The organism is Staphylococcus cohnii subsp. cohnii, from assembly GCF_002902365.1.
In the GTDB taxonomy this organism is placed as follows: domain Bacteria; phylum Bacillota; class Bacilli; order Staphylococcales; family Staphylococcaceae; genus Staphylococcus; species Staphylococcus cohnii.
Window position 1 is genome coordinate 1 of sequence record NZ_PPQC01000004.1, and the last position, 107,943, is coordinate 107,943.

Below are 107,943 nucleotides of genomic sequence, written 5' to 3' on the forward strand. Positions count from 1 at the left end.
TTGAAATCGGAATTAACGTTGACATATTGCAATTCAGTTTTCAATGTTCATTGATGTGTTACAAGAATTAATTGTAACATTAAGTTTTTGTTAAGTCAATAATAAATTTTCTTTATTATTATTAAGTTTGTTTCGTTTGTTAACTCAACATTTATTATTGTATAACCATTCAATAATTTTAACAAGTGTCAAATTTACACTTTATAATATTTTTGTTTGGTTTTTTTAAGTCATCTCGTTTTGACGACTTTTATATAATATCAAGATAAATCTCACACGTCAATTCAATTCCAATAACTTTTTAGTTAAATTTTACCTTTGTAATAACTAATTATTTTTTATATGTATTAATATTATGAAATCCTATAATTATGTTTGTATTTTATGTCTATTCCTTCAATAACACTGTCTATAATTATCTTCTTATGCATTTTTACTTTTATTAATCTATATTTATCTCTTAGTAATTCAAAGTGCCGCATTTATAATCATTTTATAAAATGCGGCACTTTGAATCTTAATAACTTTTATAATTATTCAATTGTATTACTGCTGTAATTTCTCTTTATCTTTACATTCTTTACATAGACCATAAATTTCCATACGATGATGCGTTACATCAAAATTTGTTACGTGTTGAGCTAATTGTTCAACTTCATCTAGTTGTGGATAATGAAAATCTACAATCTTTCCACAATTTTCACATATAACATGGTAATGATTATGTGTATTAAAATCGAAGCGACTTGAAGCATCTCCATAAGGCAATTCTTTAACGATGCCAATTCCTTTAAATACACGTAAATTATTATATATCGTTGCAACACTTATATTTGGAAAATCGGGTGAAAGTGCTTGATAAATCTCATCAGCAGTGGGATGTGTTTCAGAGACAATTAAAAACTTCAATATCGCCTGTCTTTGTGGTGTTATTCTTATACCGTTATCTCTTAAAGACGCAATAGAATCTTCTAATTGATGTTCAACTGTTTCCATCTCTGCACTCATGTCCCTCACCATCTTTCTATTTAATAATTATTATTACTTAATATTAATATAACTGTTGCATCATTGAATTGTCAATAAACAAAGACCATTTCAATCAATATCCTGTTTTGGGATCTACTTCATTCTCAATTAAAGTATCCTTATTGAGAAAATGGTTAAGATTGCGTTTAAATATCTCAGTTACTTCTTGTTTATTTTCTACACCATTACCTGTGATATGTGCTGTAATTGTAATGTTACTTATGTCATATAATTGATTGCTTGGTTTAAGTGGCTCATTTTCAAACACATCTAAATATGACTGTCGTATGACGTTTTCTCTCATAACATTTGCTATTACATTTTCCTCAACAATTGTTCCTCTTCCTACATTAATAAATATAGCAGAGTCTTTCATCTTTTCAAAATGATCTTTTTGAAGTAAATGTATCGTTTGTTGCGTTTCAGGTAACGTATTTACAACAATATCTGCTTCTTCCAATGCTTTTGATAAATGATTAATAGTATACGTTTTTGAGAAGCCTTCTACTGGGTGACCAGTTGTATTAACACCATGTACAATCATGTCCATCGCGTTCGCAATAGTTGCCGTTTTTTGAGCTATGCTCCCTGTTCCTAAAAATAAAAGCTTTTCACCGCTCACTCTTTTACCAGTTAACTTTGAGTCATAATTTTTATTTGTTTGATTAATAAATGAAACCTTCATTTTCTTATAGTCATCTAATATAAAAGCCATAATAAATTCAGACATTTGTTTTGCATGAACGCCACGACCATTCGTCAACAATATATTGTGGTTATTAATATATTCCAAAGGAAGATTATTGACACCAGTAGCATACCAAGCCAGCCATTTTAAATTCGGACATTCCTTCAAAAAGTCTTCATCTAATTGACCATCATACCCAAACAGTATATCTAAATCTTTTTTATCATGATCATTAATTTCAGAAACACCATGTGTAAATATAAAATTGACGTTTGGAAAAGCTTCAACTAAATCATTTTCCAACTTTCCCATTTTTTTCAAACTAACTGCTTTCATATTTAATCACTCCAGTATTGCTTTTAATTCGTCCATTTGTGATTTTACTTTCACTTTTTCTATGACATCGATTATAATGCCATCTTCATCTATAATGAACGTAGTTCTTACGATTCCCATAGTTTCTTTTCCAAAATTTTTCTTTAATTGGTATACGCCCACTTCTGTGGATAATTGATAATCTTCATCGGTCAATAAGTCAAAATTTAAATTATGCTTATTACTAAAGTTTTGATGTTTTTTCTTTGTATCTCCACTAATTCCATAAACTTTTGTTTTAAGTTCATTAAAATATGATAAATTGTCTCTAAAATCACAGGCTTCTGTTGTGCATGTTGGCGTGTTATCTCTTGGATAAAAATAAAGCACTGCTTTATATCCTTTTAATGTGTCATTAGAAATAATATCGCCATTTTGGTTTTCAAGTTTAAATTCTGGAAATTGATCTCCTTTTTTCAACAAATAACTCACCCTATTTCTTTTTACTAATAATTATATGATACGATAATAAACGAAAATATTAAATAAAAGAGGTTGATATTAATGAAATTTACAGAAAGTGAAAGACTTCAAGATTACTCAAATGAATATATATTGGGAGGCGTCAACTCACCCTCTCGTTCGTATAAAGCTGTAGGTGGTGGCGCTCCAGTAATGATGAAATCAGGTCAAGGTCCTTATTTATTTGATGTAGATGGAAATAAATATATCGATTATTTACAAGCTTATGGTCCAATAATTACTGGTCATGCTCATCCTCATATAACTAAAGCGATTCAAGAACAAGCTGCACTTGGCGTATTATATGGAACGCCAACAGAACTTGAAATAAATTTCGCTAAGAAATTACGTAGCGCTATCCCTTCTTTAGAAAAAATTCGCTTCGTTAATTCTGGAACAGAAGCTGTAATGACAACCATACGAGTGGCACGTGCGTATACTAAAAGAAATAAGATAATTAAATTTTCTGGCCAATATCACGGTCACTCAGATTTAGTATTAGTTGCAGCTGGGAGTGGTCCATCTCAATTAGGATCACCTGACTCAGCCGGAGTTCCTCAAAGTGTAGCTCAAGAAGTCATCACGGTACCTTACAATGATATAGAGTCTTATAAAGAAGCAATTGATTATTGGGGAGATGATATTGCAGCAGTATTAGTCGAACCTATCGTTGGTAATTTTGGTATGGTCAAACCTAAACCTGGGTTTTTAGAACAAGTAAATGAAATTACACATAATAATGGAAGTTTAGTAATTTATGATGAGGTTATTACTGCATTTCGTTTCCATTTTGGCGGTGCTCAAGATTTATATCAAGTTTATCCAGATTTAACAGCTTTCGGTAAAATAGTAGGTGGCGGTCTACCTATTGGTGGTTATGGTGGCAAACAAGACATTATGGAACAAGTTGCTCCTCTAGGCCCTGCATATCAAGCTGGAACGATGGCTGGTAATCCATTATCTATGAAAGCAGGCATCGCATTATTAGAAGTATTAGAACAAGATGGTATCTACGAACATTTAGATAGCCTAGGTCAACAATTAGAAGATGGTTTGAATAAATTAATTCAAAAACATAATATAACTGCTACAGTCAATAGAGTTTATGGTGCATTAACACTTTATTTTACAAATGAAATTGTCACACATTATGATCAAGTTGAAAATTCAGATGGTGATGCTTTCGCACAATTCTTTAAACTCATGTTACATCAAGGCATTAATCTTGCTCCTTCAAAATTTGAAGCTTGGTTTTTAACAACTGAACATACTAAAGATGATATTGATAAAACATTAGATGCTGTAGATTACGCTTTTAGTCAAATGAAATAAACTTGAATTTTATAGGGAATCGTTGTATAACAAGTATAAACATAATTTTATTAAATATACGAAGGAGCGGTACATTTGAAATTAGGAGCACGCATTCTGAAGACAGGTATAGCTATTATACTTGCTTTGTTTATCGCTTCTCTGTTCCCTGATGAAGCAGGATTAAAAGCAATCGCTGCTGTCAGTGCGGTAATCGCGATGCAACCAAGTGTTTTTCGTTCCATTAAAACAATTTCTGAAAGAGCAATTGGTAACCTGATCGGTGCAATACTCGCAGTAGTTATGGTTACTGTTTTTGGTAATAATCCAGTAATCATGGGGGTTACTGTTATATTATTAATTGCTATTTTATTCCGTTTTAAATTGGAACATGTAGCTACACTTGCAAGTATAACTGCATTAATTATTATGGGAACACATACTGGTAACTTTTATATTTCTGCATTTTACAGATTTGTCCTTGTTATGGTAGGTGTAATTAGTTCTTCTGCAGTTAATCTTTTATTCTTACCCCCTAAATTCGAGTCTAAAATTTATTATAATTCATTAAACATTTGTTCAGATATCTTTGTATGGTTCAAACTTGTGTTAAATGATACATCTGAATATCATCATATAAAAGAAGATAGAGGGCTAATCAGCAAACGAATTTCGAAATTAGAGCAAATATTTGAATACTATGAGGAAGAACGACCTTGGACGAAAAAACAAATTTATGCACAAAATAGAAAAAAAATTCTATTTAAACAAGTCGTGCGTAGTACACGGCAAGCATACGATGTTTTAAAACGAATGAATCGTTATCAAAACGATCTTCATAATTTAAATAATGAGTTGTTACTTCAAATAAAATTAGAAATAGATTTGCTCATTGCTTATCACGAACAAATTTTCATCAGCATTTCAAAAAAAGCACGATATGATATAAGTCATTTTGATAGTCAGATTGAAAATCCACAAAAAAAGGATTTAATGGATGCTTTCCAACGAGAAATCATTAAAGATCCATACCAAACAACATATTCATTTACAAATATAATGCAGATTATTTCAGCTATTGAAGAATATCGTTATACTATAGAACATTTGGATCGCTTAGTTATCAGTTTCTTCTCATATCACTCTAATGATAATGAAATTGAAATTGAAGAAGAAGATTTTGATTTATAAATCCTCAAAATTTGAACTAAAAAGACCAGAGACAATATAAAATGTCTCTGGTCTTTTATCTCTTTTATTCAATTTAAAATTATGCTTACACTTTCACTGCGCTTAAACAATCAAAATTTAGCAAATCACTTTTATAGATTTTGAATACTATATAGATGTTCATAAGCACCTTTTTTCGCTAGTAATTCTTGATGTGTTCCACTTTCTACTACCTCACCATTTTCTATAACAACAATTTTATCTGCATGAGTAATTGTAGATAGTCTATGTGCCACAATTAATGTTGTACGATCTTTACTTAAAATATTTAATGCATCTTGAATTATAGATTCACTTTCTAAATCTAATGCACTTGTTGCTTCATCTAGTATAATTATCGGTGGATTATTTAAGAAGATTCGCGCAATAGATATGCGTTGCTTCTGACCTCCAGAAAGTTTGACGCCTCTTTCACCCACTTCTGTATCATATCCATCTGTTAATTCCATAATGAAATCATGTGCGTTCGCCATTTTTGCAGCTGCAATGACTTCTTCGTCTGTTGCATCAGGTCTACCTAATAAAATATTTTCTTTAATTGTATCTGAGAATAGTACGTTATCTTGTTGGACTAATCCGATTTGATGTCTGAGACTGCCTGTTAAGTAGGATTTTATATTGGTACCATCAATTTTGATTTCGCCATCTGTAACATCATAAAATCTCGGTATAAGATTGATAAGTGTCGATTTTCCTCCACCACTCATACCGACAAATGCTACCGTTTCTCCTTGTTCGATATCCAAATTAATATGGTTTAATATCGTAGATTCATCTGCATTATATTTAAAACTCACATTATTTATTTCAATACGTCCTTCTTTAATTTCTAATGGTAAGGCACCTTTTTTATTTTTAATATCATAACCTTCATCCATTAGCTGGAAGACACGGTCCATTGATGCAAAACTTTGCGTTAACGTAGTAAATGAAGAAACCAATCTACGTAATGGACCAAATAATTGTTCAAGATAACCCACAAATGCAGCGAGTGTACCTACTGTAATGGAACCGTTGATAGCTAATACTGCACCAGAACCAATTACAATTAAAGGTCCTAAATCAGTCACTGTATTAATTGCAGAAAATGAATAAGCATTCCATCTTGTATGTGTAAATGCACGTTGTAAGAAATTACTATTATGTTTATCAAAGTTAACTGCTTCGTTATCTTCTATTGCAAAACTTTTGATGACTGACATGCCCTGTACACGTTCATGTAAAAAACCTTGGACTTCAGCCAAAGCTTGTGATCTTTTTCGTGTTAAATTTCTTAAACGTCCAAAGAAGAAATAGACAGTCAGAATATACACTGGAAATACAATAATTGCAGCCAGTGTTAATTTTACATCTAATACAAACATAATTGATAAGGCAATAATGATTGTTATGCAATCAAGCCAAATATTCATAAGTCCTGTTAAAATGAAATCTTTTGTCTGTTCAACATCATTAATTACTCTTGAAATAACTTGCCCAGCTTGGTTATTAGCATAAAATCTTGCACTTAGTGCTTGTAAATGATTATATAGACGCTTACGAATATCATATAATATTTTATTACTTGTCCACTGAGCTAAATATTGTCTTAAAAATTCTATAGGTGGTCTTACGATTACAAAAATAAATAAGGCTATTCCTAGCGCAATTCCTAATCTAGTAAATTTTTCTTCTACCGAAATTGCACCATTATTGATAATGTCATCAATAACGTATTTAATTAATAACGGAATAAGCATTGGAATACCAAATTTTAAGATACCTACAAGAATTGTGGCAATGATTCGCCATTTATATGGTTTTACGAATTGTATATATCTGCGAATCATACAAACTATACCTCCTTGCTTATTTCAGCAAATGAAACAGCCTTCGCTGAAATTCAACGAGGCTGTTAAACAATTATCTACAATCAGATGATTTAGTTAAGCATTTGCTATGATTTTTTTATTCTATACAATTAACTTGTATCATATATACCTACATAACTATATCGAATATAACTATCAAATACATTAAATATGCTTAATAATCTCTAATCTTTTTGAATCTTTCACGCCAAACTTTAATAAAGTCTGGTGCAAATGGCCCTTTTTTCTGCTCAATCCATTGTTGAAGAATATCTACATTTCTTCGTAAAATCACATCAATATCAGATGAATAATTCATTTGGCGCATATGTTGCTCATATTCGTCCTCATCTAATAAATGATATTTACCATTGGGATAAACTTTAATATCTAAATCGTAATCTATATATTTTAGAGCTTCCTCATCACATACAAATGGTGAAGATAAATTACAATAATAATAAACACCATCTTCTCTAAACATACAAATAACATTAAACCAATATTCGGAATGGAAGTATACAATTGCAGGTTCTCTTGTAATCCATGTGCGATTATCACTTTCTGTTACCAATGTATGGTCATTACCACCAATGACAACATGATCCGTACCTTTTAAAATAGTTGTTTCAGACCAAACACGGTGTATGTTTCCATCGTGTTTATAACTTTGAATTTTTATCGTCTGACCCTCTTTAGGTATGGACTCTTTAACCATGCTCCACACCACCTTTTCTGATTTCACATATTGAATTATAACATAATTAGCGATGACAGAACGACCTTAAATATTTGTTAGCAAAAAATTATATATTTTTGACATACTTACTGGGAAATTATATTCATCTTTATCATTAACGCGCATCCACACCATGTTGTCAGTTAATGTAATTTCTTGTTGTCTAACGTAACTTTGAGATAAATATACATCAATATCCCAAGTTAAATGTGTGAATTGATGTTTTAATGAATAAACAGGTTTACTTTGAAATTCAATTTCTGTAGATAACTCCGTATTAATATTTTCATTACTTTCCGCTTCATACATAGGAAATTCCCACATATTATTCAAAAGTTTTTGGGTTCTTTTTTCAATTAATAAATCGCCTTTTTCGTTACACACGATATATACATTTTGTTTGATATGTTTTTTCTTCACTTTCGTAGTTTTTACAGGTAACTCATCTACTGTTCCTTGTTTAAAAGCTTCACAATGTTCTTGGACAGGACAAAACATACATAACGCGTTTTTAGGTGTACAAATTAATGCACCTAGTTCCATCATAGCTTGATTGAAAGTACCTGAATCCTCTTGGACATAAACTTCCAATTCCTTTTCAAATGCTTTTCTTGTGGTTTGTAATTTGGTATCACGATGATCATTGTTTAATCTTGACCAAACTCTAAAAACGTTACCATCTACTGTTGCTAATGGAAGATTGAAAGCAATACTCATGACTGCTGCTTGTGTATATGGACCCACACCTTTAAGTTCTTTAAAGCGCTCAGGGTCATCGGGAACTTCACCATTATAATTAATTGCTACATCTTTTATCGCAGTATGGAAGTTACGTGCACGGCTATAATAACCAAGCCCTTCCCAATATTTAAGCACTTCATCTTCATGTGCATTACTTAAATCAGTAATTGTTGGAAACCTATTTACAAATTTATGATAATAATCAATAACCGTCTTCACTTGGGTTTGTTGTAACATTACTTCACTCAACCAAATATAGTATGGATTTTTAGTTTCTCTCCAAGGCATTTGTCTTTGATTTTTCTCAAACCATTTTACGAGATTATTTTTAAATTGCGATTCATTATACATGTTATACATCTCTTTCTCTATGTGATTCTAAAACTTTTTTTCTTCATTTTAGTATGTTAATTTTATTATTTAGTATATTAGATTATAATAGAAATAATATTGAAATGAAATGAGAGGATACTTATGGATACAGGTACGCATATTGTCATGGGTATTGGATTAACCGCTTTGGCAACACAAGATCCTGCAATGACTGGCTCATTTGCAGCAACAGCAACGACTCTAATCATTGGTTCACTGATACCAGATGGTGATACAGTTTTAAAACTTAAAGATAATGCTACTTATATATCAAATCATAGAGGTATAACACATTCAATACCTTTTACGATTTTGTGGCCATTACTTATAACTTTATTTATTTTTACATTTTTCAAAAATATTGATGCTAGCCATATATGGTTATGGGCTCAGCTTGCAGTTTTTCTTCATGTCTTTGTAGATATATTTAATTCTTATGGAACTCAGGCGCTCAGACCCATCACAAATAAATGGATTCAACTAAGTGTAATCAATACTTTTGATCCAATCATATTCACTCTGTGGTGTGTTGGCATTATACTTTGGGTATTAGGCTTACATCCTTACATTTCATTCTTCCCTATTTTTGCTATTCTTGTTGTTTATTATATTATTCGTTTTAGAATGCAAGCCATCATTAAACAACAAGCACTTAAACAGATAAAGCAAGAACATAATCCTGTTAAAGTTTTTGTTGCACCTACCATGCGATTTATGGAATGGCGCGTAGCTATTCAAACAGAAAAGTACGATTATGTTGGACGAAGTTATGGTAGAAACATCGTTTTTAGTGATAAATCAGAACGTCATTCTTTCCCTAGTAATGATTTAATGCAGTTTGTTGAAGATGATAAAAATATCAAAACTTTCCTTAACTTCTCATCTATTTATCGTTGGGAAGCTAGAAAATTAGATGATGATACGACAGAAATTAGATTGATTGATTTACGCTATCTCAAAAACGGACACTATTCATTTGTAGCAATCGCACATTTAGATGAGTTTATGAATATTGATCATTCTTATATTGGTTGGGTGTTTAGCGAAGATAAACTACAAAGAAAATTATTTGCTAAGTGATATTTTATTGATATTAACAAAGGCTGAGACACAATCATGTGTCTCAGCCTTTAATATGATATTGAAGATACATAATTAAAATATAAAATCATTATTTATGATTTGTGTTTGTATCTTGAGCAGTTACGTTTTCATTATGGTTTATCTTGTTTTTTAATTTAGTATCAGTCGATTTTTCTACTGTGTCATTTCCAAATCTAAATTTTTGATACGCAGTCATTCTATACATCGCAAATATAACTGCACATAATGTAGCCATTACAAATATAAAATAAAAATGGTACGGTATATTATTTAAACTTAATGCACCTAAAACAACGGACTGTGAAATTCCCTCTATAAGATAAAACAACGGATTTAACATTAAAATATGTGAAAATACAGTTGAATTACTGGACGGGATAAATACAATCGGTACGATAAAGAACATGATTACTGATAATATATAAAATATGATATTTACATTATTTTTGGTAATAGTCAGTAAACCAAATACCGTAGAAATTGTTACAACAAATATAATTGACATAACGACAAAATATATTGTTGATGGAATAGAACTTTCTATGTTAACTGGTGTCATTATGATAATCATCATTAATGCAATAAACATCAATAAATTAGTAATAATAGCTATCATAATAGTTTGAAAAATGGGATTTAAATTAAAAACTTTTGCAGTAAAATACTCTTTTTTAAACAATTGGTAACTTTGATAAATAGCTATCCAAATAAATGAAAAACTTATTAATGCTGCTAACCTAAAATAGCCTCGTGCTTGTTTTATTTCTTCTGTACCATTCACATTAAATATAAACATTAACAAACATAATAATAGGATGCTACTAATAAATGGTATAACAAACCATTTCCATTGTCCCTTTAACCGATGATACAAATGTTTACTTAAAAATGGTGCATTCTTATAAAAAATAATTAGATTATCTATCATTTATATCACCTACAATTCAATATATATCCATTTATCATTTTTAAAATCTGCCATGAAATAACCATTACCTGATTTAGTAATCCAAAAGTTATTATCAATATTAAATTTATCTTTTAACTTCGTTTTATCTTTCATCGGAATTGTAAATCCAGAGAGTTTATTTTGATCATTAAATATCATAGCAATCGGTTGTTGAACGATAGGAACAATAAAACGATCATTTTTTCCTTCTTCTGGAACTAGCGAATCAGTCACAGTACCATGTTTTTTATGTAAGTGACTATTAAAAAATTCGTAATAATTACTATAATTTTTACTCATAAATGGCGCGAGTGCATCACCACTATGTTCTTCGAATAAACCAGCTGGATCAAAATAACGTATATCTTTTTTACCAACTTTATAAGACTGATTATCGACACTAACGCGATAACTCTTAGTATTTTCACCTGTTATTGTAAGCAAAGCATATTTGCTTGGACTTAAAACTTTATCATTCTTAAAATTATCTAATTTGACTGAATCATCTAATACAATTCCGTATGATAGCTTATCTTCATAGGGATTTTTTGGTTGATTCTGAATAGAAGCCTGGTCCTCGTTTTGTCCAATTTCAATTTTTCCAATATCATTAAACATTAGTAACGCTGTTAAAAGCACCCCTAAGATACAAATAGTAATAAATGTCCAGAACCTGACTAATACAATCGGTGGTTTGACGTGATTATACCTTTCGATACGTTTGAAATTATATGTTAATTCTGGCGTACGTGCTCTGCTCTTTTTCCAATCCAAATCAAAGTTTTGCTTTTCTTCTTTACTTTTTAAAGATGCTCTATCTTTCTCATGTTCATTAAAGACAGGAATGACTTGGTTAATAGAACCTTCCATTCTAAGTTGACCATGCGAAATCCATGCTATATAATTACTTGCTTTACTAACTCTTTCGACATTGTCATCTATCATAACAACGGTTAAATTATTATTTATGTATTCATCTGATAGTTCAATTGCTTTTTCAAAATATTCGTCTGTTAAATTTTGCAGTATTTTATTAAAAATGATAATACTGGCTTTAGATGTTCTGGCAAGAGAAAAAAGTATACGCGCATAAGCTTCATCTGATAATTCACATATGGATGTATCACTTTGTTCTTCGACGTGTGCATACTTTAAAACTTGTTCAACCTTATGTGTATTTACTTTGTATGGGAAAAGCGTAACTGCATTTGATATGTAATCTTTAACTGATATATTTTGTGAATATTTATCGTCTATATCTGCATAAAACAAATCTGCTTTACGCACAATTCTACCCTTGTCAGGTTTGATTTCACCACTTAATATCCGACCTACAAGAGATTTTGAAGACTCAGGTTCACCGATAATTCCAAGTGATTCACCTTGATAGATATGTAGGTTTATATTATTTAACTCTATGTTATCTGCATCATAACCAAAAGGTTGATACCACTTTTTTGATTTTTTATTTCTATAGTAATGTGTTACATTAAGTAACTTTAAAATAATTGAACTACCCATGCTATCTTCATCCTTCTACAGTTTTAATAGTGCTAAGGGTAAACCTTCTTCTGGCTCTGAACTATTGATTCTGAATCCCCACGCAAATATTCCTTTAAGTCGCTCTACTTTAAAATAACTTCCAGTACCATCATTTAATTTATATATTTTTCCAAGTTCTACTTTGTTTCTATCTACTAAATAACTTTCCGCTATGATTGCTTTACTTGCATATACGTCATACTCATTATAAATACCATTCATTTCTGCTTTGCGCATTTGTTCTTTATATCCTTGAATTTCATGACGTAATTCTATTTCGCTCATTTCACTCAATTTCTTCCGTTCCATCTTCAATACCACTCTCTTCTAGTTTAGCTTTTATTTTATCATATTGATAACCTTTTCTCATAAGTGTTTCAATTGTTTTATTGACCAATTTTTTACCTGTAAATTTTTTTGAAGTTTTAGTATACGCTTTTTCTAAATCATCTTGTAATAACATATCTAATGTTTCTTCTGATTGTGAAAAATCTAATTCTTCCATAACAATATTAATCGTTTCAAATGTATAACCTTTTTGTATTAAAGATTGTTTTAGCTTTTCTTTACGCTTTATTTGTGGTCCTTTTTTTTGTTTCAATATTTTATTTGCTAATTTTATGATCTTATCTAAAGATTGCTCATCATCATATAAAAGCGCATATTCATCAATGATATTTTGTTCTATACCAGCTTCACGTAATTTTTGTTTGAAAATTTCAGGACCTTTATCTGTAGTTAAAATCATCGTATTTTTTAAACTATTAGCATAATCTTTATGATCTATTAAGTTTTGTTTGTGGCAATAATCTAATACATTTGCAATTACACTTTCTGAAATATCTTTTTTTGCTAGATGTTGTGATACTTCGTGTTCAGTTCTTTTTCTGTATGATAAATATTGAATCGCTATATTAATTGCTTGTCTATATTGCTCATAATTTTGAATTTTTTCCATATCTGATGCTTCAACAATTTGTCCCTTTTTAAGGTTAAAATATACAAAAGTATCAATATCAATACCCATCTCAAATTCATCATCTAAATATAAATTAAAACGGTCTTTATTATTTTTTTGAACTTCTATTTTTGTGATTTTCGGCATTATCTTCACTCCACTTATAAGAATAACTTATATTGATTATGAATGGAATTATAGTGATTTTTATTTGCAAACTACAACTTCACTATGATTATGTACAAATTATAACATGGTTTGCAGTATAATCCTTTCATGAAATAGCATACATAATCTGCATATATCGGTATATTTTATAGTGTTTTACATACTTAAAAATTTTCTTAACTTCAATTGCAGTTAACATATATTGTATCTTTTAAAATTTTAAATGATATTAAAAACTCCCTCCAAGTAATCATTTTCACATGACTTCTTGGAAAGGAGTTTGTCATTGGCGACTTATTTTATACAGCTATTAATCATTAATGATATTACTATAATCATACACCTAATTCTAATAACGCATTTTTGTATTGTTCATCTGTAATAAATTCTTGTTGTTTCATTTTTTCTAAATCAATTTTCACTCGATTAATAAAATTATCGGACATATCATCTATATTATAAACACTAGGTGCATTAATTTTACTTGCTAAAATCGCACTTTGTAAAACTGAAATTTGTGGTAACTCCTGATTATTTTTATCTGTCGTCACCCCGAAGTAATAATTTGCAGCTGATTCTACTGAGTAATTATCACTACCGTAATAAATGTTATTCATATAAAAACTGAGTATTTCATCTTTACTATATGATTTCTCAACACGATGAGCTACAAATAATTCCTTAACTTTACGCGTGATTGATTGTTCGTTATCATAAAAATAATTTTTTACTACCTGCTGTGTGATTGTACTTCCACCTTGTACACTTTTATCACTTAATGTTGAAAATAATGCTCGTGATGTTCCCTTTATATCAAATCCATGATGCTTATAATAACGCTCATCTTCCATAGCTATAAATGCACCTTTAGTATAATCTGGCATATTTGACACAGATACAAACGAATCTTTATTTTCTATTTTTTTTAATTCATCAACATCTGCACGAGTACTGAAAGCATACATTATAGCAATAAATATACCTAAAACAAGTATAATTGGAACAAGTAGTTTAAAGAAAAGCCCTTTTCCTTTTTTATGTTTTTGTGATTTTGTTACTGGCTGAAAATAAGTATTATATTGAGGTTCGATTACAGTATCGGTTTGAGATTTTTTAGTTGTTTGCTTATAACGATCGCTTCTTTTCATGCGGTAGCTCCTTTATATTGCTCTCATATCATTATAAGTGAGTTTATCAATTGTTGGAATTTTTATCTATAGTAAATCATAAAAATCAGTCCAAGGGTGTATATGTATCTCCTATCAAGGCATTATAATAAGCGATTTAACCCAATCTATTTAAACATATATATGATAATATCATCGATTTCCAAATCTCACTTTCAATTTAAAAATTTCTATAATAAACAAAAAGAAGTTGCCTATATTTTATAATGAACCACTTTTGTATCATAAAAGTAAATTCATAAAAATAAAGACAACCTCTTAAAAAAATATCAATGATTCAATTAGCGTTTAATTCCTTAAGCGTTTAATTGATCTACAATTGCTTTATTAAAGTCATCTAAATCATCAGGTGTACGACTAGTTACAATATTATTATCAACGACTACTGATTCATCAACTACTTGTGCACCTGCATTCGCTAAATCTTTACGAACATTTAATACTGCAGTTAATGTTCTACCTGATAAGTCATCTGTATCTATTAAAATTTGTGGTCCATGGCAAATTGCAAACGTTGGAACATCATTTTTGGTAAAGTATTTAGCAAATGTACCGTATCTGCCTTCAGAATCACCACGTAGATGATCAGGTGAGAAACCACCTGGAATTAATAATCCATCATAATCTTCTGGTTTTGCATCAGCAATACTTACATCCACAGAAACTTTTTCACCATGTTTTCCAACAACTTCACTATTGGCTTCATCTCCAATAACAACAGTTTCGTGTCCTGCTTCTTCAATTGCTTCTTTAGGACTTGTTAATTCTACATCTTCAAATTCATTCGTTACAATAATTGCTACTTTTTTAGCCATGAATTATCACCTTTCCATATTTATGTTATATACTCTGTATAGACGAAACCGAAGTTTTTTAAACATAAAAACTTTTAATACTCCGAAATTTAATCTGATGATTTCGAAACTGATTTAACTTTTTCTTCTAATTGATCTAATAAGCCAATCCATTCGTCTATGTCTTCTACTTTAACTTCATTAGGGTTTACATGATCAATATCATTCATAAATTTTTCTAATCTCTTTTTTATTTGATCTATTGTTTGATTGTCATCCATTGTATTAGTAACTCCTTTTTTTCAGATATTATTATACTAACATGGATTTGACAAATTTTGCCAAAGTCTTAATAATTATAAACTGAAATAATTTAACTAAATTAGAATAATTTCTATATGTTTAACCATTTCATATATTTAAACCTAAACCAAGCTTTAATAAAAGGATGTTTTAAATGACCTATCAAAAATCTTTATTATCTAGTATTAAAAAACCTATATCTATATTTAATGATCCATGGGAAACCTATAATGATATTCAAGAGCATAATGCATTAACTTTAAGTAATATTGAATTCACCACGACGAATCTCTGTAATATGCGTTGCAGTCATTGCGCTGTAGGATACACACTTCAAACTGCGGACCCTTCCCCTTTGCCAATGGACTTAATTTATCGCCGTTTGGATGAAATTCCAAATTTAAAAACGATGTCAATCACTGGTGGAGAACCTATGTTTTCAAAAAAATCCATTAAAAATGTTGTGAAACCACTATTGAAGTACGCATATGATCGCGAAATTTATGTTCAAATGAATTCAAATTTAACGTTACCTATCGACAGATATTTAGATATCGCTGAATATATTGATGTAATGCATATTTCACATAATTGGGGAACAATAGATGAATTTACAGAAGTTGGATTTGGAGCAATGGAAAAACAACCACCACTGAAAGCGAAATTACGACTTTATGATCAAATGTTATCAAACGCTCGAACACTTTCTGAACAAGGTATGTTCATTTCTGCTGAAACAATGTTAAACAAAAGTACAAGGCCCTATTTGAATAAAATACATAATGAAATTGTTAATGATATGAAATGTCAAAGACATGAAATTCATCCGATGTATCCTTCTGACTTTGCTAGTCAATTAGAGGTACTATCATTAACTGAAATAAAAGAAGCAATTCATCATTTACTAGATATTCGACACCCAGATATATGGATGCTTTTTGGCACATTGCCTATTTATCCATGTATAACCAACGAAGATGATCAAGCATTGTTGCACAGATTAAGAAATTCCAAAAATATTACGATGCGAAATGACCCAGATGGTAGAAATAGGTTGAATGTGAATGTGTTTTCTGGAAACATTATAGTGACTGATTTTGGTGATGAGAATGGCACTTTATCAAATATTAAAAATGATAAACTCACGGATGTTTTTGATGCATGGTTAAAGACCCCTTTAGCACAATCACTTAACTGCCATTGTCCTAAATTCAATTGCTTAGGCCCAAATGTTCTAGTAAAAAATATGTATTATCCTGATACAAATTTCAAACAAAATGAAATAGATATGCATCGACTTTATCCTATGCAATAATCATATCTATTGAGCTTAAATATTCAATTAACAGGGAATGTCTATTTTTCAAATATGATGAATATCCATAATCAAAACAAGGATTTCAATCACCATATTCGAAATAGACATTCCTTAACTTTATTCTATATGTTGCACACTGGCTAAAAACTCAATTGTTTCTTTACTTTCTTGTCTTCTTTCTTTACGGCGTTTAACTCTCGCTAATGCTGTTTCGTGAAACCAATTTTCAGTTTTTGTTTCTGGATAGACTTGTGGTACATGTGTTGGCTTGCCTTCATTATCCAGGGCAACAAATGTCAAAAAGCTTAGTGCAGCTAGGTGCCTTTCATCTTTCAAGACATCCTCAATTATAATTTGTACGCATACTTCCATTGATGATGTACCTGCATATGACACCATTGCTTCATATGACACTATATCGCCGGTTTTGATTGGCTTTAAAAAATCAACAGAATCTGTAGATGCTGTAACAACTTGTGTGTTACTGTGCTTCATTGCTGTAATAGCTGCTATTTCATCAATGTTAGCCATCAACATTCCGCCAAACATCGTATGATGATGATTAGTATCTTGTGGAAATACTTGTCTTGCTTTAACACCTCTAGATTCAGACATCGATTTCATTTTTGTAGTTCCCATAATATCTTCCTTCCCTTTTTTAAACTTAACCTAATATAAATTAGGAGTGGGACAGACATCTAATTTTGTTAAAAAGATTTCGTCGTCCCACCCCCGATAATGATGACTATAGATGAAATAAGTATCTCATAATCAAATTTTTCTTCATTTTCAAATAGTTAGTTTGCCCAATTACCATTTTCAAAAATCAGTTCTTGTTCACCACTTGTAGTGATACCATAAATCGTTAAATCGGAACTACCAATCATAAAGTCTACATGAATCAATGAATCATTTAATCCATGTGCTAATTTTTCTTCAGTAGTCATTGTTGTACCACCCTCAATATTAAAACCATAAGCTGAACCTAATGCAATATGACATGAGGCATTTTCATCAAATAATGTGTTATAAAATATTGTGTTACGATTTGAAATTGGTGAATCATCTGGTACTAAAGCAACCTCACCTAAATGTTTGGCACCTTCGTCTGTATTTAATAAATCACGTAGCACTTCTTCACCTTGTTCAGCTTTAAAATCTACTACCTCACCATCTTTAAACGTAAGTGTAAAACCATCAATAATATTACCATTATGGCTTAATGGTAATTTATTGGTCACATAACCGTTCACTTTCAAACGATGCGGTGCTGTGAATACTTCTTCTGTTGGGATATTAGCAACAAATGCTTGACCATCCTCTGTATAACTTGTTGCATCTTCCCAAATATGACCTTCTGGAAGACCAATTTCCAAATCAGTTCCTTCAGAGATATAATGTAATGACGCATAGTTTTTACGTTGCAGTTTATCTGCATGTTTACTTAAATTAGCAATATGCTTTTCCCAATTTGCGACTGGATCGTTTCCATCTACACGTACTATATCTAGCACTTCATCAATAAATTTTTCATATGCTTCTTCTACAGTTAATTCTGGATATACACGTGCTGCCCAAGCTTTAGACGGAAATGCTGCTACACACCAAGGAAATTGATTTTTTTGACTTGCTTCCATATAACCTTTATATGCTGTAGCGTATTGCCTTTGGAAAGTGGCTAATTTATCACTATCTATACCATTTAATAGATCTGGATCCTGAGTAATTAGTGCGAGATTAGCTGCACCACGGTTAACATAATCCATACGTTTAGCAACTTCATAAGCTTTAATTTCATTATTTTCAAAGTGGTCAACTGTTTCATTTTCAAATTTAAGTCGTGCCAAACGATCATCACTATACTCTACTTTCACATCTGAAGCGCCTCTTTTATATGCTGCTTCAACTATGTAATGCGTTAATTCTAAAGCATCTACGCTTGAACGGATAAACACTGGTTGTCCTTCTTGTACGTTCATGCCAATGCCAGCTAATAATTCAGCGTACTGTTTCATTTTATGTTGTAATTGCCCCATATTTAAACTCTCCCTTATTTACGAATTTGTCCAAGTGCGTCTGCAATTGCCGAAGCTTCACTTGGCGTAAATGAGGCTTTGGACGTTACATAATCATATACCTCTTTTACTTCTTGTGCATCAGCAGATTTATATTTTTCGGGATTGATTAAACTTTGATTTACTAGATTTAAACGACCTCGAATTTCTTCAATCATTTCTTCGTTACTTTTAGTCACTACTCTCACCTCTTTTTAGTTTATTTTATCAAATTTGCTAACCTTGTAAAACTTTTATCATAATTCCTCTTTAGAAATGATTAATAAACCATTAAAATGGGAAATAGAATTATATAATTTGGAGGTCAATATATGATTACAGTTGCTTTTGTTTGTCTTGGAAATATTTGTCGCTCGCCTATGGCAGAAGCTATAATGCGACAAAGGTTAAAAGATAGAAGTATCGATGGTATAGAAGTCACTTCAAGAGGTACAGGTAAATGGAATCTTGGACAATCACCTCATGAAGGGACACAAAAAATATTATCTGAACACAATATTCCATTTAATGGTATGATTAGTGAACTATTTGAATCTAACGACGACTTTGATTATATTATTGCTATGGATCAAAGTAACGTTGATGATATTCAAAGTATTAATCCAAATATTAAAGGAAAATTATTTAAATTGTTAGAATTCAGTGATATGACTGAAACTGATGTACCAGATCCTTATTATACAAATAATTTCGAAGGCGTGTATAAAATGGTACAATCATCTTGTGATAATTTAATTGATTTCATTATTAAAGATGCTAATTTAAGAGAGGGGTAACAACATCATGCAAAACAAATTAATTCCAGGTATATTATTAGGTGCTGTAATAGGAGGCACAGCAACACTTGCTGACAAATCTACACGCCAATCATTAAAACAATCAATTAAAGATATTAAAGAAGGTAATCGTTCACAAAAACCTTCAGCAATTTCTAATATAAAAGATGAAGTCTCTTATTGGAAAGATGCAATAGAAGAAATCAGACGTAATAATCCAGAGTTAGAGCGTTCCTTAAAAGATGCAAAAGACACATTTGTTGAACGCAAAAATAATCGTTTAAAAAATTAAATAAATAATATCGTGACTAGTGAACATAATAAAATGTTTGGTCGCTTCATAATGATTGTTTGAAGTGAAGGGTCATAGATGACTTACGCATAATATAACATAGTCATCCAATCGGGGGTGGGAATTGGAAATCTACTTTATAAGTTTTGATTTCTTTCCTAACCCCCTTTATTTTTGATTTGTTATTTTGGTATTTTATTTTTCAAAAGTTACTTTATTTTAAAAGAATATAGCAACACATATTTACCTTTAATGCATTTTACAGTATATTAAACTGTATACGTAAAATATCAATACATAAGGAGATTTGATATGTCTAAAAATGAAAAAACATCTTCTAATTTTCTAAATGAAACTAAAGAAATGGAAGATCAAAAGAACAAAAAAGATAAGAACGAACAAATTGAACGTGATCGTATATACATAACACCAAATGAATTTAAATCGAAATCACCAAAAAAAGACAATCAAGAATTTTTTGTATCACGTATCAATAAGCCTGCAAAATATACTAAAGATTCAAATTTTTTCTCTTATTTAGTATATAGAATAGGAAAAGACGATGCATCAGGATTATCAGCACAACTATCCTATTATTTTATGTTATCTCTATTTCCTATGTTACTTTTCTTGTTATCAATTGTGCCGTACCTCGGTATTAAACAAAGTTCGATTAGAAGCATGATTAAGGAACATGTGCCACAAGATTACGCACCACAAGTATCATCTATTATTGGCGATATTATGGGTAATGCAAGTGGCGGTATTTTATCTGTAGGGTTAATCTTAGCGTTATGGTCTGCTTCTAATGGTATGACCGCTTTGATGAATTCTTTTAATGTGGCTTATGACGTAGAAGATAGCAGAAATTTTATTGTTTCTAAACTATTAAGTGTAGTATTTACACTGGCATTAATTATCGTCTTACCACTAGCAATTGTATTGCCTACATTTGGTGAACAAATCGGGTCATTGCTATTTGGACCTTTAGGCTTAGGCGATCAAGTTAAATGGATTTTCAACTTAGTTAGATTTGCGCTACCTGTTATTGTAGTACTCATAGCATTTATAGTACTTTATACGTTAGCACCAAATGTTAAAATTAAAATGCTTTCTGTTATACCAGGAGCTATTTTTGCAACTATCGTATTTTTAGGCGGCTCTTATTTATTTGGTATTTACATTTCAAACTTTGCTAACTATTCTAAAACATATGGTAGTATCGCCGGTATTATTATATTAATGTTATGGCTTTATATTACTGGTTTTATCATCATTATTGGTGCTGAAATCAATGCAATTATGCATCAAAGAAAAGTAGTTGCAGGTAAAACACCAGAAGAAATTACAATTGATCAAATTGAAGAAGAAAAGAATAACAGCGTAGATTAAACGACAGAATCTTTCTCCGATTATAAATTTAAAAAAGCTAAAACCTAGGCACACAGTATTGTATCTCTGCTTAGGTTTTAGCTTTTTTTATTGTATTAAATTATGTTGAAATGCATAGATTACAGCTTGAGTTCTATCTTGTACTTCTAATTTACTCAATACGTTACTCACATGTGTTTTAACTGTTTTGATTGTAATATGTGAAGCACTGGCAATTTCTTGGTTTGAGTACCCTTTTGCAATCAATAATAATATTTCCATTTCACGTTCAGTTAACATCTCATATAATTCAGCGCGTTGTTTCATACGATTTCTCATTTTAACCAACACTTCTGCTTCAAATACAGATTCATCACGATATGTTTTGCGTATTGCTTCAGCGATATCACTGGCACTTGTTGTTTTTAAAATATAGCTATCTACACCAGAATCTAGCGCGCGGTACACTTCATTATCTTCAATATAACTTGTTAGCATAACAACTTTAATGTGTGGCAAATCTTTCTTAATTTGTTCTGTAGCTTCTACGCCATCCATATCATCCATCAGTAAGTCCATTAAAATTAAATCAGGTTTTAGTTCATGTGCTTTTTCAATTGCATCTTTACCCGATTGCCCTTCTCCGACTACTTCTATATCTGGTTGAGTAGATAAATAACTAGAAATACCAATTCTGACCATCTCATGATCATCAACAAATAATACTTTAATCGGCATATGAATCCTCCTTATTTAATGGGGCTTTGACTTCAATTCGTGTTCCTGAATCTGGCAGTGATACTATATGAAACGTTGCGCCTATTTCAAGTGCTCGTTCGCGCATATTTTTTAACCCATAGCTTTGTTCTACCTTATCATCTACATTAAAGCCTTTACCATCATCTTGTATACGTAATAATAAATATTCTTCTCTATTAAACAATTCAATTGTAACTTTTGTCCCTTTTGAATGTCTTAATGTATTTGAAATTGCTTCTTGTGTAATTCTAAATAAATGATCTTCTATACCTTTGGGTACGTCGAATTCTTCAATATCATGTACAACTTTCATAGGCACCTTTTTCTGCAAATCAACCACTAAATCTTTGATACCTTGGCCAAGTGATTTATCTTTCAAGCCAATTGGTCTTAAATGCAATAGCAAGGCACGCATTTCTAACTGTGAATCTTGGATCATTTTTTCCAATACTGGAATTTGTTGATCTAAAGGTGCTTTCAAATCAGTTTCTTTAATAGCAGAGAGCATCATACTTGCTGCAAACAATTGCTGGCTTACGGAATCATGTAACTCTCGAGCCAGTCTTTGTCTTTCGTCTTCAATTATTTTTTTAACTTTCACATCGTTCATATTATATGATTCATTCGTTAAATTTTGTGTTTTTAAACGCAATCTATGAACTTCTTGATTGAGCGGTACAAGCGTTTGATATAATTCAATTGTTTCATTATATAATTCTATATTTTGATCATTGATACCTACTGTTTGTCCTTCTATAGAACGCTCAATTTGGTCTTGTAACCAATGATTTTGTTGATTGATTTTATACGCTAATACTGAGCCAACAATGATGCAAAGTAATATAACTAATAAGTTGATAAATAGTAAAACTGGTATTCCAAAGATTTGCGTATAAATCATGCCTTGAAAATATATAATATTCACAAAAACTTTATCTATAAAAAACATAGCGAAAAATGTACTATAAACTAATATCAACATTGATCCTATTGCTCTTATGTAGTGATTCATTTATAAATCACCTCAACATCTCCAATAAATGTTGACAAATAGACATTAACAGCATAATTATCTTCTTTTGTTTCTTCAACAACTTTAATATTGTTGTTTTCAACTTTATATGATGTTTCATTAACATATGCATTACCATAAAGTGCTGAAAAATGTAATTTTATATTGTAATTTAAAGGCACAATAATTTGCACTTTACCTAAAAAATGTCTGATTACTACAGTATTATGTTCTCTAATATTAGCAGCTTTAGACATATCTATATGAATGTCACCAATACCATGCTGTATTTGTAAATCTTCCCATTTATAAACATAAATAGGTGTACGTTGTTCACCAAACCACTTTTGCTTAATAAATTCTGGAGATTCTACTGCCTCTTCTGTCGCAATAATTTTCAAAGGTTTGAACCTATAAAATATATATCTCACAATTAACACAATTAAAAATATAAATAATATGATAATTGTGTATTTATTGGATAGTAAAGTAAAAGCAATAAGTAATACCCCTATCCAAAACGCTAATAACCCTCGTATTTTATGAAAATATAAATATCCTACATAAACCAATATGCAGCCTAGTAATAATACAAAAATAAAACCTATTTTTTCAAAGAAAATATAGTAGAAATTAGCTATTATCATTAATGCTGTAAACACAATCAACATTTCAGTTGATATATATTTATGAGTCATGTTTCGCCACCTTTCTTCAAGCGACTAAACTAATTTGTTCGATTAAATCACATTCTGTTTCAACATTCACTTTTTCCTTTGCCTGTTGTGATAAATCGGCTACAATACGTGCGTAGTCTGCTTCCATTTCATTCAAATCATTTTTAATTTTTTCTATATCATAGTGCTCAATCTCTTGTGCACATTCAATATCAGATTCATCTAAAATGTCGATATACTTATTTTCTAAAGATAATGTTAAATGATCTATTAATCTAGCTACATAAGTTTTTCTTTCAAATAGATAATTTATGTACATTTCTATACTTCTTAATTTTTTATCAAGATATTGTCTGTATTCAATTAAACTTGAATAAAAGGTTTGTTTAGTCATTTTTTCTAGATAAGTCGTAATATAATTCATAGAATCACCTCATGATTGATTAGATTCTATTATAAAAAATTTCCGGAACCATTAGTATAGGCTCCGGAACCATCTTATATTAGGACTTTAGACCGAAACTTATTCTAATCTATTTTAGTAGTTAAAACTGGTCCTTCTTTTGTTACTATCACCGTATGTTCAATTTGAGCAACAAAGCTTTTATCTTGAGTTTCAAATGCCCATTCATTCTTACCTTCTGTGACAAATGTAGCTTTTGAAGAAATAAATGGCTCAACCGCAATCACAGTACCTTCTTTAAGCAAAGTTTTATCTTTTGGATCATAATAATTCATCACATGGCTTGGAGATTCATGTAATGATTGACCAACACCATGACCTGTTAAATTTTTAATTACAGTTAAATCATTTTTACGTGCAGTTGCGTGAACTGCTTTACCAATTTGGCTCAGCTTTGCACCAGGTTTGATTTTTGTCATAGCTGCTTCAAATGCTTCTAAAGCAACATCACAAACTTTTTGTTTCAATGGATTATCCGCTTCACCAACTACAAATGAAATACCAGTGTCAGCATAATACCCATTTTTCAATGCAGAAACATCAATATTTACTAAGTCGCCCTCACGAATTTTTCGTTTTCCAGGGATACCATGTGCCACTTCTTCATTAACGCTGATACAAGTTTGACCTGGAAAGTTTTCATCATGAATTGGTGCTGAGATAGCACCGTGCTCTTTAAATAAATCTTTTGCGATATCATCAAGTTCTTTAGTAGTGATGCCAGGTGTAGTAGCTTCTTGCATTTTGTCTCTAACTAGTGCGCAGATATATCCAATATCTTTTAGTGCTGTTAATTCTTCTTCTGTTTTTACAATCATTTTATCCCGTTCCTTTTTGTAAATTATATTCTTTCTTATTATAGCAGACTTTTTTTGATATAATAAATTAGAAAATTTTTATCATATATAGTTTAACATTTTAACCAAATAATGACATAACCACTTTTACAATTCTGGTTAAATCATTAAACGTTTATTTTTATAGGAGTTTTAATATGAATGATTCTTGGTATAAAAATATTATTGGTGCACGAACTTTGAAAACAGGTTTAGCTACATTTTTAACTGCTCTTTTTTGTTTAGCTTTAAACTTAAATCCAATTTTTGCTATATTAACAGCTATTGTCACAATTGAACCAACCGCTAAGGCATCGTTAATAAAAGGTTATAGAAGACTACCTGCAACAATTATCGGTGCGTTGTTTGCCGTTATATTTACTTTTATTTTTGGCGATCAATCTGCTTTTGCCTATGCATTTAGTGCAACATTCACAATTATTCTTTGTACAAAATTAAATTTACAAGTAGGTACAACTGTAGCAACTTTAACTGCAATGGCTATGATTCCGGGCATACATGATGCTTACTACTTTAATTTCTTCTCCAGGTTATTAACGGCAATTATTGGATTAGTTACAGCGGGCCTAGTAAACTTTATTGTCTTACCTCCCAAATATTATGATCAATTGGAGGATGCTATTACTCAAACTGAAGAAAAAATGTACGCATTATTTCATAAGCGTATGCGCCAACTTGTTATTGGTAAATTTTTTAATGGAACGACCAATCAACAATTAACCACATTATTAAATTTAAACCAAAAAGTCGAGACGTTACTTTCTTATCAAAAAGATGAGCTCAGTTATCACAAACACCACAATTCAGAATGGATTCGTTTAAAATCTTTAACTACACGAACACATACAAATCGCTTGTTTATAACGCACTTATCTAACTTAGTTTTTTTACCAAAAGATACACAAGTTACTTTTACTAAAGATGAGCAACTTGCCATCCTAAATATTGCTGAGAGTATAAATAACATACATAGAACTGGACATTTTGAACGTCATCCAAAATCAGCGTCGTTACTTAAATCCACTGTCAAAGGTTTAGATGAGTTTGATAAAAATCAATTAAAAAGTCATATTGTCTATGAAATACTATTAATTTATAGAATTTTAAATAATCGATTTGCCTAATATAATCAATTAAATATTGTTACATCAACAAAACAGCCTAGAACATTTTGTCCTAGGCTGTGATTTATTTTATTCATACGAGTTAAATCTTTACTATTTTTGTTGAGAAACGCGCTCAACAATTACCTTCTTAGCTGCTTCTTCCTCTGAATTGTCTAATTCTTTCGGTTCAAATACAATGCCTTTACGTTCGCATGCTTTTTCTAATAGATAATCTGTAATTTCATGATTTTTAGGTAATATCGGTCCATGTAAATAAGTACCTAGTAGATTCTTGTAATGAATGCCTTCTTTAGCATCGTCATCATTATTACCAAAGCCATGAGTAACTTCACCTAAAGTTCCGTAATTATGATAAGTACGGCCCCCATGATTTTCAAATCCTACAATTGTACCAAAAGTATTACTTTCAATAACGATATCCCCTGTCAAACGATTTTTTTTAGATTCTGTATAAAAATCTAAAATATTTAAACCGTCTAATTCAGTACCATCTGGTGTAATGTATTTACGTCCTAAAAACTGGTAACCACCACATATAGTTAAACCAGGCAAACCATCTTCAATAGCAGCTTTTAACTTATTTTTTATTTTACTCAATTCTAATGTCGCTAATGCTTGTTCTCTGTCACTACCTCCACCTATAAAGAAGATATCACATTCATCAAAAGTAACATTATCTGTCTGATTAATATCTACAACTTTCAAAGTGATATTACGGCGTTTTGCACGTTGTTTAAGTGCAATGATATTCCCTATATCACTGTACAAATTTAATTTATCAGGCATAAAGTGATAGACCGTCAACTCATTCATTTTACGTTATCCTCCTCAAAAGAGTGATTCAATTGTTTTAACATTGGAGCAAGCGAAGTATAGTTAGGTATTGCTACAGTAAAACTATTAGTATATTCCATTGTTTTCGCAGTCGCTTTATAGATATCATTTTCTAAAATAACTGGTACATCTATCTCTGCAAGCTTTAATCTCAATTGTAGCTCTTCTGCTCGTGTACCTGTAACTATTATAGCTTCTATCTGTTGATTCGCTAATTTTTCAAAGTCAGCATCATAAATCCATGATGTGTCACGTCCATCTGCAGCATAATCATTTAAACTGATGACATAAACTTTGTTCCCTTCTATCCGATCACCAACTGAGAGACTTGCATTCATACCTGCAGGGTTCTTAGCTAGATTGATCATTGCTTCTTTCGTACCTTTTTTAAAATACTGCATTCTGCCATTATCAGAAGTATAAGTTTCAAAACCTTTTCGAATTGACGCGTCATTTAATCCAAGTTCTCTGAGCACGGTATAAGCAGCAATTGCATTATATGCATTAAAATCGCCTGCAATTTTCATATTAAATGTAGTAGTCCCAACATTTAAATTAATAAAAGGTGTTAAATCAAATTGAGTTACTTCATATTTTGAGTTTTCTCGTCTAAAGCCACATTCACAATAATAATGGCCTAATTGATTATAATGAATATAATCATAATGTAATAAGCGACCACAATTAGGACAATATCTACTTTCATTCATAGAACTTTGTTCAAAATCATGCGCGTGCTTTTGCATTCCATAATAATTAACAGTGTCACTCGCTATTTTTAATCTACTCACAAATGGATCATCAGCATTTAACAATAATTTTATCCCTTTATTATCAATTGCTTTGGCAATATTATTTACCATAATATCGATTTCCCCAAATCGATCCATTTGATCACGGAAGAAATTAGTAACCACCATCATCGTAGGCGTAACTTCATTAAGTACTCTTGGTATTGAACCTTCATCAATTTCAATAACTGCAATTTTTGTGTTTTTTTTAATTTGCAAAATAAAGGCTGATGTAATGCCAGCAGCCATATTGGCACCTTCATTATTATGTATGATTTCTATTTGATTCTCTTTCAAAGTATGACCTATTAAATTTGATGTAGTCGTTTTCCCGTTTGTACCACTTATAAATACAATCTCATCTACATGAGATGCTAATTCTCTTAAAATATTTTTATCCACTTTTCTAGCGACTTGTCCTGGTAAGTCTGTTCCCTTTTTCCCAACAGTACGACTTACTTGTCTTGCCAGTCTCGCTAGACGTGTTGCAGTCCATTGTCTCATCTACTTCCTCCTCTACTATTCACTCAAATATTATAACACGATTAAGTTGTATTCCAAACAATTCTCAATGCAAATATCTTTCGCTTTCTTCAGATTAGAATAATTATTATTTACGAATGAGAATAAATTTGCTATACTAATGAAAACTGATACATGGAGGCTATTACTTATGTTGAATAAAGAATTATTAGATGCATTAAATGAACAAATGAACCACGAATATTTTGCTGCACATGCTTATATGGCAATGGCTGCATATTGTGATAGCAAGTCCTACGAAGGCTTTGCTAATTTCTATATTCAGCAGGCAAAAGAAGAAAGATTTCATGGTAAGAAAATTTATGATTATATCAATGATCGTGGTGAACAAGCAATATTTAATTCAATACCAGCACCTAAATCTGAATTCACAAGTATCTTAGAAACTTTTGAAGATGGCTTAGCTCAAGAACAAGATGTAACACGTAGATTTTACAACTTATCTGACCTAGCTAATAAAGATAAAGATTATGCCACAATTTCATTTTTAAATTGGTTCCTAGATGAACAAGTCGAAGAAGAATCAATGTTTGATACACATATTGATTATTTAAACCGTATCGGTGATGATAGTAACACTTTATATTTATATGAGAAAGAATTAGCTGCACGTTCATTTAATGAAGATGAGGCATAGCGTTAATACGCTAACAATTTTTAAATTAATGATGAATATACAGAAGCATGCCAACATGATTGGCATGCTTTTTTAAGTCATTTTCTGTTAGTAGCAAGGGACTGTTGGTCATCTATTAAGTTTAAGTGATTTTACTCACTTGACTTCGAAAAGAGAATTATATAAAGTCATAACATATTCTATAAGAGAAAGGGTTCTTGCTTGATGACAGCCAATGCTTATATTGCTTTAGATTTTGAAACTGCAAACGGAAAAAGAACGAGTATATGTTCAGTGGGAATGGTCAAAGTTATCAATCATCAAATCACAGAATCTTTTTATACACTGGTTAATCCAAATGACTATTTTTCAAAACAAAACATTGCCGTACATGGTATTAATCCAAATGATGTAAAAGATGCGCCGACATTTGACTCAGTATATCCATATATGATGCAATTTATTGATGGGTTACCAGTAGTTGCTCATAATGCTGCATTTGATATGAATGTTTTATATGACAGCATTAAGCAAATTGGCCAAGACACACCAACAATCACTTATTTTTGTTCACTACAACTATCAAGAAAGACAGTAAATAATCATCGTTATGGGTTGAACCATATGATGCATTATTACAATCTAGATTTTCACGGTCATCACGATGCTTTAAATGATGCCAAAGCATGCGCAATGATTACATTTCGATTATTAAAACACTATGATGATTTGAATAGTATATTATCAATATTTGGTAAGCAGTTAAAAGATAAAGATTAGTTTATTCAAAATCAGAATTTATTTCCATGGTATTTCATTTATATATAGTCATAAATTGTCATGTTTTCATATGTTGCTTTTTCTAAGTTACCTACTGTAACACCCACAAGTCTAATTGGTGTTTCTGAATCTTTGAGTTCAGTATATAAACTATAAGCAATGTTATAAATATCCGTCTCATTTCTTATGGGATCTCTCAAACTTCTTTGTTTTGACAAAGTTTCAAATTTAAAAGTTTTAATTTTAACAGTGACAGTTTTGCCAGATTTTTGAATTCTGGCTAAACGTTCAGCTGTTTTATGACTTAATTCCCAAATTTTTTGAAGAATTTGATCATCATCATTAACGTCTGTTGCAAAGGTGCGTTCTGTGCCAACTGACTTTCTAATTCTTGTGGCTTTCACTTCATTATTATCTATACCTCTCGCCTTATTGTACAATCCATAACCGCGTTTTCCAAAAAGACGAATTAATTCACGCTCACTTTGGTTATATAAATCTTGGCCATTATAAATTTTATGCTCATGCATTTTTTCTTTAGAAGCTTTGCCCACTCCTGGAAAATCACCTATATCTAAGCCCATTAATATTTCATGTACATTTTTATAATCAATAATGGTTAAACCGTTAGGCTTATTCATACCGCTCGCTAATTTTGCCAAAAATTTATTATAAGAAACACCTGCAGAGGACGTTAATTGGGTAGCTTCGTATATATCTCTACGTATATATTGTGCAATCATAGACGCTGGTAAATCAGGACGGACTAAATGCGTAATGTCTAAATATGCTTCATCCAATGACAATGGTTCAACGATTTCAGTGTAACTTTTAAAAATATTCATAATTGTGTTTGAAGCTTCTTTATAAGCTTCAAATCTAGGAGGTACATAAAAACCATTCGGACATAATTTATGTGCTTGTGCAGTGGGCATTGCAGAATGAACACCATATTTTCTTGCTTCATACGAAGCTGTTGACACCACGCCTCTACCGCTCGCTTTTCCACCAACGATGACTGGTTTCCCTTTTAACTTTGGATTATCCCTTATTTCTACTTGAGCAAAGAAATAATCCATATCTATATGAATAATTCTTCTTTCTGTCAATGCACACACCTCCCTTTTTAAACTTATATAATTATATTATTGTTATTTATATTACAATCTAAATGATTTTGTTACATAATATATGCTCATTATAGTAAAACAAACAAAAAAGAGTTAGCTATCCGCTTCTTAAATACGATATCATCTATAATGATAATTATGTATTTAGCAGTAATACTAACTCAGATTAATTAATGCTTATGATTTTGGTTCAGTTTGCAATTCAATTGAAGGGTTTTTTGTATAATATTTAATACCATCCTCAGTATCTTCTATGACTTCCACTTTTTCATTTAACACACCTGAAAGTAAATACAAATCTACAACACAATATCCAATATGAAAACTTGTAATAAATATGATAGATGAATAAAGCGTAATAAAAAATATGATAAATAAAATGGATGATATAATAATTAAAGGGGCTAACATAATTAAGCTATATTACCATTTTTTGAAATAAACTTGTGGCATATGTGACTTTATCAAACCATATTTAACACGATAAATAGGTTTTCGACCTTTTGATAAAATTCGAAACATTAAGTTATGAATCAATTCATGTAAGAAATAAACAATTGTAAAGCCTAAAATACCATACAATAAATTAAATAAGATATTTTGCTCTATAACTGAAGCAAATAAATAAGCAAATTTATATGATAACAATATACTGATCATTACTATTGTTAATTGGAATAGTAAGAATCCTTCTAATAACTTTTTATTAGAAAACAACTCAATTTTAAACATTAGCAACCCTCCAAATGCTTTGTTGTTACCTAAAGTATACAATGATTTTAACCACTTAGAAAGAGCTATTGAACAAAGTTAATGACTTGTAATTGAATTTTAACAAATCTTCTTACAATGAAATAAACTGCAACACTGAGTAAACAACAGATTAATTAACTTTACACAATATTTATTAAATCATGCTTATCTATTAACCTATGTTTTATATACGATTGAATTGAGCAACCGTTTCAACATGTGTTGTATGAGGAAACATATCTACGGGTGTAATCTTCGTTAGTTTGTAATGTTGTGCTAAATATTGCGCATCACGTTGTTGTGTTGAAGGATTACATGAAATATAGACAATTTTTCTTGGGTTTAATTCTAATAATGTTTTTAAAAATGTTTCGTCACAGCCTTTTCTAGGCGGATCAACCATCACTACATCAGGTTTAATTCCTTGTGATTTCCATTTTAATATAACCTCTTCTGCCTTACCACAGACAAAAGTAGTATTTTCAAATTGGTTTATAGTCGCATTTTGTTTAGCATCTTCAATGGCTTCTGATACAACTTCTACACCATAAACATGTTTCGCTTTTGGTGCCATATATAAACCTATCGTTCCGATACCACAGTAAGTATCCAAGACAACATCATCCTGCTTTAAGTTTGCGTATTCAATCGCAAGTTGATACAATTTTTCAGTTTGTATCGAATTAATTTGATAAAAAGACTGATCACTTATTTTGAAGGTAACGTCTGATAATTTATCATTGATTGTTGTCTTACCATATAGCGTATTAGATTCCGCTCCTAATATTACATTTGAATGAGTATTATTGACATTATGCTTTATACTCGTAATTTCAGGAAATGCTTTAACTAATTTTTGCACAAGTAAATCACTCTGTTTAAACTTCTTGCCATTGGTCACAAAGATCACCATTAATTCTCTTGTATGGTGTCCAGTACGAATGACAACATGTCTCATAAGCCCTTGTTTTTTATGCTCATTATAAATGCTAATATTTAATTCGTTAAACCAAACTTTAAGTTGGTTCATAACTTCTTGATGCAATTGGTCTTGAATTAAACAACTTTCCATATCTATAATATCGTGACTTCTTTGTCTATAAAAACCTGAGATAATCTCTCCGTCTTTATGCTTTCCAATAGGTATTTGTGATTTATTTCGATAATACCAAGGATTTTCCATACCAACTGTCTCATTAATAATCGTATCTTTAAAATCTGCTTTTCGATGAAACAAATTAATTACCTGTTCTTTTTTCATATTCAATTGAGCTTGGTATGTCATATGTTGTAATTGACAGCCTCCGCATTTGTAATAATATACACATGGCGGCTCAACACGTTCTTTACTTTGTTCTTTAATTTCTATTAATTTACCTATTGCAAAATTCTTTTTAACTTTAATCACTTTAAATTTAATCGTTTCATCTATTAAAGTATTAGGAATGAACACAGGATACCGATCTAACTTTACAACACCGTGTCCTTCATGTGTTAAATCAATTACGTGTCCTTCTAAGATTTCATTTTTTTGTAATATGCTCATATTATCACCCCATATAAAAGAGGTTAGGCTATTTGTCTCTTTACCTAACCTCTTTGTCTATTAACGTTTTTGAAGATTCATTTTAACTTATTTAAACTAGTTCACGATTACGATTTATTTTAATATTTTATTTGTTATTGCTCAACTAGCTCCTCATTTTTAATATCACTTGGTGTATAAACTTCAATATGCTGTTTTAAATTCAAGAAGTTTCCGGGTAATTTACCACCATATTCACCGTCCACATTTAATTGCATATCTATAAATGAAGAGATATTGATTGATTTTGCTTTTTTATAATGTACTTTAGGATGTTTAATATGCTCACCTCTTGAAGCAAGGGTCATAATATGCCCTAACTCTGCTAAATTCGCTTTTTCCACTATAATCAAGGTGAAATAACCATCATCTAATTTGGCATCAGGCACTAATTTTTCAAATCCTGCCATAGAGTTGGTCAAACCTAATAAAAATAAGAGCGCCTCTCCCTGAAATACCTCATCATCATATTCGATACGTAAATCAACAGCTTTCATCTGAGGCAACATTTCAAATCCTTTAATATAATACGCAAAAGGACCAACAATTGATTTCAATCTACTTGGTGTTTCATAAGATACCTGTGTTAATTGTCCCCCTGCAGCTAAATTAATAAAATATCTACTATTCATTTTTCCAATATCAACGCGCGTTGAATGGCCTTCTATAATCACATCAATCGCACTCATAATATCGTTGGGTAAATGCAATGCACGCCCAAAATCATTTACAGTTCCCATTGGGATGATTCCAATCTTAGGTCTATTTGGATGTTCTGCTATACCATTGATGACTTCATTGAGCGTCCCATCGCCACCTGCAGCTATTAAAACATCATAATCTTGTGTTAAACAACGTTTAGCTTCAGTTGTTGCATCACCAATTTTTTCAGTTGCGTAGGCACTCGTTTCAAAACCGGCCTTTTCTAATTTTATTAACACATCTGGCAATGTTCGTTTAAACAATTCTTTACCAGATGTTGGGTTATAAATGATTCTAGCTCGTTTTCTCATATTTTATCCCTCAACTTTTTATACTCAGTATATATATTAAATGATTTAGTTAAATGATAAAAGCATTTAGGCTATTTTCAAAAAGAAATTATAATATACTACTTAATATTAAAGAAATTGAAACTTTCATTCCTATTCTCAAAACATGGCACTATCCATAATTTAAATTAGTGTTCTTATATATTAAATTTAAGATTTTGACTGCGTATCATACCTTGTCTGATATATCGATCGTTCTTATAGTATTTCACACATACTATCCCTTGAATTTAGCAATTTATAAAATCGTATTAAAAAGTAGTAGTTCAATGCGCGCTTAAAATTTTATAAAAAAACGTCAATTCCTATTTTGTTATAGAAATTGACGTTTAATACTTTATCCAAGATGTTTATATCTCGGGCTCTTCATTAATTAGATTATAACCGTTTAAAATACAAATGATATTGTTATCTTTTATCTAACTCTTGTTTTAATAATTGATTCACTAATTGTGGGTTAGCTTGACCTTTTGAAGCTTTCATAATTTGACCTACTAAGAAGCCCATTGCTTTACCCTTACCATTTTGATAGTCTTCAACTGATTGTGGGTTATTGTCTAATGCTTCATTTACAAATTTAAGAAGTGTCGCTTCGTCAGAGATTTGGACTAAACCTTTATCTTCCATAATTTGTTTTGCATCTCCACCATTTTCAGCTAGTTCTGGGAAGACTTTTTTAGCGATTTTACTGCTCATTGTGCCATCTTCAATTAATTTAATCATACCAGCAAGATTTTGTGGTGTAAGTTTTGTATCTAATAATTCTATTTGATGTTTATTCAAGTATTCGTTTACGCCACCCATTAACCAGTTGGAAGTTAATTTTACATCAGCACCTTCTGCTACGGCACCTTCAAAGAAATCAGACATTTCTTTTGTTAATGTAATCACGTGTGCATCATATGCTGGTAAACCAAATTGATTCACGTATTTTTCTTTTCGTTCATCTGGTAATTCAGGAATTGTTTGACGTACGCGTTCTTTCCATTCATCGTCAACATATAAAGGTACGATATCTGGTTCTGGGAAGTAACGATAATCGTCTGACCCTTCTTTCACACGCATAAGAATTGTTTTACCTGTAGATTCATCAAAACGTCTCGTTTCTTGTAAGATTTCTCCACCATTCAACAATTCTTCTTCTTGACGTTTTTCTTCATATTCTAACCCTTTACGTACATAAGTAAAGGAGTTTAGATTTTTCAGCTCTGCTTTTGTTCCAAATTCTTCTTGACCGTATGGGCGTAAAGAAATATTGGCATCACAACGTAGTGAACCTTCTTCCATTTTACAATCTGACACACCAGTATATTGAATAATCGAACGTAATTTTTCTAAATAGGCATATGCTTCTTGTGGTGAACGAATATCTGGCTCAGACACAATTTCAATCAATGGTGTACCTTGTCTATTCAAGTCAACCAATGAATAACCATCTTTATGTGTTGATTTACCAGCATCTTCTTCCATGTGTAAGCGTGTGATACCTATACGTCTTGTTTCACCGTCTACTTCAATATCAATATAACCATTTTCACCTATTGGTTGGTCAAATTGTGAAATTTGATATGCTTTAGGATTATCAGGATAGAAATAGTTTTTTCGATCAAATTTTGATTCTGTTGCAATATCCATATTTAATGCCATTGACGCTCTCATCGCCCAATCAACGGCACGTCTGTTGACAACTGGTAATACTCCAGGGTAAGCCAAATCAATTACGTTTGTGTTTGAGTTAGGTTTCGCTCCAAAATGTGCTGGCGATGGAGAAAACATTTTAGATTCTGTTTTTAACTCAACATGGACCTCTAGTCCAATAACTGTTTCAAAATGCATGATTTCCACTCCTTATAAATTTTCGTATTCATTATGCAAATTAAATTTTGATTCATATTGGAAAGCGACACGATATAATGTTTTCTCATCAAAAGGTTTACCAATAAATTGCAAACCAATAGGACGTCCATTCGCTTTACCACAAGGAATAGATATACCTGGCAAACCAGCTAAGTTAACTGGTGTTGTTAGTAAGTCATTCGCATACATTGTAAGTGGATCATCGATTTCTTCACCTATATTAAATGCAGTTGTTGGTGTTGTTGGCCCAACTACAACATCATAGTTATCAAAAATACGATCAAAATCGTTTTTTATTAATGTTCTAACTTTTTGTGATTTCTTATAGAACGCATCATAGTATCCTGAACTTAGTGCAAATGTGCCAAGGAAAATACGACGTTTAACCTCTTCACCAAATCCTTCACTTCTTGACATTTTATATAATTCTTCAAGTGAATTTGCTTCTGGAGAATGATAACCGTATCTGATACCATCAAAGCGTGATAAGTTTGAGGATGCTTCAGATGATGCGATTACATAATAAGAAGGAATGCCATATTTCGTATTCGGTAATGAAACTTCTTCTACTGTAGCACCTAATTCTTTCAATGTTTCAACAGCTTTTTTCACAGATGCTTTCACTTCATCAGATATACCTTCACCAAGATACTCTTTTGGTAATGCCACTTTAAGGCCTTGAATATCTTTACCAATATCAGATGTAAAGTCTGCATCTTCTACAGGTGCACTCGTACTATCATTTTCATCTAAACCAGTAATTGCTTCTAATACTAAAGCATTATCTTTAACATTACGCGTTAACGGTCCAATTTGGTCTAATGAAGACGCAAATGCTACTAAACCAAAACGTGATACACGACCATAAGTTGGTTTTAAACCTACTATACCGCAATAAGCTGCAGGTTGACGAATTGAGCCACCAGTATCTGAACCTAAACTAAAAGGTACTAATCCCGCTGCAACAGCTGCTGCTGAACCACCAGATGAACCACCAGGAACAGCTGTGTGATCAGATGGATTTAACGTCTTCTTGAAATAAGAAGTTTCTGTAGAACCTCCCATTGCAAATTCATCCATGTTTAATTTTCCGATTAAAACAGCTTGTTCATTGCGTAATTTATTCATTACTGTGGATTCATAAATAGGTACAAATCCTTCTAACATTTTACTAGCGCAAGTTGTTTCTACACCTTCAGTAATAATATTGTCTTTAATTCCCATTGGAATACCAAAGAGTTTGCCTTCCATTTGGTCTTTGGCTTGTAATTCATCTAATTCCTGTGCTTTTTTAAAAGCATTATCTTTATCTAATGCAAGAAATGAATTAATTGTTGGATCAATTTCTTCAATTGCATCATAGATATCGTTCACTATTTGTGAAGGTTTAATTTCTTTATTTTTTATTAATGTAATTAAATTTTCCACAGATTCATAACGGATGGTCATCTTAAGCGTCCTCCTCATTCATGATAGATGGTACCTTGAACTGTCCATCTTCCGTCTCTTTAGCATTTTTTAATGCAAGCTCTTGAGGAATGCCCTCGATTGCTTTATCTTCTCTTAACACGTTTTGTAAATCTAATACGTGATAAGTTGGCTCAATTGAGCTAGTGTCTGCTGTATCTATATGATTAGCAAAATTTAAAATACTTTCTAATGTATCTTGCATTTCAATTGTTTCTTCTTCAGATATTTGAAGTCTAGCTAAATTAGCAATATGCTCTACCTCTTCACGTGTAACTTTAGCCATTAAATAAAAGCCTCCTTTTTACTCATTCATTATAAAATTGTATCAAAATTCCAAGCAAAAATCTAAACTTTTCAACAATAACAATAAATAACCATATTTTAATTAAGTTCCGTTTGCTAAACATTTGTAATTATGTAACTTAAATATGTTTCAAAAACAATATATACACTTTTCATAGTATTAATGACAATTATTGCATAATAAATCATAACTTTTATAAACTGTGTAATATCATTTTATATTTTGTAAGCATTTTCATTTTGGTCATTGAGCTAAATATTTTAAAAAACTAAAAATAAATCCACTCTATTTATAAATTACATTGCATAATAATTCATGTAACACAATTTAATATTCTGGGGATAAGGGAGTTGAAGTATTATGTTTATTCTAGGCACATCTTTAGCTAATCAAGTTCACGCTACTTGGCAAACGTATATTATGATTATCATTTATTTTATCATTTTATTAATTATTGGCTATTACGGTTACAAGCAATCGACAGGTAATTTAAGTGAATTTATGCTGGGAGGTAGAAGCATTGGCCCTTACGTAACTGCCTTATCAGCAGGTGCATCAGATATGAGTGGATGGATGATTATGGGTCTCCCTGGATCTGTATATAGTACTGGTTTATCAGCAATGTGGATTACAATCGGTTTATCACTCGGTGCTTATATTAACTATTTTGTAGTCGCACCTCGCCTCCGCATTTATACTGAAATTGCAGGAGATGCTATCACCCTGCCAGACTTTTTCAAAAATCGACTCAATGACCGTAAAAATTACATAAAAATAATTTCAGGTCTAATTATTGTTGTGTTTTTCACTTTATATACACATTCTGGGTTTGTATCTGGTGGAAAATTATTTGAAAGTGCTTTTGGATTAAACTATCATTGGGGACTTATCATAGTTGCGGCTATAGTTATTTTTTATACGTTCTTTGGTGGATATTTAGCTGTATCCATTACAGATTTCTTCCAAGGTGTAATTATGCTGATCGCAATGATAATGGTTCCTATTGTAGCACTTATAAAACTCAACGGTTTGGATACTTTTAGCGAAGTAGCAGCTATGAAACCTACCAATATGGATTTGTTTAAAGGTACAACGTTTTTAGGTATTATTTCATTATTTGCCTGGGGTTTGGGGTATTTTGGTCAACCACATACCATTGTTCGATTCATGTCCATTAAATCACATAAACTTTTACCAAAAGCAAGGCGTTTAGGTATTAGCTGGATGGTTATTGGTCTCTTAGGCGCAGTTGCTGTAGGTCTCACAGGTATCGCATTTATACCTCAATACCATATTAAAATGGAAGATCCAGAGACACTCTTTATCATTATGAGCCAAATTTTATTCCATCCTCTTGTAGGCGGTTTCTTGTTGGCAGCTATCTTGGCAGCTATCATGAGCACAATTTCATCTCAGTTATTAGTGACTTCTATTTCATTGACTGAAGATTTTTATAAACTTATTCGTGGTGAAGCGAAAGCAAAAACTCACGAAAAAGAGTTTGTAATGATTGGACGACTATCTGTTTTACTAGTTGCAATTATTGCTATTTGGATTGCATGGTCACCAAATGATACAATTTTAAATCTTGTCGGTAATGCTTGGGCAGGATTTGGCGCAGCATTCAGTCCGTTAGTGATTTTCTCACTATACTGGAAAGGGTTGTCTCACGCTGGCGCGCTGAGTGGTATGATTACAGGAGCTTTAGTCGTTATTGTATGGATTGCTTGGGTTAAACCGTTAGCATCAGTAAATGAAATATTTGGTATGTATGAAATTATACCTGGTTTTCTAGCAAGTGTGATAGTTACTTATCTAGTAAGTAAAATTACTAAAAAACCTGGTGAATTTGTAGAGCACGATTTAAATAAAGTAAAAGAAATTGTTAAAGAATAATCGAATCGCAACGCTTTCACTATAAATTGATACTAAAAAGCCACTCTTGTAACACTTGTCGTGATTACATAGAGTGGCTTTTATCGAGGAAACGTATATTAATTATTGTTTTTATAAATATGAACTTGTGGATCTTTGTCATCTTCAGTTTTACTGATTAAAGCTTTTGCTTTGTTACCATCTTTTATGCGAATTTCATATTCGTCAATATCATCAAAGTATTTCTCTGCTTGTTCAGTGATGTATTGTGTGATGCCAATTGTTTCTGCTTCACCATAATAATCAATCGGTACATCAACTGTTAATTGTTTCGCTTTTTTATTATCGAATTTAACTGTACCCACTGCTTGAGTAAAGTTGTTAAAATACGTCTGTAAATTATCATTAAATTGCTTAAAATTATTATTTAAATTTTCATCAATTTCGCCTGCTTCATCAGAAGGTAACAATGCTGTAGTTTGATTTATATCTTTCCATTCATTAATACGCGTCTTGCCGTCTTCAACTGTCGTACCAGCAATAAATTCACCTGGAACAATTGAATTTTCACCTGTTTGTTTATAAATTGCAAAGTGTATTGGTATGTTTTTCAAATCTTTATTTTCTCTGACTCTCGACAAAATTTCTCCTGCCATTTGCTTACCTTGTTTTTTAATTTCTTTGTCATCTAATTTTTTACTATAGGTTTCGCCATCTTTTTCTTTTTGATAGTAATATGTACTATTCATAGCTAGACCGATAGTCATACCTTTAATTTCCTTACCTTTAGTATCACCACTCGCATAAAAATCTTGTTCTAAAATATTAGAAAGATACGCAGGTGATTCTTCAGCAATTTTTTCTGGATCTGTTTCTCCATTATGAGATGGATTTAGACCTAAATTCTCATTCGCTTTCTTTTCTTTTCGTTCATCTTCATCCATCGCATCTACTTCAGATTTAGTATATTTTGGATCTAAATAAGCATTAATCGTATCTTTATCTAAGTACTGACCATCTTGATATAAATAATCGTCAGTTGGAAAAACTTGTTTACTCAATTCTAAGAGGCCGTTTTCGAAATCTTCCCCATTATAACTATTTGCCATGTTATCTTGTAATAAACCACGTGCTTGGCTTTCTTTAAATGGTAAAATCGTTCTATAATTATTGCCTTGAACATGTTTATCAGTAGCGATTTCTTTTACTGAACCGGATTTTTCTTGCTGTTTATTGTCATCAGGTTGTTCTTTACTTTTTTCACTATCATCATTTCCACATGCTGATAATAGAAAAATTGCTGAGATGAATAGTATAATCGTTCTTTTCATGCATTATCTCCTCTATCCCTCTATTTCTTTTTGTTTCTGGACAAAATCATCCTCCGTCCAAACTTCTGTGCCAAATTTTTCGGCTTTTGTAAGTTTTGAACCAGCGTCTTCTCCAGCAATTACTAAATTTGTCTTTTTAGTAACACTATTTGTAACTTTAGCACCTTGCAATTCTAACCATTTTGAAGCTTCATTTCTTGTCATTTGGTATAACTTGCCAGTTAATACAATGGTCTTATTAATAAATTCTGGATGACCTTCTAACTCGGTTGTTTTGACGCCTTTGTAAGTCATATTAACATGTTTTTCCTTTAATTTATTAATAAGTGCACGGATATCTTCATTTTCTAAATAAGTGACTAATGATTGTGCTAATTTTTGGCCAACATCATAAATTTCAATTAATGATTCTTCAGTAACATCAAATAAATGATCCATCGTTCCATATTTTTCAGCAATGACTTGGCTCGCTTTGACCCCTAGGTGTCTGATTCCCAAACCAAATAGTAAATGTTCCAATGAGTTTGTTTTAGAATGTTCAATCGCATTTAATAGATTGTTGACTTTCTTCTCACCCATTCTCTCTAATGGTAGCAAATCATCTTTAGTTAAGTAAAATATATCAGCAACATCTTTTATTTTTTTATTTTCATAAAGTTGTTGAATGATTTTAGTACCTAAACCATCTATATTCATTGCTTGTCGTGATACAAAATGAATCATACCTTCAACGAGTTGTGCTTGACATTTTGGATTGATACATCTTAATGCTACTTCCCCTTCTATTCTTACTAGTTCATGATCACAACTAGGACAATGTGTTGGCATATGATAAACTTCTGCATTTTTCGGTCGACGATCTAAAACGCTTTTTATAACTTCTGGTATGATATCTCCAGCCTTTTTAATTACTACACTGTCGCCAATTCGGATATCCTTTTCATGAATTAAATCTTCATTATGTAAAGAAGCTCTAGAAACTGTAGTTCCCGCTACTTTTACTGGTTCAAGTATCGCCGTAGGTGTCACGACGCCTGTTCTACCAATACTAAGTTCAATATCTAATAAATCTGTTATGACTTCTTCAGCAGGGAACTTGTATGCAATTGCCCAACGCGGAGATTTTTGTGTATAGCCAAGCTCATCTTGTTGATCTAAATCATTCACTTTAATAACAATGCCATCAATATCATATGACAACTGTTCCCGCGCTTCCGTCCATTTTTCAATATAGTCAAATACTTCTTCTATAGTTTGAGCACGTTCTCGTTCTTTATTTGTTTTAAAACCTAATTTATCTAATTCATCTAAAGCTTCACTTTGTGTGTGAGCATTAAATTGTGTAAAGTCATTCACACTATATAGGAAAACGCTTAGTTTTCTCTTTGCGGCAAGTTTGGAATCTAATTGCCGCAGTGAACCAGCAGCCGCATTTCTTGGATTAGCAAATGGTTGCTCGTCATTTTGTGCCTTGGCTTCGTTTAAATCAAAAAATGATTTTCTAGGCATATATGCTTCACCGCGAACTTCAAATGTTCTAGCTTCATTAATCTTTAATGGTATTGCATGTATCGTTCTTAAGTTTTCGGTAATATCTTCGCCTGTAGTACCGTCACCACGTGTTAAACCTTGTACGAACCTACCATTTTCGTACTTAAGAGACACAGCCAAACCATCTATTTTCAACTCGCACATATATTCAACATGATCAATTTGCTCACGTATACGCTGATCAAATTTTCTTAAATCTTCTTCATTAAACGCATTTCCTAAACTCAGCATCGGTGTATCATGATTTACCTTTTCAAACGTTGATTGAGCTGAACCACCTACCCTTACTGTAGGTGAATCAACTGTTTGATACTCTGGATAGTTTGTCTCAATATCTATCAATTCGTGCAAAAGTTTATCATATTCACTATCTGGTACTGAAGGATTATCTTGTACATAATATTCATAGCTATATTGATTTAGCAATTGATGTAATACATCGACACGCGATTGTAAGTCAGCCACACTTTATTCCCCTTTCTTTTCAATAGGTGCAAATTGAGCAAGCAAACGCTTAGGGCCTTCAGATTTAAAGATAATATCTAGTTCAACTGAACCATTTTTTTCATTTACATTGCTCACCATGCCCTCACCCCATGATTTATGAATAACTTTGTCACCAACATGCCAATCCGTTGATTGTTGTGCTTTTTTAGAAGAAGTAACACGTTTACTATAACCTCTTTTTTCAGGTTGTTTGGTTGCAGATTTAAATCGATTCCCTTGTGCTGCAGATCGTGTTTTATTTTCGTTCTCTAATAAATCTTCAGGTATTTCTTTCAAGAATCTTGAAGCCATATTGGACTGAGGTCTGCCAAAAAGCATTCTTGAAGTTGCATGCGTTAAATATAACGTTTCTTCAGCACGTGTAATCGCAACATAACAAATCCTTCTTTCTTCTTGCATTTCATGATCATCATCACTTTTGATTGCTCTTATATGTGGGAATAATGATTCTTCCATCCCCATTATAAATACAATAGGAAACTCTAATCCTTTTGCTGAGTGCATTGTCATCAATGTTATACCATCATCTATTTGCGCTTCATCTATATCTGCAACTAAAGATAAGTCTGTTAAAAAGTTAATTAATGACTGTTCTTCTAATGGGGTATTCTCTTCATAATCATTAGGCACTGACATAAATTCATCTATATTTTCTAATCTACTTCTTGATTCTAATGTTTGTTCTCGTTCCAACATCTCACGATAACCTGATTTAACTAGTACCTCTTCTACGATTTCAGTAATCTCTAAAAATTCTTGTTGTTTAATTAAGTTCTGTATCATGTCATAGAAAGTAATACATGCTTGCGTAACTTTTTTAGATAAACCTATAAAATCCACTTCTGCTAGCGCGTCAAACATACTTATATCGTTTTGAGCAGCATAGGCTTGAATTTTATCTACTGTCGAAGGTCCAACACCGCGTTTCGGCACATTTATTACACGGCGTAAACTTATATCATCATTACTATTGGATATAATTCTCAAATAACTAAGTAGATCTTTAATTTCTTTTCGGTCATAGAATTTTTGACCACCGACCATTGTATAAGGCATATTAGATTTCATAAAAGTCTCTTCTAACACACGAGATTGTGCATTAGTACGATACAAGATAGCCATGTCTTTGAATTTTTTTCCGTTGCGTTGTTGTTTCATAATTTCTTTGACTACATATTCAGCTTCATCTCGCTCAGTAGTAGCTTCGTAGTAGTGAATTTTATCTCCAGATGTATTACCTGTCCATAGTCCTTTAGGTTTACGCTCTGAATTATTTTTGATTACTTCGTTAGCTGCATTTAATATATTTTTAGTTGAACGATAATTTTGTTCTAAAAATATCGTTTTAGCTTCAGGATAATCTTCTTCAAAGGAAAGTATGTTCTGAATATCAGCGCCACGCCAGCCATAAATAGATTGATCAGAATCTCCAACTACGCATAAGTTTTTAAATTTAGATGCTAAAAGATTAACTAATGTATATTGTGCTTTGTTCGTGTCTTGGTACTCATCGACGTGTATGTATTGGAATTTATTTTGGTAAAATTCTAATACATCTGGCACACGTTCAAATAATCGAATTGTAACCATGATTAAATCATCAAAATCCAATGCTTCGTTTCTTGATAACTGTCTTTGATATCCTTTATATACTGTAGCAATCATTTGCTCATGATAAGTATCAGCTTCTTTTTGAGCATCTTCTGGTGTTTTTAATTCGTTTTTTAGATTACTTATAGCACCGATAAACATTCTTGGTTCGAACTTTTTACTATCAATATTTTCATTTTTCAATACATCTTTGATAACTGATTTTTGATCGGTTGGATCAATAATAGTAAAATTACGTTCAATGCCAATTCTATCTGCGTCTCTTCTCAATATTCTTACACACATTGAGTGGAACGTTGACATCCATATAACTTGAGCTGGTTCACCAACTAAAGCTTCCACACGTGCTTTCATTTCTTTTGCTGCCTTGTTTGTAAAAGTAATCGCTAGAATGTTGTATGGAGATACGTCTTTTTCATCAAGCAAGTAAGCTATACGATGAGTTAAAACACGTGTTTTGCCCGAACCTGCACCCGCCATAATAAGTAATGGCCCTTCTGTAGTGCGTACTGCTAAGCTTTGTTCATCATTCATCTTATTTACTAATGCATTCATTTATGTTACTCCTTTATCTTAACTGTTTTTAATGCGCTTTTAATATTTTTATAAACGATATCACCAACGATAATCGTATCAACAATCGAAGCCATTTTTTCAGCCTCTTCTTGATTACTAATGCCACCACCATAAAATAGTTGTGTATCACTTAACATATTTGCAGCTGTTTTAACCTTTTCAACATCTCCATATGTACCACTATATTCAAGGTACATGACTGGTAATTTATACATCTCATTAATCATTTGAGCATATGCTTCAATATCTTCATCTGTTAAATTTGTTTCAGCTTGTGTAACTTGTGCTACTTTACTTTCAGGATTCATGACAACATATCCTTCAAAAACAACCTCTTCAAAATCAATAACGTGTCCAAAAGATTTCAATGCATCTAAAAGTATGCCATTGTGATATTTTACATTTGTACTATTCAATACAGTCGGTACAAAATAAAAGTCAAATCCAGGCATAACACTTTCTATATTGGAAATTTCAAAAACTAGAGGTAAAGGATACCTCCTCACCCTACTCATCAATTGAATAACATTATCTTCAGTAACATCATCTGTTCCACCGATCATAATTGCATCGGTTTGAGACATACATATTGCGTCTAAATCTTCATCAGAAATAGACTTGGCAGGATCTAATTTGAAAATATGTTTCCACTTTTTAATGTCATACATGATATGTTACTCCTTTTTTTAGCATACTTTTGATTATATCATTTTTAACCACCGAGTTCTAAAACGATATAGGATTTCACAATGTATTTTAACATGACAAATAAATCATAAGTTAATCATGTTTCTAGCTAAATATATTCAAAACATTTAAAGCCTCGACTCTATTTTATCAATACACTTTAAATTAACAACAAAAAAACTGTCAGCAAAGAATGTTTCTTTGCTAACAGCTTTTCAAATGAAATCATTAAAATTACACTTCGCTATAATATATAGAATTGTTAATTAATCGGTCGTTTCAATATTCATGCGGTCTAGAATCATTGTGTAAGCATCATTTCCCCATTGTAAAGATCTTTTAACACGAGAAATCGTTGCAGTTGAAGCACCAGACTCTTGTTCAATCGTCGCATAAGTATATCCTTGCTTAATCATTTTTGCGACTTGCAATCGTTGAGATAACGATTGGATTTCATTTACTGTACATAAATCGTCAAAGAATTGGTAACATTCTTCTCTGTTTTCTAATGTAAGAATTGCATCAAATAATTCATCTAATGCTTTTCCTCTTAATTTTTCTATTTGCATTAAAAACAACCCCTGTACTTTCATTTTAATCTTAATTCAACGTGCTAATACATTAAAGTGTAACGATTTCATCAGTAAATTTCAATTATTCTAATCCTGCACGTTTAAAAATCGTATCAACTTGATTTAAATGGTGTTTTGGATTGAAACATTCATCTAATTCTTCAGTGCTTAATAAATCAGTAATAGATGAATCTTGTTCAATTAATGTTCTAAATGGTGTTTTTGTTTCCCAAGACTCCATCGCTTTTGGCTGTACTTTATCATATGCTGCTTCACGTGCTAAACCTTTATTTATCAACGCTAATAATACACGTTGCGAATAAATAAGACCAAATGTTTTATCGATATTTGCTAACATATTATCTTCAAATACAGTAAGTCTTTCTACAATATTTGTAAATCTGTTTAATCCGTAATCTAAAGCTATCGTTACATCTGGTAGCATGATTCTTTCTGCAGATGAATGCGAAATATCTCTCTCATGCCATAAAGCTACATTTTCATATGCAGTTGTAATGTATCCTCTGATAACACGTGCAATACCAGTGATATTTTCTGAACCAATTGGATTACGTTTGTGTGGCATTGCTGACGAGCCTTTTTGACCTTTAGCAAAAGCTTCTTCTACTTCTCTTGTTTCAGTTTTTTGTAAATTACGTATTTCCACTGCAAATTTTTCCATAGAAGTGCTAATCAACGCTAAAGTAGCGATATAATATGCATGACGATCACGTTGCAATGTCTGAGTAGAAACAGCTGCTGTATCCAAACCTAAATTTTCACAGACATGCGCTTCAATTTCGGGCGGGATATTCGCAAAAGTACCTACTGCACCACTCATTTTACCGACTTCTATTTCTTTTCTCACACGTTTAAAACGCTCTAAATTACGTTTCATTTCTGTATACCATAATGCCATCTTAACACCAAATGTTGTTGGTTCCGCGTGTACACCGTGTGTGCGTCCCATCATCAAAGTATACTTATAATTTTTAGCTTTTTGAGCTAAAACATCAATAAATCTTTCTAAATCTTTTTCAATAATATCGTTTGCTTGTTTAATAACATAACTTAGTGCAGTGTCAACTACATCAGTTGATGTTAAACCGTAGTGAACCCATTTACGCTCTTCACCCAATGTCTCTGATACTTGTCTTGTAAATGCAACGACATCGTGTCGTGTTTCTTCTTCAATTTCTTTTGCGCGGTTAACATCAACCTTTGCGTTCTGACGAATTTTCGATACATCTTCAGCTGGTATATCACCTAATTTACTCCAAGCTTCACATGCGAGTATTTCTACTTCTAACCAAGCCTCATAGCGATTTTGATCCGTCCAAATATTAGACATTTCTTCTCTAGAATAACGTTCTATCATTGAAATAAGCTCCTATCTTGCGTAAGTTTTAGTTTACAAACTTCAAAAACATGTACATTCAATTAAAAAATACGATTAAAGTTCGTGTTTAATCTTGTCATTATTAGTTTAACAGAATTGACCATAAATGTATAAGTCTTTTCTATCTTCTTACAGAAATTTTAACACGTTTTATCAAAAGGCGTGCAGAAAAACCTTATTCTACTCAAAAAAATTATTAATCTATATCAAAAATGGAACTACATGATTAAAAAAATCGTTGACCTGAGTTTTTTATCTCTGTCAACGATTACACTTATATATATATAACACTTATTCATATCTAATTTCTTAGCTATTTTGGAACAATTATTCTATTAATTTGCCAACAAATTGAATTTCTTGTCTATATACTTCGTATTCACCATCTTTATTTTCCTTATAAATTGGTTTTTCAAAGCGTTTAATAGGCATATATCCAGCATCTCGCATACGTTGCAAACAATCTTGTATCGTTTCGTTTTCTTCTACTTTAAACTTTTGCTGCTTTTTCATATACTTTCCACTTTATCCGGATCATATTGTTTAAGTTTCTTACTGCGCACACCTTTAACCCAAAAACCGCCGTGAATTGTTCTTGGTTCGTATGCAATAATAAACGCTTTTTCATCAATTTGCTTAATTGTTTCTATTAATTTTAATTCGAAACGTCTTGGTGTTAATATTTGTAAAATTAACCTCGTACCATCTCTACCATAAGCAGTATTATGCGTAACCCCATAACCTAAATCTCTTAATTGCTTTGGTAAATCTAATTCATATTCAGATGAAGTAACATTCACAACTGTATAGCCAAGCGCTAATTTCTCTTCAATTTTCATGCCTACAATAATACCGATTGAAAATCCAAAAGCATATGCAAAGACATTTTGAATTTGATCTAAACTAGACATAACCATTCCCAAACCAATTACATAGACTAAAACCTCTAAGAAACTTACAACTGCTGCAACATAACGATAACCTTTGAGTGTTAATATCGTTCTCATTGTCAAACAAGTTACGTAAGCAACATTAATAATAAAAATAGCTAAAACCATTAACCATGGATTAGATGTGATTACTGACATGTTCATTTCCCTTTCTTTCTCATTAAATCCAAATTATTTTATCAGTAACTTATTATTTTGTCACTAAAATCATTCGAAATCTGTTTGATTTTTTGGCCATGTATACCTTGTGTAAGCTAATTCTCTTTTATGTGCATTTTTAATATAATGATTTTCTATGATAGCTTTTGCTTCTTTTGGCACTTGTTTACCTTCTAAATAATCATCTATTTGAGCATAACTAACACCAAGTGCTTCTTCGTCTGGTAGCTGTGGTTTATCTTCTTCTAAGTCAGCCGTTGGTATTTTTTCATATAAATGTGCTGGTGCATCTAAATACGCTAAGATTTGTCGTCCTTGACGTTTATCCAGACCAAATAACGGGGCAATATCCGCTGCACCATCACCATATTTTGTAAAAAATCCTGTTAGGTTTTCCGCTGAGTGATCGGTTCCCACTACGATACCTTGTTTATTTGATGCAATCGAAAACTGCACTTTCATACGCTCACGTGCTTTTTCATTCCCTTTTTGGAAATCAGTAAGCGTAATTCCAGCTTCTTTTAACGATTGTACACTTTGATCTACAGCAGGTTTAATGTTAACCGTAATTGTTCGATCTGGTTTTATAAACTTCAAGGCATCTTCAACTTCATCCGCATCTTTTTGTTCGCCATACGGTAATTTAACCGCAATAAATTGACAATCAATATCCTTTTCCTTTAATTCATTTACTGCAATTTGGCACAGCTTACCAGCTAAAGTCGAATCTTGTCCACCTGAAATGCCTAAAACTAAGGATTTGATAAATGAATGAGATTGGATGTAATTTTTTATAAATTGAACAATATTACGTGTTTCTAATTTGCTATCAATGTTGGATTTAACTTTCATTTCTCTAACGATAATATCTTGAATTTCATTCATTTTCTTCTTCCATCTCCTTCACATGTTCTGCCACTTCAAATATACGTTTGTGTTTATTTTCCCAACATTCTGTACTTAAATCAACCGGATACTCTTGTGGATTAAGGTGACGTTTGTTTTCATCCCATAAATATGAAAGACTTTCAGTCAAATAGTTTTGCGCTTCCTTTTCGCTCGGTAAGTCATAAACGAGTTCACCAGCTTTAAAAATATCATGATGTAATGGTTTAGCTATAAAAGACTTTATAAATTTCATCTTATACGTATGAACAGGATGGAATAATTTAAGTGGCGACTCATCATAAGGATCTTCATGCGCTAACGTTATGTAGTCACCCTCAGCTTTGTTGGTTTTCTTATTAATAATGCGATACACATTTTTCTTACCTGGTGTTGTTACCTTTTCTGCATTGTTAGATAGCTTTATTCGGTCTACATAATTCCCTGAAGCATCTTCAACTGCCACAAGTTTATATACAGCACCTAAGGCTGGCTGGTCGTAACCAGTAATTAACTTAGTACCAACCCCCCATGAATCGACCTTTGCACCTTGCGATTTCAAACTTGTAATTGTTTGCTCATCTAAATCATTTGACGCAATAATTTTAGCGTCAGTGAATCCAGCTTCATCTAACATACGACGTGCCTCTTTTGATAAATATGCAATATCACCAGAATCTAAACGTATACCAATAAAGTTAATTTCATCACCAAGTTCTTTAGCCACTTTAATCGCTGTTGGCACACCAGATTTCAAGGTATGAAAAGTATCAACTAAGAACACGCAATTTTTATGACGTTCTGCATATTTTTTAAATGCAATATATTCATCACCATAAGTTTGAACCATTGCATGCGCATGTGTCCCTGATACTGGTATACCAAAAAGTTTTCCGGCACGCACATTACTAGTCGAATCAAATCCACCAATATATGCTGCTCTTGCACCCCACAAAGCAGCATCTGCTTCTTGTGCACGTCTTGTTCCAAATTCCATTAATGTATCATTAGGCGCAACTTGTTTTATTCTACTTGCTTTAGTAGTAATTAACGTGTGAAAATTTACAATATTTAACAACATCGTTTCAATTAATTGCGCTTGAATGAGTGGTGCTTCAACTCTTAATAAAGGTTCATTACCAAAGCATAATTCTCCTTCTTGCATAGAACGAATATCACCAGTAAACTTTATATCTTTTAAATATTCCAAAAAGTCTTCTTGATAACCAATAGATTTTAAATATTTAATATCCGATTCTGAAAAATGAAAGTTATTAATATAAGCAATAACTCTTTTTAATCCATTAAACACTGCATAACCACTGTTGAATGGCATATTTCTAAAATATAAATCAAATACAGCATATCTCTCATGAATACCATCATTCCAATAACTCTCCGCCATATTTATTTGATATAAATCATTATGTAATACTAAAGTATCATACTCAAATTGGTACACCGCTATCTCTCCTATCGGCTTTTTCATTAGTTTAACACAAAAAATTAAACGTTTATATCTGAAACAAATTTATCTATATTACTTCTATGATAACTTCTGAACATTATTAAATATAATTTTGTTATTTATTATTTATTTAGTTATTAGTAAATTCAAAATAGTAGCGACAAAATCATGACAATTCTATAGTTAAACAATAAAAATAGAAAGAAATATCGTATAATATGTGCGAGGTGTTTTATATGTTAAATGAAGCTAAATCATTTATTCAGACAATGTATCAAGAATTAAATTATAATGAAAATACTATATTAGAACGGATAAATCAGATAGAAACACAAATCAACTTATCAGGTACGTATGAACATACGAATGAAGAACTTGTATATGGTGCTAAAATGGCATGGAGAAATTCAAATCGTTGTATAGGTCGTGCATTCTGGGATGCTTTAACTGTCAAAGATGCAAGGCATGTTCAGTCAGAACATGAATTTATAGACGCTATAGAAAATCATATTCAATTTGCAACAAATGATGGAAAAATCAAACCATGTATCACTATTTTTGCCGCTCAAAACCCACCAAAAATATTTAATAATCAACTCATCAGATATGCTGGATATGAAGATGTTGGTGACCCTGCTGAAATAAAAATCACTCAATTAGCAGAACATTTAGGATGGACAAGCAATCATACTGATTTTGATATTTTACCTTTAATTTATAAAATTCCTGGTGAAACATTGAAATTTCATAATTATCAACCTGAATTAATTAAGGAAGTTCCCATTACACATGACCGTTTTCCAAAATTAGCAAAGCTTGGTTTAAAATGGTATGCCGTACCAATTATATCAAGCATGGACTTGAAAATTGGTGGAATCACATATCCAACTGCACCATTCAATGGTTGGTATATGGTAAATGAAATTGCTGTGCGTAATTTTACCGATTCATATCGCTATAATTTACTAGAAACCGTTGCAGAAGCTTTTGAATTTGATACACTAAAGAATAATTCTTTTAATAAAGATAGAACATTAGTTGAATTGAATTATGCAGTATATCATTCATTTAAAAATGAGGGCGTGTCAATGGTTGATCATTTAACCGCTTCAAAACAATTTGAAAGATTTGAAAAAAATGAACGCAAAAATGGAAGATATGTAACTGGTAAATGGTCTTGGTTAGCACCCTCTTTATCTCCTACGCTAGTATCTAATTACCATCATGGATATAAAAACGAGGTTAGAGAACCAAATTTCTTTTATAAAAAACAATCACCTGCTTCTGGGTGTCCTTTCCATTAATTTTTAAAATTAACACATATATACAAGGGGTAACGTCAAATGAAATTATATTATTTAGGTCCAAAAGGAACATTTTCATATTTAGCAGCAAAACAATATCAATCAGAATCTGAGTTTGACTATATATCCAAATCTAATTTGTATGAAGTTGTTACTGCTGTCTCAGAAGATGATCAAAGCATTGCTGTTGTGCCTATCGAAAATTCAATCGAAGGTACAATCAATATTGTTGCCGATGCCTTAACGCAACAGAACATTTATGCTCAGGGAGAAATTCATTTAGATATACAATTTGCTTTATATGGCCCTGAAAATGCTACAGTAAATGATATCTCAAAAGTTTATTCAATAAGCCCAGCAATTAGTCAAACAAGTAAATATATACAACAGCATAACTTCACATATGATTATGTAGATAGCACGATACAAAGTTTAGAAAAAATAACTAACCAAGTTGGTGCAATCGCACCTTTAGGTAGCGGGGAAACTTATGGTTTCCAACCTATAGAACAAAACATTCAAGATTTCCCTCACAATGTTACACGCTTTTTAGTCGTAAGTAACCAGCCGCAACATTTGGACAATGCAAGCGATACTATGTTACTCATCACACCGCAATTTGACAAACCAGGTTTACTAGCAAGTATTCTAAATACCTTTGTGCTTTTTAACATCAACTTATCTTGGATTGAGTCTAGACCCTTAAAAACACAATTAGGTATGTATCATTTTTTCGTCCAAGCAGACACTGGGTTAACAGAAGAATTATCTAAAGTCATTAAAATCTTGAACACTTTAGATTTTCAAGTTACAGTCATTGGGTCTTTCAATAAGTTAAATCACGATTAACTATTAAAGTAAAACTTATTGAAACTTTAACTCGCAAGCTTATCATCTTATATACTTCAATAATAGAGCCTGAGACATTTATATGCCTCAGGCTCTATGACGCTTTTAATTATTTTAATGGTAATGGCTTGGTAACATCTATGCCTAATACTGGTGGTACTAAGAAATAAACCACTAACACAATGACAATAATACTCAATATATTGACCCAAAATCCAACTGATGCCATTTTTTTAATACTAATTTTTCCAGTACCAAATACAATAGCATTTGGCGGTGTACCAACCGGTAACATATAAGCACAATTGGCTGCCATAGCAGCCGGCACCATGAGTAGTAACGGATGTACATTAACTGCAACAGAAAGTGTGGCAAGAATAGGTAAAATCATAGTTGCAGTAGCTGTATTCGAAGTTATTTCTGTTAAGAATAACACAAATATTGTGATGACAAGAACGATAATTAATGGACTGACACCTTCGATTAACTTTAATTGTTCCCCTAACCATGTAGCTAAACCACTTTCTGAAATACCTTTAGCAAGTGCTAAACCTCCACCAAACAAAATGAGCACGCCCCATGGCAAGTCCTTGGCAACATTCCAATCAATAATACGTGTATGTTGCGCTTTATTTTTAGCTGGAATTAAGAATAGTAATACAGCTATAAACATTGCAATCGTACCGTCGGCAACTTCTGAGGTGAACGACCAATTTTTCAATAAGAATTCTCTACTAATCCATAATAAGCTTGCCAATATAAAAATTGCTTGTACTACTTTTTCTTCATATTTCATCTTACCTAATTCATCTAATTTTTTTCTAATTAAATTTTGACCGCCTGGTAGTTCTTTCATATCATGTTTAAATGCAACATAACGCAAATATAGCCATACTAAAATCAATAGCACAATGACCGTTGGTACACCAACAACCATCCATTTGGCAAAGCTGATTTCTTCACCAAAAGCTGATTGATATTGTCCTTTTAGAATAATAAGTGGTGGTGTTCCAATCAAAGTTCCTAATCCACCAATTGTTCCTGCATATCCGATAGCTAATACTAATGACTGTTCAAATTTATTGATGCTTTTAGCATTCATTTCTTCCCCTTTTAAATCATTTGCTTCTTTAATAATTGCTAAACCTATCGGTATCATAATCATCACAGCTGCAGTGTTCGAAACAAACATAGATAAAAATCCTGTCGCAATCATAAAACCTAATAAAATTTTTCCAGTACTTGTACCTAAAATACTGATAATTGTTAATGCTACACGTGTATGTAAATTCCATCTTTCCATAGCTATAGCTAGTATGAATCCACCTAAAAATAGGAAGATAATGTCATTCCCATACTGAGCAGATACTTCTTCTGGGCTAAGTACATGACCAATAGGCAATAAAATTAATGGTAATAAACTAGTTGCTGCAATTGGTATTGCTTCCGTAATCCACCAAATAGCTATCCAAATTGTAATTGCTAACACAAAAACACCCTTATAAGATAAATTTTCAGGTTGAAAAGTTAACAATGTCAAAATAAATAGTAGTGGCCCTAAAATCAATCCTGTCAGTTGTCCTGCATTATAAGACTTATTTTTTTCAGAAAAAAATGTTAAATAATGCGAACGTCTAAATTCCCCTTTGTTCGTGTTAGTCATAATGTTCCCCCCGATTTTAGTTGTTTTCTGAATTTTCTTACATTATTACTCTTTAAGATAATATAATTTCAATTAAATTACAATATGTTTTATATTGTGTTTTAATTCAGAACTACTAAAATAAAGAATCATTATTTTATGTTTATTTTTTTAATGTTTATATTTTTTTCATCTGATAGATACAAATTTTCTATATCTTTTAAATAAAGTCTTTGATGTTTATTATCAAAATGATTCTGTGCAATAAATATATTATTGTGTTTTACGTTATGGTAACTTTGCACTCGAATTGCATCTTTAGACATATGACCAACAAAATGATTTTGGTAAATATACAAATTACTTCCAGATTGTGTTGTTCTCACCTTACCTGTAAGGTCTTGCGCATTTTTACCATCTTTCACTGCTAAAAACCGAATACCACCTCCACAATTTTTAAATATATTATCGTGAATAAAAGTATCTTTTGATTTTAAAGGTGTCAGTGCATATTGGTTTATACCTTCAAACGTATTAAAACGAATGTGTATGTTTTCATAAAATTGATTAAATCTACTCGCGTGAGATCCTATTGCTCTATTCCACGCACCCATTGTAGGTGTTTTAGAATTTCCAAAATAACAATTTTCAATCACTACATTTTTAGTTATCGTACCATCCGTTGCACCGAATTTTGGAAAAGCACCTTTTACTTGTATATCAATTTGTACCGCTTCTGAAAACAATCTTTCCCCTTTGTCATCTTTAAATCCTAAAAATTGGCATCCATTGATATATAATCCATTGATGCCACATGCATCTATGGCATGACCTCCAACAACATCTTTGAATGTTACGTCTAAAATTTGAATATTTTGAGCATGGCCCATGCACATTGCTGTATTGTTATATGGATAATTATAACCATTCATATCCAGTGTGCCACCAGCAATACAGATTGCACCATTACCTTCGTATCCATAATAAGATTTCAACCATCTACCGTTTTTTAATAAAGTATCTTTACCTACTCTTTTTAATACTGCTTCATCATCCAATATCAAAGTAGTTGAGTCATATATTACCAACGGTCTACGTATATGATACTCTCCTTTAGGAATATAAATTGTTGTGTTTTTGTGGTCTCTAGCATATTTCAATGCTTTTTGAATCGCACGTGTATCTGCCCATTTATGCTTACCTTTTAATCCAAATTGCATTGCATTAATGATCATTAGCAACTCTTCCTCCTTACTTAATACTTTATAATAAACTAATATTTAGTTTTTAAACGCTTTAAATGCACCTTTAATGATTTATGTACTTAGTATATAATAACTATAATCTTAATTTTGGGAGTGTTACATTAGATGAAAAATAGTGCGCTTATTATTGTTGACTATTCAAATGATTTTGTTGCTGATAATGGCAAATTAACTTGTGGCCTTCCTGGTCAACAAATTGAAAATTATATTGTTGAAAGAATTGAAGTATATAATAAAAAACAGGCTAATATCTTTTTTCTTATGGATTTACATTATGAAGAAAATAGCTATCATCCAGAAAACAAACTTTTCCCACCACATAATATAATAGACACCACTGGAAGAGAACTCTACGGTAAAGTGAATGATATTTATCAGAATATCTTATTTAATGATCATGTTCATTATTTAGATAAAACGCGTTATGATTCATTTTGTGGTACACCTTTAGATATTATGTTACGCGAACGTAACATTACTCATTTGGAAATTGTCGGTGTATGTACAGACATTTGTGTACTTCACACTGCTATCACTGCCTACAATTTGGGATATACTATTTCAATTTCTCATAAGGGTGTTGCCTCATTTAATCCAACAGGACATCAATGGGCATTAGATCATTTTAAAAATTCATTAGGTGCTGAAGTAGAATAACAATAGAAAATCATGATAAAATAAAATTAAATAAAAAATTAAGGAGAATTAAAACATGGCAAAAACTTATATTTTCGGTCATAAAAATCCAGATACAGATGCAATTTCATCAGCTATTATTATGGCAGACTTTGAACAACAAACAGGAAATACAGAGGCAACACCTTATCGTTTGGGTGAGGTAGGACCTGAGACTCAATATGCATTAGATCATTTTAATGTAGACACACCAGAATTACTTAGTGATGATTTAAATAATCAAAATGTTATTTTAGTTGACCATAATGAATTCCAACAAAGTGCTGATACGATTGACAAGTCATCAATTCAACATGTCGTTGATCATCATAGAATTTCAAACTTTGAAACTGCAGCACCATTGTATTATCGCGCAGAGCCAGTAGGTTGTACTGCAACAATCTTATACAAAATGTACAAAGAACGCGGATTTGAAATCAAACCTGAAATTGCTGGTTTAATGATTTCTGCTATCATTTCAGATAGCCTACTATTTAAATCACCAACTTGTACACAACAAGATATTGACGCTGCTGAAGCTTTAAAATCAATTGCAGACATTGACTTAGAATCCTATGGTCTAGAAATGTTAAAAGCAGGTGCATCTACAACAGATAAAACTGCATCTGAACTGTTAAATATGGATGCGAAATCATTTAATATGGGTGACTATATTACACGTATTGGTCAAGTTAATACTGTAGATATTGATGAAGTATTCCAACGTCAAGAAGAGTTAGAAAAAGAAATGTTAGAAGTGAGTACAAACGAAAAATATGATTTATTTGTATTGCTTGTAACTGATATCATTAACAGTAACTCTAAGATTTTAGTCGTTGGTGCTGAAAAAGATAAAGTAGGCAATGCATTCAATGTTCAACTAGACAACAATACTGCATTTTTACCAGGTGTTGTATCTCGTAAAAAACAAGTTGTACCACAAATTACAGAAGCTTTAAGTTAATTTCATACTTTATCAATATATAACGCTATAATAATAAAAACTTAAATAGTTTACTATATAGAAAAACTGGAACATAATAATAATTATGTTCCAGTTTTTTATCCATCATTTTAAACTATCTAAATCACCAATATACTAGGAGGAATAATATTTGAATTCAATAGAACAATCTTTCCACAATAGTAAACAATATTTTAATACTCATGAAACCAAATCACTTAAATTCAGAAAAAAGCAACTCAAACAATTAAGTAAGAGTATTAAAAACTATGAAAGTGAATTACTTGAAGCTTTTCAAAAAGATTTAGGTAAAAATAAAGTAGAAGCCTATGCAACTGAGATTGGCTTTACATTAAAAAATATTAAATCAGCTCGTAAAGAGCTTAAAAATTGGGCGAAAACCAAACAAGTAAACACACCATTATTCATGTTCCCTACTAAAAGCTACATTATGAAAGAACCTTATGGCACAGTACTCATTATCGGACCTTTTAACTATCCATTCCAATTGTTAATAGAACCGTTAATTGGTGCAATTGCTGCAGGGAATACTGTGATACTAAAGCCTTCTGAGTTCACACCTAATGTATCTGGTGTCATACAGCAAATCATTGCCGATGCATTTGATCCTGAATACATTAATATCATTCAAGGAAATGCTGATACAACTCAAACTTTACTTCAATTTCCTTTTGATTATATTTTCTTTACAGGTAGTGAACAAGTTGGACGCGTTGTTTATAATGCAGCAAGTAAAAACTTAACACCAGTAACTTTAGAGCTAGGTGGAAAGTCACCTACAATCATTGATGAGAGTGCAAATATTAAAGTTGCAAGTGAACGTATTTGTTTTGGTAAGTTTACAAATGCTGGGCAAACTTGTGTTGCACCGGATTACTTACTTGTAAACCGCAAAGTTAAAGATGAACTCATCAGTGCATTAAAAAAGACAATCACTGAATTTTATGGCACAAACATTCAAGATAGTCCGGACTATGGACGAATTGTAAACAAAAAACATTATCATCGTTTAAACGAATTATTAAATATTCATCACCCTGAAATTACTTTTGGTGGTCAAACTGACATTGATGAAAATTTTATTGCACCTACTATTATAGAAGGTACGACTTTCGATTCAAAAATTATGGAAAATGAGATTTTCGGCCCAATTTTACCTATTATAACTTATGATGATTTTGACGAAGCAATTGATTTAATACGTACTAAACCTAAACCACTAAGCCTTTATTTATTTAGTGAAGATGAAAATAGTTCAGAGAGAATATTAAATGAATTATCATTTGGTGGCGGTGCAATCAATGATACCCTTATGCATTTAGCAAATCCTAACTTACCTTTTGGCGGTGTTGGTGCTTCCGGTATAGGAAAATATCATGGAAAATACTCATTTGATACTTTTAGTCATGATAAATCTTATATTTTCAAATCTACAAGACTTGAATCAAGCCTACTGTTCCCTCCTTATAAAGGAAAATTTAAATATATTAAAGCATTTTTCAACAAATAGTATTTTGATATATTAAAGCCCGAAAACTTAGTATAGTTTCCGGGCTTTTTATCATTTATTTTTATTTTAAGAACTGAACACAAACACCTTCTGGCGCATTTTGTGATTCATCTGATTTCTCTAATTTTCCAGTAACTTTATCTCGCTTAAATACAACTACTTCATAATTACCTTCTTGGTGAGCACAAACTAAGAAATCATCTGATTCAGTAATATTAAAATCACGTGGAAATGCTCCTCCGCTCGCGACTATATCTACAAGTGAAATTGTTGATCCATTGTCTCCAACTTTAAATATAGCAATACTATCATGTCCTCTATTGCTGATATATAGGAATTTTTGATCATGAGATAATCTTACTGCAGCTAATTTTGTTGCACCTTCAAAATTTTCGGGTATTGTTGCATGGCGTTCAATTTCTGAGAATTCACCATTTTCATATGCCATGACACTTACAATATTTGATAATTCATGTACAACATAAGCAATTTTGCCATTTTCATGGAATGAAATATGTCGTGGCCCATCTCCAGGCTCAAAATCATATACAGCATATTCACTGTAGCCATTATCTCCAAATTCATACGTCACAATCTTGTCAGTCCCTAAATCCATGGCTACCACATATTTTTCATCTGGCGTTATACCAAGGTAATGGACATGAGGCTGTTCTTGTCTTTCTAAAGGGCCTGTTGGATAATCATGTGCTAACTCTTGGATTAAACGAATAACTTCACCAGTAGTCGGATTCGCTTCATAAATACGAGCCAGTCCTGCACCATAAACTGCCTCAAAAATATATTTTCCATCTGGTGAAACTGAAACATAACATCCACTACCTTTTGTTGAAGCTAAACATTTATTAATAAGGCTAAGTTTGCTATCTTTTTCTATTTTAAAACTTGCGATACCACAGTTTTCACCTTCACGTGTGACAGCATATAAAAATGAATGATGCTGATTCACGTATGTTGATGCTTCTAATTCATACCCCGTTTCTATCTCGACAACCGTTCCTGTTTGTTCATCTAATTCAAAACGGTAAATGCCCTTCCCCTCTTTTTTCGTATATGAACCGATATATCCTACTGTAGTCATGTAAACCCCTCCATATTATGATACTTTCATTTTAATAAATATTAATACTAAATGACAATATAATGGTTTTAGCGTTAATACGCCGTTTATAAATATTCCTATTGAAACTTGTATGACATAAATATATTTTCCTTTTATGAAACTGATTTATCTTAATTAAACTTATCATTTTCTAGCTTTCATTTTAATTATTATCTATTTTCTATTATAAGATAACTAAGTTTTCAAACATTGGAATCCACATTCTATTAAATATTGAAAAATAACTTGCAATAATACGAACAAGTGTTCTATTATTAAGTTGAGGTGATTGGATGTGTTCAAGTAAATATAATAATAAAGAGACTGATTACAGAAAAATACCTAGAGAAAAATTAAATCCTAATATTCCACAAGGGCGTGGTATGGTTAAATGGGCTCCTTTTGCAACGTTACCCGAACAATTTGAGGCAGTACAACAACATATCATTGATCAAAATAAAATTGACCGTCCTATTTTATCAGACGATCAATTAAATGAACTCAATATCCAACTACATCAAGCACTACATGCGAATACACCAGTGAGTATCGAATACTATAAGAATGGTTGGTTAGAATATATCACATTGGAAATTAAGAATATTGATATGCTTCATATGTATTTAGAAGGATATCCACTTGCTACTCCAAACACAATAAAATTATCGCTTTTTGATATCACAAGTATAAATCTAAAGCACCAGCCAAAGTCGTATTAAAAGTCAATTATTGGGTGCATTTAATTCCTAGTCTTTCGACTGCATAAACCACCGTAACATCTGCATCCTGCAGCTCTCTTGTTTTAGGTTCACAGTCTTTCGACTGCATAAGCCTCCGTAACATCTGCATTCTGCAGATGTACGGAGGCTAAAAAAAATAGAACACTCAAAAGTGTTCTATCAATAATTAATTATTAGATTCGATGTCTGAAACGATTTCTTTTGTTTTATTTTCGATATCTTCAAAGTCTTTTTTGAAAATATAAGCAAATACAACAGCACCTATTCCTGCTGCTAACGATACAGTAAGAATTGTACCGAATACAAATTTAAATAAACCTTTAATAAAATTCCACATTCTGTTTCACCTCAATAATTTATTAACATGTCTAACATTAATGATAGCATACTTAAAGACATCAATAAATATCTACCCTTTTTCAAATAAATTATTCTTAACATTCATAATATAAAATTACATTATGAATGTACTAAATAACTATTATACCCTAATATAGTTTGAAAAGAACTGGAATATTAATAACCATTTGAAGTAAACATGATACTACTATAAAATAATTATTAGATACTAATTCCCCCACCAAGTTGACAGAGCATCTCTTAATTGTCCATAGTAATTTAACATAATCATCACCTCATTCAACTAAATTAAGCTTTAGTTTTAAAAGTTAATTTTATGATAACTTCCACACAACAGTAATACAATTAACATGACGTTACAATGAGATAACATTATTGTAAGGTTACACTTAACATAGGAGTTTTTTTATGCAAAAAGTACAATCAGATATTTTAACACATCGAGGATCACATTTTGATTTAGGCATCAAAACTGCTCAATGGATGCAACAAACGCCAATACTAAAAAATAGAGAAAAAGAATGGAAAAAGCGTATGCCTAGATTTGATATAAATATTAAAGAAACATATGATATTTTCCAAATATACTCACCACAAATTTGGGAAGAAATAAAAGGTATGCAAGAGGTCTTAAACCTTCCTACCAAACAAATGATACTAAACTTCGGGCATTATCGTTTTACACCATTAAAAAATAGCGGTTGCACTGTATTTTTAGGAAATGATTACATGGTACGCAACTACGATTATCATCCTGCCACTTATGATGGTCGATATTTATTATTTCAACCAAATGATGGTGGTTTAGCACAGATTGGCCCAACCTCACGTGTAACTGGAAGAATGGATGGAATGAACGAAGCTGGTCTTTCTATGGGTTACAATTTCATGCATCGTAAACATCCTGGTGATGGTTTTGTATGTTACATGATTGGCAGAATTATTTTGCAGTATTGTAAAACTGTACCAGAAGCAATTCAATTGTTAAAAGAAATCCCACATAGAAGTTCGTTTAGTTACATTGTTATGGATAAAAACCTAGAACATGCAATCATTGAAGTTACACCTCGTTCGATTAATGTGCGTTATGACCAAACTTGTACGAATCACTTTAAATTATTAACACATGAAAATAGAAATTATACAGCAGAATCAGAAGCGCGTTTAGAACGGCTTATTAAGCATAAACCGACACACTTAAATAAAGCAGAGGCCTTCAAGCTATTTAATAATCCACAGTATAAAATTTACAGTAAATTATTTAAAAGTTGGTCAGGAACAATACATACAAGTATGTATGAACCACAAAGTTTAACTGCACATATTGCAATCGGGGAAAATAATCATCCGACCATAATAAACTTTACAGATTGGCTTAATGGGCAAGCTTTATCAACAGATACACTTTTTGGTCATTTAGATACCGAGTTAACTTTTGCAACATATTAAACTATATTAAAAAAGTGGGACGATGAAACCTAATTTTATTAAAAAGATTTCATCGCCCCATAACAATAAAGATGACTAGGATCGAAAAAAGTATAAAATGATTACTTGAGCTGAAGTTCATTAATCCCCTAACAACAAGCACGAATCAGGGACGAGTCGAATCAATGATGTCTCAATAATTAATCAATCACTATATCCCCATCAGTAGTATATAGCTCTAAAATGTTATCCCCATTTCCAACTTTTTCATTCTTAAAATGCTTATTATTAACTTTTTTATCACCATGAAATGGATATAACTTAAGAAGTGTGTTTTTCGGAGCGTTTTTATAACTAATATTAATATCTCCTTTTTTAGCAGATGCTTTAAAATTAGAATTGATGTCAGTTTCAGATAATCTTATAGTTCCCTTATTTACTAATAACACTGAATCTTGAATAAGCGTATTTTCACCCGTTATTCTAGCATTTTCAGTTTCAATATTAGCCTTATTTATTTCACTTTCTTTAAACGTAATAGCTGAATTTAATCCTTTATATTTTAACTTTCCAAACTTCGATTCATTTAAAAACACTTTACCGCCATTTTTATGTTTTTTTGACAAATCTGCATCATTTACATTTAATTGTTTAACAATTATAGTATTATATTTACTTGATACATGTAGCTTATTTAATTTTTTTTCAGGTAAAGTGATAATTAAGTTATCCTCAAAATTTCTAAATGGATTGTAATTTAAACCATAATGGTTTTCTAGTTTTTCAGTCTCTTTAACCTTCAACGTTTTATCATTATTGTTTATATCAAGATTTCTCTTACCTTTATATCTCACTGACGTTTTATCTCCAGATTTAATTAAAACTTTACAATTTTCAGTTAAGACATCTAAATTATTAATATCTTTAGAATCCAATACTTTATTAACACTATTTAATTTTTCATTTTGTTTTTCAAAACCGAACCATGTAACACTTCCTAAAAGAAAGCATGTTATAAATAAAGTTAGCCCACCTAAAAATAACCGCTTCATAAATCTACACTTCCTTTAATTGTTCGGATATTCCATCTTAAGTATTTTAAAATTAAACGATAGACAAGTTGTGCTAATTTAGCAATAATTACAAATAAAACAATACCTAATCCTGTAAAAGAAAAAGCAAAAAAGTAATTACTTATCGCGAGGCTGATCATATGATTCAATAATCCATGAACAATTAACAATACAGGGCTAATAGTTAAGAAAAGCGCAACGAGCAATAATGCACACATAAACACTGCTAATATAACCATGGGTATCAAAATAATAATTAATGACAAAATCCCCATACCTAAAGAAGCCATAATTGCTCTGACAATATTTTTAGTATTTGGCCTATATTCGGCAGATACAATAGCATTTTTTGCCATTATCTGTTTAGCAATCTGCTTGGGCGATTCTAAAGCTCCAATGATTTGGTATTCATTTTTGCCATTATTTTCTTGTTCAAAAAAATATTGTTCATATTCATACATCACTTTGTCTCGTTCGTTTCGAGGTAGGTTTTCTAATTCTTGTTCTAACGCATTTAAAAATGTGATTTTATCCAAGTTATCTACCGCCATTCAAATTTTAGGATTTAATCAATTTCTATTTCAATTCAAAAATGGCAAACCACTGCAGAGTGTCATTACCAAATTTAGTTACTATATATTTCAACGCTCTATATTTCATCATTTCTATGTACAATAAACACTTATATATATATTTAGTTATCCAAATATAACTTACAAAAGTTCAATGATTATATATAATAAATTAATGTTTAAATATTATTAGTTAAAAAACGGATATCAAAAAGTTATGTAACTTAATGTTGTTTTACACTATTCATACTAAATCAATATAGCATAAACATTTAGTATTTTCATTTAAAACAAATATTAAAACTTATTACTTTTCTAAGTATTAAAAATTTTCTTTCATTTAAAATTGTTGGTATAATAATAGCTAATAAATTAAAGGGGGAAAAATAATGACAAGTTTAGAAACTTATTTCAAAAACAGTCAACCACTTGATCAGTACATTGAGGATATGACTGAAAACCAAGAAAATCTACTAACAATTTATAAATCATTCTCACTTCCTCAAGATGATGAACGTCTTGAAAAAATCAAATCTTTACCTTACAGTAAAGTGCTTGTAATAACGGAAGATTGGTGTGGAGATGCTATGATGAACCTTCCTATTCTAAAGCATATAAGCGAAGAACTACACTTGGAAGTCAAAGTATTCCATCGTGATGAAAATACAGATTTAATAGACCAATACTTAACAAATGGCACAGCTAGATCCATTCCAATATTTGTTTTCCTAAATGATGACTTTGAACAACAAACTGTTTGGGGCCCTCGTGCTAGACAAGTCCAAAACTTTGTAGATGAAACGCGTTCAAAGTTACCTGAAAAAGACGATCCTACATTTAATGATAAATCTGCAGAAACACATACAATTATTGCAAATCGTTACAAAACAGACTCACAAATGTGGAAGCATGTTTACGACTCAATCTTAGATAAATTAATCACTAAATAATTAAACACGTATGAATTGGATTAGCTTTACTACAATTCATACGTGTTTTTATTGAAGTTAAGTTTCTACTATTAAATATCTTTTTTAGATGCATAGAATAGATTAATAATAAATAAAATAACAATTGAAGCTGAGGTAATAAACCATTGCCAATTACTGAATGTATAATCTCCAGAAGTCGTTTTAGATGTTAAATAACTAAATGGAATATATTTTAATGAGTCTTGTATATTATCTCCAATTTTTGGAATCATTGGTAAGAAAGGCTCTGCAAAAGGCACAATCAATACTAAGAAAATTCCTAATGTGAAAATAAGTGCTGTTTTAGGTACTACTAATGCAAATAAATATAATAGTAATCCAAAGAATAGATGGAACATTAAGAAAAACCATAGTAATTCAAAAATTTTATCAGTTTTAATATTTTCACCGTCTACAATACCCTGAACAATTAAAACAAATGCAACAAGAATTGCTGTTATTAATATGGCAATTAATATAATAGAAACAACTTTTGCAACAACATAACCTACACGACTTGATGTTTTATTCATATATAATTGAATCGTACCTTGTGAAATATCACGTGTGATTGTTTTTATTACAAAAAGTAGCCCCATAATAGAAAAGAACCAACTACCTATTGAAAGTAATGTGTTACCGTTCATTTCATCAGATTGTTGAACAAATAAAATTGTAAATCCAATCATTGGTAAAATAGTCAATAATAATGCTAAGTAAGTTAAAGGACTTTTAAAAATACTAATTAAGTCATATTTTACAAGTTGAATACTGTTCATTATTGGCCACCTTTCTGATTGATATTGAAGTACGTATCACGTAAAGAACTTTTGCGCGTTTCAATAAACTCAGGGAAAATTTCTTTACTTGCTAGTCCTTTTAATATATCTTTATAGTTTTTTTGAGCCTTTAATATAACTTCTCCTGTCTCTCTTTGAGACTGTATTACATCAAAGTGTTCATTTAAATAAGCTAATCCTGCTTCAAAGTCAGCCGCTTCAAGATTCAATACTGTAGAATCTGTTGGGGCGCCTTCTTTCATATCAACATCTTGCACAAATGTACCATCTCTTAAAAAGACTGCTCTATCACAAATTAATTCTATATCCTCAAGTTTATGACTAGAAATCAAAATTTTCATATCTAATTCCTGAACAAGCGATTGTATCGTTTTTAAAACGTCAATTGAGCCATCAGGATCCATTCCATTTGTCGGTTCATCTAATATTAAATATTTAGGTTTATTCATTAAAGAAACTGCAATGGCTAACTTTTGTTTCATTCCCATTGAATATTTTTTAATTTTCTTTTTAATATAACTACGCATTCCAAATGCATCAATAATTTGATCAGCATACTTTTTATCAAATCCTTTTCCTAACACATTTGCAAAAAGTTTCAAGTTATATAAACCAGATTTATTATCATATAGTTTCGGGTGTTCTATTAAATAGCCTACATTTTCTTTATTACTTAATTGAACTTCACCTTTATAATTTACAATGTTGCCATTCATCACTTTCATTAAAGTGGTTTTACCCACCCCGTTTTTACCTATTAAACCAACAATTTGACTATGGCCAAAATCAAAATCAATATGATCTAATACATTATTATTACCATATGTTTTAGTAATTTGTTTTAACTGCATAATGCGCCTCCTTTAAAGTTAACTTAGCTTTTTATATTGAATGATATAATTTACTCCTAAAAATACAACACTTAACAATAAGAAGCCATAGTTAAAGAAATCTTTAAAATATCTTAAATGTTCAAAATCATAATCAAATAGTAAAGAACAACCAATAATGATAATTGCAATGATAAAAGGTAAGAAAATTAACATTCCTAACACATAAGGAATAAATGAAATATATTCTGCCTTTTGTTCTATAAACCGCTTAAAACCTAATGGTATCGCGAAGAGATTAATGGCAATATAAGAAAATGGCAATGTGAAGTTAATATTAATTGTATTACTTGAATAGTTATCATTGGATATGCCATATAAAGATAAAATACCTGCACCAACCAAAGTAAATACCAAAACAGTTATATAGTTCGCATTTAGTAAAGATAATTTAGAAACCGGTAAACTAGCAAAAAAATCATATGACTGTTTATATCCTAACTTTTTATTAAATCTAAAAACATGTCCTGAATCCAACACTGAAATAACTACTAGTACCATAACTAGGGCAGAATAAAGCACTTTATTTATCAATGTGTCATGATTCAAAATTAATTGTAAAGGGGAAATAATCAGTAAAACTGAATATAAAACAATCGTCCATTTGCGTAACTTAAGGTTTCGAATAAGTAAATTTTTCATCTTATACCTCCCGCATTATTAATTATTAGAAAGCCCCAAATCATTCTTTGGAGTTCCCTTTTTCGAGGTAAACCATTAAGTCTTCAATTGTTGGACTCGTGATTGCAACAGCATTATCAAATATTTCATAGAACACATTAGCCTGTGTGGTTAATGCAGTATAACCAGTTTTATTAATTTCAAAATATTGAGTTAAATGCTTTAATTCTTCATCAATTTGGTTGGAATCACCTTTGACAATTTTAAATTGAGTTAAAAGATGATCTAAAAAGTCATTTAAAACAACTTCGCCATCCTTAATATAAACTAAATAATCAGCTATTTTCTCCAAATCAGAAATAATATGAGTAGATAAAAAAACAGTCTTTCTTTCATCAATAAGTTCTTTTTGAATGATATCTAAAACTTCATTTCTAATAATAGGATCTAAACCCGAAGTAGGTTCATCTAAAATAAAAAGTTCAGCTTGATGACTAAATGCGATTGCAATGGATAACTTCATCTTCATTCCCGTTGAGAATGTTTTAATCTTTTTATTAAAAGGCAAATCAAATAATCCAACATAATGTTCAAAAACATCATGGTTCCAATAACTATAAAATGGTGCAATATAATTTTCGATTTTTTTAATGGTCCATTTATCATTAAGATATAATTCCGAATAAATAAAACCAATTTTATCTTTTATTGCTACAGCGTTATTTTTCATTTTTTGATTGAAAATTAATATTTCACCATTATTGGGCTCAATTAAATCCATAATTAACCTAATGATTGTAGTTTTGCCAACGCCATTTGCACCAATGAAACCTGTTACAAAACCTTGAGGAACTTCAAATGAAATATCATTTAATTGAAATTCTTTATATTGATAGTTAATATTTTTCAATTCTATAGCATTCATTCGTCGTCCTCCTCATAAATCAACGATAAAATTTCTTGTAACTCAGATAAAGTCATACCAATGGTCTTGGCTTCTTTACTCATTGATTTGGCTAAGGACTCGATAACTATAAATTGTTTTTCTTTTAAAATTGAACTATCCTGTTCCTTCACAAATGTACCTTTTCCTCTTATAGTAAAAACAAAACCATCTTTTTCTAAATCTTCGTAAGCACGTTTTGTCGTAATCACACTAACACTTAAATCTTGTGCCAGTTCTCTCATTGATGGCAAATGTTCTCCAGGAGTAACGTGTCCTTTTAAAATGTTCTCTTTTACTTGTTGTTTGATTTGTTCATAAATCGGTCTTTCACTACTGTTTTTTAAAAGTATTTTCATTAACGTCCTCCTTTATAACTGTACATACACAATATATACAATATATACACACTTGTAAAGTCAAATTTTCATTTTAACTAAAAAATTTTGAGCTAAAATAAGTGCAAATAACTATACCATCTGAAATAAAAAAGGCTAACCCACATAAAATGGTCAGCCTTATACCTAGTATGAAAGAGATACATGTCTATCTCTTACTACTTATTTCTTTTGATTATTTTTTTTGCGTCTATCATTACTTCTATTTATAAATGCACAAATCATAAACATAATTGCTGCAATTAATAATTTTATGCCTGAATTTTCATGTCCAGTAGCTTGTAAATAGTAACCAACGACAAATAATACAATAGCAATAATCACAAATATTTTTGTTAAATGTTTCACTATACTCACCTCAAATAATTACATTGTATCAAAATTTACTCACAATTTCTAAAACTCATTCATACTATTCTAATTTTGAAATTATCTTATTATTAATTTGCATTACACGCAATAGAATATATTGTTTGCAGTTTATACTTAGCGGTGCTAAAATATAATTGTATCCACGAATTATACTACACAACCCCAAGTCTGATAGCGCAGACTTGGGGTTTTTTGTGTAAGGCCACCTATTTGTCTTTCCACTTATTTTCTAACCAAACACGGAATACAACAAGTAAGCCACCTGTTATTAAAGTTACTAAAATTTCTTGCCACCACGTAACCATACTACACCCCCCACAAAAAAAGTACCATGTAGGATTTTGATGGCCTATCTATATTCTAACATAAAACAGAACACATGTTCGTATAAAATGACCTTAAATTTATATTTTTCTTATAAAATGTTTGCAACGCTTTAATTTTAACTGATTTCAAGATAATATAGTTATATCATTTAAAAAGTAAAGAGAGGTTAACAAACTATGAATCCTTTAGCTTTAGATTTAAACGAACAATTATCTAAATCCAATCCAGAAATTGCAGATATGCTTTCTGATTTAGGCAAATTAATGTATTATCCAAAAGGCATTTTATCACAATCTGCAGAAGCGAAAGCTACTAAGTATAATGCCACAATTGGTATGGCAACATATAAAGATAGTAAAATGTATGCTGAAACGTTAAATGATATGTTCAATCATTTAGAACCAAATGACATCTTTCCGTACGCACCTCCTCAAGGTTTAGAAGCACTTCGTGATTTATGGCAACAAAAAATGTTGAAAGACAATCCTGATTTAACTGCGAACCACATGACAAGACCTATTGTTACGAATGCTTTGACACACGGTCTATCTATTGTAGGGGATATGTTTGTTGATAGCGGAGACACAATTTTACTACCATCACATAATTGGGGTAACTATAAATTAGTATATAGTACAAGACATAGTGCTGAAATTGAAACATATGATATCTTCGATGAACAAGGACATTTTACCACTGAACAGCTTGTTCATACTTTAGAACAATATAACAAAGATAAAGTTATTTTAATCCTAAATTACCCTAATAATCCAACTGGTTACACGCCTACTAAAGATGAAGTAGCCGTTATTGTCGATGCCATCAAATCACTTGCAGAGCGTGGTACCAATGTTATTGCATTAATAGATGACGCTTATTATGGTTTATTCTATGAAGATGTTTACACGCAATCTTTATTTACTGCATTAACAAATTTACATTTACCTCATTTATTACCTATCCGTTTAGATGGGGCTACTAAAGAATTCTTTGCATGGGGATTACGCGTAGGATTTATCAGTTTTGGTGTTAACGACCCTATTACAAAGCAAGTCTTAGAAGCCAAAGTAAAAGGTTTAATTAGAAGTAATATTTCTAGTGGACCTATGCCCTCTCAAAGCGCAGTTAAATATGTACTTGAAAACCATGATCAATTTGATAAAGAAATTCAAAAGAATATTGAGACATTAAATGCAAGATACCAAATTACAAAATCTGTTGTTTATGACGAAAAATATTCAACATATTGGCAACCTTATGATTTTAACTCTGGATACTTTATGGCGCTTAAAGTTAAAAATGTTAATCCAGAACAATTGCGTAAGCATTTAATTGAAAATTACTCTATTGGTGTAATTGCATTAAATGATTCTGACATTAGAATTGCTTTTAGTTGTGTAGAAAAAGATGATATCCCTCATGTCTTTGATTCAATAGCTAAAGCCATTTCTGATTTACAAAATGTATAAAAAAAAGATGAAATTGCTGTTCATAGCAATTTCATCTTTTTTAATTTATTGTTGTTGTTTTAAAACACGTGACATTTCTTCAATTTTACCAGCATGTAAAGGAATATGAATGGCATTTAATGCCAACAATTCGTCTAACGTATTACAACCTGCGATTGTTTCAGTTAATTCTGTTTGTAGTTCTTCATCTGAAAGTTTTTGAGCGCGCTCTGGTAAGGTCTGTATATCGTTCAATATCTCGTCTATTTTCGGTATTGTTTCATCTCCCCATTTTTCTGGTGAAGAACCATAACCAAATAAGCGAGTGTATTGTTCAATATCAACTGTATTTTTATCATATAGAGATAAAGCAGATTCAAATATAGTTAAAACATGACCATATTGCCAATGTATTGTATTTGGAAATAAATCAATTTTATCGTCCAATACTTGGTCATTATTCCAATTATCATAACCTGAAATTAAATAATTAACACCCATATCAATAACATCATATACTGATTTCTTAGTCATAATTTAATTCCCTCCACTCTTCAAATATCGTGCAGCTAAAATATGTTGCAACTATTAAAACGTACACCCACTCTCTACCCTTTTATTTAATACTTATTCACAATACTAAAATGAATATTAATCTACTTCACCTTAATTCAAAATTCAGATATAAACTATAAGTAAAACGTTTATACTAACATTTTATTATCATTAATTTTCAAGATTTATAACATTTTTGTTTTAATCTAAACTACGATACAAAAAGACGTTTCCCAAAGATTTAGTAATCTAATGGAAAACGTCAGTAAAGAATTATTTTAAAATTTCTATGACCAAATCATGACCATTGGACGAATGATATACTGTCATATCAACGTTCTATGGTCTTTTTACATCATACCTGGCATACCACCCATGCCTGGTTGTGGTTCATTGTTATTTTCTTCAGGAATATTGGCTACGACTGCTTCTGTTGTTAAGAACATTGCTGCAACACTTGCTGCGTGTTGAAGTGAAGAGCGTGTTACTTTAGTTGGGTCTACAATACCAGCTTCAAGCATGTTCACCCATTCATTAGTAGCCGCATTAAAGCCAACGCCAACTTCTGAATTTTTAAGTCTTTCAACTATAATTGAACCTTCTAAACCAGCATTCTCGGCTATTTGACGTACAGGAGCTTCTAAAGCTTTTAAGACAATATTAACCCCAGTAGCTACGTCGCCTTCAGCTTCAATTTTCGATACTTTATCAAAAATGTTCATAAATGCTGTGCCACCGCCTGCTACGATGCCTTCTTCAACGGCAGCTCTTGTAGAATTTAAAGCATCTTCAATACGTAATTTACGTTCTTTTAATTCTGTTTCACTTGCAGCACCAACTTTAATTACTGCAACACCGCCTGCTAATTTTGCTAAACGTTCTTGCAGTTTTTCTCTATCAAAGTCAGAATCAGTTTCTTCAATTTGTGCTTTGATTTGACTTACTCTTGCATCGATATTGTTTTGATCACCATCACCATCGACAACTGTAGTATTGTCTTTAGTGATTTCAGCTTTGTTAGCAGTACCAAGCATATCAATTGATGCTTCTTTAAGTTCTAGACCTAAATCGTCAGTAATCACTTGTGCACCTGTTAAAATTGCTAAATCTTCTAACATCGCTTTACGACGATCACCAAATCCAGGCGCTTTTACTGCTACTGCTGTGAATGTACCACGCATACGGTTTAAGACTATATTTGTTAATGCGTCGCCTTCAACGTCATCAGCTACAATTAAAATTGGACGATTAGCTTGAACCACTTGTTCTAATAACGGTAAAATATCTTGGAAAGATGAAATCTTTTTATCTGTAATTAAAATATACGGTCTTTCTAACTCTGCGACCATCTTATCTGAATCTGTGACCATATATGGAGATTGATAACCTCTGTCAAATTGCATACCTTCTACAACTTCTAATTCAGTATTAAAACCGCTTGACTCTTCAATTGTAATAACACCATCATTTCCAACTTTTTCCATTGCTTCAGAAATATATTTACCAATTTCTTCATCAGCTGCTGAAATAGAACCAACTTGAGCGATTTCATTTTTATTATCTACATTTTGTGAAATTTCATGTAACGCTTCAATCGCTACTTCTATAGCTTTGTCGATTCCTTGACGTAAGCCGACTGGATTAGCACCACTTGTAACATTTTTTAAACCTTCTTGAATCATTGCTTGTGCTAATACAGTAGCTGTTGTTGTACCATCACCAGCGATTTCATTTGTTTTATTTGCTACTTCTTGTACTAGTTTAGCACCCATATTTTCATAAGGATCTTCTAATTCAATTTCTTTTGCAATCGTTACACCATCATTAGTAATTAATGGTGAAGTGTACTCTTTATCTAATACAACATTACGCCCTTTAGGACCAATTGTAACTTTAACAGCATTTGCTAATTTATCTACACCTCTTAGCATAGATTGACGTGCATCTTCAGAGAATTTTAAATCTTTAGCCATATTTCTTAACCTCCATGTTGTTAATATGATTTATCGTTTTTATAATTTATTATTCAATAATTGCTAAAATATCATCTTCGTTAAGGATTAAATATGTTTCGTCTCCACGTTTAACTTCTGTGCCAGCATATTGTTGAAAAACAACATTATCGCCTTCGTTCACTTCAGGAGCAACTCGAGAACCATCTTTTAAAATACGTCCTGCACCTACTGCAATTATCGTACCTTCATTTGACTTCTCTTTAGCGCTATCTGTTAATACAATACCACTTTTTGTTGTTTGCTCTTGTTCTATTTTTTGAATAATTACTCGGTTACCTAATGGTTTTAACATTGATTGTTCCTCCTTAGAATTGGAAATCTTTAGCACTTCATTACCTTGAGTGCTAATCTAATTTCTATAATAATCAAAGTTGGTCAACATTTCAAGTTAAAACCATCGTTGTATATTTTGTGTGTGACGATAATTTACGCTAAAATAAGATATAAACTATTTTTTGGAGGTTCATTATGTCTCGTTTGTGGGTATCCATATTGACATTATTTATTTATGGTCTAGCACAATATGGTGTTTTATTTTTACATATGGCAGGGTTTTTCGACAATTTAAGTGGTAAATCGTTAATGTTTACCAATATTTATACACAAGTTATTTTATTTATAATCGCATCAATCATTATTATTATAATCAATAATTTCATTGCTAATCCAACGCAATTAGAACAACGAACAAAAGAAAAGAAACGCTACGCAGTATTATGGGCGCTCGTTGGATATGTTTGTGTTATGGCGTATCAAATTATTGCTAATTTAATTAATATGTTCGTATTAGGTGGTCCACAATCAAGTCCAAATACCGAAAGATTAATGAAAGTAGCTCAAGATATTCCCGTCTTCATTATTTTAATTTCAGTTGTAGGTCCAATACTCGAGGAATATGTGTTTAGAAAAGTTATTTTTGGTGAGTTATATCAACTTATGAAAGGCAATAAAACCCTAAAGTTTATAGTAGCTTCAGTAGTAAGTTCTATTATATTTAGTGCGGCACATGGTGACCCAGCCTTCTTCATCATTTATTTTGGTATGGGAATGATTTTTTCAGGGCTATACGCTTTTACAAAACGCATATGGGTACCTATTGCTGTACATATGATGCAAAATGGTTTTGTGGTAATAATTCAAGTTTTAATTGGCCCAGAAAAAATAAAAGAACTACAAGAAACTACTTCTTTTATTTTCAGTCTTATTATTTAACAAATATGATTTTATAAAATTTGGAAATAACTTCTATACTCAAAATAAGGGATTAATCCATATCATTGAATGGATTAATCCCTTTTATATTTCAATTATTCATTATTTTTGTTTTTGCGATGAACAAAGTAACCAACTACGACACCAATAAATATAATAAAAATAGCTGCTATTAAAGCAAATAAAATACGTTCAAATTTTATATCGATAGTATTTTTTGAATTTTCATCTGCAGTTTCAGTCATTTCTTCATCACTGCTAGCGTGATACTCATATTTACCTGAAGTACTTTCCGTTTTGGGATTTTTCAAATCTGGCATTGATCCAATTTCACCAGTAATCAAAGCTAAAACTTGATCATCTAAATTTTGATAATAATCTTGTGATTTCAAAGGATTAAAATACTGGAATTTAAAATAATTCGTACCTTTCTGTAACTCATTTAAAAAAGCATTATCATCAAATCGTTGTGGTCTAAGAATGGATAAAATATCCCTGTTAGAGATTTTTTGTTCCCCATTATTTAATTGTTTTACTTGATTTACGACAAAAGGATTATATTTAAACGAACCGGTAGACATTTGATTAAATCTATTTAAAATTTGACGATCACTATTTGTATGCGTTGACGTTTGACTTGAGTCTTGTCTAACTGACAAGTCTCCATAGTTTATATCATTTTGATATTTGTTTGGTTGCGTATTTTCATTTGCTCTTTTTAAGTTTGATCGTGTAGAGTTTGAAGGTTTGACTGGTTGTGTTGGTTGATACACATCGTCATTACCGCTTCTATGATTTCCATTACTTGATTTATTTGGATAATGTGTTTGTGGAGGTGGTGTCAAATTCGGTCGCTCTGGATTTGTCGTTGCACCAGTTCCCCCATTTGAACCTGGTGAACTTCCTTCACTTGGTTTATTTGGTTTTGGTGGCGTACCCCCACCTTCATTTGGTCGGTCTGGATTTGTTGGTTTGTCTGTTCCTTCATTTGTGTCAGAATTATCTCCACCACTTGGTTTATTTGGTTTTGGTGGCGTACCCTCACCTTCATTTGGTGAGTCTGGATTCGTTGGTTTGTCTGTTCCCTCATTTGTGTCAGAATTATCTCCACCACTTGGTTTATCTGGTTTTGGTGGCGTACCCCCACCTTCATTTGATGAGTCTGGATTCGTTGGTTTGTCTGTTCCCTCATTTGTATCAGAGTTATCTCCATCATTTGAATCAGACGTGTCTTCATCGCCTGATTCATCTGGTTCTGATGGTTTACTTTCTTCTTCTTTTGGTTGATCCGATGTGGATGTCTCTCCTGTATTATCGTCTTCACTTGAATCAGACGTGCCTCCATCACTTGGCTCATCTGGCTCTGATGGTTTACTTTCATCTTCTTTTGGTTGATCCGGTGTGGATTGCCCTCCTGTATTATCGTCTTCACTTGAATTAGACGTGTCTCCATCACTTGGCTCATCTGGCTCTGATGGTGTGTCATCGTTTACTGATTCTTCTTTTTCACCTGAATTTAATTTATCAGCTGACAACTCACTATTTATTGTATTATCGTTTTCAACGTTAGTGTCAAAATCTTCTTTACCATTTATGTTATAAAGGTCGGAAATTGAAGGCGCAAAATTTGAATGTCCAATATTATCAGTTCTAGCAAAATTATCTTTTGCATCGGTTGATATTTTACTATTTTGATATTCAGCTGCTTGAATCGGTTTTGATAATAAAGAAGCACTTATAGCAAAAGCGAAGCTAGAAACTAATATTTTATTCATTTTATACCCTTTCATTTTCTCACCTCCATAGTAATAAATCTTATATTAATTATAATTATATTAGAAAGCTCACTTTTTTTCATTAAATAGATGGTTATTGAAAGGAAAAAGTAATAAATCTGAAATTTTTTGTAAAAAGCCTATTTACAAACTCTGATATAATTATTATACTAGATATATATTTTGAATTAATGAAGGAGCTACTATAATGGGATTATTCACAAAAAAATCAAAAGATTTAGATGCATTTCAAAAAGCAATAGAAACGAGACGTACAATTTATAGTTTAAATAAAGAAATCTCAATATCAGATAAAGAAGTTGAAAATATAATTGAACATGCAATTAAACATGTCCCTTCTTCATTTAACTCACAATCTACACGTATTGTTTTATTATTAAATGATAATCATGATAAATTCTGGGAAATCACAAAGGAAGAACTTAAAAATACGATGGGACCTGATCGTGATTTCCAACCTACCGCTGATAAAATTGATAATTTTAAACATTCATACGGTACAGTTTTATACTTTGAAGATGAAGAAGTCATCGAAGGTTTACAAAATCAAATGCCTAACTATGCAGAAAACTTTGCGATCTGGTCTAGCCAGACAAATGCCATGCATCAATTCGCTATTTGGACAGCACTAAGTACTGAAGGTATAGGGGCTTCATTACAGCATTATAATCCACTTGTAGACGTAGCAGTCTCTGAAGCTTTTGATATTCCAAAAACTTGGAAACTTATGGCACAAATGCCTTTCGGTAATATTCGTGAAGAAGCTAGCGAAAAAGAATTTAATGATATAGATAAACGCTTCCTTATAAAAAAGTAAAAATTTAAATATCTACAAAATGACAAGATAAATTACATCCACCAACAACAAACATATACAAAAATAAATTTATTTATATATATTTGTATAACTATCTATATATGAGGCAAAGACTTTCATGTCTTCGCCTCTTTTTTTACTTCTTAATAATACTATTAACCAAATTTTGAATTTTCTAAATATATTTAGTATATTTAGTTTAATACTAATATAAGGGGTGAAATTGATGAATATAGAAATCTTTCAACTTAAAATTGAACCAGCAAATGTTTCGTTTAATGAAACAACCATTAAAAATTGGTTCTCTAATTATGTAACAAGTGATACGGATGTTGTTGTATTGCCAGAAATGTGGAATAACGGATATGCCTTACCCCAATTAAACAAACTAGCTGATCAACAGTTATCACGAAGTTTTGAATTTATTTCAAAATTAGCTATACAATATCAAGTAGATATTGTAGCAGGTTCTGTATCTAATATTATGAAAGAAAATGTATATAACACTGCCTTTGCAGTATCAAAACAAGGCTATTTAATCCATAGTTACGATAAGGTACACCTCGTCCCTATGCTAGATGAGCCACTCTTTATGAGTCCAGGTAACGCTGTGCCTGAGCCTTTTTCACTTTCTAATGGGGTGAAAATTGCACAAATTATTTGTTATGACTTACGTTTTCCTGAAATATTACGTTATCCAGCACGTAAAGGTGCAGAAATCGCATTTTATGTAGCGCAGTGGCCAAGTGTTAGATTAGACCATTGGATTGCTTTACTAAAAGCACGTGCGATAGAAAATGATATGTTTGTCGTCGGTTGTAACACCTGTGGTGACGATGGTAAAACCGAATATGCTGGTAACTCAATGATTATTAATCCAAATGGTGAAATTATAGATCAGCTCAATGACAAAGAAGGAAGATTAAGTTGTTCACTTGATTTAGATGAAGTTGCCAAACAACGTGAAGCAATACCCGTCTTTAAAAATTTGAGACCACACCTTTATAAATAAACATAAAAAAACCGTGAGCTTGGGAGGGACTCACGGTTTTTTGCAACTTATTATTAAGGGAATGTTTTATACAGTTATTTCTCTATCTATTTTTTGGGGATGTTATTAATTATGAAAAAAATTAGTGAATTTACCGATTAAAATGATAAATTGAATGATGTTTACGATAGCTTACATGTTTAAATTTTAAATTGTCTCTGTTATAGACAAAGTTAAAATAGATTTGTTTTGAGACTGGGAAAGGTCTACAAATACAAATTTAAGGGATTTGCTTAACGTATTAAGCGAGTTGTGTACTAATCTAGTACTATTTTACGAAACCACTAGCTATTACTGAAAAGGTTCTTGTCACAACATCAGCCTCCTCTTGTCCGTATTCAAAGAAATGAAACCGACAACTAAACTTGTAACTTCAATAACTATACGGAGATACAGTTACAATTTAGTAAAGTCAATTAGACTCCTGCTCAAAAGTCTAATTAACATCATCATTTAAACGGTTAAGTCTAAATAATTTTATCACTTCTTTGTGATACAAGTATATTAAACCATGTATTTCTTAGATTGCGTTTAATAATTCCTAACTCGTTATATTTCATACTTATTTGTTAAGAATTATATGTTAAAATTAAAAAGATAAGAAATTCAAACAGTTAGGAATACAAAACTTACAGTTAAGCAATGAGACGCCTAAAATATAATTAAAATTGTATAATACGGGTGAGGAGAGAATAGCCATGTTAAGGGGAATTGATAACAAAATTGAAAACTTAGCACGATATCTTCAACAAAGAAATAGTCTTGATCATCTTGAGTTCCTAAAACTCCGTTTAGGCATGCAAGTTTTTGTTAGCAATCTTGCGAAAACTATTGTAGTTTATGGCATTTCAATCCTTTGCCATATATTTTTATACACACTAACTGTACACTTATCTTATTATTTGATTAGACAGTATGCACACGGTGCACATGCGAAGTCATCACTTTCGTGTCATATTCAAAACATTGTTTTATTTGTTTTACTGCCATGGTTTATTGGGTATATAAAAATGGATATTTTACTTATGTATATACTTGCTTTATTAGGTTTTATTATTTTAGTTATTTATGCACCTTCAGCAACTAAAAAACAACCGATTCCAATAAAACTTAGAAAAGGTAAAAAAATCAAAACAATTGTTGTAACTTTATTATTATTATTTATATCATTAATTTTAAAGGAGCCGTATTCACAATTAGTGCTTTTAGGTCTTACACTAATTGCGTTTGCACAACTCCCAATATTTTTTCCTAAGGAGGATGTTTAGATATGCATATTTTTGAATCTATTATAAACTTATTCGTTAAATTTTTTAGTGTTTTAGGAGCAGTTTCAGGTGGAAAAGTTTGCAGTGCTTATTTTGATGAACCTGAGGTACCAAAAGAAATTACAGATTTATACAAATAATTTGTTATTAGAAAGTGTGTATATATATGGTAGTTTTTAATTCTGTTTTGTTAGCAATAATACAATCAGTTCTTTTATTCGTTAATGTTAAAACTTTAACGAACATCAAATATACTTTTAGGGATTATATCGCAATGATTTGCATTATAATCCCTTCTACTATTATTTATTACTTTATTAGTGAAAAGACAACTATTTTATTATTAATAGCTGTCGTTATATTTATGTACATAAGAAAACAAACCATAGGTGTCGTTGCAGCATTAATCAGTTTTTTCATCTTATATATGGCTAACTTCATTTCTATTTGGCTAGCTACTCAATTAATAGAAGTTATCACATTAAATTATATTTTTAGTTCATTCTATGCAGTAAGTTTTATCTTAATTGCAATAAGTTTAGGATACATAATAAAATATTTTTTTATAAAAATGTCAACTTCATTTTTATCTTTAAATAAAATATATCTTTCAATTGTGTGCTTGTTTTTACTCACAGTTTTATTGTTAATTTATTTTTATTTACCAAATTCTATTTTATCATTTTCAGATATTAAATTTGTTGTGATCATGTATGCAGTGGTCATCATTACTACTGCTATTTTAATCATTACTATTTCCTTCAGTATTATACGTCAAATTCAATATAAACGTAATATTAAAGAAATAGAAAATTATTATAAATATACGTTACAAATTGAAAAAATCAATAATGAGATGCGTAAATTCCGACATGATTATGTTAATATACTTTCAACCTTATCTGATTATATCCGAGAAGATGATATGGAAGGTTTACGTAAGTATTTTAATGAAGAAATCATACCTATGCAAGATAATATGCAAATGAAAACACTTAAAATTAATGGCATTGAAAATTTAAAAGTTCGCGAAATTAAAGGTTTATTAACAACTAAAATATTACAAGCTCAAGAAAAAAATATAAGATTGAGCATTGAAGTTCCAGAACCGATTGAGAAAATTGATATGCCTATTATCAATTTAAGTAGAGTTATTGGTATTTTATTAGACAATGCCATAGAAGCATCAGAAAAAATTGAAGATGACCCTTTAATTCGCATTGCCTTTATCAAAAATGAAGACGATTCAGTGATGTTTATCATCATGAATAAATGTAAACCTGATATGCCTAGGGTACATACTTTATTCCAAGAAAACTACTCAACAAAAGGAAAAAATCGTGGTTTAGGGTTATCTAGCTTAAAGGAAATAACCGATGCAACTTCCAACGTTTTATTAGATACAACAATTGACAATAATTATTTTATCCAAAAAGTAGAAATATTAAATTCTAATTCATAAGGATGTGTAAATATGAAAATATTCATTTGTGAAGATGATGTAAGACAACGTGAAAATATAGTTTCAATTATCAATAATTACATCATGATAGAAGAAAAGCCAATGGAAATTGAAGTAGCTACGTCAGATCCTTATGAGGTATTGGAACGTGCAAAAGAACTTAAAGATATTGGTTGTTATTTTCTTGATATACAATTAGAAGCTGATATTAATGGCATTAAATTAGCAAGTGAGATTAGAAAATACGATCCAGTGAGCAATATTATATTTGTCACAAGTCACAGTGAGCTCACTTATTTAACTTTTGTATATAAAGTTGCTGCTATGGATTTTATTTTCAAAGATGATCCTGATGAATTAAAATCAAGAGTAATTGATTGTCTCGAAACATCAGAAACTCGATTGAAGCTACTTTCAAAAGAAAACACAGTTGAAACAATCGAACTCAAACGTGGCAGTAATTCTATTTATGTTCAATATGATGATGTAATGTTCTTTGAATCTTCTTCGAATTCACATCGTTTGATTGCTCATTTAGATAATAGACAAATAGAATTTTATGGTAATTTAAAAGAGATCGATAATTTAGATGAACGATTTTTTAGATGTCATAATAGTTTTGTTGTTAATAGACACAATATAGAATCCATTGATTCTAAGTCTCGTATTGTTTACTTCAAAAATAATGAACACTGCTACGCGTCCGTACGTAATGTCAAAAAAATTTAATACATAAATTAATAGGCAGAGACAATTAATTGTCTCTGCCTATTATCATGAAAGCACCAGTTCTCAATTTATTGAGTTAGCGGTGCTTATGTATGAGCTATATTGCTCAAGTATTTCTAAATCTCTATTTTCCCGTACTCATCTTAACGGAATTGGATTCAATGAATAGGAGTGTTTTCCATGTTCACACTTTTAATGTTCAAGTACTTCATTAACTTCATTTAAATTAGGTATACTCTCAATCGCGCCATATTTAGTAGTAACTTTTGCAGCAACTATGTTACTAAATTCAAGTATATTTTCACCTTGTACTTTTAATGCTGCTATAGGATTATCAATATCAGATACTGCCAATCTATTAATTAATGCTCCTATAAAAGCATCTCCAGCGCCAGTAGTATCTATCGCTTTCACTTTATAACCAGAGTGATCAATCACTGTGCCATCTTTAAAATGAATTTCTGCACCCTCTTTGCCTTTAGTATAAATAACTGCCTCTACGCTACCTTGGAAAAGCCAAGCGATAGCTTCTTTTTCAACTTTATTTCCAGTCACAAATGTCAGCTCTTCGTCTGAAATTTTTAGCACATGCGCTAATGGCAAAAATTCACGAATTGCATTTTTACATTCCTCTTCACTAGTCCATAACGGCAAGCGTACGTTAGGATCAAAGATAATCGTACCACTTGCTGACTTCACCTTATTTATTAATGCTTTATGCGCCTGTTTCATTGGGCTATCTACTAAATCAACAGAACAAAAATGTAACATATCATTTTCTGTTACAGTAATTGCATCTATATTGCTAGGTTGATATAACATATCTGCTGATGGTTTACGATAGAATGAAAAATCACGTTCCCCTTCTTTGGTTAAACTTACAAATGCTAAAGCAGTATTCGCTTCATCTGTACGTCGGATATAGTTTGTATGTACACCAATATTACTTATGGTTTCAACAATTAAATCGCCAAATGCGTCATTACCTAACTGGGTAATCATTTCTGCTTGCCCACCTAATTTTGTAGTAGTACAGGCAACGTTACAAGGCGCACCACCGACTTGTCTTGTGAATCCTTCAACGTCTTTTAATTTTGAGTCTTTTTGATTAGGGATAAAATCGATAAGTGCTTCCCCTATTGCAAGTAAACGTTTCATTTATTGATCATCCTTTATGTCATATTTTGTAAAATTAAGAAAGACTTGGCCAGATTCGGTAGAAGCTTTAAAACCTATGGCATCATCATCTGTAAAAATTCTTGAAGTCATCACACGTTCACCATCATTACAAAATAGTTCAATACTCGATGTATCTACGAACATTTGTAGTTGAGATAATGGCGTATCTAAATAAGTGCTACGTGTATTACCATCGACTGGTTCTGGTAATAAGCCACTTTCACTACGATCCAATGTGATTTTTTTTGTTTTTGTATTATAAGCAATAAGTAAAGACTGTGATTTTGAAGCTCTAATTTCAAAATAAATTTCAGTAGCGTCATTTTCCAAAATATCAATAATCAATTCAAATTGTTTACCTTCATATGGATTTAAAAATCGCGTAAATTTATTAGCGTAACCTAATGCTGTTTCTTTATTCGTTCTTAATTGTTGAAGTGCTTTAATAGGACGTTGTTTTAAATTACCTTGTTCAATTGTCAAAATACGTGGAATTGTTAAACAGTGAGCCCAACCATCTGAATCTGTAGGATAGTTTACTCCTGGTAAACCCATCCAACCAATGAGTATTCTTTTACCAAATTCATCTGTAAAAGTTTGAGGCGCATAAAAATCAAAACCATGATCTAATTCATGAAAATCGCCATGATCCATAACGAGGTGATCTATGTCGTATTGCCCCATGATATAACCAGATTGATAAATATTCCTAAACTTTTCACCTTCTGGTTCAATACCTTGAGGACAAAATAACAGTAAATCGAAACCATCTAAATTAAAATAATCTGGGCATTCCCACATAAAACCAAATGACTCGAGTTTGGTTTTTATTTCACCTTGAAATGTCCAATTCACAATGTCTGTTGATTGATATTGAAGTATTCTTCCATATCCTTCCTCATTTTGTGCAGCTATTACTGCATAGTAAACTTCATCCTTAACAAATACTTTAGGGTCTCTAAAGTGCTGCGTATATCCTGACGGTGGTGCAGCTATTACTGGTTTAGGAAATTTTTGAACATCACCATTGTCATGTACCTTAGCTATATTTTGTGTAGACTTTCTATTCCAATTTTCATCTTTATGATTTCCTGTATACATATAATACAAGTTGTTGTTATATGTAAATGCGCTACCACTATATACACCATGACTGTCATCTTTCGTATCTGGTCTTAGTGAAATTCCTTGATTATCAAAATTTATTAAATCTTTACTTTTATATGTATACCAATATTTCAAACCATGGACGGCTCCTAAAGGAAACCACTGATGTGAGATATAATAATCTCCTTTATAATAAATTAGACCATTAGGATCATTTAACAATCCTGTTTTCGGCTGGATATGAAACAATTGTCTATATTTAGATTGATTCACACGCTCAGTTAATTCGTCCATTGTTTGTTGATTAATATCTTCATAACGTTGGTAACGTTCATCTCTTGTCCATTCACTCACTTTATTTCCTCCTATTACAAACTACTACTTTCTGATATTTGTTCTGTCGCAATTCAGTTCATCATCAAATTATGTATTTCATTATCATTATATTAGTTTTATCCTACTCATTAGTACAAAGCTATGGCTTATACTGCTACAAAACAATTGCACATGTGGCATGATGTATTAATCGAAATGTGATTCCTGTAACATGGACACTAGCAACCAATGATACTTAAAATAGTTTCAACTTTATTCAAATAAAAAGTTCCTCACACATCAATTTTTAAATTATTATTTACAATTGTATAGATTTAATAACGTCTATAAATTAACTTATCGTATATTATTTTGACACCATCATTGCACATATTGACAATAACTGAATTTATAATCAATTATATAAAAATCTTACATTTAGATATGCCAATCATATTTTATTTTCACTCTCATTACTTGGCATTGTAAACATCATCTATTTTATCATATTGTATTCCCTTTAAATACTGTTAAAAGTCAAACTCAAACTACTTTATAAACACAAAAAATAATGCCGACTTCAAGAAGCAACTCTATATATGATTAGTATTAAATTATATATCATTCAAAGACGACTAATCTCATTTACCTATTCAACATGCGTCACTCAATATAAAAGCTATAAAACATTTTTATAAAACATAATAAAGTCCGAAACATCATAAAATATGTCTCGGACTTTCTCTCAGTGAGCAGTATATAATAAAATAATATTTTTTAATCTAACATTAACTTTCATCTTACTCAGTTATTTAAATTTAATGTTATATCATTAAGCTTTCTGAACAGTGATTGTCCATGAAGCATCATCAAGTTGTTCATAATTAGTAACTGGGTAACCTTCTTCAGCTGCCCAATTTGGAATTGCTTCAGTTGCTTGAGTACAATCGAAATCAATTTTTAATTCGTCACCATTTTCTAAAGTAGTCATTTTCTTTTGTGCTTCAATTAAAGGAAAAGGACAAACCATACCTACTGTACCTAATTCATATACCATAATGAAATCCTCCTAAAAATAAAATTTATGTCGTTTGTGTTTGTGTGGAAACTGTTTGAGCTGTAGACTTTTGTGCTTTTTTCATCGGCTTAATAAATATGAAATAACTCATAAACCAAGCACCTAGTATCATTGATGCAAGCGCAATCCAGCCTTTCCAAGACATTGTAGCTGTTTCAACTAAACCATTTCCGATAGAACAACCACCTGCTACTGATGCACCAAATCCCATGCATACGCCACCAATAACACTATTACGGATTGTCTTTTTATCAGGTAGCCTCCACTTAAATTCTCTAGCTCCTTTTGCTGCAACATAAGAACCAGCAAAGATACCTAAAACAAGGAATACACCCCAATCTAATAGTTGAAGATCACCAGTTACAAAAAATTGAATGATATTTGCAGAAGGCGTTGTAATTCCTAAACCGTACATTCTGCCAGTAGATTCACTCACTGGCCAAGCCAATAATGCAATTAGACCAACTGCAATAGCTGCAACAAAGGGATGGTATTTTTTTTCAAATAAATAATAACGAATCCCCGTAAACTTTTGTTTTAATTTTGGTACTGCAAATTTGGGCTTTGGTTTACGAAGCGTTTTAACAACAAATATAACCGTTATAATTGTTAATAACGCAACCCATACCCATGTTGGAATACCAGTTGTTTGAGCCATGCTTGTATTTACATTAGTAGGTTTATTGATGCCATCCATTAAAGGTAATAATAAACCAAATTTAGTAGCTGCTGATGTAAATGCATATGCAATAAGTGCTATCCAGCTACCAATTAATCCTTCTCCAGCTCTATACCATGTACCAGTTGCACAACCACCAGCTAATATAATTCCAATACCAAAAATAAATGAGCCAATAACCGTACCTATGATTGGATATGTTGACTCTGGTATTTCTACTAACCCTGTCGAAGTTAGAATTAGCAGTCCGATACTTTGCACGGATATTGCTATTAACAAGACATAAAACATTTTATTACTTTTTTGAATATACATATCTCGAAATCCACCAGCAAGACAAAATCGTGTACGTTGCATGACAAATCCCAAAAGTCCACCTACGATTAAGCCACTGATTATTAACCACGTCATAACATTACCTCTTTCCGATAAAATCAATAAGAATTATCATATTAGATTTGTACTGAAATTTCAACCTTTATGTTTTAAGGCTTATTCATAGGTATATGTATAAGGTAAAGCAGAGCTAAGTGAACAACAAAAAAACTTTGTTGAGACAACTAAACATCAAAAATGTTTGTATCTCTACAAAGTTAATATTTTAAAATCATTATTTATTACTGTAATTTTTCATAAAGAAAAGTAAAGACTGTAATTCAATCCCTAAATCAATGTGATGAACTTGTACATCTGACGGCGTATAAACACGTGTTGGTGTGAAATTTAGAATCCCTTTAATGCCTGCTTCAACTAATGTATCTGCAACTTGTTGTGCTGCGTTTTCAGGTGTTGTTAATATCACGACATCAATTTGCTCTTGCTTTAATACATCAGTGATTTTTGAAAATGAGCTTACAACCACATTACCTATTTGTGTTCCTATTACATCATCACGAATATCAAACGCTTCTGTAATAGTCATTTCATCATGAATAGAAAAATTATATGTTAGTAATGCTTTACCTAGGTTCCCTACACCTACGATGGCTATTTTAATTTCATCATTTTCACTTATCTCATTTTTAAAAAAATGTAACAAGCTATCAATATTATAGCCATATCCTTTTTTGCCTAATTCACCAAAATAAGAAAAATCACGACGAATTGTTGCAGAATCAATGTTCAAACCTTCACTAATTGTTTTAGAATTAACTCTGTCTATCCCTTTAGATTTCAAAGTATTGACGAATCTATAATATAACGGTAACCGTTTTAACGTGGCACGAGGAATCTTTTCGCTTTGGTTAGCCAAGATCTTGTCCTCCTATACTATAATCTCTAATTAATCTTATAATTACTTCAACATTATACATTAATACTTTATAAAAATAAACACTGGTAGTTTTAACAATAGGCAGAATACGGTAGAATGATAATGAATAGAGAGGTGCAAAAACGGATGATATTATTACAATTAAACGACATTACAAAATCATTCGACGGAGAAGATATTTTTAACAATGTCAATTTTGAAGTTAAAACTGGCGAACGTATCGGTATCGTCGGACGTAACGGAGCTGGTAAATCTACATTAATGAAAATTATCGCTGGCGTCGAAGGTTATGATAGTGGTCATATTTCAAAAAGTAAAAATTTAAAACTTGGTTATTTAACACAACAAATGACACTCAACACAAACCAAACTGTGATTGAAGAAATGTCCAAACCTTTTGAAAATATGAAAAAACTTGAATTTGAAATGAAAAAAGAAACGGATTGGTTAGCACAGCATGCAAATGAATATGATACAGATGAATATAAAAATCATATTGATCGTTATGAATACTTATCCAATGAATTCGAACAACAAGATGGATATCAATATGAAAGTAAGATAAAAACGGTACTTCACGGTCTAAATTTCACTGAACCAGATTTCAATCGCCCTATTAATGACTTTAGTGGTGGTCAAAAAACAAGGCTATCATTAGCCCAAATGTTATTAAGCGAGCCTGATTTATTATTGCTAGATGAACCAACTAACCATATAGATATGGAAACAACACAATGGTTAGAAAGTTATTTAAACTATTTTAAAGGGGCTATTGTTATCATTAGCCACGACAGATATTTTTTAGATAAAATAGTAAATCAAATCTATGATGTTGCACTTGGAGATGTGCAACATTATATAGGTAATTATAAACAATTTATTGAAAAAAGAGACAAGTATTATGAAAAACGCATGCAAGAATATGAACGTCAACAAGATGAAATTAAACGTTTAGAAACATTTGTTGATAAAAATATAGCTCGGGCATCAACTACTGGCATGGCAAAAAGCCGTAGGAAAATGCTTGAAAAAATGGAAAGAATCAATAAACCAATGGTTGATGCCAAAAGTGCTAATATCCAATTTGATTTTGATCGAAATACAGGTAACGATGTTTTTCACATCAAAGATTTAGAAATTGGTTATGAACAGACAATTACCAAAGGTATCAACATTGAAGTAACTAAAGGAGACCATATCGCTATTATTGGACCTAACGGTATCGGGAAATCTACTTTAATCAAGACAGTTGCAGGTATACAACCAAAATTAAATGGTGAAATTACTACTGGTGCCAATTTAAAAATCGGTTACTATGATCAAAAACAAGCTGAATTTAAATCTAGTAAAACAATACTAGACTATCTTTGGGATCAATACCCTTCAATGAATGAGAAAGACATACGTGCAGTATTAGGCCGATTTTTATTTGTACAAGAAGATGTAAAAAAAATCATTAATGACCTTTCTGGTGGTGAAAAAGCTAGATTACAATTAGCTTTGTTAATGCTTGAACGTAACAATGTACTTATTTTAGATGAACCTACAAATCATCTTGATATAGATTCAAAAGAAATGTTAGAACAGGCATTGGATAACTTCGAAGGAACGATTTTATTTGTTTCTCACGACCGTTATTTTATTAATCAACTTGCAAACAAAGTTTATGATTTAGACACTCATGGTGGCACAATGTATTTAGGTAACTATCAGTATTTTATAGAGAAAAAAGAAGAAAACGAAGCGATTCAAGCTAAAAAAGAATATGAAGCTTCACATCAGACAAAACCGATGGTGACGCAAAACGATAATTATATTGATCAAAAACTTCAAAAACGCGAACAACGTCAAATTGAACGCCAAATTGATGAATGCGAAACCGAGATAGATAACTTTGAAACTAAAATTAATGAAATCAATGAATTGCTTACTTTACCAGATATATATAGTGATCCAGAGGAAGCAAATCGATTAGCTAAGAAGAAAGAAAGTAGCGAACAAGCATTAGAACAAGTCATGTCGAAATGGGCAGAATTACAAGAAAAGTTAATTTAAAACTAATTTTAACGATAAGTACGAAAAATGATTTTTTCATTTTTCGTACTTTTTATTATTATTTTACACATTAACTATTCACAGCTTCAACCCTATTATCAAAGCTATCCACAGAGTTATCCTATTTATCCACAAGTAAAATGTAACTTTTGTACCATTGAATATTCAGAAAACAATGTATATCCACACATTTGCCCACGACTTATCAACAAGTTATACACTAATTGTTGATAAGTACGCACGTTCTCTATTGACATATATCAGTACTTAACATAACCAGCTATTTGTGAATCGATTTATTTCATGACATAATAAAACATATTAATTTAGTATGAGGTGAAACTTATGTATCCTATTTTTTGGTTCTTAATCGCATTAATTATCGGAACAACACTGTTATTTATTATCACTACAATCATTGCCAATAAAAAATTAAAACATGATATCAAACCTTTATGGTCACTAAGAAAACCTTTAGAATCTTTTGTTCGACCTAATCACAGGTATAGTTATCAATTCGATACATATAAACACCAATTTGATGAAACAAATCTTATAGATGATAAAACTTACGCTGATTTGAATTTAAATGCCCTTTTCGACAACATGAACTTTAATTTTTCTGCAATTGGCGAAATGCGCTTGTATGCAACCTTAAGAAAAATGTTTACGATTCATAATCAAACTTTAATTCAAAAATTTAAGAATGATGAAATTTTTCGTCTTAAAATATCAACCCACCTTGCTAAAATAGGTAAAGCGATTTATCCAACGTTCCCTGATCAATTGACTACAGTGAAACGTAATTATTTTTTTATGTTGACTACGTATTTTCCGTTAGTATTTTTGCTTGTTACATTTTTAAAACCTGAAATCGGTATACTTTTAACTATACTTGCTGCTATATTCAATATGATTTTGAGTGGCATACTTAGAAAAACGTTCGATCAAGATTTGAATTCTTTATTTTATACGTCAAATGTTATTAAAAAAGCTTATGCAATTCATAAAATAGATGGTGCGCCTTCCATAGATGTTGACTTTAATCATTTTAAAGTTGCTCGTAGACTAAGTGGTCTTCTAGGAAGAGTAAATACAACAGAAGATTCTATGATATTTGCATTTTTATTTAAAGCTATATTTATGTTGGACTATCATATCTTCCATTTAATACAACATAGCTTTAAAAAATATGAATCTGAAGTTATGGCTTGTTATGAATATATAGGTAGCATAGACAATCATTATGCAGTAGCATTGTGGAGAGAAACGCTATCACAATATGCATTGCCCCAAGCAAGTAATGATGATTCAGTAGAATTTGAAGCACTTACACACCCATTACTTGTCGATGCTATTTCTAATGATTTAGAAATCGATAGCCATATATTATTAACTGGGTCAAACGCGTCAGGTAAATCAACTTTTATGAAAGCAATCGCCTTAAATCTTTTATTAGCTCAAACGATAAATACAGTTACTGCAAATTACTTCAAGTATAAGCCTGGTTTAATTTTCACTTCTATGGTGAACCAAGATGATATCTTGTCTGGTGATAGTTATTTTATGACAGAAATCAAATCAATTAAGCGATTATTTGATTTAAAAACAGAGGATAAAATTTATTGCTTTATAGACGAAATATTTAAAGGAACCAATACAACTGAACGTATCGCTGCTTCTGAATCCGTGTTAAATTATTTAGGCAATGGGCAAAATTACGAAATCATAGCTGCGACTCATGATATTGAATTAGCCACGTTATTAGAAGATAATTTCAAAAACTTTCATTTTAATGAGATTATTTATGAAAACGAAATTGCTTTTGATTATAAAATTAAACCTGGAAAAGCAGATACAAGAAATGCGATTGAATTATTAAGAATCTTAAAATTCCCTAATCAAGTATATACGCGAGCTAAATCATCTTCCACTTAAGTCTTTAAAATCTTAAACCTAATAATATAATCATAAATGCTCTTATGAATGCCGAAAAAGGAACAATGAAGTTTGCATTTACTTCATTGTTCCTTTATTTGGTTTAAATATTTTATTCAGCATTAATCATCCAAGTAACACCAAAAGGATCATTAAACATACCATATAATTCTGACCACTCCGTTTTACCTAACGGCATTGCCTCTTCACATCCGGCTGCTATGGCATTATTAAAAAAATCAATAGCCTGTTGTTTATCTACTTCATTACTGTGATCGAATGTAAATGTTACAATCGCACCACTATTATCGATTTTTTTATTTTTCCATGTGTCACTGCAATAAAATGTTTCACCTAAGACTTTAAATGAAGCATTCATTGTAAAGTTTTTATCTACTTGGAATTCTTCTGGCATATCTGTAAACATTTCATGGTCACCACCAATACGTTGAATATCTGTGGCACCTAAATTTTTTTCATAAAAGTCTAATGCTGCTAAACTATTTTCAAAATTAAAATACTGAACTGATTTCATTTATAAGCCGCCTCCTAATAATGTAATGCTTATTTACATTATTCTATATAGTATGACTATATATTAAAATATATACCCCATTTTTAATATTTAAACATTTGAGCTTGCTTAAATTTATAAAATCAATCCTTTATATTTTTCTGAAAATCATAGTAGTAAATTTCAAAAAAAGAAGTAGGAACATAAATCAAATCACTGCTTGATTTAAAATCCCTACTCCAATATTTCCAGTATTAATAATTAATATACTTTGTGCACATTTAATAAGTACATTATGATACTAAGTTAAAACTACACTAAGATATGTTATTACGCATTTAAGTATTTAATGAAAATTGTTCAATATCCATATCATTAAATCCATTTAATGACATATCTCCAACTAACCCTGCTTGATATAAATAGTGTGCTGCAGCACCAATCATTGCAGCATTATCTGTACAAAGGTTTGGGCTTGGTATACGCAAATTGATATCATTATCCTTACATGCATTATTAAGCGCTGCTCTTAAACCTTTATTACTTGCGACACCACCAGCTACAATTAAATGTTTCACATCATAAGCCTCACAAGCTGACACTGCTTTTCCAACTAATACTTCTACAACACTATTTTGAAAACTCGTTGCAACATCTTCAGGCTTTATTTCAGACCCTTTTTGTCGTAAATTATGCAATTTATTTATCACTGCACTTTTCAACCCGCTAAAACTAAAATCGTAACTATTTGCCTCTAACCAAACTCTTGGGAAGTTATAACAATCTTGACCATTTGCTGCTAATTGATCAACTTGTGGCCCACCTGGATAACCTAAGCCAATCGTTCTTGCGACTTTATCATAAGCTTCACCAACAGCATCATCTCTTGTTTCACCTATAACTTCAAAATTCAAATGATCTTTCATGTATACAAGTTCTGTATGCCCTCCTGAAACGATTAAAGCTATTAAAGGAAATTGTAATGGTTGCTCTAAATGATTCGCATAAATATGCCCTGCAATATGGTGTACAGGTATCAGTGGTTTATCATAAGCAAAAGCTAACGCTTTAGCTGCATTGATTCCTACTAGTAATGCACCTATGAGCCCAGGTCCCTGTGTTACCGCAACTGCATCTATATCTTCCATTGTTACTTTTGCTTCATTTAATGCCTGGTCAATTGTCGTTGTAATGCCTTCCACGTGGTGCCTGCTAGCGACCTCAGGTACCACACCACCAAAGCGTTTATGACTTTCAATCTGACTTAATACAATATTACTTAAAACCTCTGTGCCCTGTTTAATAATACTAACACTCGTTTCATCACAACTTGATTCAACTGCTAAAATCAACGTTTGATCACTCATTTAAATTCACCCACATCACTATCGCATCCTCACCTTCACCATAATAATTTTTGCGTTTACCACCAAATTGAAAGCCTAAATTTGTATACACATGTTGTGCAACCTCATTGTCTACACGAACTTCTAAGCTCATTATTTCACATTTGGTTTGTACATAATTCATCGCATATTTTAATAATAATTGTCCTAATCCATAACCTCTATATGTTTCATCTATGGCAACTGTTGTAACCTGAGCTTGATCTATCACTATCCAAATACCAATATACCCAATAATCATATGATTATATTCAATAATAAAATAATGTGCAAACTCATTTTGTTCTATTTCATGATAAAAAGTATCAATTGTCCAACTACTGTCGTTAAAACTATTTCTTTCAATATCAAATACTTGAGGCACATCGCTCAAAGTCATCAAACGTATATTTAACTCTTTTTCTGTTGGTTTAACCAATTTCTTTCAGCCTCTGATAATTTAATATAGTTTGGTTTAAATTGATGGATATCTTCAGTAGTTTCAATTAAATGTTTCATATACTTTGCTTTTGGTAAGTTGGGTATGCAATCACTATCTAATAAATCTTTTATTTTTTCAGTATCTATGCCCACAAATACATAGGGTTTCCCCAATCTATGTAATAAGTTGAGAAGTTCTTGTATTGGTAAATATTGATCTGCTTCTATTTGGACCAATTGATCTCCATTAAACTGATAAATGCCAGTGTAAACCGCTTCTCTACGTGCATCAAATATTGGAACCAATAGGCGTTCGTCATCTTGAACAGTGGCAGCAAGTGCTTTTAGTGAAGAAACACCGTATAGTTCAGCATTCAATGCATAAGCTAAAGTTTTAGCAACGGTTACACCAATTCTAAGTCCAGTATATGAACCAGGTCCTTGTGCAACAATAATTGCATTTATTTCTTCTTTTGCTATTTCACTCTCATTTATCAACTGTTGAATGGCTGGCATTAACTGAGTAGAATGATTTTGCTTCACGTTAGTATTGATTTCACTTAATACTACATTATTTTGCATTACTGCAACAGACAATGGTTGATTCGATGTATCAATCAACAGATATATCATATTCAACAACCTCCTTTAACTTTTGATAATGTTCACCGACTGCTTTTATCTCTAAATGTCTTTTCGTCTCATTTATAGTTTTAATATTTATAGTTAGGTGATCATCTGGTAAAAATGATTCGATAAATACACTCCACTCAATCAATGTGACAGCTTCATCTTCAAAATATTCATCAAATCCCAAATCTTCTTCACTATCTTCTAATCTATAGCAATCCATATGATGTAATTTAAATGCACTACCTTGATAAGATTTAATGATATTAAACGTCGGAGAATTTATATTTCGTTTTACACCTATGGCTTTACCAATAAATTGTGTTAATGTAGTTTTACCAGCGCCTAAATCACCATTTAATAAAATAATGTCCCCTGCAGATAAATGTTTCGCTAACACTTCTGCAAAATGTGCCAAACTTTCTAAATCATTTATTTTAATCATATGCCTCTCCTTTTTTAGCAACAGCTCTAAATTAATTTAGTTAGGGTCGCTTATGCTTGAACTTCGCTCAAGTATTTCTATTTACTTCCAAAATATTGTTGATGGATAAAAATGACTAATATATTTAGTAATTACATCAGCGCTTAATGATTATCTACTTCATTAAAAACTTTATTATCATTAAATTAACTATTATAGTTTAACAAATTTTTTCTTATTTTACTTCAAACTAAAACAAGTTCCAACATTTTGAAATTATTTGAATTGATAGAAAATTTAAAAAAATCATTGACAGTAGAAGTTCAGTATAGTAAATTTAATTTATCGAATTTTTAGACAATTCAATTAAACACATTAAAAGATAAACCATTCTAATGGAAAGGAGCATAATGAGATGACCAAATATACAATGCAATACCAACCAACAACTTCAAATATTTTAGTCATTTTATTATGCTATTAGGACTGGAACTTTAGTAAAGAATCTACTAAATGTTTAAGTCCTATTTCTAGTTGAATGGGACTTGAAAGCGTCCCAATTATTTATTGGGACGCTTTTTTATTTTCAAATTTATGGGGGAATTAATATGAGAAGCGATATGATCAAAAAAGGAGATCATCAAGCTCCAGCAAGAAGCCTTTTGCATGCAACAGGTGCTTTAGAAAAACCAACAGATATGAACAAACCTTTCGTAGCTATATGTAATTCATATATCGACATTGTTCCAGGGCACGTTCACCTAAGAGAATTAGCTGATATTGCTAAAGAAGCAATTCGCGAAGCAGGTGCCATCCCCTTTGAATTTGACACAATCGGTGTAGATGATGGTATTGCAATGGGACATATTGGAATGAGATATTCACTGCCATCTAGAGAAGTTATCGCTGATGCTGCAGAAACAGTTATCAATGCACACTGGTTTGATGGCGTGTTTTACATACCAAACTGTGACAAGATTACACCTGGCATGTTATTAGCTGCTGTAAGAACCAATGTTCCTGCTTTTTTCTGTTCAGGTGGCCCTATGAAAGCAGGTTTATCATCACAAGGCAAAGCTTTAACACTTTCTTCAATGTTTGAAGCTGTCGGAGCATTTAAAGATGGTTCAATTTCAAAAGATGAATTTTTGGATATGGAACAAAATGCTTGCCCTACTTGTGGCTCATGTTCTGGTATGTTTACAGCAAATTCAATGAATTGTTTGATGGAGGTTTTAGGCTTAGCGCTCCCATATAATGGTACAGCTCTTGCAGTAAGTGAACAACGTAGAGAAATGATTAGAGAAGCAGCATTTAAACTAGTCGATAATATCAAAAATGACATTAAACCTAGAGACATTGTAACTAAAGAAGCAATTGATGACGCATTTGCTTTAGATATGGCTATGGGGGGTTCTACCAATACAGTATTACACACATTAGCAATTGCAAATGAAGCAGGTATTGATTATGATTTATCAAGAATTAACGAAATTGCGAAGAAAACGCCCTATTTGTCAAAAATAGCACCAAGTTCTTCCTATTCTATGCATGATGTGCATGAAGCTGGTGGCGTTCCAGCTATCATTAATGAATTATTTAAAAAAGAAGGTACACTCCATCCAGACAGAATCACAGCTACAGGTAAAACACTTCGTGAAAATAACGAACAAAAAGAGATATTAAATAGCGATGTAATCAGACACCTTGATAATCCTTACGATAAACAAGGTGGCCTTTCAATCCTATATGGTAACTTAGCTCCTAAAGGTGCAGTCATAAAAGTCGGTGGTGTAGATCCTTCAATTAAAGTCTTTAAAGGAAAAGCAATTTGTTTTGACTCACATGATGAAGCCGTTGAAGCGATTGATAATCACGTCGTACGTGAAGGTCATGTAGTTGTGATTAGGTATGAAGGCCCTAAAGGTGGCCCTGGAATGCCAGAAATGTTGGCCCCTACATCATCTATTGTAGGAAGAGGATTAGGTAAAGATGTTGCATTAATCACTGATGGTAGATTTTCAGGGGCAACACGAGGTATTGCGGTTGGACATATTTCACCAGAAGCTGCAGCGGGTGGCCCGATCGCTTTAATTGAAAACAACGACGATATCACAATTGATTTAACAAACAGAACATTAAATGTAGAAGTTACAGAAGAAGTATTAGAATCTAGAAAGCAAAACTTGAAACCATTTAAAGCAAAAGTGAAAACAGGTTATCTTGCACGCTATACAGCGTTAGTAACGAGTGCTAACACTGGTGGTATTATGCAGGTACCTGAAGATCTCATTTAAGGAGTGAGTATGATGTCTAAACAAACTGAAATACTTGAATATGAAAAATCAGAAAATTTAGATTATTTCGAAACAGCAGAAGCAATTGAACCCGAAGTTGAATTAGAAAAAGAAACAATTGATGAAATGAAATCTGGTTCAGAATTATTAGTAGATTCACTTGTAAATGAGGATGTAGATTTTATATTTGGTTACCCGGGTGGTGCTGTACTTCCACTATATGACACATTTTATGACGGGAAAATAAAACATATTCTAGCAAGACATGAACAAGGCGCTTCACATGCTGCTGAAGGTTATGCCCGTGTTTCTGGAAAAACTGGTGTTGTTGTTGTTACAAGTGGACCAGGAGCAACTAATGCAATCACTGGTATTGCAGATGCCTATAGTGATTCATTGCCGCTTGTCGTTATCACAGGTCAAGTTGCAACAGCTGGTATAGGTAAAGATGCTTTCCAAGAAGCAGACTTGCTTTCAATGACCACGCCGATAACGAAACATAACTATCAGATTAAAAATGTAAATGAAATTCCAAAAATAATCCACGAGGCATTTCACGTGGCCAACACAGGAAGAAAAGGACCAGTAGTTATTGATTTCCCAAAAGATATGGGAATCTTATCTACTAACGCAGAAATTTCAAACGAATTGAATCTACCTGGCTATTCAGTGCCTAATCAACCAGACAAAACAGAAATCCAAAAATTACGTGATTATTTAAAAACTTCTAAAAAACCTGTCGTTTTATCAGGAGCTGGTATAAATCACGCTAAAGCAAATGAAGTTTTCACTGAATTTGTTACACGACATCAATTGCCTGTAGTTAGCACTTTATTAGGTTTAGGTGCCATACCATATGAAAACCCCCTATTTTTAGGTATGGGAGGTATGCACGGATCATATGCAAGCAATATGGCATTAACAGAGTGTGATTTACTCATAAACTTTGGTAGTCGTTTTGATGACAGACTTGCTAGTAAGCCAGATGAATTTGCACCTAATGCAAAAATTGTTCATATCGACATTGATCCATCAGAAATTAATAAAATAATCAAGGTTGATTTAGGCATCATTGCAGATTGTAAAGCAACATTAGAAGCTTTACTTGAATTCGATAGCTATTCAATCAACCATGATGACTGGTTAGAAAATTGCTTTAACAATAAAGCAGAACAACCTTTTGCATACAGTGAAGACCCTGATGATACGTTTTCAAAACCACAACGCACAATTGAGTATATAGGAGAAATTACACAAGGTGATGCAATAGTTACCACTGATGTCGGCCAACATCAAATGTGGGTGGCCCAATACTATCCATTTAAAAATCATGGCCAATTAGTTACGAGTGGCGGTTTAGGAACAATGGGATTTGGTATACCTGCAGCAATCGGTGCAAAGCTGGCCCAACCTGATAAAACAGTTGTCGCTTTTGTCGGCGATGGCGGTTTCCAAATGACCAATCAAGAACTAGCAATACTAGAAGAGTACGGTTTAGATATAAAAGTTGTAATTATCAATAATGGTACGTTAGGTATGGTTAAGCAATGGCAAGATAAATTCTTTAACAAACGTTTCTCTCATTCTGTATTTAATGGACAACCCGATTTCTTAAAATTGGGTGAAGCATACAATGTTAAAGGTTTCCTTATCGATAATCCAACACATTTAGAAGAACAATTAGATGCTGCTTTCAAACATGATGGTCCTGCATTAATTGATGTTCGTATCTCACCTATCGAACCAGTTAACCCAATGGTTCCTAGTGGTAAAGTGAATTATGAAATGGAGGGATTATTATGAGACGCACATTTAGAACAAAAGTTTTAGATAAAGCTGGTACTTTAAATAGATTAACGAGCATCTTTGTTCGCAGACAATTTAACATTGTCACGTTATCAGTTACACCTACAAGAGAAGATGGCGTTTCTAACATCACATTCGTAGCAGAAATTCCAGATTCAGATGTTCTAAGAAATCTAATTAGTCAATTGGAAAAACAAATAAATATCATTGATGTAGAAGATATCACTGATACTAACACTTACAACAGAGAATTGGTGCTTGTGAAATTAGAAACACCAAGCAATCATCAAGACTTGCAAAAAGTAATTAAACCTTATGATGCGCTAGTCTCTATTTTAAAAAATGAAGATCCTTATACCTATCTTCAAGCATCAGGTCCACAATATACAATGGATAATTTATTAGACGATCTATCATCATATAACATTGAACAAGTTTCAAGAACTGGTTCAGCCGGTTTAGTTTAAAACACAAGTCACCAAACTATAATTTAAAAACATGGAGGATTTTATTATGACAACAGTTTATTATGACCAATCAGTAACGAAAGATGCATTACAAGGTAAAAAAGTAGCTATCATTGGCTATGGTTCACAAGGACATGCCCATGCTCAAAACTTAAAAGATAACGGCTATGACGTGATTATTGGCATCAGACCAGGGCGTTCATTTGATAAAGCAAAAGATGATGGTTTCGAAGTATATCCTGTAAATGAAGCAGCAAAACAAGCTGATGTCATCATGGTATTATTACCAGATGAAATTCAAGGACAAGTATATAAAGAAGAAATTGAACCTAATTTAGAGCCAAATAATGCACTTGTGTTCGCACATGGATTTAATATTCACTTTAATGTTATTCAACCACCTGAAACGGTAGATGTATTCTTAGTAGCACCAAAAGGACCTGGACATTTAGTTAGACGTACCTTTACTGAAGGAAGTGCTGTACCTGCCCTATTTGCAGTTGAACAAGATGCTAGTGGGGAAGCTACTGATTTAGCGTTAAGTTATGCAAAAGGCATTGGCGCAACACGTGCTGGCGTTTTAGAAACATCATTTAAAGAAGAAACTGAAACTGACTTATTCGGTGAACAAGCTGTACTTTGTGGTGGTACAACAAAACTAATTCAAACTGGTTTTGAAACTTTAGTTGAAGCTGGTTATCAACCAGAAATTGCTTACTTCGAAGTATTACATGAAATGAAATTAATTGTTGATTTAATGTATGAAGGTGGCATGGAAAACATGCGTTATTCTATCTCAAATACAGCTGAATTTGGTGACTATGTATCAGGACCACGCGTAATCACTCCAGATGTTAAAGATAATATGAAAGCAGTACTTAATGATATCCAACAAGGAAACTTCAGTGATCGTTTCATTAAAGATAATGAAAATAATTTTGAAGAATTCCATAAACTACGTGAAGAACAACATGGACATCAAATTGAAGCGGTAGGTAGAGACTTACGCGAAATGATGCCATTCATTAAATCCAAGAGTATTGAAAAATAACTAGTTATATGATGATGGTTGAAGAATCAAGCGAAATCCTCTTTTCTTTTAAAGACAAGTTAAGATTCTTCAGCCGACACATCATATTCAACTAAAATCTATTTATTAGGAGATGTTTAAAATGACTAGCCATATTCAAATTTTTGATACAACACTAAGAGACGGAGAACAAACGCCAAGCGTAAACTTTTCATTCGATGAACGCTTGAAAATTGCGAAGCAACTTGAAAAATGGGGCGTTGATATCATCGAAGCTGGTTTTCCTGCTTCAAGTTCAGGTAGCTTTAAATCTGTGGAAGCTATTTCTAAAGCATTAACAACCACTGCTGTTTGTGGCTTAGCACGTTGTGTAAAAAAAGACATTGACGCAGTGTACCAATCGACTAAAGAGGCTGTAAAACCTAGAATACATGTATTTTTAGCAACTAGCCCTATACATCGTGACTCAAAACTCATGATGTCTAAAGAAGAAGTGTTAACATCAATCAAAGAGCATGTTGCTTATGCTACAGAGTATTTTAACGTAGTTCAATTTTCACCAGAAGATGCTACAAGAACAGAACTGCCCTTCTTAATCGAATGTGTGCAAACTGCAGTTGATGCGGGAGCAAGTGTAATCAATATACCTGATACTGTTGGATTTAGCTATCCTACAGAATATGGCAAAATTTTTAAAACTCTCCAAGAAAACGTTAAAACAAATCACGAAGTTATTTATAGTGCACACTGTCACGATGACTTAGGCTTGGCAGTTGCAAATAGTATGGCCGCAATTGAAAATGGCGCAAAACGCATTGAAGGCACTTTAAATGGTATTGGCGAACGTGCAGGTAACACAGCCCTTGAGGAAGTTGCACTTGGCCTATACGTTCGACAAGATCATTATGGTAATCAATCACAAATAAATCTTGAAGAAACTAAAAATACATCTGATTTAATAGCACGATATGCAGGTATTCGAGTCCCAAGAAACAAAGCTATTGTCGGACAAAATGCTTTTAGTCACGAATCAGGTATTCATCAAGACGGTGTTCTTAAAAACCCCGAAACTTATGAGATTATGACACCACAATTAGTAGGCGTCAAAACTACTGAACTACCACTTGGTAAATTATCAGGTAAGCATGCCTTTTCAGAAAAGTTAGTCGCGTTGGGATATGATGTAGATTCTGAAGAACAAAAAGAACTATTTAAACAATTTAAAGCAATCGCTGATAAGAAAAAAGCAGTTACTGACAGAGATATACATGCGCTCATTCAAGGTACTAAACACGAACAAAATGCCATCTATAAAGTAGAGGCATTACAACTACAATTTGTCTCAAATGGACTGCAAAGTGCTGTCGTAGTAATTCAAGATAAAGACGGAAATACGTATCAAGACTCAAGTATTGGAACTGGTTCAATTGTTTCTGTATACAATGCAATAGATCGAATTTTCGATCGCAAAACTGAACTTATAGATTATCGCATTGAATCTGTAACTGAAGGTACTGATGCACAAGCAGAAGTTCACGTGCAAATTAAAATAGGAGATCAAATTGTTACTGGTGTAGGTATTGACCATGACATCTTATTAGCATCATGTAAATCTTATGTTGAAGCACATGCTAAATACGTTTCTAATTCAGAAGTGAAAGAAGGTATTCACTCATGAGTTATAAGATTGTAGCACTTCCCGGGGATGGGATTGGACCAGAAATTTTAAATGGTTCACTAGAAATTCTTTCACAACTAAGTGATATCTATAATTTTAACTATGAAATAGAAACACATGATTTTGGCGGTATCGCTATTGATAATCATGGTACACCACTACCAGATACGACGCTAAACGCTTGTAAACAAGCTGATGCAATTCTATTGGGTGCTGTTGGTGGCCCAAAATGGACAGACCCCAATAATAGACCTGAACAAGGTCTATTAGGTATTCGAAAAGCATTAGGTCTATTTGCTAATATTCGCCCCACTATTGTAACAAATGGTACCAGTCATTTATCACCTATTAAAAAAGAACGTGTAGCTGGTACAGATTTTATTTTAGTGAGAGAGTTAACAGGTGGTATTTACTTTGGCGAACCAAAACATTGGAATGAAGATCAAGCTTTAGATTCCTTAACTTATACACGCACAGAAATAGAACGAATTGCAAGGGTTGCTTTTGATTTAGCTCAAAATCGTCGCAAAAAATTAACTTCAGTAGATAAGGAAAACGTACTAGCTTCCAGTAAATTATGGAGAAAAGTTATAAATGATGTATCTAAAGAATATCCAGAGGTTGAGGTTAATCATTTACTTGTAGATGCTTGCGCAATGCACATCATTACAAATCCTTCGCAATTTGACGTCATTGTAACTGAAAATTTATTTGGAGATATTTTAAGTGATGAGGCATCTGTAATTCCGGGTTCACTCGGTCTTTCGCCATCAGCGAGTTTTAGTGAAAAAGGACCAAGACTCTACGAACCAATTCATGGTTCTGCACCGGATATTGCAAATAAAGATATTGCAAATCCATTCGGCATGCTTTTATCAGTGGTTATGTGTTTAAGAGAAAGTCTTGATGCTCCTGAAGCAGCTCAAAAGTTAGAATCAGTCATATATCAACTTATCGAAAATGAAAAAACGACTAAAGATCTCAATGGTAATTATAAAACAACAGATATTTTTAAATTCATTAAACAAAATCTTTAAAAAGGAGGAGATGTCATATGGGTAAAACATTATTTGACAAAGTTTGGAATAAGCATGTCTTAACTGGTAAAGAAGGTGACCCACAATTATTATATATAGACCTACATCTAATACATGAAGTCACATCTCCTCAAGCTTTTGAAGGACTCAGACTACAAAATAGAAAGTTGCGTAGACCAGATCTAACATATGCAACACTAGACCATAACGTCCCTACAGTTGATATTTTTAATATCAAAGATGAAATTGCTAATAAGCAAATAACAACACTTCAAAAAAATGCAAAAGAATTTGATGTGCATATTTTTGATATGGGGTCTGATGAACAAGGTATCGTGCATATGGTAGGTCCTGAAACCGGACTTACACAACCTGGAAAAACAATCGTATGTGGAGACTCACATACTGCCACACACGGTGCTTTTGGGGCAATTGCATTTGGTATTGGAACGAGTGAAGTAGAACATGTTTTTGCAACACAAACATTATGGCAAACAAAGCCTAAAAATTTAAAAATTGATGTAACTGGTGAATTACCTACAGGTGTATATGCAAAAGATATTATCTTACATCTTATTAACCAACATGGTGTTGACTTTGGTACTGGATATGCGCTTGAGTTTTCAGGTGAAACCATAAGTAGTCTATCAATGGAAGCTAGAATGACTATTTGTAATATGGCAATCGAAGCAGGTGCAAAATATGGCATGATGGCTCCGGATGAAACTACATTTGAATATGTTAAAGGAAGACCGTATGCAACAAATTATGCATACTCTGTAGACGAGTGGCGTGAATTATACACAGACGAAGATGCAAATTTTGATAAAATCATACAACTAGATGTATCTGATTTAGAACCACAAGTTACTTGGGGTACTAGCCCTGAAATGGGTGTTAGCTTTAATACACCATTTCCCGAAATCAATGATGTTAATGATGAACGTGCCTACAACTATATGGGGTTAAAACCAGGCCAAAAAGCAGAAGACATTGATTTAGGTTATGTATTTTTAGGTTCCTGTACGAACGCCCGACTATCTGATCTAATAGAAGCGAGCCATATTGTAAAAGGAAATCAAGTGCATCCTAATATTACAGCAATCGTTGTGCCTGGGTCTAGAACTGTAAAGATAGAAGCAGAAAAGCTAGGTCTTGATAAAGTATTTAAAAATGCTGGATTTGAATGGAGAGAACCTGGTTGTTCAATGTGTCTTGGTATGAACCCAGATCAAGTACCTGCTGGTGTGCATTGTGCATCAACAAGTAATCGTAATTTTGAAGGACGTCAAGGCAAAGGCGCACGAACACATCTAGTCTCCCCTGCTATGGCAGCTGCTGCCGCTATTAATGGCAAGTTTGTAGACGTAAGAAAGGTGGTTGTATAATATGGAAATTCAACCAATCACAACCTATACTGGTAAAGTTGTGCCACTGTTCCATGATAATATAGATACTGACCAAATCATTCCAAAAGTGCACCTAAAACGAATTTCTAAATCTGGATTTGGACCTTTTGCCTTTGATGAATGGCGCTACTTAGAGGATGGATCCGACAATCCAGATTTCAATCCAAATAAACCAGAATACCAAGATGCCACTATTTTAGTAACGGGTGATAATTTTGGTTGTGGCTCGAGCCGTGAACATGCAGCTTGGGCAATTAAAGATTATGGATTTGATATTATAATTGCTGGTAGTTATAGCGATATATTTTATATGAATTGTACTAAAAATGCGATGTTACCTATCGTATTAAATGCAGATGAGCGTCAATATATTGCCAATGCAGGCAAAGTCACTGTTGACTTACCTAATCAAACAGTAACTGCAAATAATAAATCATTTCATTTTGACATTGACGGAACATGGAAAAATAAACTTGTTAATGGACTTGATGATGTTGCGGTAACACTACAATACGAAGATGAAATTCAAGCTTATGAAACATCAAAAACTTTTTAACGAAACTTAAATAAAGGTGTGAAATTTATGGCTGTTAAAACAACTGTTTCTTCAAAAGATATAGATGAAGCTTTCTTACAATTGAAAGATGTTGTTAAAGAAACTCCTTTGCAAAAGGATCATTACTTATCTCATAAATATGACTGTGATGTCTATTTAAAAAGAGAGGACTTACAATGGGTTAGATCATTTAAATTGAGAGGTGCTTATAACGCAATTATAGCGTTAAATGAAAGTGATAGACAAAACGGTATTACATGTGCAAGCGCAGGTAATCATGCACAAGGTGTTGCATACACGGCTAACAAACTTAATTTAAATGCTGTTATATTTATGCCTGTGACTACGCCTCTTCAAAAGATAAATCAAGTGAAATTTTTTGGTGGAAGTAACGCTGAAGTCGTACTCATCGGTGATACATTTGATGATTGTCTAAAAGAGGCGCTCACGTATACACAAGATCATAAAATGAATTTCATCGATCCATTTAATAATATTTATACAATCGCTGGCCAAGGTACACTAGCTAAAGAAATTTTAGAACAATCTAAAGAGGACAACGTACAATTTGATTATTTATTTGCAGCTATAGGCGGTGGTGGATTAATTTCAGGGGTAGGTACTTACTTTAAAGAACATTCACCACAAACTTCTATCATTGGCGTAGAACCTGCTGGCGCTAGTAGCATGTATGCTTCGGTTGTGCTAGAAAATCAAATTGTAACTTTACCTGAAATTGATAAATTTGTGGATGGTGCATCTGTAGCAAAAGTCGGTGAAATCACATATGATATCGCTAAAAATGTAGTTGATGACTACGTACAAGTACATGAAGGTGCTGTATGTTCAACAATATTGGACATGTATTCTAAACAAGCAATTATTGCTGAACCTGCTGGTGCTCTGAGTGTTTCAGCATTAGAACAATATCGTTCAGAAATTAAAGGTAAAACAGTTGTTTGTGTCGTAAGTGGTGGTAACAATGATATTAACCGCATGAAAGAAATCGAAGAACGTTCTTTATTATTTGAAGAAATGAAACATTATTTCATTCTCAACTTCCCACAAAGACCTGGTGCATTAAGAGAATTTGTAAATGATGTGCTTGGACCAAAAGATGATATTACTAAATTTGAGTATCTTAAAAAAAGTTCTCAAAATACAGGGACTGTTATCATCGGTATACAATTAAATAATCATCAAGATTTAGATAACTTAAAGTCAAATGTAGATGAATTTGATCCTTCAAATATCTACATTAATGAGAATAAAATGCTTTATTCACTATTAATTTAAAAAGTCTAGCGTAAGCTAGACTTTTTAATTTATGTTCAATACGAATTTAACATTTTCAATTTATTGTTCTAATGGTACTTATGCATGAGTTTTAGCTCATGCATTCCTTTTACTATTTCACGCTTTCCTCACTCACTTACCACTTGTAAGCTCGTTTCGTTTTTCGTTCACTTCGTCAGCTTCAAGCGCTTTCTTTTGTCAGCTTGCAGTTCTTCGAACTGGAAGTTAAGCTCCTTTTTTGGTAAAAAAAAGAGACCTTTCGGTCTCGGCTCATCGCATCCTATTTAATTGCCTGGCAACGTCCTACTCTTGCGGAACGTAAGTCCGACTACCATC

106 protein-coding genes are annotated in these 107,943 nt (G+C 31.7%); 38 read left to right on the top strand and 68 right to left on the bottom strand.

The window, feature by feature from the left end; translation table 11 throughout:
* Window positions 1-546: 546 nt before the first annotated feature.
* The 3 genes from perR to bcp all read right to left on the bottom strand — a co-directional run bounded on the left by perR (window position 547) and on the right by bcp (window position 2,515).
* A complete protein-coding gene (perR, locus tag CD032_RS00275) occupies window positions 547-1,008 on the bottom strand; it encodes a peroxide-responsive transcriptional repressor PerR (protein WP_019469639.1) in 462 nt (153 codons plus the stop codon).
* 94 nt (window positions 1,009-1,102) lie between these two features.
* Window positions 1,103-2,053 carry an NAD(P)-dependent oxidoreductase gene (locus tag CD032_RS00280; protein ID WP_071562324.1) on the bottom strand — a complete coding sequence of 317 codons (951 nt, stop codon included), beginning with the start codon at window positions 2,051-2,053 and terminating at the stop codon, window positions 1,103-1,105.
* A gap of 6 nt (window positions 2,054-2,059) precedes the next feature.
* Window positions 2,060-2,515 carry a thioredoxin-dependent thiol peroxidase gene (bcp, locus tag CD032_RS00285; RefSeq protein ID WP_103211096.1) on the bottom strand — a complete coding sequence of 152 codons (456 nt, stop codon included), beginning with the start codon at window positions 2,513-2,515 and terminating at the stop codon, window positions 2,060-2,062.
* Between the two features lie 81 nt (window positions 2,516-2,596).
* Between bcp and CD032_RS00290 the strand changes: the two genes are divergently transcribed.
* Both CD032_RS00290 and CD032_RS00295 read left to right on the top strand, forming a co-directional pair.
* Window positions 2,597-3,886, top strand: coding sequence for a glutamate-1-semialdehyde 2,1-aminomutase (locus tag CD032_RS00290; RefSeq protein WP_019469636.1), 1,290 nt, complete (start codon window positions 2,597-2,599; stop codon window positions 3,884-3,886).
* Between the two features lie 75 nt (window positions 3,887-3,961).
* Window positions 3,962-5,056, top strand: a complete 1,095-nt coding sequence (locus CD032_RS00295) for an FUSC family protein (RefSeq protein WP_019469635.1) — start codon at window positions 3,962-3,964, stop codon at window positions 5,054-5,056.
* A 131-nt stretch (window positions 5,057-5,187) separates the two neighbouring features.
* Here the strand turns inward: CD032_RS00295 and CD032_RS00300 are convergent, their stop codons facing one another.
* The 3 genes from CD032_RS00300 to mutY form a co-directional block, all read right to left on the bottom strand.
* Entirely contained in the window at window positions 5,188-6,924 is a 1,737-nt protein-coding gene (locus tag CD032_RS00300; protein WP_019469634.1) for an ABC transporter ATP-binding protein, read from the bottom strand.
* A 196-nt stretch (window positions 6,925-7,120) separates the two neighbouring features.
* Window positions 7,121-7,663, bottom strand: coding sequence for a nucleoside tri-diphosphate phosphatase (gene ntdP, locus CD032_RS00305; protein WP_019469633.1), 543 nt, complete (start codon window positions 7,661-7,663; stop codon window positions 7,121-7,123).
* Between the two features lie 66 nt (window positions 7,664-7,729).
* Window positions 7,730-8,776 (bottom strand): A/G-specific adenine glycosylase, encoded by a 1,047-nt coding sequence (gene mutY, locus CD032_RS00310; protein ID WP_019469632.1) that lies wholly within the window; start codon window positions 8,774-8,776, stop codon window positions 7,730-7,732.
* Window positions 8,777-8,899: 123 nt separating this feature from the next.
* On the opposite strand from mutY, the gene CD032_RS00315 reads away from it, so the two are divergent.
* Window positions 8,900-9,877, top strand: a complete 978-nt coding sequence (locus tag CD032_RS00315) for a metal-dependent hydrolase (protein WP_019469631.1) — start codon at window positions 8,900-8,902, stop codon at window positions 9,875-9,877.
* Between the two features lie 91 nt (window positions 9,878-9,968).
* Here the strand turns inward: CD032_RS00315 and CD032_RS00320 are convergent, their stop codons facing one another.
* From CD032_RS00320 to CD032_RS00350, 7 genes are all read right to left on the bottom strand, one after another.
* Window positions 9,969-10,829, bottom strand: a complete 861-nt coding sequence (locus CD032_RS00320) for a hypothetical protein (RefSeq protein WP_019469630.1) — start codon at window positions 10,827-10,829, stop codon at window positions 9,969-9,971.
* Between the two features lie 9 nt (window positions 10,830-10,838).
* Window positions 10,839-12,371 carry an ATP-binding cassette domain-containing protein gene (locus tag CD032_RS00325; protein ID WP_040029811.1) on the bottom strand — a complete coding sequence of 511 codons (1,533 nt, stop codon included), beginning with the start codon at window positions 12,369-12,371 and terminating at the stop codon, window positions 10,839-10,841.
* A 15-nt stretch (window positions 12,372-12,386) separates the two neighbouring features.
* Window positions 12,387-12,701, bottom strand: coding sequence for a YfhH family protein (locus tag CD032_RS00330; RefSeq protein WP_019469628.1), 315 nt, complete (start codon window positions 12,699-12,701; stop codon window positions 12,387-12,389).
* Window positions 12,679-13,497 (bottom strand): recombination regulator RecX, encoded by an 819-nt coding sequence (gene recX / locus CD032_RS00335; protein WP_019469627.1) that lies wholly within the window; start codon window positions 13,495-13,497, stop codon window positions 12,679-12,681. Before recX ends, CD032_RS00330 begins: the two co-directional genes overlap by 23 nt.
* A 356-nt stretch (window positions 13,498-13,853) precedes the next feature.
* On the bottom strand, window positions 13,854-14,666 hold the full coding sequence (gene sgtB, locus CD032_RS00340; protein ID WP_103211097.1) for a monofunctional peptidoglycan glycosyltransferase SgtB: 813 nt from the start codon (window positions 14,664-14,666) through the stop codon (window positions 13,854-13,856).
* Window positions 14,667-15,001: 335 nt separating this feature from the next.
* Window positions 15,002-15,520, bottom strand: a complete 519-nt coding sequence (locus CD032_RS00345; protein ID WP_019469625.1) for a type 1 glutamine amidotransferase domain-containing protein — start codon at window positions 15,518-15,520, stop codon at window positions 15,002-15,004.
* Between the two features lie 89 nt (window positions 15,521-15,609).
* Entirely contained in the window at window positions 15,610-15,780 is a 171-nt protein-coding gene (locus tag CD032_RS00350; RefSeq protein WP_019469624.1) for an SE1561 family protein, read from the bottom strand.
* Window positions 15,781-15,956: 176 nt separating this feature from the next.
* Between CD032_RS00350 and yfkAB the strand changes: the two genes are divergently transcribed.
* Window positions 15,957-17,117, top strand: coding sequence for a radical SAM/CxCxxxxC motif protein YfkAB (gene yfkAB, locus CD032_RS00355; protein ID WP_019469623.1), 1,161 nt, complete (start codon window positions 15,957-15,959; stop codon window positions 17,115-17,117).
* A gap of 120 nt (window positions 17,118-17,237) precedes the next feature.
* On the opposite strand, the gene CD032_RS00360 is transcribed toward yfkAB, so the two are convergent.
* From CD032_RS00360 to CD032_RS00370, 3 genes are all read right to left on the bottom strand, one after another.
* Entirely contained in the window at window positions 17,238-17,759 is a 522-nt protein-coding gene (locus CD032_RS00360; protein ID WP_103211098.1) for an acyl-CoA thioesterase, read from the bottom strand.
* Window positions 17,760-17,917: 158 nt separating this feature from the next.
* Entirely contained in the window at window positions 17,918-19,156 is a 1,239-nt protein-coding gene (locus CD032_RS00365; protein ID WP_019469621.1) for an aminopeptidase, read from the bottom strand.
* 14 nt (window positions 19,157-19,170) lie between these two features.
* Window positions 19,171-19,374, bottom strand: coding sequence for a DUF1128 family protein (locus tag CD032_RS00370; RefSeq protein WP_019469620.1), 204 nt, complete (start codon window positions 19,372-19,374; stop codon window positions 19,171-19,173).
* Between the two features lie 132 nt (window positions 19,375-19,506).
* On the opposite strand from CD032_RS00370, the gene CD032_RS00375 reads away from it, so the two are divergent.
* The 3 genes from CD032_RS00375 to CD032_RS00385 all read left to right on the top strand — a co-directional run bounded on the left by CD032_RS00375 (window position 19,507) and on the right by CD032_RS00385 (window position 21,655).
* Entirely contained in the window at window positions 19,507-19,971 is a 465-nt protein-coding gene (locus tag CD032_RS00375) for a low molecular weight protein-tyrosine-phosphatase (protein ID WP_019469619.1), read from the top strand.
* 7 nt (window positions 19,972-19,978) lie between these two features.
* Window positions 19,979-20,263 carry a hypothetical protein gene (locus tag CD032_RS00380; RefSeq protein WP_103211099.1) on the top strand — a complete coding sequence of 95 codons (285 nt, stop codon included), beginning with the start codon at window positions 19,979-19,981 and terminating at the stop codon, window positions 20,261-20,263.
* Between the two features lie 312 nt (window positions 20,264-20,575).
* A complete protein-coding gene (locus CD032_RS00385; RefSeq protein WP_019469617.1) occupies window positions 20,576-21,655 on the top strand; it encodes a YihY/virulence factor BrkB family protein in 1,080 nt (359 codons plus the stop codon).
* Between the two features lie 87 nt (window positions 21,656-21,742).
* On the opposite strand, the gene vraR is transcribed toward CD032_RS00385, so the two are convergent.
* The 5 genes from vraR to map form a co-directional block, all read right to left on the bottom strand.
* Entirely contained in the window at window positions 21,743-22,372 is a 630-nt protein-coding gene (gene vraR / locus CD032_RS00390) for a response regulator transcription factor VraR (RefSeq protein WP_019469616.1), read from the bottom strand.
* Window positions 22,362-23,405: a sensor histidine kinase VraS gene (vraS, locus tag CD032_RS00395; protein ID WP_019469615.1), complete on the bottom strand. Its 1,044-nt coding sequence runs from the start codon at window positions 23,403-23,405 to the stop codon at window positions 22,362-22,364. Before vraS ends, vraR begins: the two co-directional genes overlap by 11 nt.
* Entirely contained in the window at window positions 23,402-24,103 is a 702-nt protein-coding gene (gene vraT, locus CD032_RS00400; RefSeq protein ID WP_019469614.1) for a cell wall-active antibiotics response protein VraT, read from the bottom strand. The genes vraS and vraT overlap by 4 nt, the downstream gene beginning before the upstream one ends.
* Before the next feature lie 16 nt (window positions 24,104-24,119).
* On the bottom strand, window positions 24,120-24,506 hold the full coding sequence (locus CD032_RS00405) for a hypothetical protein (RefSeq protein ID WP_019469613.1): 387 nt from the start codon (window positions 24,504-24,506) through the stop codon (window positions 24,120-24,122).
* Between the two features lie 104 nt (window positions 24,507-24,610).
* The gene (gene map, locus CD032_RS00410) at window positions 24,611-25,363 is read right to left on the bottom strand and encodes a type I methionyl aminopeptidase (protein WP_019469612.1); all 753 of its coding nucleotides are present in this window, start codon (window positions 25,361-25,363) and stop codon (window positions 24,611-24,613) included.
* Window positions 25,364-25,539: 176 nt separating this feature from the next.
* Between map and CD032_RS00415 the strand changes: the two genes are divergently transcribed.
* Window positions 25,540-26,526, top strand: a complete 987-nt coding sequence (locus CD032_RS00415; RefSeq protein WP_019469611.1) for an FUSC family protein — start codon at window positions 25,540-25,542, stop codon at window positions 26,524-26,526.
* Between the two features lie 93 nt (window positions 26,527-26,619).
* On the opposite strand, the gene gatD is transcribed toward CD032_RS00415, so the two are convergent.
* Together gatD and murT are read right to left on the bottom strand one after the other, a co-directional pair.
* The gene (gene gatD, locus CD032_RS00420; RefSeq protein ID WP_019469610.1) at window positions 26,620-27,342 is read right to left on the bottom strand and encodes a lipid II isoglutaminyl synthase subunit GatD; all 723 of its coding nucleotides are present in this window, start codon (window positions 27,340-27,342) and stop codon (window positions 26,620-26,622) included.
* Window positions 27,339-28,658 (bottom strand): lipid II isoglutaminyl synthase subunit MurT, encoded by a 1,320-nt coding sequence (murT, locus tag CD032_RS00425; RefSeq protein ID WP_019469609.1) that lies wholly within the window; start codon window positions 28,656-28,658, stop codon window positions 27,339-27,341. Before murT ends, gatD begins: the two co-directional genes overlap by 4 nt.
* Window positions 28,659-28,827: 169 nt before the next feature.
* Here murT and CD032_RS00430 point away from each other — a divergent pair, with 169 nt between their 5' ends.
* Both CD032_RS00430 and CD032_RS00435 read left to right on the top strand, forming a co-directional pair.
* Window positions 28,828-29,334 carry a ferritin gene (locus CD032_RS00430; protein WP_019469608.1) on the top strand — a complete coding sequence of 169 codons (507 nt, stop codon included), beginning with the start codon at window positions 28,828-28,830 and terminating at the stop codon, window positions 29,332-29,334.
* Between the two features lie 204 nt (window positions 29,335-29,538).
* Complete coding sequence (locus CD032_RS00435) at window positions 29,539-30,093, top strand: 3'-5' exonuclease (RefSeq protein WP_019469607.1); 555 nt, start codon at window positions 29,539-29,541, stop codon at window positions 30,091-30,093.
* A gap of 38 nt (window positions 30,094-30,131) precedes the next feature.
* On the opposite strand, the gene dinB is transcribed toward CD032_RS00435, so the two are convergent.
* The 8 genes from dinB to gatC all read right to left on the bottom strand — a co-directional run bounded on the left by dinB (window position 30,132) and on the right by gatC (window position 38,223).
* On the bottom strand, window positions 30,132-31,202 hold the full coding sequence (dinB, locus tag CD032_RS00440) for a DNA polymerase IV (protein WP_040029808.1): 1,071 nt from the start codon (window positions 31,200-31,202) through the stop codon (window positions 30,132-30,134).
* Window positions 31,203-31,400: 198 nt separating this feature from the next.
* Window positions 31,401-31,634, bottom strand: coding sequence for a metalloprotease family protein (locus tag CD032_RS13195; protein WP_019469605.1), 234 nt, complete (start codon window positions 31,632-31,634; stop codon window positions 31,401-31,403).
* A 12-nt stretch (window positions 31,635-31,646) separates the two neighbouring features.
* Window positions 31,647-31,955: a hypothetical protein gene (locus CD032_RS13200; RefSeq protein WP_019469604.1), complete on the bottom strand. Its 309-nt coding sequence runs from the start codon at window positions 31,953-31,955 to the stop codon at window positions 31,647-31,649.
* A 205-nt stretch (window positions 31,956-32,160) separates the two neighbouring features.
* Window positions 32,161-33,522, bottom strand: a complete 1,362-nt coding sequence (gene rlmD, locus CD032_RS00450) for a 23S rRNA (uracil(1939)-C(5))-methyltransferase RlmD (RefSeq protein WP_019469603.1) — start codon at window positions 33,520-33,522, stop codon at window positions 32,161-32,163.
* 134 nt (window positions 33,523-33,656) lie between these two features.
* Window positions 33,657-34,574 carry a diacylglycerol kinase gene (locus CD032_RS00455; RefSeq protein WP_040029807.1) on the bottom strand — a complete coding sequence of 306 codons (918 nt, stop codon included), beginning with the start codon at window positions 34,572-34,574 and terminating at the stop codon, window positions 33,657-33,659.
* 447 nt (window positions 34,575-35,021) lie between these two features.
* Window positions 35,022-36,449 carry an Asp-tRNA(Asn)/Glu-tRNA(Gln) amidotransferase subunit GatB gene (gatB, locus tag CD032_RS00460; protein ID WP_019469601.1) on the bottom strand — a complete coding sequence of 476 codons (1,428 nt, stop codon included), beginning with the start codon at window positions 36,447-36,449 and terminating at the stop codon, window positions 35,022-35,024.
* A 12-nt stretch (window positions 36,450-36,461) separates the two neighbouring features.
* A complete protein-coding gene (gatA, locus tag CD032_RS00465; protein WP_103211100.1) occupies window positions 36,462-37,919 on the bottom strand; it encodes an Asp-tRNA(Asn)/Glu-tRNA(Gln) amidotransferase subunit GatA in 1,458 nt (485 codons plus the stop codon).
* A gap of 1 nt (window position 37,920) precedes the next feature.
* On the bottom strand, window positions 37,921-38,223 hold the full coding sequence (gene gatC, locus CD032_RS00470; protein ID WP_019469599.1) for an Asp-tRNA(Asn)/Glu-tRNA(Gln) amidotransferase subunit GatC: 303 nt from the start codon (window positions 38,221-38,223) through the stop codon (window positions 37,921-37,923).
* 381 nt (window positions 38,224-38,604) lie between these two features.
* Here gatC and putP point away from each other — a divergent pair, with 381 nt between their 5' ends.
* A complete protein-coding gene (putP, locus tag CD032_RS00475) occupies window positions 38,605-40,140 on the top strand; it encodes a sodium/proline symporter PutP (RefSeq protein WP_103211101.1) in 1,536 nt (511 codons plus the stop codon).
* A 98-nt stretch (window positions 40,141-40,238) separates the two neighbouring features.
* On the opposite strand, the gene CD032_RS00480 is transcribed toward putP, so the two are convergent.
* The 10 genes from CD032_RS00480 to CD032_RS00525 all read right to left on the bottom strand — a co-directional run bounded on the left by CD032_RS00480 (window position 40,239) and on the right by CD032_RS00525 (window position 51,809).
* Entirely contained in the window at window positions 40,239-41,450 is a 1,212-nt protein-coding gene (locus tag CD032_RS00480; protein ID WP_019469597.1) for a CamS family sex pheromone protein, read from the bottom strand.
* 12 nt (window positions 41,451-41,462) lie between these two features.
* Entirely contained in the window at window positions 41,463-43,466 is a 2,004-nt protein-coding gene (gene ligA, locus CD032_RS00485) for an NAD-dependent DNA ligase LigA (protein ID WP_071562319.1), read from the bottom strand.
* A 3-nt stretch (window positions 43,467-43,469) separates the two neighbouring features.
* Complete coding sequence (gene pcrA / locus CD032_RS00490; protein WP_019469595.1) at window positions 43,470-45,674, bottom strand: DNA helicase PcrA; 2,205 nt, start codon at window positions 45,672-45,674, stop codon at window positions 43,470-43,472.
* Between the two features lie 5 nt (window positions 45,675-45,679).
* Window positions 45,680-46,363 carry a heptaprenylglyceryl phosphate synthase gene (pcrB, locus tag CD032_RS00495; RefSeq protein WP_103211102.1) on the bottom strand — a complete coding sequence of 228 codons (684 nt, stop codon included), beginning with the start codon at window positions 46,361-46,363 and terminating at the stop codon, window positions 45,680-45,682.
* Between the two features lie 285 nt (window positions 46,364-46,648).
* The gene (locus CD032_RS00500) at window positions 46,649-46,951 is read right to left on the bottom strand and encodes a YerC/YecD family TrpR-related protein (RefSeq protein WP_019469593.1); all 303 of its coding nucleotides are present in this window, start codon (window positions 46,949-46,951) and stop codon (window positions 46,649-46,651) included.
* An 85-nt stretch (window positions 46,952-47,036) separates the two neighbouring features.
* The gene (purB, locus tag CD032_RS00505) at window positions 47,037-48,332 is read right to left on the bottom strand and encodes an adenylosuccinate lyase (protein WP_019469592.1); all 1,296 of its coding nucleotides are present in this window, start codon (window positions 48,330-48,332) and stop codon (window positions 47,037-47,039) included.
* Between the two features lie 348 nt (window positions 48,333-48,680).
* Complete coding sequence (locus CD032_RS00510; RefSeq protein WP_019469591.1) at window positions 48,681-48,866, bottom strand: NETI motif-containing protein; 186 nt, start codon at window positions 48,864-48,866, stop codon at window positions 48,681-48,683.
* The gene (locus CD032_RS00515) at window positions 48,863-49,441 is read right to left on the bottom strand and encodes a DUF2179 domain-containing protein (RefSeq protein WP_019469590.1); all 579 of its coding nucleotides are present in this window, start codon (window positions 49,439-49,441) and stop codon (window positions 48,863-48,865) included. Before CD032_RS00515 ends, CD032_RS00510 begins: the two co-directional genes overlap by 4 nt.
* 69 nt (window positions 49,442-49,510) lie before the next feature.
* Complete coding sequence (gene nadE, locus CD032_RS00520; RefSeq protein WP_019469589.1) at window positions 49,511-50,347, bottom strand: NAD(+) synthase; 837 nt, start codon at window positions 50,345-50,347, stop codon at window positions 49,511-49,513.
* Window positions 50,340-51,809 carry a nicotinate phosphoribosyltransferase gene (locus tag CD032_RS00525; protein ID WP_071562318.1) on the bottom strand — a complete coding sequence of 490 codons (1,470 nt, stop codon included), beginning with the start codon at window positions 51,807-51,809 and terminating at the stop codon, window positions 50,340-50,342. Before CD032_RS00525 ends, nadE begins: the two co-directional genes overlap by 8 nt.
* A 242-nt stretch (window positions 51,810-52,051) precedes the next feature.
* On the opposite strand from CD032_RS00525, the gene CD032_RS00530 reads away from it, so the two are divergent.
* On the top strand, window positions 52,052-53,119 hold the full coding sequence (locus CD032_RS00530) for a nitric oxide synthase oxygenase (protein WP_040029804.1): 1,068 nt from the start codon (window positions 52,052-52,054) through the stop codon (window positions 53,117-53,119).
* Window positions 53,120-53,158: 39 nt separating this feature from the next.
* A complete protein-coding gene (locus tag CD032_RS00535; protein ID WP_040029803.1) occupies window positions 53,159-53,968 on the top strand; it encodes a prephenate dehydratase in 810 nt (269 codons plus the stop codon).
* Between the two features lie 109 nt (window positions 53,969-54,077).
* Here CD032_RS00535 and CD032_RS00540 read toward each other — a convergent pair whose 3' ends face one another.
* Both CD032_RS00540 and CD032_RS00545 read right to left on the bottom strand, forming a co-directional pair.
* Window positions 54,078-55,631 carry an SLC13 family permease gene (locus CD032_RS00540; protein ID WP_040029802.1) on the bottom strand — a complete coding sequence of 518 codons (1,554 nt, stop codon included), beginning with the start codon at window positions 55,629-55,631 and terminating at the stop codon, window positions 54,078-54,080.
* Between the two features lie 131 nt (window positions 55,632-55,762).
* Window positions 55,763-56,845, bottom strand: coding sequence for a glycosyl hydrolase family 28-related protein (locus tag CD032_RS00545; protein ID WP_019469584.1), 1,083 nt, complete (start codon window positions 56,843-56,845; stop codon window positions 55,763-55,765).
* 135 nt (window positions 56,846-56,980) lie between these two features.
* On the opposite strand from CD032_RS00545, the gene CD032_RS00550 reads away from it, so the two are divergent.
* The 3 genes from CD032_RS00550 (at window position 56,981) to CD032_RS00560 (ending at window position 60,045) form a co-directional block, all read left to right on the top strand.
* Complete coding sequence (locus CD032_RS00550) at window positions 56,981-57,532, top strand: cysteine hydrolase family protein (RefSeq protein WP_019469583.1); 552 nt, start codon at window positions 56,981-56,983, stop codon at window positions 57,530-57,532.
* A gap of 55 nt (window positions 57,533-57,587) precedes the next feature.
* On the top strand, window positions 57,588-58,514 hold the full coding sequence (locus tag CD032_RS00555; RefSeq protein WP_019469582.1) for a manganese-dependent inorganic pyrophosphatase: 927 nt from the start codon (window positions 57,588-57,590) through the stop codon (window positions 58,512-58,514).
* Between the two features lie 151 nt (window positions 58,515-58,665).
* Window positions 58,666-60,045, top strand: coding sequence for an aldehyde dehydrogenase (locus CD032_RS00560; protein WP_019469581.1), 1,380 nt, complete (start codon window positions 58,666-58,668; stop codon window positions 60,043-60,045).
* Between the two features lie 61 nt (window positions 60,046-60,106).
* Here CD032_RS00560 and pglS read toward each other — a convergent pair whose 3' ends face one another.
* On the bottom strand, window positions 60,107-61,144 hold the full coding sequence (gene pglS, locus CD032_RS00565) for a 6-phosphogluconolactonase (protein ID WP_019469580.1): 1,038 nt from the start codon (window positions 61,142-61,144) through the stop codon (window positions 60,107-60,109).
* Window positions 61,145-61,458: 314 nt separating this feature from the next.
* Between pglS and CD032_RS00570 the strand changes: the two genes are divergently transcribed.
* Window positions 61,459-61,884, top strand: a complete 426-nt coding sequence (locus CD032_RS00570; protein ID WP_019469579.1) for a YolD-like family protein — start codon at window positions 61,459-61,461, stop codon at window positions 61,882-61,884.
* A gap of 187 nt (window positions 61,885-62,071) precedes the next feature.
* Here the strand turns inward: CD032_RS00570 and CD032_RS00575 are convergent, their stop codons facing one another.
* Window positions 62,072-62,242 (bottom strand): hypothetical protein, encoded by a 171-nt coding sequence (locus tag CD032_RS00575; RefSeq protein WP_019469577.1) that lies wholly within the window; start codon window positions 62,240-62,242, stop codon window positions 62,072-62,074.
* A 431-nt stretch (window positions 62,243-62,673) separates the two neighbouring features.
* Between CD032_RS00575 and CD032_RS00580 the strand changes: the two genes are divergently transcribed.
* Window positions 62,674-63,714: a C45 family autoproteolytic acyltransferase/hydrolase gene (locus CD032_RS00580; protein ID WP_103211103.1), complete on the top strand. Its 1,041-nt coding sequence runs from the start codon at window positions 62,674-62,676 to the stop codon at window positions 63,712-63,714.
* Between the two features lie 179 nt (window positions 63,715-63,893).
* Here CD032_RS00580 and CD032_RS00585 read toward each other — a convergent pair whose 3' ends face one another.
* A complete protein-coding gene (locus CD032_RS00585; RefSeq protein ID WP_019469575.1) occupies window positions 63,894-64,745 on the bottom strand; it encodes a DUF4097 family beta strand repeat-containing protein in 852 nt (283 codons plus the stop codon).
* Window positions 64,742-65,302 carry an HAAS signaling domain-containing protein gene (locus CD032_RS00590; protein WP_103211104.1) on the bottom strand — a complete coding sequence of 187 codons (561 nt, stop codon included), beginning with the start codon at window positions 65,300-65,302 and terminating at the stop codon, window positions 64,742-64,744. Before CD032_RS00590 ends, CD032_RS00585 begins: the two co-directional genes overlap by 4 nt.
* Before the next feature lie 425 nt (window positions 65,303-65,727).
* On the opposite strand from CD032_RS00590, the gene CD032_RS00595 reads away from it, so the two are divergent.
* On the top strand, window positions 65,728-66,288 hold the full coding sequence (locus CD032_RS00595; protein ID WP_040029800.1) for a thioredoxin family protein: 561 nt from the start codon (window positions 65,728-65,730) through the stop codon (window positions 66,286-66,288).
* A 71-nt stretch (window positions 66,289-66,359) separates the two neighbouring features.
* Here CD032_RS00595 and pmtD read toward each other — a convergent pair whose 3' ends face one another.
* From pmtD to CD032_RS13205, 7 genes are all read right to left on the bottom strand, one after another.
* Window positions 66,360-67,088, bottom strand: a complete 729-nt coding sequence (gene pmtD / locus CD032_RS00600) for a phenol-soluble modulin export ABC transporter permease subunit PmtD (protein WP_019469572.1) — start codon at window positions 67,086-67,088, stop codon at window positions 66,360-66,362.
* Window positions 67,088-67,960, bottom strand: a complete 873-nt coding sequence (gene pmtC, locus CD032_RS00605) for a phenol-soluble modulin export ABC transporter ATP-binding protein PmtC (protein ID WP_019469571.1) — start codon at window positions 67,958-67,960, stop codon at window positions 67,088-67,090. Before pmtC ends, pmtD begins: the two co-directional genes overlap by 1 nt.
* 18 nt (window positions 67,961-67,978) lie before the next feature.
* Window positions 67,979-68,641, bottom strand: coding sequence for a phenol-soluble modulin export ABC transporter permease subunit PmtB (gene pmtB, locus CD032_RS00610; protein ID WP_019469570.1), 663 nt, complete (start codon window positions 68,639-68,641; stop codon window positions 67,979-67,981).
* Between the two features lie 40 nt (window positions 68,642-68,681).
* Window positions 68,682-69,545 carry a phenol-soluble modulin export ABC transporter ATP-binding protein PmtA gene (pmtA, locus tag CD032_RS00615; protein ID WP_103211105.1) on the bottom strand — a complete coding sequence of 288 codons (864 nt, stop codon included), beginning with the start codon at window positions 69,543-69,545 and terminating at the stop codon, window positions 68,682-68,684.
* Window positions 69,542-69,922 carry a PSM export ABC transporter transcriptional regulator PmtR gene (pmtR, locus tag CD032_RS00620; RefSeq protein WP_019469568.1) on the bottom strand — a complete coding sequence of 127 codons (381 nt, stop codon included), beginning with the start codon at window positions 69,920-69,922 and terminating at the stop codon, window positions 69,542-69,544. The genes pmtA and pmtR overlap by 4 nt, the downstream gene beginning before the upstream one ends.
* Before the next feature lie 201 nt (window positions 69,923-70,123).
* Window positions 70,124-70,309: an SE1626 family protein gene (locus CD032_RS00625; RefSeq protein ID WP_019469567.1), complete on the bottom strand. Its 186-nt coding sequence runs from the start codon at window positions 70,307-70,309 to the stop codon at window positions 70,124-70,126.
* A gap of 230 nt (window positions 70,310-70,539) precedes the next feature.
* Entirely contained in the window at window positions 70,540-70,638 is a 99-nt protein-coding gene (locus CD032_RS13205) for a Trp-rich small protein (RefSeq protein ID WP_019469566.1), read from the bottom strand.
* 198 nt (window positions 70,639-70,836) lie between these two features.
* Between CD032_RS13205 and CD032_RS00630 the strand changes: the two genes are divergently transcribed.
* The gene (locus tag CD032_RS00630) at window positions 70,837-72,129 is read left to right on the top strand and encodes an aminotransferase class I/II-fold pyridoxal phosphate-dependent enzyme (RefSeq protein ID WP_019469565.1); all 1,293 of its coding nucleotides are present in this window, start codon (window positions 70,837-70,839) and stop codon (window positions 72,127-72,129) included.
* 45 nt (window positions 72,130-72,174) lie between these two features.
* Here the strand turns inward: CD032_RS00630 and CD032_RS00635 are convergent, their stop codons facing one another.
* The 3 genes from CD032_RS00635 to groES form a co-directional block, all read right to left on the bottom strand.
* The gene (locus CD032_RS00635; protein ID WP_019469564.1) at window positions 72,175-72,642 is read right to left on the bottom strand and encodes a DinB family protein; all 468 of its coding nucleotides are present in this window, start codon (window positions 72,640-72,642) and stop codon (window positions 72,175-72,177) included.
* 371 nt (window positions 72,643-73,013) lie between these two features.
* Entirely contained in the window at window positions 73,014-74,636 is a 1,623-nt protein-coding gene (groL, locus tag CD032_RS00645) for a chaperonin GroEL (protein WP_103211106.1), read from the bottom strand.
* 49 nt (window positions 74,637-74,685) lie between these two features.
* A complete protein-coding gene (gene groES / locus CD032_RS00650; RefSeq protein WP_019469562.1) occupies window positions 74,686-74,970 on the bottom strand; it encodes a co-chaperone GroES in 285 nt (94 codons plus the stop codon).
* A gap of 176 nt (window positions 74,971-75,146) precedes the next feature.
* On the opposite strand from groES, the gene mroQ reads away from it, so the two are divergent.
* Window positions 75,147-75,890, top strand: a complete 744-nt coding sequence (mroQ, locus tag CD032_RS00655; protein WP_019469561.1) for an intramembrane glutamic endopeptidase MroQ — start codon at window positions 75,147-75,149, stop codon at window positions 75,888-75,890.
* Window positions 75,891-75,985: 95 nt separating this feature from the next.
* Here mroQ and CD032_RS00660 read toward each other — a convergent pair whose 3' ends face one another.
* Complete coding sequence (locus CD032_RS00660) at window positions 75,986-77,680, bottom strand: SdrH family protein (RefSeq protein WP_103211107.1); 1,695 nt, start codon at window positions 77,678-77,680, stop codon at window positions 75,986-75,988.
* 193 nt (window positions 77,681-77,873) lie between these two features.
* Here CD032_RS00660 and CD032_RS00665 point away from each other — a divergent pair, with 193 nt between their 5' ends.
* The 6 genes from CD032_RS00665 to agrA all read left to right on the top strand — a co-directional run bounded on the left by CD032_RS00665 (window position 77,874) and on the right by agrA (window position 83,013).
* Entirely contained in the window at window positions 77,874-78,503 is a 630-nt protein-coding gene (locus tag CD032_RS00665; RefSeq protein ID WP_019469559.1) for a nitroreductase family protein, read from the top strand.
* A 226-nt stretch (window positions 78,504-78,729) separates the two neighbouring features.
* Window positions 78,730-79,515, top strand: coding sequence for a carbon-nitrogen family hydrolase (locus CD032_RS00670; protein ID WP_019469558.1), 786 nt, complete (start codon window positions 78,730-78,732; stop codon window positions 79,513-79,515).
* Between the two features lie 737 nt (window positions 79,516-80,252).
* Window positions 80,253-80,822: an accessory gene regulator AgrB gene (locus CD032_RS00675; RefSeq protein ID WP_019469557.1), complete on the top strand. Its 570-nt coding sequence runs from the start codon at window positions 80,253-80,255 to the stop codon at window positions 80,820-80,822.
* Window positions 80,823-80,824: 2 nt separating this feature from the next.
* On the top strand, window positions 80,825-80,962 hold the full coding sequence (agrD, locus tag CD032_RS00680; protein WP_019469556.1) for a cyclic lactone autoinducer peptide AgrD: 138 nt from the start codon (window positions 80,825-80,827) through the stop codon (window positions 80,960-80,962).
* A gap of 26 nt (window positions 80,963-80,988) precedes the next feature.
* Window positions 80,989-82,284: a quorum-sensing sensor histidine kinase AgrC gene (gene agrC, locus CD032_RS00685; protein WP_040029797.1), complete on the top strand. Its 1,296-nt coding sequence runs from the start codon at window positions 80,989-80,991 to the stop codon at window positions 82,282-82,284.
* Window positions 82,285-82,296: 12 nt separating this feature from the next.
* Entirely contained in the window at window positions 82,297-83,013 is a 717-nt protein-coding gene (agrA, locus tag CD032_RS00690) for a quorum-sensing response regulator AgrA (RefSeq protein ID WP_019469554.1), read from the top strand.
* 192 nt (window positions 83,014-83,205) lie between these two features.
* On the opposite strand, the gene CD032_RS00695 is transcribed toward agrA, so the two are convergent.
* The 5 genes from CD032_RS00695 to CD032_RS00715 form a co-directional block, all read right to left on the bottom strand.
* The gene (locus tag CD032_RS00695; protein WP_019469553.1) at window positions 83,206-84,171 is read right to left on the bottom strand and encodes a carbohydrate kinase family protein; all 966 of its coding nucleotides are present in this window, start codon (window positions 84,169-84,171) and stop codon (window positions 83,206-83,208) included.
* Window positions 84,172-85,653: a sucrose-6-phosphate hydrolase gene (locus CD032_RS00700; protein ID WP_103211108.1), complete on the bottom strand. Its 1,482-nt coding sequence runs from the start codon at window positions 85,651-85,653 to the stop codon at window positions 84,172-84,174.
* A gap of 793 nt (window positions 85,654-86,446) precedes the next feature.
* Window positions 86,447-86,671 (bottom strand): sulfurtransferase TusA family protein, encoded by a 225-nt coding sequence (locus CD032_RS00705; protein ID WP_019469551.1) that lies wholly within the window; start codon window positions 86,669-86,671, stop codon window positions 86,447-86,449.
* 25 nt (window positions 86,672-86,696) lie between these two features.
* The gene (locus tag CD032_RS00710) at window positions 86,697-87,782 is read right to left on the bottom strand and encodes a YeeE/YedE family protein (RefSeq protein ID WP_019469550.1); all 1,086 of its coding nucleotides are present in this window, start codon (window positions 87,780-87,782) and stop codon (window positions 86,697-86,699) included.
* 199 nt (window positions 87,783-87,981) lie between these two features.
* The gene (locus tag CD032_RS00715) at window positions 87,982-88,623 is read right to left on the bottom strand and encodes a redox-sensing transcriptional repressor Rex (protein WP_040029796.1); all 642 of its coding nucleotides are present in this window, start codon (window positions 88,621-88,623) and stop codon (window positions 87,982-87,984) included.
* Between the two features lie 147 nt (window positions 88,624-88,770).
* On the opposite strand from CD032_RS00715, the gene CD032_RS00720 reads away from it, so the two are divergent.
* Both CD032_RS00720 and CD032_RS00725 read left to right on the top strand, forming a co-directional pair.
* Window positions 88,771-90,699: an ABC-F family ATP-binding cassette domain-containing protein gene (locus tag CD032_RS00720; protein WP_103211109.1), complete on the top strand. Its 1,929-nt coding sequence runs from the start codon at window positions 88,771-88,773 to the stop codon at window positions 90,697-90,699.
* A 345-nt stretch (window positions 90,700-91,044) separates the two neighbouring features.
* Window positions 91,045-92,637, top strand: a complete 1,593-nt coding sequence (locus tag CD032_RS00725; RefSeq protein ID WP_019469547.1) for a MutS-related protein — start codon at window positions 91,045-91,047, stop codon at window positions 92,635-92,637.
* A gap of 112 nt (window positions 92,638-92,749) precedes the next feature.
* Here CD032_RS00725 and CD032_RS00730 read toward each other — a convergent pair whose 3' ends face one another.
* The 5 genes from CD032_RS00730 to tsaE all read right to left on the bottom strand — a co-directional run bounded on the left by CD032_RS00730 (window position 92,750) and on the right by tsaE (window position 96,052).
* On the bottom strand, window positions 92,750-93,172 hold the full coding sequence (locus CD032_RS00730; RefSeq protein ID WP_019469546.1) for a VOC family protein: 423 nt from the start codon (window positions 93,170-93,172) through the stop codon (window positions 92,750-92,752).
* A gap of 317 nt (window positions 93,173-93,489) precedes the next feature.
* Window positions 93,490-94,518: a tRNA (adenosine(37)-N6)-threonylcarbamoyltransferase complex transferase subunit TsaD gene (tsaD, locus tag CD032_RS00735; protein ID WP_019469545.1), complete on the bottom strand. Its 1,029-nt coding sequence runs from the start codon at window positions 94,516-94,518 to the stop codon at window positions 93,490-93,492.
* Window positions 94,511-94,936 (bottom strand): ribosomal protein S18-alanine N-acetyltransferase, encoded by a 426-nt coding sequence (gene rimI / locus CD032_RS00740; protein WP_390326899.1) that lies wholly within the window; start codon window positions 94,934-94,936, stop codon window positions 94,511-94,513. Before rimI ends, tsaD begins: the two co-directional genes overlap by 8 nt.
* 11 nt (window positions 94,937-94,947) lie before the next feature.
* The gene (tsaB, locus tag CD032_RS00745; RefSeq protein ID WP_019469543.1) at window positions 94,948-95,610 is read right to left on the bottom strand and encodes a tRNA (adenosine(37)-N6)-threonylcarbamoyltransferase complex dimerization subunit type 1 TsaB; all 663 of its coding nucleotides are present in this window, start codon (window positions 95,608-95,610) and stop codon (window positions 94,948-94,950) included.
* Complete coding sequence (gene tsaE, locus CD032_RS00750) at window positions 95,591-96,052, bottom strand: tRNA (adenosine(37)-N6)-threonylcarbamoyltransferase complex ATPase subunit type 1 TsaE (RefSeq protein ID WP_019469542.1); 462 nt, start codon at window positions 96,050-96,052, stop codon at window positions 95,591-95,593. Before tsaE ends, tsaB begins: the two co-directional genes overlap by 20 nt.
* A gap of 587 nt (window positions 96,053-96,639) precedes the next feature.
* Here tsaE and ilvD point away from each other — a divergent pair.
* The 9 genes from ilvD (at window position 96,640) to ilvA (ending at window position 107,607) form a co-directional block, all read left to right on the top strand.
* The gene (gene ilvD / locus CD032_RS00755; protein WP_040029793.1) at window positions 96,640-98,328 is read left to right on the top strand and encodes a dihydroxy-acid dehydratase; all 1,689 of its coding nucleotides are present in this window, start codon (window positions 96,640-96,642) and stop codon (window positions 98,326-98,328) included.
* A 12-nt stretch (window positions 98,329-98,340) separates the two neighbouring features.
* Window positions 98,341-100,131, top strand: a complete 1,791-nt coding sequence (gene ilvB, locus CD032_RS00760) for a biosynthetic-type acetolactate synthase large subunit (protein ID WP_019469540.1) — start codon at window positions 98,341-98,343, stop codon at window positions 100,129-100,131.
* Window positions 100,128-100,601, top strand: a complete 474-nt coding sequence (gene ilvN, locus CD032_RS00765) for an acetolactate synthase small subunit (protein ID WP_019469539.1) — start codon at window positions 100,128-100,130, stop codon at window positions 100,599-100,601. The genes ilvB and ilvN overlap by 4 nt, the downstream gene beginning before the upstream one ends.
* Window positions 100,602-100,647: 46 nt before the next feature.
* On the top strand, window positions 100,648-101,652 hold the full coding sequence (gene ilvC / locus CD032_RS00770; protein ID WP_019469538.1) for a ketol-acid reductoisomerase: 1,005 nt from the start codon (window positions 100,648-100,650) through the stop codon (window positions 101,650-101,652).
* Between the two features lie 121 nt (window positions 101,653-101,773).
* The gene (locus CD032_RS00775; protein WP_103211110.1) at window positions 101,774-103,309 is read left to right on the top strand and encodes a 2-isopropylmalate synthase; all 1,536 of its coding nucleotides are present in this window, start codon (window positions 101,774-101,776) and stop codon (window positions 103,307-103,309) included.
* Window positions 103,306-104,346, top strand: a complete 1,041-nt coding sequence (gene leuB / locus CD032_RS00780) for a 3-isopropylmalate dehydrogenase (protein ID WP_040029790.1) — start codon at window positions 103,306-103,308, stop codon at window positions 104,344-104,346. The genes CD032_RS00775 and leuB overlap by 4 nt, the downstream gene beginning before the upstream one ends.
* Before the next feature lie 17 nt (window positions 104,347-104,363).
* A complete protein-coding gene (gene leuC / locus CD032_RS00785; protein WP_071560494.1) occupies window positions 104,364-105,734 on the top strand; it encodes a 3-isopropylmalate dehydratase large subunit in 1,371 nt (456 codons plus the stop codon).
* Between the two features lies 1 nt (window position 105,735).
* On the top strand, window positions 105,736-106,311 hold the full coding sequence (gene leuD, locus CD032_RS00790) for a 3-isopropylmalate dehydratase small subunit (RefSeq protein ID WP_019469534.1): 576 nt from the start codon (window positions 105,736-105,738) through the stop codon (window positions 106,309-106,311).
* Between the two features lie 27 nt (window positions 106,312-106,338).
* Window positions 106,339-107,607 (top strand): threonine ammonia-lyase IlvA, encoded by a 1,269-nt coding sequence (ilvA, locus tag CD032_RS00795; protein WP_040030621.1) that lies wholly within the window; start codon window positions 106,339-106,341, stop codon window positions 107,605-107,607.
* The last annotated feature ends 336 nt before the right edge of the window (window positions 107,608-107,943 follow it).

What these genes read in the sequence shown, in the direction of transcription:
- perR (WP_019469639.1), bottom strand. Translation starts at nt 1,008, where the DNA reads ATGAGTGCAGAGATGGAAACAGTTGAACATCAATTAGAAGATTCTATT.
- CD032_RS00280 (WP_071562324.1), bottom strand. Translation starts at nt 2,053, where the DNA reads ATGAAAGCAGTTAGTTTGAAAAAAATGGGAAAGTTGGAAAATGATTTA.
- CD032_RS00290 (WP_019469636.1), top strand. Translation starts at nt 2,597, where the DNA reads ATGAAATTTACAGAAAGTGAAAGACTTCAAGATTACTCAAATGAATAT.
- CD032_RS00300 (WP_019469634.1), bottom strand. Translation starts at nt 6,924, where the DNA reads ATGATTCGCAGATATATACAATTCGTAAAACCATATAAATGGCGAATC.
- ntdP (WP_019469633.1), bottom strand. Translation starts at nt 7,663, where the DNA reads ATGGTTAAAGAGTCCATACCTAAAGAGGGTCAGACGATAAAAATTCAA.
- mutY (WP_019469632.1), bottom strand. Translation starts at nt 8,776, where the DNA reads ATGTATAATGAATCGCAATTTAAAAATAATCTCGTAAAATGGTTTGAG.
- CD032_RS00315 (WP_019469631.1), top strand. Translation starts at nt 8,900, where the DNA reads ATGGATACAGGTACGCATATTGTCATGGGTATTGGATTAACCGCTTTG.
- CD032_RS00320 (WP_019469630.1), bottom strand. Translation starts at nt 10,829, where the DNA reads ATGATAGATAATCTAATTATTTTTTATAAGAATGCACCATTTTTAAGT.
- CD032_RS00325 (WP_040029811.1), bottom strand. Translation starts at nt 12,371, where the DNA reads ATGGGTAGTTCAATTATTTTAAAGTTACTTAATGTAACACATTACTAT.
- CD032_RS00330 (WP_019469628.1), bottom strand. Translation starts at nt 12,701, where the DNA reads ATGGAACGGAAGAAATTGAGTGAAATGAGCGAAATAGAATTACGTCAT.
- recX (WP_019469627.1), bottom strand. Translation starts at nt 13,497, where the DNA reads ATGCCGAAAATCACAAAAATAGAAGTTCAAAAAAATAATAAAGACCGT.
- sgtB (WP_103211097.1), bottom strand. Translation starts at nt 14,666, where the DNA reads ATGAAAAGAAGCGATCGTTATAAGCAAACAACTAAAAAATCTCAAACC.
- CD032_RS00345 (WP_019469625.1), bottom strand. Translation starts at nt 15,520, where the DNA reads ATGGCTAAAAAAGTAGCAATTATTGTAACGAATGAATTTGAAGATGTA.
- CD032_RS00350 (WP_019469624.1), bottom strand. Translation starts at nt 15,780, where the DNA reads ATGGATGACAATCAAACAATAGATCAAATAAAAAAGAGATTAGAAAAA.
- yfkAB (WP_019469623.1), top strand. Translation starts at nt 15,957, where the DNA reads ATGACCTATCAAAAATCTTTATTATCTAGTATTAAAAAACCTATATCT.
- CD032_RS00360 (WP_103211098.1), bottom strand. Translation starts at nt 17,759, where the DNA reads ATGGGAACTACAAAAATGAAATCGATGTCTGAATCTAGAGGTGTTAAA.
- CD032_RS00365 (WP_019469621.1), bottom strand. Translation starts at nt 19,156, where the DNA reads ATGGGGCAATTACAACATAAAATGAAACAGTACGCTGAATTATTAGCT.
- CD032_RS00375 (WP_019469619.1), top strand. Translation starts at nt 19,507, where the DNA reads ATGATTACAGTTGCTTTTGTTTGTCTTGGAAATATTTGTCGCTCGCCT.
- CD032_RS00380 (WP_103211099.1), top strand. Translation starts at nt 19,979, where the DNA reads ATGCAAAACAAATTAATTCCAGGTATATTATTAGGTGCTGTAATAGGA.
- CD032_RS00385 (WP_019469617.1), top strand. Translation starts at nt 20,576, where the DNA reads ATGTCTAAAAATGAAAAAACATCTTCTAATTTTCTAAATGAAACTAAA.
- vraR (WP_019469616.1), bottom strand. Translation starts at nt 22,372, where the DNA reads ATGCCGATTAAAGTATTATTTGTTGATGATCATGAGATGGTCAGAATT.
- vraS (WP_019469615.1), bottom strand. Translation starts at nt 23,405, where the DNA reads ATGAATCACTACATAAGAGCAATAGGATCAATGTTGATATTAGTTTAT.
- vraT (WP_019469614.1), bottom strand. Translation starts at nt 24,103, where the DNA reads ATGACTCATAAATATATATCAACTGAAATGTTGATTGTGTTTACAGCA.
- CD032_RS00405 (WP_019469613.1), bottom strand. Translation starts at nt 24,506, where the DNA reads ATGAATTATATTACGACTTATCTAGAAAAAATGACTAAACAAACCTTT.
- map (WP_019469612.1), bottom strand. Translation starts at nt 25,363, where the DNA reads ATGATTGTAAAAACAGAAGAAGAATTAACAGCACTAAAAGATATTGGA.
- CD032_RS00415 (WP_019469611.1), top strand. Translation starts at nt 25,540, where the DNA reads ATGAATGATTCTTGGTATAAAAATATTATTGGTGCACGAACTTTGAAA.
- gatD (WP_019469610.1), bottom strand. Translation starts at nt 27,342, where the DNA reads ATGAATGAGTTGACGGTCTATCACTTTATGCCTGATAAATTAAATTTG.
- murT (WP_019469609.1), bottom strand. Translation starts at nt 28,658, where the DNA reads ATGAGACAATGGACTGCAACACGTCTAGCGAGACTGGCAAGACAAGTA.
- CD032_RS00430 (WP_019469608.1), top strand. Translation starts at nt 28,828, where the DNA reads ATGTTGAATAAAGAATTATTAGATGCATTAAATGAACAAATGAACCAC.
- CD032_RS00435 (WP_019469607.1), top strand. Translation starts at nt 29,539, where the DNA reads ATGACAGCCAATGCTTATATTGCTTTAGATTTTGAAACTGCAAACGGA.
- CD032_RS13195 (WP_019469605.1), bottom strand. Translation starts at nt 31,634, where the DNA reads ATGTTAGCCCCTTTAATTATTATATCATCCATTTTATTTATCATATTT.
- CD032_RS13200 (WP_019469604.1), bottom strand. Translation starts at nt 31,955, where the DNA reads ATGTTTAAAATTGAGTTGTTTTCTAATAAAAAGTTATTAGAAGGATTC.
- rlmD (WP_019469603.1), bottom strand. Translation starts at nt 33,522, where the DNA reads ATGAGCATATTACAAAAAAATGAAATCTTAGAAGGACACGTAATTGAT.
- CD032_RS00455 (WP_040029807.1), bottom strand. Translation starts at nt 34,574, where the DNA reads ATGAGAAAACGAGCTAGAATCATTTATAACCCAACATCTGGTAAAGAA.
- gatB (WP_019469601.1), bottom strand. Translation starts at nt 36,449, where the DNA reads ATGCATTTTGAAACAGTTATTGGACTAGAGGTCCATGTTGAGTTAAAA.
- gatA (WP_103211100.1), bottom strand. Translation starts at nt 37,919, where the DNA reads ATGACCATCCGTTATGAATCTGTGGAAAATTTAATTACATTAATAAAA.
- gatC (WP_019469599.1), bottom strand. Translation starts at nt 38,223, where the DNA reads ATGGCTAAAGTTACACGTGAAGAGGTAGAGCATATTGCTAATTTAGCT.
- putP (WP_103211101.1), top strand. Translation starts at nt 38,605, where the DNA reads ATGTTTATTCTAGGCACATCTTTAGCTAATCAAGTTCACGCTACTTGG.
- CD032_RS00480 (WP_019469597.1), bottom strand. Translation starts at nt 41,450, where the DNA reads ATGAAAAGAACGATTATACTATTCATCTCAGCAATTTTTCTATTATCA.
- pcrA (WP_019469595.1), bottom strand. Translation starts at nt 45,674, where the DNA reads ATGAATGCATTAGTAAATAAGATGAATGATGAACAAAGCTTAGCAGTA.
- pcrB (WP_103211102.1), bottom strand. Translation starts at nt 46,363, where the DNA reads ATGTATGACATTAAAAAGTGGAAACATATTTTCAAATTAGATCCTGCC.
- CD032_RS00500 (WP_019469593.1), bottom strand. Translation starts at nt 46,951, where the DNA reads ATGCAAATAGAAAAATTAAGAGGAAAAGCATTAGATGAATTATTTGAT.
- purB (WP_019469592.1), bottom strand. Translation starts at nt 48,332, where the DNA reads ATGATAGAACGTTATTCTAGAGAAGAAATGTCTAATATTTGGACGGAT.
- CD032_RS00510 (WP_019469591.1), bottom strand. Translation starts at nt 48,866, where the DNA reads ATGAAAAAGCAGCAAAAGTTTAAAGTAGAAGAAAACGAAACGATACAA.
- CD032_RS00515 (WP_019469590.1), bottom strand. Translation starts at nt 49,441, where the DNA reads ATGTCAGTAATCACATCTAATCCATGGTTAATGGTTTTAGCTATTTTT.
- nadE (WP_019469589.1), bottom strand. Translation starts at nt 50,347, where the DNA reads ATGAATGAAATTCAAGATATTATCGTTAGAGAAATGAAAGTTAAATCC.
- CD032_RS00530 (WP_040029804.1), top strand. Translation starts at nt 52,052, where the DNA reads ATGTTAAATGAAGCTAAATCATTTATTCAGACAATGTATCAAGAATTA.
- CD032_RS00535 (WP_040029803.1), top strand. Translation starts at nt 53,159, where the DNA reads ATGAAATTATATTATTTAGGTCCAAAAGGAACATTTTCATATTTAGCA.
- CD032_RS00540 (WP_040029802.1), bottom strand. Translation starts at nt 55,631, where the DNA reads ATGACTAACACGAACAAAGGGGAATTTAGACGTTCGCATTATTTAACA.
- CD032_RS00545 (WP_019469584.1), bottom strand. Translation starts at nt 56,845, where the DNA reads ATGATCATTAATGCAATGCAATTTGGATTAAAAGGTAAGCATAAATGG.
- CD032_RS00550 (WP_019469583.1), top strand. Translation starts at nt 56,981, where the DNA reads ATGAAAAATAGTGCGCTTATTATTGTTGACTATTCAAATGATTTTGTT.
- CD032_RS00555 (WP_019469582.1), top strand. Translation starts at nt 57,588, where the DNA reads ATGGCAAAAACTTATATTTTCGGTCATAAAAATCCAGATACAGATGCA.
- pglS (WP_019469580.1), bottom strand. Translation starts at nt 61,144, where the DNA reads ATGACTACAGTAGGATATATCGGTTCATATACGAAAAAAGAGGGGAAG.
- CD032_RS00570 (WP_019469579.1), top strand. Translation starts at nt 61,459, where the DNA reads ATGTGTTCAAGTAAATATAATAATAAAGAGACTGATTACAGAAAAATA.
- CD032_RS00575 (WP_019469577.1), bottom strand. Translation starts at nt 62,242, where the DNA reads ATGTGGAATTTTATTAAAGGTTTATTTAAATTTGTATTCGGTACAATT.
- CD032_RS00580 (WP_103211103.1), top strand. Translation starts at nt 62,674, where the DNA reads ATGCAAAAAGTACAATCAGATATTTTAACACATCGAGGATCACATTTT.
- CD032_RS00585 (WP_019469575.1), bottom strand. Translation starts at nt 64,745, where the DNA reads ATGAAGCGGTTATTTTTAGGTGGGCTAACTTTATTTATAACATGCTTT.
- CD032_RS00595 (WP_040029800.1), top strand. Translation starts at nt 65,728, where the DNA reads ATGACAAGTTTAGAAACTTATTTCAAAAACAGTCAACCACTTGATCAG.
- pmtD (WP_019469572.1), bottom strand. Translation starts at nt 67,088, where the DNA reads ATGAACAGTATTCAACTTGTAAAATATGACTTAATTAGTATTTTTAAA.
- pmtC (WP_019469571.1), bottom strand. Translation starts at nt 67,960, where the DNA reads ATGCAGTTAAAACAAATTACTAAAACATATGGTAATAATAATGTATTA.
- pmtB (WP_019469570.1), bottom strand. Translation starts at nt 68,641, where the DNA reads ATGAAAAATTTACTTATTCGAAACCTTAAGTTACGCAAATGGACGATT.
- pmtA (WP_103211105.1), bottom strand. Translation starts at nt 69,545, where the DNA reads ATGAATGCTATAGAATTGAAAAATATTAACTATCAATATAAAGAATTT.
- pmtR (WP_019469568.1), bottom strand. Translation starts at nt 69,922, where the DNA reads ATGAAAATACTTTTAAAAAACAGTAGTGAAAGACCGATTTATGAACAA.
- CD032_RS13205 (WP_019469566.1), bottom strand. Translation starts at nt 70,638, where the DNA reads ATGGTTACGTGGTGGCAAGAAATTTTAGTAACTTTAATAACAGGTGGC.
- CD032_RS00630 (WP_019469565.1), top strand. Translation starts at nt 70,837, where the DNA reads ATGAATCCTTTAGCTTTAGATTTAAACGAACAATTATCTAAATCCAAT.
- CD032_RS00635 (WP_019469564.1), bottom strand. Translation starts at nt 72,642, where the DNA reads ATGACTAAGAAATCAGTATATGATGTTATTGATATGGGTGTTAATTAT.
- groL (WP_103211106.1), bottom strand. Translation starts at nt 74,636, where the DNA reads ATGGCTAAAGATTTAAAATTCTCTGAAGATGCACGTCAATCTATGCTA.
- groES (WP_019469562.1), bottom strand. Translation starts at nt 74,970, where the DNA reads ATGTTAAAACCATTAGGTAACCGAGTAATTATTCAAAAAATAGAACAA.
- mroQ (WP_019469561.1), top strand. Translation starts at nt 75,147, where the DNA reads ATGTCTCGTTTGTGGGTATCCATATTGACATTATTTATTTATGGTCTA.
- CD032_RS00660 (WP_103211107.1), bottom strand. Translation starts at nt 77,680, where the DNA reads ATGAAAGGGTATAAAATGAATAAAATATTAGTTTCTAGCTTCGCTTTT.
- CD032_RS00665 (WP_019469559.1), top strand. Translation starts at nt 77,874, where the DNA reads ATGGGATTATTCACAAAAAAATCAAAAGATTTAGATGCATTTCAAAAA.
- CD032_RS00670 (WP_019469558.1), top strand. Translation starts at nt 78,730, where the DNA reads ATGAATATAGAAATCTTTCAACTTAAAATTGAACCAGCAAATGTTTCG.
- CD032_RS00675 (WP_019469557.1), top strand. Translation starts at nt 80,253, where the DNA reads ATGTTAAGGGGAATTGATAACAAAATTGAAAACTTAGCACGATATCTT.
- agrD (WP_019469556.1), top strand. Translation starts at nt 80,825, where the DNA reads ATGCATATTTTTGAATCTATTATAAACTTATTCGTTAAATTTTTTAGT.
- agrC (WP_040029797.1), top strand. Translation starts at nt 80,989, where the DNA reads ATGGTAGTTTTTAATTCTGTTTTGTTAGCAATAATACAATCAGTTCTT.
- agrA (WP_019469554.1), top strand. Translation starts at nt 82,297, where the DNA reads ATGAAAATATTCATTTGTGAAGATGATGTAAGACAACGTGAAAATATA.
- CD032_RS00695 (WP_019469553.1), bottom strand. Translation starts at nt 84,171, where the DNA reads ATGAAACGTTTACTTGCAATAGGGGAAGCACTTATCGATTTTATCCCT.
- CD032_RS00705 (WP_019469551.1), bottom strand. Translation starts at nt 86,671, where the DNA reads ATGGTATATGAATTAGGTACAGTAGGTATGGTTTGTCCTTTTCCTTTA.
- CD032_RS00710 (WP_019469550.1), bottom strand. Translation starts at nt 87,782, where the DNA reads ATGACGTGGTTAATAATCAGTGGCTTAATCGTAGGTGGACTTTTGGGA.
- CD032_RS00720 (WP_103211109.1), top strand. Translation starts at nt 88,771, where the DNA reads ATGATATTATTACAATTAAACGACATTACAAAATCATTCGACGGAGAA.
- CD032_RS00725 (WP_019469547.1), top strand. Translation starts at nt 91,045, where the DNA reads ATGTATCCTATTTTTTGGTTCTTAATCGCATTAATTATCGGAACAACA.
- CD032_RS00730 (WP_019469546.1), bottom strand. Translation starts at nt 93,172, where the DNA reads ATGAAATCAGTTCAGTATTTTAATTTTGAAAATAGTTTAGCAGCATTA.
- tsaD (WP_019469545.1), bottom strand. Translation starts at nt 94,518, where the DNA reads ATGAGTGATCAAACGTTGATTTTAGCAGTTGAATCAAGTTGTGATGAA.
- rimI (WP_390326899.1), bottom strand. Translation starts at nt 94,936, where the DNA reads ATGACTTTGAGCGATGTGCCTCAAGTATTTGATATTGAAAGAAATAGT.
- tsaB (WP_019469543.1), bottom strand. Translation starts at nt 95,610, where the DNA reads ATGATATATCTGTTGATTGATACATCGAATCAACCATTGTCTGTTGCA.
- tsaE (WP_019469542.1), bottom strand. Translation starts at nt 96,052, where the DNA reads ATGATTAAAATAAATGATTTAGAAAGTTTGGCACATTTTGCAGAAGTG.
- ilvD (WP_040029793.1), top strand. Translation starts at nt 96,640, where the DNA reads ATGAGAAGCGATATGATCAAAAAAGGAGATCATCAAGCTCCAGCAAGA.
- ilvB (WP_019469540.1), top strand. Translation starts at nt 98,341, where the DNA reads ATGTCTAAACAAACTGAAATACTTGAATATGAAAAATCAGAAAATTTA.
- ilvN (WP_019469539.1), top strand. Translation starts at nt 100,128, where the DNA reads ATGAGACGCACATTTAGAACAAAAGTTTTAGATAAAGCTGGTACTTTA.
- ilvC (WP_019469538.1), top strand. Translation starts at nt 100,648, where the DNA reads ATGACAACAGTTTATTATGACCAATCAGTAACGAAAGATGCATTACAA.
- CD032_RS00775 (WP_103211110.1), top strand. Translation starts at nt 101,774, where the DNA reads ATGACTAGCCATATTCAAATTTTTGATACAACACTAAGAGACGGAGAA.
- leuB (WP_040029790.1), top strand. Translation starts at nt 103,306, where the DNA reads ATGAGTTATAAGATTGTAGCACTTCCCGGGGATGGGATTGGACCAGAA.
- leuC (WP_071560494.1), top strand. Translation starts at nt 104,364, where the DNA reads ATGGGTAAAACATTATTTGACAAAGTTTGGAATAAGCATGTCTTAACT.
- leuD (WP_019469534.1), top strand. Translation starts at nt 105,736, where the DNA reads ATGGAAATTCAACCAATCACAACCTATACTGGTAAAGTTGTGCCACTG.
- ilvA (WP_040030621.1), top strand. Translation starts at nt 106,339, where the DNA reads ATGGCTGTTAAAACAACTGTTTCTTCAAAAGATATAGATGAAGCTTTC.